The organism is Stenotrophomonas sp. ZAC14D1_NAIMI4_1 (genome assembly GCF_003086775.1).
Taxonomy (GTDB): Bacteria; Pseudomonadota; Gammaproteobacteria; order Xanthomonadales; family Xanthomonadaceae; genus Stenotrophomonas.
This window is the reverse complement of the sequence record NZ_CP026001.1, coordinates 4,411,264-4,523,698: the sequence shown is the minus strand read 5'-3', so window position 1 is coordinate 4,523,698 and position 112,435 is coordinate 4,411,264. Positions and strand designations below refer to the sequence as shown.

The 112,435-nt window shown below is 68.8% G+C and carries 101 protein-coding genes, 1 tRNA gene and 1 pseudogene (2 of these 103 running past the window's edge); 58 read left to right on the top strand and 45 right to left on the bottom strand.

Annotated features, from left to right (window positions below):
- From C1927_RS20505 to C1927_RS20480, 6 genes are all read left to right on the top strand, one after another.
- Positions 1-309 carry the 3' portion of a hotdog family protein gene (locus C1927_RS20505; RefSeq protein ID WP_079224217.1) on the top strand. Its footprint begins 150 nt before the window's first position, so 309 of the gene's 459 nt are visible here — the last part of the coding sequence; the start codon falls outside the window, past its left edge; the stop codon is at positions 307-309.
- The gene (locus C1927_RS20500) at positions 306-1,037 is read left to right on the top strand and encodes a 3-ketoacyl-ACP reductase FabG2 (RefSeq protein ID WP_079224216.1); all 732 of its coding nucleotides are present in this window, start codon (positions 306-308) and stop codon (positions 1,035-1,037) included. Before C1927_RS20505 ends, C1927_RS20500 begins: the two co-directional genes overlap by 4 nt.
- On the top strand, positions 1,037-2,275 hold the full coding sequence (locus C1927_RS20495) for a beta-ketoacyl-ACP synthase (protein WP_079224215.1): 1,239 nt from the start codon (positions 1,037-1,039) through the stop codon (positions 2,273-2,275). Before C1927_RS20500 ends, C1927_RS20495 begins: the two co-directional genes overlap by 1 nt.
- A gap of 54 nt (positions 2,276-2,329) precedes the next feature.
- On the top strand, positions 2,330-2,770 hold the full coding sequence (locus C1927_RS20490) for an excinuclease ATPase subunit (RefSeq protein ID WP_079224214.1): 441 nt from the start codon (positions 2,330-2,332) through the stop codon (positions 2,768-2,770).
- A 159-nt stretch (positions 2,771-2,929) separates the two neighbouring features.
- On the top strand, positions 2,930-3,190 hold the full coding sequence (locus tag C1927_RS20485) for a YcgL domain-containing protein (RefSeq protein ID WP_079224213.1): 261 nt from the start codon (positions 2,930-2,932) through the stop codon (positions 3,188-3,190).
- Positions 3,183-6,521, top strand: a complete 3,339-nt coding sequence (locus C1927_RS20480) for an ankyrin repeat domain-containing protein (protein WP_108747663.1) — start codon at positions 3,183-3,185, stop codon at positions 6,519-6,521. The genes C1927_RS20485 and C1927_RS20480 overlap by 8 nt, the downstream gene beginning before the upstream one ends.
- Before the next feature lie 169 nt (positions 6,522-6,690).
- On the opposite strand, the gene C1927_RS20475 is transcribed toward C1927_RS20480, so the two are convergent.
- Entirely contained in the window at positions 6,691-8,469 is a 1,779-nt protein-coding gene (locus C1927_RS20475) for a monovalent cation:proton antiporter-2 (CPA2) family protein (RefSeq protein WP_079224209.1), read from the bottom strand.
- Positions 8,470-8,830: 361 nt separating this feature from the next.
- Here C1927_RS20475 and mgtE point away from each other — a divergent pair, with 361 nt between their 5' ends.
- Positions 8,831-10,201: a magnesium transporter gene (mgtE, locus tag C1927_RS20470; protein WP_079224207.1), complete on the top strand. Its 1,371-nt coding sequence runs from the start codon at positions 8,831-8,833 to the stop codon at positions 10,199-10,201.
- 157 nt (positions 10,202-10,358) lie between these two features.
- Positions 10,359-13,085, top strand: coding sequence for a bifunctional acetate--CoA ligase family protein/GNAT family N-acetyltransferase (locus C1927_RS20465; RefSeq protein WP_079224205.1), 2,727 nt, complete (start codon positions 10,359-10,361; stop codon positions 13,083-13,085).
- 48 nt (positions 13,086-13,133) lie between these two features.
- Here C1927_RS20465 and C1927_RS20460 read toward each other — a convergent pair whose 3' ends face one another.
- A complete protein-coding gene (locus tag C1927_RS20460) occupies positions 13,134-13,514 on the bottom strand; it encodes a YbjQ family protein (RefSeq protein WP_108747662.1) in 381 nt (126 codons plus the stop codon).
- 123 nt (positions 13,515-13,637) lie between these two features.
- Between C1927_RS20460 and C1927_RS20455 the strand changes: the two genes are divergently transcribed.
- Complete coding sequence (locus C1927_RS20455; protein WP_079225429.1) at positions 13,638-14,339, top strand: alpha/beta hydrolase; 702 nt, start codon at positions 13,638-13,640, stop codon at positions 14,337-14,339.
- 69 nt (positions 14,340-14,408) lie between these two features.
- On the opposite strand, the gene dkgB is transcribed toward C1927_RS20455, so the two are convergent.
- Together dkgB and C1927_RS20445 are read right to left on the bottom strand one after the other, a co-directional pair.
- Positions 14,409-15,218, bottom strand: coding sequence for a 2,5-didehydrogluconate reductase DkgB (dkgB, locus tag C1927_RS20450; RefSeq protein ID WP_108747661.1), 810 nt, complete (start codon positions 15,216-15,218; stop codon positions 14,409-14,411).
- 88 nt (positions 15,219-15,306) lie between these two features.
- A complete protein-coding gene (locus C1927_RS20445; protein ID WP_108747660.1) occupies positions 15,307-16,521 on the bottom strand; it encodes an MFS transporter in 1,215 nt (404 codons plus the stop codon).
- 105 nt (positions 16,522-16,626) lie between these two features.
- On the opposite strand from C1927_RS20445, the gene C1927_RS20440 reads away from it, so the two are divergent.
- Positions 16,627-17,529: a LysR family transcriptional regulator gene (locus C1927_RS20440; RefSeq protein ID WP_108747659.1), complete on the top strand. Its 903-nt coding sequence runs from the start codon at positions 16,627-16,629 to the stop codon at positions 17,527-17,529.
- Between the two features lie 467 nt (positions 17,530-17,996).
- On the opposite strand, the gene C1927_RS20435 is transcribed toward C1927_RS20440, so the two are convergent.
- Positions 17,997-20,117 carry a methyl-accepting chemotaxis protein gene (locus tag C1927_RS20435; RefSeq protein ID WP_079224197.1) on the bottom strand — a complete coding sequence of 707 codons (2,121 nt, stop codon included), beginning with the start codon at positions 20,115-20,117 and terminating at the stop codon, positions 17,997-17,999.
- Between the two features lie 183 nt (positions 20,118-20,300).
- On the opposite strand from C1927_RS20435, the gene C1927_RS20430 reads away from it, so the two are divergent.
- Entirely contained in the window at positions 20,301-20,756 is a 456-nt protein-coding gene (locus C1927_RS20430) for an Rrf2 family transcriptional regulator (RefSeq protein WP_108747658.1), read from the top strand.
- A complete protein-coding gene (locus C1927_RS20425) occupies positions 20,746-21,651 on the top strand; it encodes an NAD(P)/FAD-dependent oxidoreductase (RefSeq protein WP_108747657.1) in 906 nt (301 codons plus the stop codon). The genes C1927_RS20430 and C1927_RS20425 overlap by 11 nt, the downstream gene beginning before the upstream one ends.
- 57 nt (positions 21,652-21,708) lie before the next feature.
- Here C1927_RS20425 and C1927_RS20420 read toward each other — a convergent pair whose 3' ends face one another.
- Both C1927_RS20420 and C1927_RS20415 read right to left on the bottom strand, forming a co-directional pair.
- On the bottom strand, positions 21,709-22,929 hold the full coding sequence (locus C1927_RS20420; RefSeq protein WP_108747656.1) for an RtcB family protein: 1,221 nt from the start codon (positions 22,927-22,929) through the stop codon (positions 21,709-21,711).
- 548 nt (positions 22,930-23,477) lie between these two features.
- Positions 23,478-24,434 carry an aldo/keto reductase gene (locus C1927_RS20415; RefSeq protein WP_079224188.1) on the bottom strand — a complete coding sequence of 319 codons (957 nt, stop codon included), beginning with the start codon at positions 24,432-24,434 and terminating at the stop codon, positions 23,478-23,480.
- Between the two features lie 169 nt (positions 24,435-24,603).
- On the opposite strand from C1927_RS20415, the gene C1927_RS20410 reads away from it, so the two are divergent.
- The 3 genes from C1927_RS20410 (at position 24,604) to C1927_RS20400 (ending at position 26,402) form a co-directional block, all read left to right on the top strand.
- The gene (locus tag C1927_RS20410; RefSeq protein ID WP_108747655.1) at positions 24,604-25,461 is read left to right on the top strand and encodes a class I SAM-dependent methyltransferase; all 858 of its coding nucleotides are present in this window, start codon (positions 24,604-24,606) and stop codon (positions 25,459-25,461) included.
- Between the two features lie 49 nt (positions 25,462-25,510).
- Complete coding sequence (locus tag C1927_RS20405; RefSeq protein WP_108747654.1) at positions 25,511-25,771, top strand: hypothetical protein; 261 nt, start codon at positions 25,511-25,513, stop codon at positions 25,769-25,771.
- Positions 25,772-25,862: 91 nt separating this feature from the next.
- On the top strand, positions 25,863-26,402 hold the full coding sequence (locus C1927_RS20400) for a pseudouridine synthase (protein ID WP_108747653.1): 540 nt from the start codon (positions 25,863-25,865) through the stop codon (positions 26,400-26,402).
- A 90-nt stretch (positions 26,403-26,492) separates the two neighbouring features.
- Here C1927_RS20400 and C1927_RS20395 read toward each other — a convergent pair whose 3' ends face one another.
- Positions 26,493-26,882 (bottom strand): hypothetical protein, encoded by a 390-nt coding sequence (locus C1927_RS20395; protein ID WP_079224180.1) that lies wholly within the window; start codon positions 26,880-26,882, stop codon positions 26,493-26,495.
- Between the two features lie 202 nt (positions 26,883-27,084).
- On the bottom strand, positions 27,085-29,589 hold the full coding sequence (hrpB, locus tag C1927_RS20390; protein ID WP_108747652.1) for an ATP-dependent helicase HrpB: 2,505 nt from the start codon (positions 29,587-29,589) through the stop codon (positions 27,085-27,087).
- A 67-nt stretch (positions 29,590-29,656) separates the two neighbouring features.
- Between hrpB and C1927_RS20385 the strand changes: the two genes are divergently transcribed.
- Positions 29,657-30,454: a TatD family hydrolase gene (locus C1927_RS20385; RefSeq protein ID WP_108747896.1), complete on the top strand. Its 798-nt coding sequence runs from the start codon at positions 29,657-29,659 to the stop codon at positions 30,452-30,454.
- A gap of 43 nt (positions 30,455-30,497) precedes the next feature.
- Here C1927_RS20385 and C1927_RS20380 read toward each other — a convergent pair whose 3' ends face one another.
- From C1927_RS20380 to C1927_RS20360, 5 genes are all read right to left on the bottom strand, one after another.
- Positions 30,498-31,406: an NAD-dependent epimerase/dehydratase family protein gene (locus C1927_RS20380; protein WP_108747651.1), complete on the bottom strand. Its 909-nt coding sequence runs from the start codon at positions 31,404-31,406 to the stop codon at positions 30,498-30,500.
- A complete protein-coding gene (gene panE, locus C1927_RS20375; RefSeq protein ID WP_079224175.1) occupies positions 31,406-32,344 on the bottom strand; it encodes a 2-dehydropantoate 2-reductase in 939 nt (312 codons plus the stop codon). The genes C1927_RS20380 and panE overlap by 1 nt, the downstream gene beginning before the upstream one ends.
- 160 nt (positions 32,345-32,504) lie before the next feature.
- Complete coding sequence (locus C1927_RS20370; protein ID WP_079224173.1) at positions 32,505-33,056, bottom strand: hypothetical protein; 552 nt, start codon at positions 33,054-33,056, stop codon at positions 32,505-32,507.
- 150 nt (positions 33,057-33,206) lie between these two features.
- Positions 33,207-34,016, bottom strand: a complete 810-nt coding sequence (locus C1927_RS20365) for an ABC transporter permease (protein ID WP_079224171.1) — start codon at positions 34,014-34,016, stop codon at positions 33,207-33,209.
- Complete coding sequence (locus C1927_RS20360; RefSeq protein WP_079224169.1) at positions 34,013-34,981, bottom strand: ABC transporter ATP-binding protein; 969 nt, start codon at positions 34,979-34,981, stop codon at positions 34,013-34,015. The genes C1927_RS20365 and C1927_RS20360 overlap by 4 nt, the downstream gene beginning before the upstream one ends.
- Positions 34,982-35,065: 84 nt before the next feature.
- Here C1927_RS20360 and C1927_RS20355 point away from each other — a divergent pair, with 84 nt between their 5' ends.
- The 11 genes from C1927_RS20355 (at position 35,066) to C1927_RS20305 (ending at position 47,550) form a co-directional block, all read left to right on the top strand.
- The gene (locus C1927_RS20355; protein ID WP_079224168.1) at positions 35,066-35,815 is read left to right on the top strand and encodes a ferredoxin--NADP reductase; all 750 of its coding nucleotides are present in this window, start codon (positions 35,066-35,068) and stop codon (positions 35,813-35,815) included.
- Between the two features lie 294 nt (positions 35,816-36,109).
- The gene (locus tag C1927_RS20350) at positions 36,110-36,631 is read left to right on the top strand and encodes a GspH/FimT family pseudopilin (RefSeq protein WP_159095405.1); all 522 of its coding nucleotides are present in this window, start codon (positions 36,110-36,112) and stop codon (positions 36,629-36,631) included.
- Positions 36,628-37,104 carry a prepilin-type N-terminal cleavage/methylation domain-containing protein gene (locus tag C1927_RS20345; protein WP_159096655.1) on the top strand — a complete coding sequence of 159 codons (477 nt, stop codon included), beginning with the start codon at positions 36,628-36,630 and terminating at the stop codon, positions 37,102-37,104. The genes C1927_RS20350 and C1927_RS20345 overlap by 4 nt, the downstream gene beginning before the upstream one ends.
- Positions 37,101-38,081 carry a prepilin-type N-terminal cleavage/methylation domain-containing protein gene (locus C1927_RS20340; RefSeq protein WP_108747647.1) on the top strand — a complete coding sequence of 327 codons (981 nt, stop codon included), beginning with the start codon at positions 37,101-37,103 and terminating at the stop codon, positions 38,079-38,081. The genes C1927_RS20345 and C1927_RS20340 overlap by 4 nt, the downstream gene beginning before the upstream one ends.
- On the top strand, positions 38,078-38,638 hold the full coding sequence (locus tag C1927_RS20335; RefSeq protein ID WP_079224161.1) for a PilX N-terminal domain-containing pilus assembly protein: 561 nt from the start codon (positions 38,078-38,080) through the stop codon (positions 38,636-38,638). The genes C1927_RS20340 and C1927_RS20335 overlap by 4 nt, the downstream gene beginning before the upstream one ends.
- A 16-nt stretch (positions 38,639-38,654) precedes the next feature.
- On the top strand, positions 38,655-42,359 hold the full coding sequence (locus tag C1927_RS20330) for a PilC/PilY family type IV pilus protein (protein ID WP_159095402.1): 3,705 nt from the start codon (positions 38,655-38,657) through the stop codon (positions 42,357-42,359).
- Between the two features lies 1 nt (position 42,360).
- Complete coding sequence (locus tag C1927_RS20325; protein WP_159095401.1) at positions 42,361-42,738, top strand: type IV pilin protein; 378 nt, start codon at positions 42,361-42,363, stop codon at positions 42,736-42,738.
- Between the two features lie 70 nt (positions 42,739-42,808).
- Positions 42,809-43,969, top strand: a complete 1,161-nt coding sequence (locus C1927_RS20320; protein ID WP_254051513.1) for a GGDEF domain-containing protein — start codon at positions 42,809-42,811, stop codon at positions 43,967-43,969.
- Between the two features lie 118 nt (positions 43,970-44,087).
- Positions 44,088-45,626 carry an alpha/beta hydrolase gene (locus C1927_RS20315; protein ID WP_108747645.1) on the top strand — a complete coding sequence of 513 codons (1,539 nt, stop codon included), beginning with the start codon at positions 44,088-44,090 and terminating at the stop codon, positions 45,624-45,626.
- Positions 45,623-46,369: an ATP-binding cassette domain-containing protein gene (locus C1927_RS20310; protein WP_079224154.1), complete on the top strand. Its 747-nt coding sequence runs from the start codon at positions 45,623-45,625 to the stop codon at positions 46,367-46,369. The genes C1927_RS20315 and C1927_RS20310 overlap by 4 nt, the downstream gene beginning before the upstream one ends.
- Positions 46,366-47,550: an ABC transporter permease gene (locus tag C1927_RS20305; RefSeq protein WP_108747644.1), complete on the top strand. Its 1,185-nt coding sequence runs from the start codon at positions 46,366-46,368 to the stop codon at positions 47,548-47,550. Before C1927_RS20310 ends, C1927_RS20305 begins: the two co-directional genes overlap by 4 nt.
- A gap of 93 nt (positions 47,551-47,643) precedes the next feature.
- Here C1927_RS20305 and C1927_RS20300 read toward each other — a convergent pair whose 3' ends face one another.
- The gene (locus C1927_RS20300; protein WP_108747643.1) at positions 47,644-48,432 is read right to left on the bottom strand and encodes a helix-turn-helix transcriptional regulator; all 789 of its coding nucleotides are present in this window, start codon (positions 48,430-48,432) and stop codon (positions 47,644-47,646) included.
- Between the two features lie 77 nt (positions 48,433-48,509).
- Here C1927_RS20300 and C1927_RS20295 point away from each other — a divergent pair, with 77 nt between their 5' ends.
- On the top strand, positions 48,510-48,764 hold the full coding sequence (locus C1927_RS20295) for a hypothetical protein (RefSeq protein WP_108747642.1): 255 nt from the start codon (positions 48,510-48,512) through the stop codon (positions 48,762-48,764).
- 77 nt (positions 48,765-48,841) lie between these two features.
- Here C1927_RS20295 and C1927_RS20290 read toward each other — a convergent pair whose 3' ends face one another.
- Both C1927_RS20290 and C1927_RS20285 read right to left on the bottom strand, forming a co-directional pair.
- Complete coding sequence (locus tag C1927_RS20290; protein WP_079224141.1) at positions 48,842-49,846, bottom strand: energy transducer TonB; 1,005 nt, start codon at positions 49,844-49,846, stop codon at positions 48,842-48,844.
- Between the two features lie 198 nt (positions 49,847-50,044).
- Entirely contained in the window at positions 50,045-50,671 is a 627-nt protein-coding gene (locus C1927_RS20285; RefSeq protein WP_108747641.1) for a TIGR00645 family protein, read from the bottom strand.
- 111 nt (positions 50,672-50,782) lie between these two features.
- On the opposite strand from C1927_RS20285, the gene C1927_RS20280 reads away from it, so the two are divergent.
- The 6 genes from C1927_RS20280 to C1927_RS20255 all read left to right on the top strand — a co-directional run bounded on the left by C1927_RS20280 (position 50,783) and on the right by C1927_RS20255 (position 57,110).
- Positions 50,783-51,472 (top strand): glutathione binding-like protein, encoded by a 690-nt coding sequence (locus C1927_RS20280; RefSeq protein ID WP_079224138.1) that lies wholly within the window; start codon positions 50,783-50,785, stop codon positions 51,470-51,472.
- A 158-nt stretch (positions 51,473-51,630) separates the two neighbouring features.
- Positions 51,631-53,856: a S9 family peptidase gene (locus tag C1927_RS20275; protein ID WP_108747640.1), complete on the top strand. Its 2,226-nt coding sequence runs from the start codon at positions 51,631-51,633 to the stop codon at positions 53,854-53,856.
- 25 nt (positions 53,857-53,881) lie between these two features.
- Positions 53,882-54,397 (top strand): cytochrome c oxidase assembly factor Coa1 family protein, encoded by a 516-nt coding sequence (locus tag C1927_RS20270; RefSeq protein ID WP_108747639.1) that lies wholly within the window; start codon positions 53,882-53,884, stop codon positions 54,395-54,397.
- Positions 54,398-54,446: 49 nt separating this feature from the next.
- Positions 54,447-54,797, top strand: coding sequence for a hypothetical protein (locus tag C1927_RS20265; RefSeq protein ID WP_254051512.1), 351 nt, complete (start codon positions 54,447-54,449; stop codon positions 54,795-54,797).
- A 4-nt stretch (positions 54,798-54,801) separates the two neighbouring features.
- A complete protein-coding gene (locus tag C1927_RS20260; protein ID WP_159095400.1) occupies positions 54,802-55,170 on the top strand; it encodes a hypothetical protein in 369 nt (122 codons plus the stop codon).
- 143 nt (positions 55,171-55,313) lie between these two features.
- The gene (locus tag C1927_RS20255; protein WP_108747637.1) at positions 55,314-57,110 is read left to right on the top strand and encodes a DUF885 domain-containing protein; all 1,797 of its coding nucleotides are present in this window, start codon (positions 55,314-55,316) and stop codon (positions 57,108-57,110) included.
- An 8-nt stretch (positions 57,111-57,118) separates the two neighbouring features.
- On the opposite strand, the pseudogene C1927_RS20250 reads toward C1927_RS20255, so the two are convergent.
- Positions 57,119-57,571 (bottom strand): annotated as a pseudogene (locus C1927_RS20250) (hypothetical protein); the annotation flags it as partial.
- 183 nt (positions 57,572-57,754) lie between these two features.
- On the opposite strand from C1927_RS20250, the gene C1927_RS20245 reads away from it, so the two are divergent.
- From C1927_RS20245 to C1927_RS20230, 4 genes are all read left to right on the top strand, one after another.
- Positions 57,755-58,003, top strand: coding sequence for a hypothetical protein (locus C1927_RS20245; protein WP_079224127.1), 249 nt, complete (start codon positions 57,755-57,757; stop codon positions 58,001-58,003).
- Between the two features lie 152 nt (positions 58,004-58,155).
- Positions 58,156-59,073 carry a bestrophin family ion channel gene (locus C1927_RS20240; RefSeq protein ID WP_108747636.1) on the top strand — a complete coding sequence of 306 codons (918 nt, stop codon included), beginning with the start codon at positions 58,156-58,158 and terminating at the stop codon, positions 59,071-59,073.
- 19 nt (positions 59,074-59,092) lie between these two features.
- Entirely contained in the window at positions 59,093-60,082 is a 990-nt protein-coding gene (gene hemB, locus C1927_RS20235) for a porphobilinogen synthase (RefSeq protein WP_108747635.1), read from the top strand.
- A 33-nt stretch (positions 60,083-60,115) separates the two neighbouring features.
- The gene (locus C1927_RS20230) at positions 60,116-60,385 is read left to right on the top strand and encodes a hypothetical protein (protein WP_079224121.1); all 270 of its coding nucleotides are present in this window, start codon (positions 60,116-60,118) and stop codon (positions 60,383-60,385) included.
- Between the two features lie 84 nt (positions 60,386-60,469).
- Here the strand turns inward: C1927_RS20230 and C1927_RS20225 are convergent, their stop codons facing one another.
- The gene (locus C1927_RS20225) at positions 60,470-61,333 is read right to left on the bottom strand and encodes a PD40 domain-containing protein (RefSeq protein ID WP_108747634.1); all 864 of its coding nucleotides are present in this window, start codon (positions 61,331-61,333) and stop codon (positions 60,470-60,472) included.
- Between the two features lie 48 nt (positions 61,334-61,381).
- On the opposite strand from C1927_RS20225, the gene aroE reads away from it, so the two are divergent.
- The 4 genes from aroE to C1927_RS20205 all read left to right on the top strand — a co-directional run bounded on the left by aroE (position 61,382) and on the right by C1927_RS20205 (position 65,274).
- Positions 61,382-62,227, top strand: coding sequence for a shikimate dehydrogenase (gene aroE, locus C1927_RS20220; RefSeq protein WP_108747633.1), 846 nt, complete (start codon positions 61,382-61,384; stop codon positions 62,225-62,227).
- 3 nt (positions 62,228-62,230) lie between these two features.
- Positions 62,231-62,596: a hypothetical protein gene (locus C1927_RS20215; protein ID WP_079224116.1), complete on the top strand. Its 366-nt coding sequence runs from the start codon at positions 62,231-62,233 to the stop codon at positions 62,594-62,596.
- A gap of 168 nt (positions 62,597-62,764) precedes the next feature.
- The gene (gene dinG, locus C1927_RS20210; RefSeq protein WP_108747632.1) at positions 62,765-64,867 is read left to right on the top strand and encodes an ATP-dependent DNA helicase DinG; all 2,103 of its coding nucleotides are present in this window, start codon (positions 62,765-62,767) and stop codon (positions 64,865-64,867) included.
- Positions 64,868-64,983: 116 nt separating this feature from the next.
- Positions 64,984-65,274, top strand: a complete 291-nt coding sequence (locus C1927_RS20205) for a hypothetical protein (protein ID WP_108747631.1) — start codon at positions 64,984-64,986, stop codon at positions 65,272-65,274.
- A 55-nt stretch (positions 65,275-65,329) separates the two neighbouring features.
- On the opposite strand, the gene ilvD is transcribed toward C1927_RS20205, so the two are convergent.
- Positions 65,330-67,168, bottom strand: coding sequence for a dihydroxy-acid dehydratase (gene ilvD / locus C1927_RS20200; RefSeq protein WP_108747630.1), 1,839 nt, complete (start codon positions 67,166-67,168; stop codon positions 65,330-65,332).
- 426 nt (positions 67,169-67,594) lie between these two features.
- Between ilvD and C1927_RS20190 the strand changes: the two genes are divergently transcribed.
- The 3 genes from C1927_RS20190 to C1927_RS20180 are packed head-to-tail and all read left to right on the top strand — an operon-like array spanning position 67,595 to position 70,006.
- Complete coding sequence (locus tag C1927_RS20190; RefSeq protein ID WP_079224108.1) at positions 67,595-68,164, top strand: DUF1190 domain-containing protein; 570 nt, start codon at positions 67,595-67,597, stop codon at positions 68,162-68,164.
- A gap of 7 nt (positions 68,165-68,171) precedes the next feature.
- Entirely contained in the window at positions 68,172-69,350 is a 1,179-nt protein-coding gene (locus tag C1927_RS20185) for a glutathionylspermidine synthase family protein (RefSeq protein WP_079224106.1), read from the top strand.
- On the top strand, positions 69,350-70,006 hold the full coding sequence (locus C1927_RS20180; protein WP_108747628.1) for a hypothetical protein: 657 nt from the start codon (positions 69,350-69,352) through the stop codon (positions 70,004-70,006). The genes C1927_RS20185 and C1927_RS20180 overlap by 1 nt, the downstream gene beginning before the upstream one ends.
- A 148-nt stretch (positions 70,007-70,154) precedes the next feature.
- Here C1927_RS20180 and C1927_RS20175 read toward each other — a convergent pair whose 3' ends face one another.
- The 10 genes from C1927_RS20175 to C1927_RS20130 form a co-directional block, all read right to left on the bottom strand.
- The gene (locus tag C1927_RS20175) at positions 70,155-71,453 is read right to left on the bottom strand and encodes a DUF58 domain-containing protein (protein ID WP_108747627.1); all 1,299 of its coding nucleotides are present in this window, start codon (positions 71,451-71,453) and stop codon (positions 70,155-70,157) included.
- A complete protein-coding gene (locus tag C1927_RS20170; protein ID WP_079224102.1) occupies positions 71,450-72,436 on the bottom strand; it encodes a MoxR family ATPase in 987 nt (328 codons plus the stop codon). Before C1927_RS20170 ends, C1927_RS20175 begins: the two co-directional genes overlap by 4 nt.
- The gene (locus C1927_RS20165; RefSeq protein WP_079224101.1) at positions 72,433-73,623 is read right to left on the bottom strand and encodes a DUF4350 domain-containing protein; all 1,191 of its coding nucleotides are present in this window, start codon (positions 73,621-73,623) and stop codon (positions 72,433-72,435) included. Before C1927_RS20165 ends, C1927_RS20170 begins: the two co-directional genes overlap by 4 nt.
- On the bottom strand, positions 73,620-75,251 hold the full coding sequence (locus C1927_RS20160) for a DUF4129 domain-containing protein (RefSeq protein ID WP_108747894.1): 1,632 nt from the start codon (positions 75,249-75,251) through the stop codon (positions 73,620-73,622). The genes C1927_RS20165 and C1927_RS20160 overlap by 4 nt, the downstream gene beginning before the upstream one ends.
- Complete coding sequence (locus C1927_RS20155; RefSeq protein ID WP_108747626.1) at positions 75,241-76,233, bottom strand: stage II sporulation protein M; 993 nt, start codon at positions 76,231-76,233, stop codon at positions 75,241-75,243. Before C1927_RS20155 ends, C1927_RS20160 begins: the two co-directional genes overlap by 11 nt.
- Entirely contained in the window at positions 76,230-76,919 is a 690-nt protein-coding gene (locus tag C1927_RS20150) for an RDD family protein (protein ID WP_108747625.1), read from the bottom strand. The genes C1927_RS20155 and C1927_RS20150 overlap by 4 nt, the downstream gene beginning before the upstream one ends.
- 123 nt (positions 76,920-77,042) lie before the next feature.
- Complete coding sequence (locus tag C1927_RS20145; RefSeq protein WP_108747624.1) at positions 77,043-77,573, bottom strand: gamma carbonic anhydrase family protein; 531 nt, start codon at positions 77,571-77,573, stop codon at positions 77,043-77,045.
- 121 nt (positions 77,574-77,694) lie between these two features.
- Positions 77,695-78,513 carry a nucleotidyltransferase domain-containing protein gene (locus tag C1927_RS20140; protein ID WP_108747623.1) on the bottom strand — a complete coding sequence of 273 codons (819 nt, stop codon included), beginning with the start codon at positions 78,511-78,513 and terminating at the stop codon, positions 77,695-77,697.
- Positions 78,514-78,687: 174 nt separating this feature from the next.
- Complete coding sequence (gene mnmG / locus C1927_RS20135) at positions 78,688-80,577, bottom strand: tRNA uridine-5-carboxymethylaminomethyl(34) synthesis enzyme MnmG (protein ID WP_108747622.1); 1,890 nt, start codon at positions 80,575-80,577, stop codon at positions 78,688-78,690.
- A 581-nt stretch (positions 80,578-81,158) separates the two neighbouring features.
- Complete coding sequence (locus C1927_RS20130) at positions 81,159-81,665, bottom strand: hypothetical protein (RefSeq protein ID WP_079224088.1); 507 nt, start codon at positions 81,663-81,665, stop codon at positions 81,159-81,161.
- Positions 81,666-81,823: 158 nt separating this feature from the next.
- On the opposite strand from C1927_RS20130, the gene C1927_RS20125 reads away from it, so the two are divergent.
- Both C1927_RS20125 and C1927_RS20120 read left to right on the top strand, forming a co-directional pair.
- A complete protein-coding gene (locus C1927_RS20125; RefSeq protein WP_079224086.1) occupies positions 81,824-82,786 on the top strand; it encodes a pyridoxal-phosphate dependent enzyme in 963 nt (320 codons plus the stop codon).
- Positions 82,771-83,415 carry a YdcF family protein gene (locus tag C1927_RS20120; RefSeq protein WP_174208739.1) on the top strand — a complete coding sequence of 215 codons (645 nt, stop codon included), beginning with the start codon at positions 82,771-82,773 and terminating at the stop codon, positions 83,413-83,415. Before C1927_RS20125 ends, C1927_RS20120 begins: the two co-directional genes overlap by 16 nt.
- Positions 83,416-83,611: 196 nt before the next feature.
- Here the strand turns inward: C1927_RS20120 and bioC are convergent, their stop codons facing one another.
- The 5 genes from bioC to bioB form a co-directional block, all read right to left on the bottom strand.
- Positions 83,612-84,496, bottom strand: a complete 885-nt coding sequence (gene bioC, locus C1927_RS20115; RefSeq protein WP_108747620.1) for a malonyl-ACP O-methyltransferase BioC — start codon at positions 84,494-84,496, stop codon at positions 83,612-83,614.
- Positions 84,497-84,508: 12 nt separating this feature from the next.
- On the bottom strand, positions 84,509-85,288 hold the full coding sequence (locus C1927_RS20110; protein WP_108747619.1) for an SDR family oxidoreductase: 780 nt from the start codon (positions 85,286-85,288) through the stop codon (positions 84,509-84,511).
- Between the two features lie 29 nt (positions 85,289-85,317).
- Positions 85,318-86,097 carry a pimeloyl-ACP methyl ester esterase BioH gene (gene bioH, locus C1927_RS20105; RefSeq protein WP_108747618.1) on the bottom strand — a complete coding sequence of 260 codons (780 nt, stop codon included), beginning with the start codon at positions 86,095-86,097 and terminating at the stop codon, positions 85,318-85,320.
- Positions 86,098-86,116: 19 nt separating this feature from the next.
- Positions 86,117-87,340 (bottom strand): 8-amino-7-oxononanoate synthase, encoded by a 1,224-nt coding sequence (bioF, locus tag C1927_RS20100; protein ID WP_108747617.1) that lies wholly within the window; start codon positions 87,338-87,340, stop codon positions 86,117-86,119.
- A gap of 79 nt (positions 87,341-87,419) precedes the next feature.
- Positions 87,420-88,463 carry a biotin synthase BioB gene (gene bioB, locus C1927_RS20095; RefSeq protein ID WP_079224078.1) on the bottom strand — a complete coding sequence of 348 codons (1,044 nt, stop codon included), beginning with the start codon at positions 88,461-88,463 and terminating at the stop codon, positions 87,420-87,422.
- A 141-nt stretch (positions 88,464-88,604) separates the two neighbouring features.
- On the opposite strand from bioB, the gene C1927_RS20090 reads away from it, so the two are divergent.
- Positions 88,605-89,150 (top strand): CbrC family protein, encoded by a 546-nt coding sequence (locus C1927_RS20090; protein WP_108747616.1) that lies wholly within the window; start codon positions 88,605-88,607, stop codon positions 89,148-89,150.
- Between the two features lie 9 nt (positions 89,151-89,159).
- On the top strand, positions 89,160-89,510 hold the full coding sequence (locus C1927_RS20085) for a hypothetical protein (protein ID WP_079224074.1): 351 nt from the start codon (positions 89,160-89,162) through the stop codon (positions 89,508-89,510).
- Positions 89,511-89,540: 30 nt separating this feature from the next.
- On the opposite strand, the gene C1927_RS20080 is transcribed toward C1927_RS20085, so the two are convergent.
- Positions 89,541-90,290 carry a glucose 1-dehydrogenase gene (locus C1927_RS20080; protein WP_079224072.1) on the bottom strand — a complete coding sequence of 250 codons (750 nt, stop codon included), beginning with the start codon at positions 90,288-90,290 and terminating at the stop codon, positions 89,541-89,543.
- 126 nt (positions 90,291-90,416) lie between these two features.
- On the opposite strand from C1927_RS20080, the gene C1927_RS20075 reads away from it, so the two are divergent.
- The 4 genes from C1927_RS20075 to C1927_RS20060 all read left to right on the top strand — a co-directional run bounded on the left by C1927_RS20075 (position 90,417) and on the right by C1927_RS20060 (position 93,310).
- Positions 90,417-91,328, top strand: a complete 912-nt coding sequence (locus tag C1927_RS20075; RefSeq protein ID WP_108747615.1) for a LysR family transcriptional regulator — start codon at positions 90,417-90,419, stop codon at positions 91,326-91,328.
- Between the two features lie 84 nt (positions 91,329-91,412).
- Positions 91,413-92,102, top strand: a complete 690-nt coding sequence (locus C1927_RS20070; RefSeq protein ID WP_108747614.1) for a ComF family protein — start codon at positions 91,413-91,415, stop codon at positions 92,100-92,102.
- Between the two features lie 180 nt (positions 92,103-92,282).
- On the top strand, positions 92,283-92,843 hold the full coding sequence (locus C1927_RS20065; protein ID WP_108747613.1) for a DUF308 domain-containing protein: 561 nt from the start codon (positions 92,283-92,285) through the stop codon (positions 92,841-92,843).
- Positions 92,840-93,310: a hypothetical protein gene (locus tag C1927_RS20060; RefSeq protein ID WP_079224064.1), complete on the top strand. Its 471-nt coding sequence runs from the start codon at positions 92,840-92,842 to the stop codon at positions 93,308-93,310. Before C1927_RS20065 ends, C1927_RS20060 begins: the two co-directional genes overlap by 4 nt.
- Before the next feature lie 52 nt (positions 93,311-93,362).
- On the opposite strand, the gene C1927_RS20055 is transcribed toward C1927_RS20060, so the two are convergent.
- The 6 genes from C1927_RS20055 to C1927_RS20030 form a co-directional block, all read right to left on the bottom strand.
- Entirely contained in the window at positions 93,363-95,141 is a 1,779-nt protein-coding gene (locus C1927_RS20055) for an MFS transporter (RefSeq protein WP_108747612.1), read from the bottom strand.
- 73 nt (positions 95,142-95,214) lie between these two features.
- Positions 95,215-96,342, bottom strand: coding sequence for an N-acetylglucosamine-6-phosphate deacetylase (gene nagA / locus C1927_RS20050; RefSeq protein WP_108747611.1), 1,128 nt, complete (start codon positions 96,340-96,342; stop codon positions 95,215-95,217).
- Positions 96,339-97,115, bottom strand: coding sequence for a DeoR family transcriptional regulator (locus tag C1927_RS20045; protein WP_079225420.1), 777 nt, complete (start codon positions 97,113-97,115; stop codon positions 96,339-96,341). The genes nagA and C1927_RS20045 overlap by 4 nt, the downstream gene beginning before the upstream one ends.
- Before the next feature lie 34 nt (positions 97,116-97,149).
- A complete protein-coding gene (locus tag C1927_RS20040) occupies positions 97,150-98,484 on the bottom strand; it encodes a D-tagatose-bisphosphate aldolase, class II, non-catalytic subunit (protein ID WP_108747610.1) in 1,335 nt (444 codons plus the stop codon).
- 17 nt (positions 98,485-98,501) lie between these two features.
- Positions 98,502-99,440 (bottom strand): ROK family protein, encoded by a 939-nt coding sequence (locus tag C1927_RS20035; protein ID WP_079224057.1) that lies wholly within the window; start codon positions 99,438-99,440, stop codon positions 98,502-98,504.
- Complete coding sequence (locus C1927_RS20030; protein WP_108747609.1) at positions 99,433-100,587, bottom strand: SIS domain-containing protein; 1,155 nt, start codon at positions 100,585-100,587, stop codon at positions 99,433-99,435. Before C1927_RS20030 ends, C1927_RS20035 begins: the two co-directional genes overlap by 8 nt.
- A 323-nt stretch (positions 100,588-100,910) precedes the next feature.
- On the opposite strand from C1927_RS20030, the gene C1927_RS20025 reads away from it, so the two are divergent.
- The 4 genes from C1927_RS20025 (at position 100,911) to C1927_RS20010 (ending at position 109,587) form a co-directional block, all read left to right on the top strand.
- Positions 100,911-104,270 carry a TIM-barrel domain-containing protein gene (locus C1927_RS20025; protein WP_108747608.1) on the top strand — a complete coding sequence of 1,120 codons (3,360 nt, stop codon included), beginning with the start codon at positions 100,911-100,913 and terminating at the stop codon, positions 104,268-104,270.
- Positions 104,271-104,402: 132 nt separating this feature from the next.
- Positions 104,403-107,378: a TonB-dependent receptor gene (locus C1927_RS20020; RefSeq protein ID WP_108747607.1), complete on the top strand. Its 2,976-nt coding sequence runs from the start codon at positions 104,403-104,405 to the stop codon at positions 107,376-107,378.
- A 65-nt stretch (positions 107,379-107,443) separates the two neighbouring features.
- Positions 107,444-108,799 (top strand): Gfo/Idh/MocA family oxidoreductase, encoded by a 1,356-nt coding sequence (locus C1927_RS20015; RefSeq protein WP_108747606.1) that lies wholly within the window; start codon positions 107,444-107,446, stop codon positions 108,797-108,799.
- A gap of 92 nt (positions 108,800-108,891) precedes the next feature.
- Complete coding sequence (locus C1927_RS20010) at positions 108,892-109,587, top strand: DKNYY domain-containing protein (RefSeq protein ID WP_108747605.1); 696 nt, start codon at positions 108,892-108,894, stop codon at positions 109,585-109,587.
- Positions 109,588-109,741: 154 nt separating this feature from the next.
- Here C1927_RS20010 and C1927_RS20005 read toward each other — a convergent pair.
- Positions 109,742-109,818: transfer RNA gene (locus tag C1927_RS20005), tRNA-Arg, on the bottom strand.
- A gap of 192 nt (positions 109,819-110,010) precedes the next feature.
- Positions 110,011-111,021 (bottom strand): alginate lyase family protein, encoded by a 1,011-nt coding sequence (locus tag C1927_RS20000; RefSeq protein WP_159095399.1) that lies wholly within the window; start codon positions 111,019-111,021, stop codon positions 110,011-110,013.
- 364 nt (positions 111,022-111,385) lie between these two features.
- On the opposite strand from C1927_RS20000, the gene C1927_RS19995 reads away from it, so the two are divergent.
- Positions 111,386-112,375, top strand: a complete 990-nt coding sequence (locus C1927_RS19995) for a glycosyltransferase (RefSeq protein ID WP_159095398.1) — start codon at positions 111,386-111,388, stop codon at positions 112,373-112,375.
- Between the two features lie 26 nt (positions 112,376-112,401).
- Here C1927_RS19995 and C1927_RS19990 read toward each other — a convergent pair whose 3' ends face one another.
- Positions 112,402-112,435, bottom strand: the 3' end of a protein-coding gene (locus tag C1927_RS19990; protein WP_108747602.1) for a polysaccharide pyruvyl transferase family protein. Its footprint extends 1,103 nt past the window's final position; the window shows 34 of its 1,137 coding nt (coding positions 1,104-1,137); its start codon lies off the right edge, out of view; its stop codon occupies positions 112,402-112,404.

Genomic DNA, 112,435 nt, shown 5'->3' with positions numbered 1-112,435 from the left:
CCGGCCTGGGTCGGCATCGAGTACATGGCGCAGGCCATCGCGGCGTGGGCCGGCTGCCGCGCGCGCGTAGCAGGCAACCCGCCGCAGCTGGGCTTCCTGCTCGGCAGCCGGCGCTATACCAGCCCGCGCAGCAGCTTCCCCAGCGGCAGCCGGCTGCGCGTACACGCGCGCTGCGAGCTGTTGGGCGACAATGGGCTAGGGATGTTCGCCTGCCGGATCCTGGCAGGCGATGAAGAATGGGCGGTCGCCAACGTGTCGGTGTTCGAACCGGCCGACTCGATGGCATATCTGGAGAGTGGACAGGCATGACAGGGAATCGAAGCGTGCTGGTGACCGGCGCCAGCCGGGGCATCGGCCGGGCCATCGCGCTGCGCATCGCGCGCGACGGCTTCGACGTGGTGGTGCATTGCCGCAGCCGCGTGGACGAAGCACAGGCCGTGGCGGCCGAGATCCAGGCACTGGGCCAGCAGGCCCGCGTGCTGGCCTTCGACGTCGCTGACCGGGCGGCCGCGCGTGCGGCGCTGGACGCGGACGTGGACGCGCACGGCGCCTATTACGGTGTGGTCTGCAACGCCGGCATCGCCCGCGATGGCGCCTTCCCGGCGCTGTCCGAGGACGATTGGGACCAGGTCATCCACACCAACCTGGATGGCTTCTACAACGTGCTGCACCCGCTCATCATGCCGATGGTGCGGCGGCGCAAGCCGGGCCGCATCGTCACCCTGTCCTCGGTGTCCGGCGTGGCCGGCAACCGCGGCCAGGTCAACTACAGTGCCGCCAAGGCCGGCATCATCGGTGCCACCAAGGCGCTGGCGCTGGAACTGGCCAGCCGCCAGATCACCGTCAACTGCGTGGCCCCCGGCCTGATCGAGACCGACATGCTCAACGAAGAAGTGGTCGACCATGCGCTGAAGCTGATCCCCGCCGGCCGCGTCGGCCGCCCGGAGGAAGTGGCCGCCACCGTCGCCTTCCTGCTGTCCGAGCCGGCCGGCTACATCACCCGCCAGGTGATCTCGGTGAACGGGGGCATGATCTGATGGCCGCCGATCGTCGCGTGGTGGTCACCGGTGCCGCCGCCATCAGTCCGCTTGGCCATGACTGGCCGACCATCGAGGCGCACCTGCGCAGCTGCCGCAATGCGGTGCGCAGCATGCCCGAATGGGATGTCTATGCCGGCCTGAACACCAAGCTGGCCGCGCCGGCGCAGGACTACGACCTGCCGCCGAACTACAACCGCAAGACCACCCGTTCGATGGGCAAGGTCGCCATCATGTCGGTGCGCGCCACCGAAGTCGCGCTGCGCGAGGCCGGCCTGTTCGAGCACCCGGTGCTGCGCAGCGGCCGTGCCGGCGTGGCCTATGGCTCGTCTTCGGGCAGCCATGAAGCCACCGGCGAATTCGGCCGCATGCTGCACGAATTCACCACCGACGGCATCAGCGCCACCACCTACCTGAAGATGATGAGCCACACCGCGCCGGTCAACATCGGTGTGTTCTTCGGCCTGTCCGGGCGCGTCTACACCACCTCCAGCGCCTGCACCTCGGGCAGCCAGGGCGTGGGCGCCGGCTATGAAGCGATCCGCAGCGGCAAGCAGACGGTGATGGTGGCCGGCGGTGCCGAACAGCTCGACGCCACCGCCGCCGCGGTGTTCGACACCCTGTTCGCCACCAGCACGCGCAACGATGCGCCGCAGACCACGCCGCGCCCGTTCGATGCCGGCCGCGATGGCCTGGTGCTGGGCGAGGGCGCCTGCACGCTGATCCTGGAAGACCTGGAACACGCGCAGGCACGCGGCGCGACGATCCTCGCCGAGATCGTCGGCTACGGCACCAACAGCGACGGCCAGCACGTCACCCAGCCCAGCGCGGACACCATGGCCCAGGCCATGCGCCTGGCCCTGGAGGATGCCGGCCTGCAGCCGTCGCAGATCGATTACGTGAACGCCCACGGCACTGCCACCGACCACGGTGACATCGCCGAGACCCAGGCCACCGCCCAGGTCTTCGGCAGCCGCATGCCGATCAGCTCGCTGAAAAGCTACGTCGGCCACATGCTCGGCGCCTGTGGCGCGTTCGAAGCCTGGATGAGCATCGAGATGATGCGCGCCGGCTGGTTCGCCCCGACCCTCAACCTGGGCGAGGTCGACCCGCGTTGCGGCCAGCTCGATTTCATCACCGGACAGGGCCGCGAACTGCAGGCCGAGTACGTGATGAGCAACAATTTCGCCTTCGGCGGCATCAACACCTCGCTGGTGTTCCGCCGCTGGAGCGAATGAACCACCGCCCCACACCGCACCCCAAACCCGCACCCCGAACAAGGAGAAGTTTCGATGCGTCGTACCCTGATGATCGCCACGGCCACCGCACTGCTGGCCCTGACCACCACCGCCTCGGCCCGCGAAACCCGCGTCGAGCAGTCCCTGCGTGAGCTGGTCAGCTCGCAGGCCGCCAAGGATGCCGGCATCGATGGCAGCGTCCGCTTCTACCTGGCTGGCCAGTCGGTCAGCGTGCAGCAGCGCCTGGGCGAGGACGTGACCAACAAGAAGACCAACGCCGCCAACAAGAGCGACGAGGAAGCCTGCCGCTGGGTGGCCCTGTCGGCGCTGCGCGCGCTGCAGGACGGTGCCAAGTCGCGCGGCGCCAATGCCGTGGTCGACATTGTCAGCTACTACAAGAAGAACGAGTTCAAGAGCCCGAACAACTACGAATGCTACGCCGGCGCGATCCTGGCGGGCGTGGCGCTGAAGGGCACCTACGCCAAGGTGAAGTAAGCGCGGCCGATGGCGGGCCCAGCCTGAACGCCATCGCCACATTGCTGAACCCCATCGGGGAAACGCCGTCGATCACGCCGTCATCGTCGTGCGATGGCTTTCCCCGGTGTCGGCTTTCCGACACAATCATGGCTCTTCCCGGGTTATCGTCCCGCGGACATGCACGCCTACGTCTATAAAAGCCAACTCAAGCCGGACACCTACGTCTACCTCGCCCGTCGTGATGACTTCAGCGCGCTGCCTGCGGCGCTGGTCACCTCGCTGGGTGCGCTTTCGTTCGTCCTCGAAGTGACCCTGGATGCGCAGCGCCGGCTGGCCCAGGCCGACCCGGACAAGGTCCGCAGCGAGCTGGCCGAACGCGGCTTCTACCTGCAGGTGCCGCCCTCGGTGACCAGCATGATGCGGCGCCACTATGACTGAGCTGTCGCGCCCGCGCGCACTGTCGATCGCCTTCGCCCTCGGTGCCGTGTTGGCGCTGGGCTCGGTCGTGGGCGGGCTGCCGGGTGCCGTGCTTGCCGCACTGGCGCAGCCGGCGTTCGCGCTGGGCGTGTCGTGGTGGCGGCGCAGCCGCTCGCTGCTGCCACCGCAACTGATTGCGCGGCAGGACCTGCCGGCGCTGGCAGTGCTGTGGGCTGCTGCCCCGGCCGGCCTGGCGCTGCTGCTGGCATGGCCGTTGGCCGCGCTGCGCGACAGCGGCAGCCTGGCGGCCGTGCTCGGCCTGAGTGTGCTGGTCAGCGCCGGGCTGCTGGCCGCCTGGCGCACCTGGCCGCTGTGGAACGATGTCGAACGCCTTGATGGCAGCCTCGCCCAGCATTGGCAGGCCCTGGCCGGGCGTGACCTGACCGCCTGGCGCGGCCTGCTGGTGGCGGTGATCGTGATCGCCCTGGCCGCGCTGATCGTGCTGCCGGCCTGGCCCGGCCTGTTGCCGGAAGGCGCCGGTTGGCCCGCCGCGCTGGCCACGCTGCTGCTGTCGCCGGCCCTGCACCTCCTGCTGCAGCGGGTGGCACCGGCGCCGATGGTCAGCCTGCGCAGCAGCGCCCAGGACCTGCCGAGCGGCGATGCCGAGGCCCTGTTCAATGCCGCCGCCGAAAGCACGCCGCTGGAAGCGATGGCGCCGCAGGAACTGACCCCGGCGCTGTACGAGGCGGCTCGCCACGGCCGCATCGACCGCGCGCTGCAGCTGCTGCAGGCCGGTGCCGATCCGTACGCATTGCCGGACCCGCACTGGCGCGACCAGCGCAGCCTGGCCGTGCTCGCTGCCGTGTTGCCCGACCTGCGCCTGCTGCGCGAGCTGATCGGCCGCGGCGTCGATGTGAATGCCCCGCACCGTGGCATGACCCCGCTGCTGGCCGCGACCCGCGACAGCTGGCATGGCCGCCCCGAAGCGGTGATGACCCTGCTGGCCAACGGCGCCGATTCGCGCGCGGTGGACAGCGATGGCAACACCCCGCTGCACCACGCTGCGCGCAGTTCCGACCCGGGCGTGGCCGCACTGCTGCGCGATGCCGCCGCCGAAGTGGATGCGCTCAACACCGAAGGCTGGTCGCCGCTGGCCGTGGCCTGCCAGGTCGGCAACTGGCGCCTGGCCCGCTTCCTGCTCGAGCGCGGTGCGCGCAGCGAGCCCAGCGATGGCACGCCGGTGCTGCTGGCCGCCGCCGCCACCGAGGACGACGATCCGGCCGGCGTGCAGCTGCTGCTCAAGCACAAGGCCCGCGCCGACGCGCGCGACCGCCAGCGCCGCAGCGCGCTGCACGAAGCTGCCCTGGCCGGCCATGTCGAGATCATCGGCGTGCTGCTGGGGGCGGGGGCGAACCTGGAAGCGCGCGATGCGCTGGGCCGCACGCCGTGGCTGGAAGCCGCCCGCGCCGGCCGCGCCGCCGCCATCGAACACCTGCTGCCGCACAAGCCCGACCTGGTCGCTGTCGATGGCGAAGGCCGCAATGCCGTGCTGCTGGCCGCGATGGCCGAGGATGTCTCGCCGCTGCTGGTCAAGCGCCTGGTCGACCTGGGCATCGCCGCCGATGCCAGCGATCCGCTCGGCCGCCGCGCCGTGGACTACGCCGCCGAGGCCGGCCGCTGGGCGATCGTGGCCCTGCTGGACCCGTCCTACCCGCTGCCGGCGGCGGTCAGCGATGGCCTGGCCGAACGCGGTGAAGCCGCCAGTGCCAGCGGCCTGCTGCCCGACCGCCCGCCGCTGACCCTGCTGCGCGAAGCGCTGGGCTTCGGCAATACCGAAGGCATGGCCGCGCTGGCCAAGCTGTGCCAGCCCGAAGAACTGGGCGGGCTGCTGCTCGACCCGGAGCTGGCACTGGAACCGCGCGCGGTCGACTGGCTGCTGGGACACGGCGCCGACCCGTACGTGCGCGACGCCTGTGCCGATACCCCCATGTTCGCCCTGCTGTCGCGCGGCATCGACGCGGTGCCGGCGCTGCAGGTGATGCTGCAGCGTGGCCTGTCGCCGGCCGGCCGCGGTGGCCTGGCCCGCTTCCTCGCTGCCTGCGCGCAGCACGACCAGGCCGCGCGCGGCCTGGAGCAGCTGGCGCTGGAACTGCTCGAACGCGGTGCCGATCCGTTCGCCGCTTCGCCGGCCGGTGATCCGCCGCTGTCACTGGCGGTGCGGCTGGGCTGGCTGCGCCTGCAGCAGGCCCTGCTCAATGCCGGTGTCGACCGCGAAGCCCGCGACAGCCACGGCATGACCGCCCTGCACCTGGCGACCGCGCTGGCCCGCGAAGGCGCCCTGAAGCTGCTGGTGCAGCACGGCGCTTCGCCGGAAGCGCGTGCTGCCGATGGCCAGACGCCGCTGGGCGTGGCGCTGTCGATCGGCCGCCGCGACCTCGCCGACTGGCTGGATTGGCGGGTGTGGCCGCTGCCGCGCCGCACCCTGCGCGACAGCGACCTGCCGGCTGCGGCCATGGTTGGTGACGTCGATGCCGTGCGCCGCTTGAACGATCTGGGCTTTGCCATCGACGCCGTCGATGCGCAGGGTTGCACCGCACTGCTGCGCGCCGCCGGCGGTGGCCACCTGGCGGTGGTCGACCTGCTGCTGGCGCGTGGCGCCGATCCGCAGCATGGCGCGGCCAGTGGCGCGACCCCGCTGTCGGCGGCGGTCAGCATGCGCCAGGTGGATATCGTCTCGGCCCTGCTCGATGCCGGTGCCCAGCTGGAACACCGCCTGCCGGGCGGGGTGACCGTGCTGATGCTGGCGTCCGCGCTGGGCCTGCCGGACATCGTTGCGCGCCTGCTCACCGCCGGTGCCGACGTGCATGCCGGCGATGCCCAGCAGTTGGGCCCGCTGCACTGCGCGGCGCTGTACGGCTTCAGCGCCCGCGACCGTTCGCGCCTGCTGGCCCTGCTGGATACGCTGCTGCTGGCCGGCGCCGAGCCGGACCAGGCCGCGGCCGGTTCGGTTACCCCGCTGCTGCTGCTGCTTGGCGCACGCGCCGAGCCGGGCACCGCCTGCGACGAACAGGTGGTGATGGCTGCGGTGGAGCGCCTGCTGGATGAGGACGTGAGCCTGGACGTGCGTGACCCGCGCGGCTTCGGCCCGCTGCACCTGGCCGCCCTGCACGGCCTGCCGCTGCTGGTACAGCGCCTGCTGCGCGCCGGTGCCGATCCGGAAGTGCGCGACAGCCTCAACCGCAGCCCGCGCGAGATCGCAGTGATGCGCGGCTTCATCGACGTGGCCGGCGAATTCGAACCGCGCGTGCCCGGCGTATCCTCGATGGCCCGGTTCCTGCGCGACAACGGCTGATCCCTGTAAAAGGGTAGTGCCGGCCGCTGGCCGGCAACTTCATGAAACCTCCGGGATCTCGAGATTGCCGGCCAGCGGCCGGCACTACCGGGTCCGCCATCGACCGGGTGGGTGCCGACCGTTGGTCGGCATGAGATTCTGGGTGGGTGCCGACCGTTGGTCGGCACGCCTATTTCTCGTCGCTTTCCGCGTCGGCCTCGAACAGGTGCATCAGGTCATTGCGCGCATCGCGCGAGGTCTGGATCACCGCGGCCTCATCGTCGTAGACCAGGTACTGGTCACGCAGCAGCTGCTCGTCATGCTCGCGGAACCGCTGCACATGGCGCTGCGCCACGTCCGCCGCCACGCCCAGCGCGGTCAGCACGCGCCCGCTCATTTCCAGGCTGGTGCCGAACACCTCGCGGAACGGTTCGGCTGACATGTCCATCAGGCGCCAGGCATGCTGGCGGTTGCGCGCACGCGCCAGCACCTTCGCATCCGGGTACAGGCGGCGCACCATCCGCACCGCACGCAGGTTGGTTTCCGGGTCGTCCACGGTGATCACGAACACATCGATGTGCTCGCCCCCCGCCGCGCGCAGCATCTCCGGCCGCGTCGGGTCGCCGTAGTACAGCTGGTTGCCGAAGCGGCGCAGGTCGGCCACGGTGTCCGGGTTTGCTTCCAGCGCCACGAAGGGCACCTTCTGCGCGGTCAGCAGGCGCGCGATCACCTGGCCGAAGCGGCCCATGCCGGCGATCAGCACCTTGGGCTGGTTGTCCGGCGCGACCTTGTCGGCCGGCGCGGCGTCGCGCGGCGCAGGCTTTTCCCGGCCCAGCAGCTTCAGCAGCACCAGCATCAGCAGCGGCGTGATCGCCATCGACAGGCCAACGATGGCCACCAGCCGGTCATGGTTGGCATCGCCCAGCAGGTGCGCACGCTGGGCCTCGTTGAACACCACGAAGGCGAACTCGCCACCCAGCCAGAGCACGCTGCCCAGCAGCAGTGACTGCCGCGAATCCAGCCTGGCGATGCGGCCGATGGCGTACAGCAGGCTGAACTTCACCACCAGCAGCACGGCCACGCCGGTGGCGATCAGCCATGGCTCGGCGGTGATGCGGTCCAGGTCGATGCCCATGCCCACGGCAATGAAGAACAGGCCCAGCAGCAGGCCCTTGAACGGCTCGATCTGCGCTTCCAGTTCATGGCGGAATTCCGAGTCGGACAGCAGCACGCCCGCCAGGAATGCGCCCAGGCTGGGGCTGAGGCCGGCTTCCTGCATGAACCAGGCGGTGCCCAGCACCACCAGCAGCGCGGTGGCGGTGAACACCTCGGGGCTGCGGGTGCGGGCGATGATGCCGAATACCTTGCGCAGCACCGGGCGCCCGCACAGGATCACCACCGCCAGCGCACCCAGTGCCACGGCCGCGTCTTCCCAGCGCAGGGTCTGGTTCTTGGCCCCGCCCAGCAGCGGAATGGCGGCCAGCAACGGGATGGCGATCAGGTCCTGGAACAGCAGGATGGCAAAGCCTAGGCGGCCATGGTCGCTGTTGATCGCCTTGTGTTCGGACAGCAGCTGCAGGCCCACCGCGGTGGAGGACAGGGCCAGTGCGATGCCGACCACCAGCGCGCTCTTCCACTGGAAGTGGTCGAGCAGCAGCAGGCCACCCAGCAGCAGGCCGGACAGCGCCACCTGCGCCGCACCGGCACCGAACACCGAGCGCCGCATCACCTTCAGGCGCGCCGGCGACAGCTCCAGGCCGATGACGAACAGCAGCATCACCACGCCGATCTCGGCGGCGCCGAGGATGCGGTCGGCATCCTGCACGAAACCCAGCCCGTCCGGGCCCAGCACCACGCCGGCGGCGAGGTAACCCAGCACCGCACCGAAGCCGAACTTCTTGAACACCGGCACCGCGATCACCGCGGCCAGCAGCAGCACCAGCGCCAGTTCCAGACCACCGCTATGCATGGGAATACCTGGTCATCGCGGGGGCCCGGGGTGCGTTCGTTCGGCTGGGGGACTGCGGCCATGCAGGCCGCCCCTTCATTATGCGCGCCGGCCCGTGCACGAACGACAACGGGGTCGCAACGTGGCGGCGGCCAGTGGCCCGGCCAGGGTTGACCGGGCGTGCCGGCAGGTCCAGACTGCCTGCCGCTGTCGGCCCACCCCTGTGGGGCGTGTCCGCCAGTACACCCATCCGGAGTCCCCAACCCATGTCCAGCGACAGTAGAAGTCGACCTCGTTCGACGCCAGCGATGGCCACCGCCTGACATCGGGACGGTTTGCCTGCGTTGGCGTTGCGCGAGGTCGCACCCCACAAGGCAAACCCATGAACCAGAAGCAACTGCTGCGCCCGGTGGCCGATGCCGCCGCACTGGCGGCACCCCTGGCCAACTACAACACCGCCGATGCGGTGGAGTTCCTCAACACGCTCGACCTGCAGCGCGCCGCCGAAACGCTGGCTGCGCTGTCGCTGCCGCGCGCGGTGAAGATGCTCGAAGCGCCGGAACTGCACCGCAGTGGCGAGCTGGTGGCCGCACTGCCGCCGGCCCGCGCCGCCGCACTGCTGGGCCTGATGGCCGACGACCGTGCCACCGACATCGTCCACGAGCTGGACGAAGAGGAGCGTGCGCGGCTGATCCCGCTGCTGGGCAGCGACGCCCGCCAGGCCATCCAGACGCTGCTGAGCTACCCGCCCAACACCGCCGGCGCGTTGATGACCACCGAGTTCGTCGCCGTGCCCGCCACCTGGACCGTCGCCCAGACCCTGCAGCACATCCGCCAGGTCGAGCGCACCCGCGAGACCGTGTACGCCATCTACGTGCTCGACCCGGCCAGCCAGCAGCTGCAGCAGGTGGTGACCATGCGCCGGCTGATCACCGGCCTGCCGGAGGAGTCGATCCTCGACGTGGCCCAGGTCAACCCGCCGGTCACCGTCGATGCGCTGCTGGACCAGGAAGAAGTGGCGCGGCTGATCCGCCGCCACGACCTGCTGGCCATTCCGGTGGTGGACGCGCAGCAGCACTTGCTGGGCATCGTCACCGTCGATGACGTGCTCGATGCGCTCATCGAGGAATCGACCGAGGACGCGCACAAGTTCGGCGGCATGGAAGCGCTGGACAAGCCCTACATGCAGATCGGCTTCTTCGAGATGCTGCGCAAGCGCGCCGGCTGGCTGAGCGTGCTGTTCCTCGGCGAAATGCTCACTGCCAGCGCGATGCAGCACTACGAGGACGAACTGGCACGCGCGGTGGTGCTGACCCTGTTCATTCCGCTCATCATGAGCTCGGGCGGCAACTCCGGTTCGCAGGCCACCTCGCTGCTGATCCGCAGCCTGGCCCTGCGCGAGCTGCGCCTGGGCGACTGGTGGAAGGTGGCGCTGCGCGAAGTGCCCACCGGCATGGTGCTGGGCGCCATCCTCGGCTGCCTGGCCATCGTGCGCATCGTCATCTGGCAGCTGGGCGGCCTGCACGACTACGGCGAGCACTGGATCCTGCTGGCCATCACCATCGGCGCGGCGCTGGTGGGCATCGTCACCTTCGGTTCGCTGTCCGGCTCGATGCTGCCCTTCATCCTCAAGCGCCTGGGCTTCGACCCGGCCAGCGCCTCGGCCCCGTTCGTGGCCACCCTGGTGGACGTGACCGGCCTGGTGATCTATTTCAGCATCGCCGCGATGATCCTGCACGGCACCCTGTTGTAACAGGGACGTCATCCACGCATGGCGTGGATCTACTGGAGCGGGACGTCATCCACGCATGGCGTGGATCTACTGGATCGCTGCGTCATCCACGCCGGGTGACGCTGCGATGTTGCGCTGGATCATGCGCCGGGCGCGCCGGTGCGTGTACCGTAGGCGCATGAGTACCTACCACCTGCAGTCCGTGTTCCGTCCGCAGTCGGTCGCGGTGATCGGCGGCAGTCCGCGCGAGCGCTCCGCCGGCCGTGCGGTGATGCGCAACCTGCGTGGCACCGGCTTTCCCGGCAAGGTGGCGTGGATCAACCCGCGCCACGCCGAGATCGATGGCATCCGCACGGTCAAGCGGCTGAAGGATCTCGATTGGGTGCCCGACCTGGTGGTCATCACCGCGCCGGCGGCAATCGTGCCGCAGGTGGTGCGTACCGCCGCCGAGCGCGGCGTGCAGGCGGCCATCATCCTCACCGCGCACCTCGGCGAGGGCCCGGGCTCGCTGTCCGAACAGGTGGAAACGGTGGCGCGCAAGCACGGCCTGCGCATTCTCGGCCCGCACTGCCTGGGCGTCATCGCGCCGCATGCGCGGCTCAACGCCAGCATCGCCGCGCACTTCCCGCAGGCCGGTGACCTCGCCCTGATCTCCGAATCCTCGGCCATTGCCGCCGCGCTGGTGGAGTGGGGCGTGGCCCGCTCGGTCGGCTTTTCCGCCGTCGTCTCGCTGGGCGACACGATGGACGTCGACTTCGGCGACCTGCTCGACTACTTCGCCACCGACTACCGCACCCGCGCCATCCTGCTCTACGTCGAACACATCAAGGACGCGCGCAAGTTCATGTCGGCCGCGCGTGCCGCCGCCCGTGCCAAGCCCGTGGTGGTGGTGAAATCCGGCCGCGCCGAGCGCGTGCAGCCGGGCAGCGCCGATACCCACGTGCAGGCGCTGGCGCGCGCCGATGATGTCTACGGCGCAGCCTTCAACCGCGCCGGCCTGCTGCGCGTGAGCGCACTGGACGAGTTGTTCACCGCCGCCGAAACCCTGGGCCGCCTCGGGACATTCCCCGGCCGCCGCCTGGCCGTGCTCAGCAATGGCGGTGGCGTTGGCCGCCTGGCGGTGGACCAGCTGATCGCGCTGCGCGGCACCCTGGCGCAGCTGTCCGACAGCACGGTGGAAACGCTGGACAAGGTGCTGCCGCAGGGCTGGTCGCGCAGCAATCCGGTCGACATCGTGGTCGACGCCGACGGCGATCGCTACGCGGCCGCCATCGAAGCCCTGCTGGCCGACAACGAGAACGATGCGGTGATGGTGGTCAACGTGCCCACCGCGTTCACCTCGTCCGCCGATGCCGCGCAGGCGCTGACCCGTACCCTCGGCCTGCGCCCGCGCCACCACCGCGACAAGCCGGTGTTCGCCGTCTGGCTGGGCAACGATGACCAGGCCACGGCCACGCTCAACGCGGCGCGCGTGCCGACCTATCCCACAGAAGCCGAAGCCGTGCGCGGCTTCCAGCACCTGGTGCGTTACCGCGAAGCGCAGAACGCGCTGATGGAAACGCCGCCCAGCCTGCCGCAGGATTTCAGCGTGGACACCGCGCGTGCGCGTGCGCTGGTCGAGGCCGCGCTCAGCAACGGCCAGCAATGGCTGGATCCGCTGGCCACCCACGATCTGCTCAAGGCCTACGGCATTCCCTCCGCGCCGGTGATGCATGCGCGCGATGCGCACGAGGCGATGGACCTGGCGCAGCCGCTGCTGGAGCGCGGTGCCACGGTCGCGCTGAAGATCCTCTCGCCGGACATTCCGCATAAATCCGAAGTGGACGGCGTGCGCCTGAACCTGGCGACGCTGCCGGCGGTGCAGGCTGCGGCCACGGCCATCCTCGAACGCGCGCGCCAGCTGCGCCCGGAAGCACGCATCGACGGCCTGCTGGTGCAGCCGACGATCGTCCGCCCGAAGGCGCGCGAGATCATCGTCGGCATCGCCGATGACGCCACGTTCGGCCCGGTCATCGTGGTCGGCCGCGGTGGCACCGCGGTGGAAGTGATCAACGACAAGGCACTGGCGCTGCCGCCGCTGGACCTGCGCCTGGCCCATGAACTGATCGGCCAGACCCGCGCCTCGCGCATCCTCAAGGCCTATGGCGATGTGCCGGCTGCCGACGAGCGCGCGCTGGCGCTGGCACTGGTGAAGCTGGCGCAGCTGGCCGCCGACATTCCCGAAGTGCGCACGCTGGACATCAACCCGCTGCTGGTGGACGCCAAGGGCATCCTCGCCCTCGATGCGCGCGTGGCCATCGCGCCCTCGCGCATCCTGCACAAGGGCCGTGGCCATCCACGTTTCTCGGTGTTCCCGTACCCGAAGGAGTGGGAGCGCACCATCGAGCTGTCCGACGGTGGCCGTGCCTTCGTGCGCCCGGTGCGGCCGGAGGACGATGCGCTGTTCCGCGCGTTCTTCGCCCGCGTCAGCGACGAGGACCTGCGCCTGCGCTTCTTCCAGTCAGTGAAGCACTTCAGCCACGAGTTCATCGCGCGCCTGACCCAGCTCGACTACGCGCGCTCGATCGCGCTGGTGGCCATCGACCCGCGCAACGGTGACATGCTGGGCGCCGTACGCCTGCATGCCGACGCGGACTACCACCGCGGCGAGTACGGCATCCTGATCCGCTCGGACCTGAAGGGTCACGGTATCGGCTGGCGCCTGATGGCGATCATGATCGAGTACGCGAAGTGGCTGGGGCTGGACGTGGTGGAAGGCCAGGTGCTGCGCGAGAACAGCACCATGCTGGCGATGTGCCAGAGCCTGGGCTTCAAGACCAGGCTGGATCCGGATGACCCGACGGTGATGATGGTGACCCTGCCGGTGCAGCAGGTCGACGTCGCTGCGCCCCCGCCGGTGGCGTGACCGTCACCGCATCGGTAGCGCCGGGCCATGCCCGGCGGAACGTCGGATTCAACGCAGCGGTTCCACCACCACCGCCGTGCCATAGCACAGCACCTCGGTCAGCCCGGTCATCACGTCGGTGGCGTCGTAGCGCATGCCGATGATGGCGTTGGCGCCCAGCTGCCGCGCGTGCTTGACCATGTCGCGGTAGGTTTCCTCGCGGGCCTGCTCGCACAGTTCGGTGTAGATGGTGATGTTGCCGCCGAAGAGTGTCTGGATCCCGCCAAGGAAATTGCCGACGATCGAGCGCGAACGCACGGTGATGCCGCGCACCACGCCCAGGCTGCGGGCCACGCGGTAGCCCGGCAGCTCGAAGGCGGTGGTGACCAGGGAATCCTCGAAGCGCAGGGCCGGAGGGGAGGGGATGCCACTTTTGTAGGGGTCTGCCATGGTCGCGTCCGTGTCGGTGTCTTCGGTAGAGTCGAGCCATGCTCGACTGGCTGTGCTCGACTCTACAGCCCAACGGCCCGTTGCGGCATGGCCGTGCCCGCCCCGCCGCGCGACAATACCCCCATGACCGATCGCATCCCCCTGCTGCTGCTCCCCGGCCTGCTCAACGACGCCGAGCTGTGGCGCGCACAGCTGGCCGACCTGGCCGACATCGCCGATTGCACCGTGGGCGACCAGACCCGTGGCGAGACGCTGCAGGCGGTGGCCGAGGACGTACTGGCGCAGGCACCCGAGCGCTTCGCCCTGGCGGGTTTCTCGCTGGGGGGCTTCGTCGCCCAGCAGATCCTGCGCATCGCGCCCGAGCGCGTGCTGCAGCTGGCGCTGGTCGATACCTCGATCCATGCCGATTCGCCCGAACGTGCCGAACAGCGCCGCAGCCAGCGCGCCAGCGTGCGCCTGCCCGGCAAGTTCCATGGCTTTGGTGATGCGCTGATGCGCAGCTACATCGATGCGTCGCGGCTGGACGACTACGTGCTGGTACAGCGCGTGCGCGACATGACCGCGCGGCTGGGGGCCGAAGTGTTCCTGCGCCAGAGCGGGCTGGAACGGCGCGACGGCCATGACGTGCTGGCCGCGTACCGCGACCCGCTGCTGATCGTCTGCGGTGCCAACGATCGCATCACGCCGTTGGCGGTGAGCGAGGAAATGCACGCGCTGGTGCCGCACTCGCAGCTGGTGGTGGTGCCCGACTGCGGGCATCTGGCACCGATGGAAAAGCCGGACGACGTGAGTGCGGCGATGCGCGGCTGGTTGTTGCAGGGCTGATGGATCCGCCGGGCATGACCCGGCGGACGTTTCCCACGGTGGCGCCGGGCGATGCCCGGCGGCGTCCGATCAATCCCAGGCCGGGGCGATGCCTTCCGGGTTGGCGAGGCGCTGACCGCGGTCGAGCTTGGCGATCTGCGCCATGTCTTCGTCGGTCAGGTGGATCGCGGCCGCTTCCAGGTTGCCGGCCAGGTTGTCGCGCTTGGTCGACGACGGGATGACCGCAAAGCCCTGCTGCAGCGCCCAGGCCAGTGCAACCTGGGCCGGGGTGGCCTGGTGGCGGCCGGCAATGGCCTGGATCACCGGATCCTTCAGCACTTCGCCGTAGGCCAGGCTCATGTAGGCGGTGATGGCGATGCCGTTGTCCTGCAGGAACTTCACCAGCAGGCGGTTCTGCAGGTACGGGTGGATCTCGATCTGGTTGGTGGCGATGGCACCGGCGCCGAGGATCTCGATCGCCTTGCGGGTCTGGGCGATGGTGAAGTTGGAGATGCCGATCTCGCGGGTCAGGCCCTGCGCCTTGGCCTCGGCCAGCGCCGGCAGGTATTCCTCCATCGGCACGTCCACCTTGTCATTCGGCGAGGGCCAGTGGATCAGGGCCAGGTCGACGTGGTCGGTGCGCAGCTTTTCCAGGCTGGTACGCAGGCTGGCGAGCAGCGCATCGCGCTTGAACTCGGTGATCCACACCTTGGTGGTCAGGTAGATCTCGTCGCGCGGCACGCCGGACTCGGCGATGGCCTGGCCGACCTCGGCTTCATTGCCGTAGATCTGCGCGGTGTCGATGGCGCGGTAGCCGACGTCCAGCGCGTTGCGCACCGAATCGATGACGGTCTGGTCTTTGAGGCGAAAGGTACCAAGACCAAAGGCGGGGACAGTCATGGAAAGCTCCAACGGGGGGAAAAGGAGTGAACGGGAAGGGTAGGGCAGGGACCGTATGCATGCCGGCAACGGTGCATTGCACGGCCGCTCAATGTGCCGCCACGGTGATGCCATCGGCACGGTGGTCAACGCCATCGCGGCGGTCCAGGCGGCCGCTGAGCACGGTCAGCGCATAGGCCAGCACCACCACCAGCGCACCCAGCCACGGGGTATGCATCAGGCCGATGTGCTCCACCACCAGGCCACCCAGCGAGGCACCCAGGGCGATGCCGATGTTGAACGCGGCGATGTTCAGGCCCGAGGCCACGTCGGTGGCCTGCGGCGCATAGCGCTGCGCCTGCTTGACCACATACACCTGCAGGCCGGGCACGTTGCCGAACGCCACCGCGCCCAGGGCCAGCACGGTCAGCAGCATCAGCCAGGTGTTGTAGGCGGTGAAGGTGAGCACGAACAGCACGATGGCCAGCAGCGCGAAGATGCGCTTGAGCGCCGGCACCGGGCCCAGGCGATCGGCCAGGCGGCCACCCCACAGGTTGCCGATCGCCACCGACACGCCGTACACCAGCAGCACCAGGCTGACCGCGTTGGCCGAGAAACCGGTGACGTCCTGCAGGATCGGCGCCAGATAGGTGAAGGCCAGGAACGTACCGCCATAGCCCAGCGCGGTCATCGCATAGACCAGCAGCAGGCGCGGCTGCGCCAGCACGCCCAGCTGCTGGCGGAAGCTGGCCGGCGCGCTCTGCGGCACGTTGCGCGGCACGAACAGCAGCGCACCCAGCAGGGCCACCACGCCCAGCCCGGCCACGGCCAGGAAGGTCGCGCGCCAGCCCAGGTGCTGGCCAATGAAGGTGCCCAGCGGCACGCCGGTCACCAGGGCCACGGTCAGGCCGGTGAACATGATGGCGATCGCACTGGCCGCTTTCTCCTTTGGCACCACCGCGGTGGCGATGATCGAGCCGATGGAGAAGAACACGCCGTGCGCCAGGCCGGTGAGGATGCGGGCGACGATCAGCGAGGTGTAGCCCGGCGCCATCCAGGCGATGACGTTGCCCAGGGTGAACATCAGCATCAGCGCCACCAGCAGCTGCTTGCGCGGCACGCGGCCGGTCAGCGCGGTCAGCACCGGCGCGCCGATGGCCACGCCCAGCGCGTACAGCGAGACCAGCAGGCCGGCCGAGGGCAGGCTGACGTGGAGGTCGGCGGCAATGGTGGGGATCAGGCCGACGATGACGAACTCGGTGGTGCCGATGGCGAACGCGCCGAGGGTCAGCGCCAGCAGGGCGAGGGGAATGCCACGGGTCATGGCAGGCTCCGAAGGGAAGGAAGGCGCGCAGTGTGCGCGGCGCACCTTTGCCGAAAAACCGGTCTTCACGCCAATCACTCTTGCCTGCTGGTCAATAATGGCGGCATGAAGACCACCCTCGACGAAATGCAGGCCTTCCTGGCCGTCATCGACAGCGGCTCGATCAGCGCCGCCGCCGAACAGCTGGGACAGACCCCCTCCGGCGTCAGCCGCGCGCTGGGCCGGCTGGAGGAAAAGCTGGGCACCACCCTGCTGACCCGCACCACGCGCCGCCTGCACCTGACCGCCGAGGGCGAGGCCTACCTGCGCCACGCGCGGGCGATCATCGATGCGGTGGAATCGGCCGAAGAACAGATGGCCGCCCGCCGCGAGCGCCCGGCCGGACGGCTGCGCGTGGATGCGGCCATGCCCTTCGTGCTGCACGTGATCGCGCCGCTGGTGGCCAGCTATCGCGCGCGCTACCCGGAGGTGCAGCTGGAATTGAACAGCTCCGAGCGCTACATCGACCTGCTGGAACGGCGCACCGACCTGGCCATCCGCATCGGCCCGCTGGCCGACTCGACCCTGCATGCGCGCGCGCTGGGACGCTGCCGGCTGCAGCTGGTGGCCAGCCCGGCCTATCTTGCCGCGCACGGCGAACCGTCCAGCGTGGCCGCATTGGGCCAGCACACGCTGCTCGGTTTCAACGAACCGGAATCATTGAACCGCTGGCCGCTGCCGGGCGATGCCGACGGGCAGCTGCTGGTGCGTCCTGATATCGCCGTATCCAGCGGCGAAACCCTGCGCCGGCTGGCGGTGGAAGGCGTAGGCATCACCTGCCTGTCAGACTTCGTGACCGACCGCGATCGCGCCGCCGGCACGCTGGTGCCGGTGCTGGCCGCGCAGACGCTGGATGTCTACCAGCCGATCCACGCGGTGTATTACCGCAACACCGCGGTGTCGGCGCGCATCAGTTCGTTCCTGGATCACCTGGGCGAAGTGATGGCGCAGGGTGACTACCTGCGCTGATCCTGCCATCGCCCGACCAACGGTCGGGCGCTACCGGTGGGGCTGATGGATGTGGACCGGCTCCCTCGGTGGGTGCGGACCGTTGGTCCGCACTGATCCTGCCGTCGCCCGACCAACGGTCGGGCGCTACCGGTGGGGCTGATGGATGTGGACCGGCTCCCTCGGTGGGTGCGGACCGTTGGTCCGCACTGATCCTGCCGTCGCCCGACCAACGGTCGGGCGCTACCGGTGGGGCTGATGGGTGTGGGCCGGCCCCCTCGGTGGGTGCGGACCGTTGGTCCGCACTGATCCTGCCGTCGCCCGACCAACGGTCGGGCGCTACCGGTGGGGCTGATGGGTGTGGACCGGCTCCCTCGGTGGGTGCGGACCGTTGGTCCGCACTGATCCTGCCGTCGCCCGACCAACGGTCGGGCGCTACCCATTCAACACCGCCACGCCACGCGTGCCACCGCACCGGTGCGGCACCGTCATGCCGCGCGCGCGAAGCCGCCCTGCGTCGTCGCCGCACTCGACAGATCAAATACATCCACCGCTTCAATCAAGCGATCCGCCTGCTGCTCCAGGCTGCGCGCGGCCGCACTGGCTTCTTCCACCAGCGCCGCGTTCTGCTGGGTGGTGCCATCCATCTGGATGACGGTCTGGCTGACCTGCTCGATGCCCGCGCTCTGTTCCTGTGACGCTGCGGAAATCTCGGCCATGATGTCGGTCACGCGCTGCACCGACGCCACGATCTCGGCCATCGTGTCCCCCGCCTGGCGTACGCGCTGGGCGCCGTGGCCGACCTGTTCCACCGAGGCTTCGATCAAGGTCTTGATCTCCTTGGCGGCCGCCGCCGACCGCTGCGCCAGGGTGCGCACCTCGCTGGCCACCACCGCGAAGCCACGGCCCTGTTCGCCGGCACGCGCCGCTTCCACGGCTGCGTTCAATGCCAGGATGTTGGTCTGGAACGCGATGCCATCGATGACGCTGATGATCGCCGCGATCTGCCGCGAGGACGTCTCGATCGCGCCCATGGTCGCCACCACCTGGCCGACCACTTCACCGCCCTGCGAGGCCACGCCATGCGCGCCGATCGCGAGCTGGTTGGCCTGGCGCGCGTGCTCGGCATTCTGGCGCACGGTGGAGGTCAGTTCCTCCATCGACGCAGCCGTTTCTTCCAGGTTGGCCGCCTGCTGTTCGGTGCGGCGCGACAGATCGTTGTTGCCAGCAGCAATCTCGGCGGCAGCCGAATGGATGTTGCCCGAGGTGTGCTTGATGTCGGTAACAATGGTCGCCAGCTGCGCTGCGGTGGTGTTGGCATCGCTGGCGATGCGCGCGAACACGCCCTGGAAATCGCCGTGCATGCGTGCGCCCAGGCGGCCATCGGCAATCGCCCGCAGCATCGCCGATACCTCGCCCAGGTTCTGTTCGGTTCCCTGCATCAGCTGGTTCAGGCCATCGACCATCGCGCGGAAGTCATGCTCGAAACGTGCGGTGTCGCCGCGCTGGCTGAAATCGCCGGCCGCCGCAGCACCGGCCAGGCGGCGGATCTCGCCGTTGATCGCGCCGAGATTGTGCTTGACCGCATCCAGCGCCTCGGTGATCACCGCCTTCTCGCCCGGCAGGCGTTCCATGTCCTGGCTGAGGTCGCCCACCGCATAGCGGCCCATGACCGCGATCGCGCGCATCTTCACCTGGATGTGTGCGTCGACCAGCGCGTTGGTGTCGGCCACCATGCGCCCGTACGCGCCGGGGAACGCGGCGGCCTGCATGCGGTGGCTGATGGTGCCGGCGTCGTGTGCCTGCGCCATCGCCGCCTGTGCGGCAAGCACGTCGCGCAGGGTGCCCTGCACGGCCTGCATGGCCTGCGCCAGGCGGCCGATCTCATCGCGGCTGTGCACCTGCACCACATGGTCCAGGTCACCGGCGGCCACCGCGCGCGCGGCGGCTTCCACCGCCAGCACCGGTTGCACCACTGCACGCCGCAGCCACCAGCCCAGGCCGGCCAGCAACAGCACTGCTGCGGTGATGGTCAGCACCGCGCACACCACCAGCGTGCGCCGCGCCTGCTGCGAACGCGCGGCCACCGCGGCTTCGGCCACCTGCGAGGCGTGCGTGCCCAGCGCATCCAGCGCCGCCGCCACCGGACGATCCTTGCCGCGTACCAGCGTGTCACCGGCGGCAGGGTCGTAGCCGGCTTCGGCAAAGGCCTGCAGGGCAGCGTGGTAGTCCTTCTGCAGCTGCGCGTGCAGGGCGCTGAAGGCCTTCGCCATGTCGCGGGTGCGCGCATCGGGGCTGGTGGCCAGGCCGCTGGCCAAAGTCTCCACACGCTTGCCTTCGTCATCGAAGGCCTGCAGGTGGCGCTGGCGCAGCGCCTCGTCGTGGCCGCGCAGCAGCACGTTCTTCCATTCCTGCACCTGCCCGCGAAACTCACGCTGCAGGTGCTCGGCAGCGCGGCTGTGGGCGACCTCCGCGGGCACTTCGGTGGACAGCTTCAGCCACGCCGATGCCAGGCCCGCGAGGGCGCACAGCAGGACGATGGCCAGGCCGACGGATACAGCACCAAGCAGCTTCGACTGCAGCCGCGGCGCACGGGAGGAGGCGTTCATGGGGCGGACTCACGGAAGGGGGGCGATGCGGTATCGACCGCGCTTGAGTCCTCTGAAGTGCGAAGCCGATCACATTACCGTTGCGTTTAGAGAGGTGAAGAAAATGTTTCATAGGACAGATGTGTCCATATGGAACGAAAGCGGACCCTCGACAGCGGGTTTAAATGTAACTATCGTAGTTACATGAAATCCGCCAACCCGCTCTCCGACGCGCTGCATGTGATGGCCCACCTGGTCGGCCAGGAAGGCCCGCGCACGTCCGAACAACTGGCTGCCTGCCTGCCGACCCATCCGGTGGTCATCCGCCGCCTGCTGGCACAGATGCACAAGGCCGGCCTGGTGCGCAGCACGCGCGGCCATGGCGGTGGCAGCCAGCTGGCGCGCGAGGCGGCGCAGATCAGCCTGCATGACATCTACCTGGCCGTCGGCGCGCCGCCACTGGTGCAGGTCGGCAACCGCGACAACGGCGGTGGCTGCCCCATCCAGCAGCTGGTCAACCAGGCCCTGCAGGACGGCGCGCGCAAGGCCCAGCGCCTGCTCGAAGCGCGCCTGCAGGCCAGCACCCTGGACCAGCTGGGCGCCGATTTCGCCCGCCACCTTGCCCATCACCGTTCCCTGGAAGGTCACCATGAATCCTGATGTCCTCATCGTCGGCGGCAGCTATGCCGGCATCGCCGCCGGCCTGATCCTGGCCCGTGCGCGCCGCCCGGTCACCATCATCGACAGCGGCCTGCCGCGCAATCGTGCCGCCAGCCATTCGCACGGCGTGCTGGGGCAGGACGGCATCAGCGGCGCCGAGCTGCTGAAGAACGCGCGCCAGCAGCTGCTCGACTACCCCACCGTGCGCTGGCTGCAGGGCGAGGTGGTGCACGCGCAGGCCAACGCCGACGGCGTGGACGTGCGCACTGCCGATGGCCAGGTGCTGGCCGCCCGCAAGCTGCTGCTGGCCACCGGCATTGCTGACCAGTTGCCCGATCTGCCGGGCCTGGCCGAACGCTGGGGCAGCACCGTGCTGCATTGCCCGTACTGCCATGGCTATGAAGTCGGCGGCGGTGCCATTGGCCTGCTTGGCGGTCACCCGATGTCGGCCGCGAAGGCGCCGCTGTTCGCCGAGTGGGGCAATGTCACCTTCTTCAGTCAGGGCCTGCCCATCAGCGATGAAGAGCAGGCCGCCATGCAGCAGCGCGGCGTGCAGGTTGAAACCCTCCCGGTGGTGGGCGTGCAGGGCGAGCAGCCGACCTGGCTGGAAGTGGAACTGGCCGACGGCCGCCGCATCGCCCAGCGCGCCCTGTTCGTGCCGGCGATGCAGCAGATGGCCACGCCGCTGGTGCAGCAGCTCGGCTGCACCCTGGTGGAAAGCCCGATGGGCGTGCTGGTGGAGGTCGACATGATGAAGCAGACCTCGGTGCCGAACGTGTATGCCGCCGGTGATGCGACCACGGTCGGCAACATCACCCTGGCAATGGCCGAAGGCGTGCGTGCAGGCATCGGCGTGCACCACGCGCTGGTGGCCGAGGACAGCGTGCCGCGCTGAATGGCGCGGGCACGGCGCGTTGTTGCAGTAGATCCACGCCATGCGTGGATGCAGCCATCAGCCCTTCACGCACAGCACCTGGCGCAGCGTGTGCACCACCTCCACCAGGTCGCGCTGCGCGGCCATCACATCATCGATCGACTTGTACGCCGCCGGTGATTCATCCAGCACGCCGCTGTCCTTGCGGCATTCCACGTGCGCGGTGGCCTCGCGGTGCTGCGCCAGGGTGATCTGCTGCCGCGCCGCGCCACGGCTCATCACCCGGCCGGCGCCGTGGCTGCAGCTGTGGAAGCTGTCGGTGCTGCCCTTGCCGCGCACGATGTAGCTGCGCGTGCCCATGCTGCCGGGAATGATGCCCAGCTCGCCTGCGCGCGCGCTGACCGCACCCTTGCGCGTCACCAGCAGTTCCTGCCCTGCATGCGTTTCCTTCTGCACGTAGTTGTGGTGGCAGTTCACCGCCATCGCGGCCAGCTTGAACTTCGGCAGGCGCTGGCGCATCTCGGCCAGCACCCGCGCCATCATCGCCTCGCGGTTCTGCCGTGCGTAGTCCTGCGCCCATGACACCGCCTGCACGTAATCATCAAACAGCGGCTCGCCCTCCATGAAGAACGCCAGGTCCTTGTCCGGCAGATGGAAGCCGAGCACGCGGCGTTCCAGTTCGCGCCGCGCCTGTTCGATGAAGTAGGTCCCGATCAGGTTGCCGGTGCCGCGCGAACCGCTGTGCAGCATCACCCACACCGCATCGGTCTCGTCCAGGCACAGTTCGATGAAGTGGTTGCCGCCGCCCAGCGTGCCCAGCTGGCAGTCCAGCTTGTCGGTGCGGATCCGCCGGTGCTTTTCCTTGATCTGCTCCAGGCCCGCGGCCAGGCCGGACTGCACCAGCCGCGTGCCGATGCTGTCAGGCAGCCGCTGGTGCTCCCCGCTGCGGCCGTTGCCCACCGGCACGCTGCGCTCGATGCCGCTGCGCAGCTGGCGCAGGTCATCGGGCAGGTCGTTGGCACGCAGCGTGGTTCGCACCGCGGCCATGCCACAGCCGATGTCCACGCCCACGGCCGCGGGAATGATCGCGCCCCGCGTGGGGATCACCGAGCCGACGGTCGCGCCCTTGCCCAGGTGCACGTCGGGCATGACCGCCACCCAGGGCCCGACGAACGGGATCGCTGCGATGTTGCGCAGCTGCGCGTGGGCTTCGGCCTCCAGCGGAACGCCGTCCACCCAGCCCTTGATCGGCGTACTGCCTTCGGCATGCAGCCATTGATAGTTGTGTTGAATGTCCATCTCGTAGTGAATGTCCTGCACGGGCGGGCACCACGGCACGGCCGTGGGCGTCTGCCCGTGGTTGCAGCGCGGACGCTGCGGAAGTGAAGGTGCAGGCACCCGGCCTCGACGACACGTCGTGGGGTAGGGCGCTGCTGGAGTGTGCAGATCGGTCCGCCTGTGCCAGGCGCGTGCCATGGCACGGCAGGCGTGTCCGGATCAGTGTGCGGCGGCGTGCCGCGCGGAGTGCAGAGCTGGCATCGCGGGTCCTTGTATCGACGCAGATGAAAACGCCCCCGGAAGTGCAGTCCGAGGGCGTCGTCAGTCCTCGGAGATCGGGGTGGCCGATCTCCGCAGGGCGGGCATCAGGCCGTTGTCAGCAGGCTTTCCTCGCCCGGCGCACGCTTCGCCACGTCCATGCGCAGGCATGGCAGCAGGTTGGCGATGGCGACGACGGGTGTGTTCAAGGAAGGTCTTCCGTTGCGGGTTGAAACGTGGCGCGCACGATAAACGACGTTCATTGCGTGCGCAACCCATTCACGCTGGGGCGTCTGCAGGTTTCCCGCGCCTCAGCCTTCAACGCTGGCGGCATCCAGCTGTGCGATGTCCTGCACGCTCAGGCCGACATTGGCGGCCGCGAGCAGGTCATGCAGCTGTTCGACGCTGGTGGCGCTGACGATCGGCGCGGTGATCGACGGCCGTGCGATCTGCCACGCCAGTGCAATCTGTGCGGCACTGGCGCTGTGCTTGCTGGCCACGTCATCCAGCGCCTGCAGGATGCGCAGGCCGCGCGGATTCAGATAGCGCTTGACCACCGTCTCGCCGCGCGCCGGACTCTTGGCAGCATCGTCCGCGGTGCGGTACTTGCCGCTGAGGAAACCGCTGGCCAGTGCGTAGTAACCGATCACGCCGATCTGCTCGCGCTGCACCAGCGGTTCCAGTTCCTTCTCGTAACCGGCGCGGTCGTACAGGTTGTACTCCGGCTGCAGCGTTTCATAGCGCGGCAGCTTGTAATCGGTGGACACCTTCAGCGCATCGGCCAGGCGCGTGGCGCTGTAGTTGGACGCACCGATGGCGCGTACCTTGCCCGCTTCGATCAGGCGCCCGAACGCGGCCAACGTTGCTTCCAGCGGCGTCGATTCATCGTCCTCGTGGGCCTGGTACAGATCGATGACGTCGGTCTGCAGGCGACGCAGCGAATCTTCCACCGCAGCATTGATGTTGTCCGGCGTCAGCCCGGGGCGTTCGGCCCACTTGGCCACCTTGGTGGCGAGCACGACCTTGTCACGCTTGCCGCTGCGGGCGAACCACTTGCCGATCAGCGTTTCCGATTCGCCACCCTGGTTGCCCGGCACCCAGGCCGAATAGACATCGGCGGTGTCGACCAGGTTGAAGCCGGCATCGACGAAGGCATCGAGCAGGGCGAAGCTGGCCTTCTCATCGGCGCTCCAGCCAAACACGTTGCCACCGAAGGCGAGCGGACGTACATGCAGGCCGGAACGGCCCAGTTCGCGGGTTGCCGTCATGGGCACGGACTCCTTGGGGGTAGTCCTGCAGCATAGAGCGCGATGTGTGACCGCGCTGCGGCGCTGGACACAAAACAGTGTTCCGTCGCGGGCGCGTGGCTAACGTTTTGTGAACACCTTGCGCGCGGCGGCTGCTAGTCTCGCCGCATCTTCCGCTGGAATCGCCCCGATGATCGCTGCTTCGTCCCTGCGTGGTTGCCGCCTGCTGCTTGCCTCGGCCCTGCTTGTTGCTGTCCCCGCATTCGCTGCCCCGGCCACGGTGGCACCGGCGAAGATCCAGGTCACGCCGGCCATCGACGCGGCGGTGAAGGCGTCCACCCGCGACCCGGCCAACGTCAAGCGCGACAACTACCGCCATCCGGCGCAGTCGCTGGCCTTCTTCAAGGTCTCGCCGGAAAAGACCGTCATCGAGATCACGCCCGGCAACGGCTGGTATTCGGAAATCCTGGCGCCGCTGCTGCGTGACAAGGGCCATTACATCGCTGCCGTGGTCGATCCGTCCGCCGTGCCCGAAGGCCGTGGCCGTGATTACCAGCAGCGCAGCCGCGATGGCCTGGAAAAGAAGTTCGCCGGTGCACCGGCCCAGTTCGACAAAGCCACCGTGGTGGGCTACGACCCGGCCAAGCCGGTGTTCGGCCCAGCCAATTCAGCCGATGTGGTGCTGACCTTCCGCAACGTGCACAACTGGCGCAAGGCCGGCCAGGCCCAGGGCATGTTCCAGGGGTTCTTCAACGTGCTCAAGCCGGGCGGCGTGCTGGGCGTGGTCGAACACCGCGCCAAGGCCGACGTCGCCGACGACGATGACACCGGCTATGTCGGCCAGCAGCAGGTCATCGCCATGGCCGAGGCCGCCGGCTTCACGCTGGACGCGCGCACCGAGGTCAATGCCAACCCGCGTGATACCAAGGATCACCCGAACGGCGTGTGGACCCTGCCGCCGACCAACCAGCATGACAAGGCCGACGATGCGAAGTACCAGGCCATCGGCGAAAGCGACCGCATGACCCTGCGTTTCGTGAAGCCGTAAGCCGGTAGCGCCGGGCCACGCCCGGCGCTGCCCCCAAGGGAGTGGACGGTTGAACAAGGTCTTCTACATCTTCGTCGCGGTGCTGGTACTGGCGCGGCTGTTTGATTTCGTGTTTTACGGTGGCCATGCCTACGATCTGATGGCGACGGTGGGGTTTGCGGTGGTGTTCGCCGGCGCGCTGCTGGAAGAACGGGCGCGCCGGGCCAGCCCGCCGCTCGCACGCCTGCGGCGCCGCGCCAATGTCATCGCCGCATGCGGTATCGCGCTGGTGCTGGGTTCGTTCCTGCTGGAATGGAAGGTCTTCGGCTGAGGAAGGCAGCCGAGCGTGGGCTCGGCGCTACCATTCCGGGCGCGCAGCGCGGCGTGGGACAATGCCGCATCCACTGCCTGCCGTACCCGCAATGCTGATTGCCTTCAACAAGCCCTTCAACGTGCTCTGCCAGTTCACCGACCGCAGCGTGCCGCCGCGGCCGACCCTGGCCGGCTTCGGCCTGCCGCCGCGCGTGTACGCGGCGGGCCGGCTGGACCATGACAGCGAGGGCCTGCTGCTGCTGACCGACAACGGCACCCTGGCGCACAAGCTGACCGACCCGAAGCACAAGGCCGACAAGACCTACTGGGTGCAGGTGGAAGGCACGCCCAGCGATGAACAGCTGCAGCAGCTGCGCGATGGCGTGGTGCTGAACGATGGGCCGACGCTGCCGGCGAAGATCGAGCGCCTCGATCCGGCGCCGGAACTGTGGCTGCGTGATCCCCCGGTGCGTTTCCGCAAGACCGTGCCCGACAGCTGGCTGGCCATCACGATCCGCGAAGGCCGCAACCGCCAGGTGCGGCGGATGACCGCGGCGGTGAACCTGCCCACCCTGCGCCTGGTGCGCGTGGCGATGGGCCCCTACCGCCTGGATGACCTGCAGCCGGGGCAGTGGCGGCAGATCGGCTGAAACAAAAAAGGCCGGAGGCCTTGCGGCGTCCGGCCCTTCTGGTCCCCGATCAGCGCCCTTCCTGCGGAAGGGATCCGACCCAGGCCTACATCACGCGTCGCTGCCGATGTCGCTGTGCTCGTCCACCACGGTGTCGTTGCGGCGGTCACGCGCGTTGATGCGCTGCGCCTGGCCATTGACCACATGGCCGTTGCCGGCCTTCTTCTTCTGCTGCTTGCGGTACAGCGCGTAGCCCAGCAGGCCCACGCCCACGGCTGCAGCAGCCACGGCCACGGCCGGGTTGCGGCGCACGAACTTGGTAGCGACCTTGCCGCCGGTCTTCACCGCACCCACGGCGGCGCCGGTCTTGATCCAGTCACTGGCCTGCGGGCCGAGATGGCGCAGGCTGCCACCCGCACTCTTCAGGCCATCGCCGGCGGTGTGCGCCAGTTCCAGGGCGCGCTCCAGGGCGCGGTCGGTGATTACGGTCAGCTTGCTCATGCGGGGGGTCCTTTGCCTCGGGTCGAAGTCCAGTGTGTCCTGCTGCCTGTAAACGGTATGTCAGTCAGGGCAGTCGATGAGGTGACTCTACCCCAGCCATTCAGGATCAGGCAGGGTGGGCAGCCGGTAGTGCCGGCCGCTGGCCGGCAAATCCTGGTGCATGGGGACACGGCGTCTGCCGGCCAGCGGCCGGCACTACCCCTCACGTTCCGCGCGGCTTGGCCCGGTGCGTGGCGGTTGCCGTCCACGGGTCGTCCGGCCAGGGATGGCGCGGGTAGCGGCCCTTCATCTCCTTCTTCACCTCGGCATAGGTGTTTTCCCAGAAGTTGCGCAGGTCCTGGGTGACCTGCAGCGGGCGGCCGCCGGGCGAGAGCAGGTGCAGGGTGAGCGGCACGCGGCCATCGGCGATGCGCGGGGTGTCGGCCAGTCCGAACAGCTCCTGCAGCTTCACCGCCAGCACCGGCGGCAGCGGTTCGCCGCTCTCGCTGTCCAGCGCGTAGCTGATCGGCCGCTCCAGCCCGGAGGGCACGGTGATGCGGGTCGGCGCATGGCGCTCCACCAGCTGCCGCTGCGACCACTCCAGCGGCGACTTCAGCGCTTCGCCGAAGCTGGCTTCGTCCAGCGCATCCAGCCGCGTCTTGCCGGCAAACGCCGGCTGCAGCCACTGCGCACGCGTGGCCAGCAGGGCATCTTCGCTGCAGTCGGGCAGGCCCAGCTCGGGCATCCAGCGGCGCAGTGATTCCACCCGGGCCTGCCACTGGCGCAGGCCCTCCGTCCACGGCAGCGCGGACAGGCCCAGCTCGGCTACCGCATCGGTCAACGCCTGCGCGGCCTGCTGCGGATCGACCCGGCCGGCCGAGCGGCTGTCCAGCACGATGCGATCAAAGCGGGTTTCGCGCAGGGCCACCAGGGCGCGGCGTTCGCTGTCCCAGCGCACGGCGTCCTCGGTCACGAAGCGCTCCGGCCACGCCTTGCGCAGGCCATTCTCATCCACCGGCGCAGCGCGCAGCAGCAGCGCGTCGCGTGCCTCGAAGCGCAGCTCGCTGGCCACCAGCCAGGGTTCGCCGCGCAGATCGCTCAGTTCGTGCAGGCGCGCGCTGCGGCCATTGGCCAGCAGGTAGCGCAGCGGGTCGCTGGGGTGCTGGAAGGCGATGCGGTCGGGGAAGGCGTGCGCCAGCAGGTCGCCCAGCTCATGCGCCTCGATGCTGGCCGGTGGCGTGGAATCACAGCGCAGGCGTCGGCGCCATTGCCTGGCAGCCGCATCGATGGCGGCCAGCCCGCTGCGGTTGGCATCGGATGGTGCGCGGCCATTGCGGAAGGCGGCCAGCGCACGCCAACGCGCCGCCAGTGCATCGCCCCCCTGGCGCAGCGGATCGCGTGCCTCCAGCAGCGCGGCCAGATCGGCGGCCAGCGCCTGCGCGCGTGCATCGGGTGCGGCCAGCAGCATCGCCGCCATGCGCGGGTGGGTGCCCAGCGCCAGCACGCGACGGCCCAGCGCGGTGATCGCGCCGGTGTCCGACAGCGCGCCCAGCCGCTGCAGCAGCTCGCGTGCGGCAGCCATCGGGCCGGAGGGCGGTGGATCGAGGAAACGCAGATCGCTGCTGCCCCATGCGGCCAGTTCCAGCGCCAGCCCGACCAGTTCCACCTGGTCGATCTCGGCGCGGCGCTGTGGCTCCAGCCGCTGCGACTGCGGCCACAGCCGCCACGCCACGCCCTCGGCCACGCGACCGGCGCGTCCAGCGCGCTGGTCGGCCGACGCCTGCGCGATGGCCACCACGTCCAGCCGGGTGAAGCCACTGTTGGGGTCGTAGCGCGGCTCGCGCGCCTGGCCGCTGTCGATCACCACGCGCACGCCGGGCAACGTCACCGAAGATTCGGCCACGTTGGTGGCCAGCACCACGCGGCGGCGGCCATCGCTGGCGGCCTGCAGCACGCGTGCCTGCTGTTCCACCGGCAGCTCGCCGTGCAGCGCCAGCACTTCGACACCGCCATCGAGCGATTCCTGCAGGCCCGCCTGCACCCGCGCAATCTCGCGCTGGCCGGGCAGGAACACCAGCAGGTCGCCGGGATGTTCGGCCAGGGCCTGCTGCACGGCGCGGCGCACCTGCAGTTCCAGCGCTTCATCGCGGCGTGCCGGGAAATGGCTGATCGCCACCGGGTAACTGCGCCCTTCGCTGCTGAGGCGTGGCGCATCGAGGAAACGCGCCAGCCGCTCGCCATCCAGCGTGGCCGACATCACCACCAGGCGCAGGTCGTCCCGCAGCTGCGCCTGCACGTCCAGCGCCAGGGCCAGGCCAAGGTCGCCGCTGAGATGGCGCTCGTGGAATTCATCGAACAGAATCGCGCCGACCGTTTCCAGCATCGGGTCGTCCTGCAGCATGCGGGTCAGGATGCCCTCGGTGACGACTTCAATCCGCGTGCGCGCCGAGACCTTGTTCTCGAAGCGGATGCGGTAACCGACGGTGCCGCCCACGTCCTCGCCCAGCTGCCGCGCCATGAACAGCGCGGCACTGCGCGCGGCCACCCGGCGCGGTTCCAGCAGGATGATCTTCCGGTCCTGCAGCCACGGTGCATTGAGCAGGGCCAGTGGCACCTGGGTGGTCTTGCCGGCACCGGGCGGTGCTTCCAGCACCAGGCGCGGCTGCGCGGCCAGGTGCTGCTGGATCTGCGGCAGCAGCGGGGAAATCGGGAAGAGCGGGGCGTTCATGTGCAAAGGATAAGGGGCCATGGCCGGCGCGGGTACAATGCGCGGGCACTTTTCCCCCGCGATGACCATGCACCTGATCGATATCGGCGCCAACCTGACCCACGACTCCTTCGACCGCGACCGCGATGCCGTCCTGGACCGCGCGCGGCAGGCCGGCGTGGTGCAGATGGTCATCACCGGAGCCAGCCGCGAGCACTCGCCGCTGGCCCTGCAGCTGGCCCAGCAGCACCCCGGTTTCCTGTACGCCACGGCCGGCGTGCATCCGCACCATGCGGTGGAATACACCGAGGAATGCGATGCCGAGATGCGCGCGCTGCACGCGCACCCGGAAGTGGTGGCGGTAGGCGAATGCGGCCTGGATTACTTCCGTGATTTCTCGCCGCGCCCGTCCCAGCACCGCGCATTCGAGCGCCAGCTGCAGCTGGCTGCAGACACTGGCAAGCCGCTGTTCCTGCATCAGCGCGATGCGCATGCCGATTTCATGGCGCAGATGAAGAACTTCGAAGGGCGCATCGGCCCGGCGGTGGTGCACTGCTTCACCGGCGAACGTGACGAACTGTTCGACTACCTCGACCAGGACTGGTACATCGGCATCACCGGCTGGCTGTGCGACGAGCGCCGTGGCGCGCACCTGCGCGAGCTGGTGAAGAACATCCCGGCCAACCGCCTGATGATCGAGACCGATGCGCCGTACCTGCTGCCGCGCACGCTGAAGCCGATGCCGAAGGACCGCCGCAACGAACCGATGTTCCTTTCGCACATCGTCGAGGAACTGGCCCGCGACCGTGGCGAAGACGTGGCAGTGACCGCCGCCAACGCCACCGCTGCCACGCGCACGTTCTTCCGCCTGCCCGACGCGACCTGACCCGGTAGTGCCGGGCCACGCCCGGCGAGCGAAGCGGTTGGAATCAGGCGCCGCGCGGTCCGGCCAGACCATGTCCGGCCAGCGCCTCCAGCCCCTCCCGGTACGTTGCAAACTGCGGCGTCCATCCCAGCGCCTCGCGCGTGCCGCGACTGTCGATGCGCTTGTTGCTCTGGTAGAACCGCCGCAGCGTCGCACTCACTGCCGGGTCATCCCAGGCCACCGCCGGTGGCAGCGTGAAGCCGCCCAGCTTCGCGGCGTATGCCAGCACCTCCTGCGGTGGTGCCGGTTCGTCATCGGCGGGCAGGTACAGTCCATCCTGCGTGGGCCGCTGCATCGCCGCGATCACCACCGCCGCCAGATCCTCCACGTGCAGCCGGTTGAACACCAGCCCCGGGCGCACCACGTGGCGGGCGCGCCCTTCAGCCAGCTGCAGCAAGGCATTGCGGCCCGGGCCGTACAGCCCCGGCAGGCGGAAGACCGCCGAGGCGATGCCGCGTTCATTGGCCAGTGCCTGCCACTGCGCCTCGGCCAGGCGACGTTGCACGCCCGCCGCTTCGCTGGCATCGGCCGCGCTGCTTTCGTCGATCCAGCCACCGCGGCGGTCGGCATAGACCGCGGTCGAGGACAGGTAACCGATCCAGCGCAGCGAGGGGCTTGCCCGCAGGGCGGGCAGCAGCTGGCGCAGCGCAGGGTCGCCCTGTGCATCGGGCGGCACGCTGCAGAGTACGGCTTGGGCCTGTGCGATGTCCTGCAGGAGTGCAGGCGATGGCGCGGCATCGGCGTGCAGGCGGTGCCGCCGCAGCCCATCGTCGGCCACCGCGGCCGGGTCGCGCACCGTGCCGGCGACCTGCACGCCACGCGCCTGCAACCGGGCGGCCAGCACGCGGCCGCTCCAGCCCATGCCGAGGATCAGCACCTGCGACGGCAGGGGCGCGGGCGCCACGGCGGCCATCACGCGCTGCGCTGCGCCTGGTAGGCCTGCAGGCTGCTGTAGGCGACCTGCAGCAGCAGGCCCTCCTGGTCGGCCGTGCGTGCGCGCGCCAGCATGTCGCCGACGATGTGCGCCGCTTCCACCTGCTGGCCGGCTTCCAGGTCACGCAGCATCGAGGCCTTCAGGGCGGAGCCGGCCTGGGTGAGGGTGCCGCGTGCGGTGTCCTGCGCGGCCTGCGGCACCGGTTCGCCCGCCGCTTCGGCCACGGCCAGGCATTCGTCGTACAGGCCGCGCACGATGGCTTCGCCGTCATCGGTGGCGACGATCGTGCCGATGTCCGCGCGCAGCAGGCAGGTGGCCGCGGCCAGCGCGGTCAGGAAGGTGTACTTGATCCACTGTTCCTGGCCGATCTGCGCGCTGGCCAGGTGGTCCAGGTTGGCCTGCGCGCAGGCAGCAGCGAAGGCACGCACGCGGTCGGAGATCGCACCACCGTCGCGCTCGCCGAAGGTCAGCTTGGCGGGCTTGCCCAGGTGCAGCACCGCGCCATCGGGCGCCTTGGTGGCGCTGATGAAGCACAGGCCGCCGAGCACGGCCTCGCGGCCGAAGCGTGCATCGAGCGCGCCGTAGTGGTGCAGGCCGTTGAGGATGGGCAGTACGGTGGTATGCGCCCCCACTGCCGGGGCAATCGCGTCAATCGAGCTGTCCAGGTCGTAGGCCTTGCAGCTGAGGATGACCAGGTCGAACGGCTGCTGCGCCGCAAGCGCGGGCAGGGCGTCGGCAGTGACGTGCTGCACCGGGAAGCTGGCATCGCCGACGGGGCTGCGGATGACCAGGCCATCACGGTCGAGCTGGCTGGCGCGGGTCGGGCGGACCAGGAAGGTCACGTCCACGCCGGCCTGGGCCAGGCGGCCGCCAAAGTAACCGCCGGTACCACCGGCGCCGAGAATCAGGATGCGCATTGCACGTTCACCGTTTTCTGGGGGAAGTCTTCCAGCGATTGTGCCGGAGATCGCGGCCAGCGGCGGTGCCCGGCGTGGTGGTTCGGGCCGGTGGTCCATGTGCATCGTCGGCGGTGGGGCGCATGGGTAGCCATGCACTCCGCCGCCGGTGCTGCGTCGATCAGTTGATCGCGGTGATGAACGCCGGATCCTGGATGGTCTGTTCGATGTTGAGCTTGATGGTCTCGTTCAGTGCGCCGAAGACATTGGCGAACTTGGAGGTGTTGCGCTCCACGTTCTTCACCTGGTCGTAGACCACCTGGCCCTGCGGGTCGGTGACGATGTAGCGCACGCGCAACGTCCAGTCGACGCTGTAACCGAGGTCATCGATCAGGAATTCCTCGATCCTGCCACTGAGCGCGTTGCCGCCCTTGTCCATCTTGATGCCGACCAGGCGCATCTCGGAGAACACCGCATCGCGCATGATCATGTCGACGTTCTTCTCGAACACGACGTCGCCCATGGCGGTGTTGCGCACCTGGTTGGGCTTGATCTTGCCGCCCTGCGCGGGCAGGTACTGGAAGGCGGTGACGTCCACCTTGCCCTCGGCGGTGAGGACGGAACTGGGAGCGTAGTTCAGTGGCAGCGGCCGCGATGCGCAGCCGGCAAGGACAAGCAGGAACAGCGAAGCTACGACGAGCCGGCAGCGGCCGGCGGTACGTTGGGACAACATCGGTGCGGATCCCCTGTGTGCATCCATGGCATATGAAAAACCAGCCGGCCCGGAGGGCCCGCTGGTCGGTCGGGTGAAGCGCATCGATTAGACGACTGAATGGGAGGCGTGGCAAGTGCCTGCCACGCCCGTCCCATCAGGGTTCCCGCATCAGCTGCGCATGCCCACGCCACGCCGCAGCAGCCACAGCGCCAGCGCCGTCAGCACCACCACGAAACCGAGCATCAGCGCATAGGCCACCCACACCGGCACGTCGCTGCTGCCCAGCAGGCCATAGCGGAACGCGTTGACCATGTAGAAGATCGGGTTGGCGTGGGTGGCCGCCTCGGCCCAGGTCGGCAGCAGCTTCACCGAATAGAACACGCCGCCCAGGTAGGTCAGCGGGGTCAGGATGAAGGTCGGCACGATCGCCACGTCATCGAACTTCTTGGCGTACACCGCATTGATGAAGCCGGCCAGCGAGAAGATCGTCGCGCCCAGGATCACCGTGGTCAGCGTCACCAGCGGGTGCGGGATGCGCACCGGGGTGAAGAACATGGCGATGATCAGCACGATCACGCCCACCATCAGGCCGCGCAGCACCGCACCGGCCACGTAGCCCCACAGGATCACCCAGTTCGGCATGGGGCTGACCAGCAGCTCTTCCACGTGGCGGCCGAACTTGGCGCCGAAGAACGAGGAGCTGATGTTGCCGTAGCTGTTCTGGATCACGCTCATCATCACCAGGCCCGGCACGATGAACTGCATGTAGCTGTAGCCGCCCATGTCACCCACGCGCGAGCCGATCAGGCCGCCGAAGATGAGGAAGTACAGGGTCATGGTGATCGCCGGCGGCACCAGGGTCTGGCCCCAGATGCGCAGGATGCGCGCCACTTCGCGGCGCACGATGGTCATCAGGGCGATGCGGTTGCGCTGGCCGTCGGTGATCGGTGCCGCGGGCGTGTTCGGGGTGCCGCTCATGCGGTTTTCTCCTGGTTGCCGGTGAGGCGCACGAACAGTTCCTCCAGGCGGTTGCTCTTGGTACGCATCGAACGCACGCGGATGCCTGCCTCGTTCAGCGTGGCGAACACGCGGTTGAGGTCCATCGCGCGCGGCATGTCGATGTCCAGGGTGTGCGCGTCCGGCGCAGTGAGGGTGGCGCCCTCGATCACCGGCAGCTGCGCGGGCAGTTCACCGTCGATGTCCAGCAGGAAGCCTTCCACGTCCAGCTTGGCCAGCAGGGTGCGCATCGGCCCCTGCTCGACGATCTGGCCATGGTTGATGATGGCCAGGTGGCGGCACAGGTACTCGGCTTCTTCCAGGTAGTGGGTGGTGAGGATGATCGTGGTGCCGGCGGCATTGATCTCCTTCAGCACCCGCCACATGTCGCGGCGGATCTCGATGTCCACGCCGGCGGTCGGCTCGTCGAGGATCAGCAGGCGCGGGCGGGTCATCATCGCGCGGGCGATCATCAGGCGGCGCTTCATGCCACCGGACAGGGTGCGGCTCATCACCTGCGCCTTTTCCCACAGGTGCGCACGCTTGAGTTCCTCTTCGGCGCGCTGCTCCGCTTCCTCGCGGGCCACGCCGTAGAAACCGGCGTAGTTGACCAGGATGTCGAAGGGCTTCTCGAACAGGTTGAAGTTGATTTCCTGCGGCACCAGGCCGATCAGGCGCATGGTGGCGCTGCGGTTGCGCACCAGGTCGCTGCCGAACACTTCCACCTGGCCCTCGCTGAGGTTGACCAGGGAGCTGATGATGCCGATCAGGGTGGACTTGCCGGCGCCGTTGGGGCCGAGCAGGGCGAAGAAATCGCCCGGGGCGACCTCCAGGGAAACCCCTTTCAGGGCCTGGGTGCCGTTGTCATAGGTCTTGCGCAGGTCGCGCACGCGCAGGGCGGGCGCCGTATCGTTCAGGGAAGCCAAGCTCGAAGCCTTCGCGCCCATGGGCTGGCGCTGGAGAGGGGCGGGGAGGGGCTATTATAGAAGACCCCGAGGGCTTGCCCCGGCTACACACTGTCCCGAAAAGTCGTGCCTGTCCAATTCCCCATCAAGCTGGTCGGCCGCCGCATGCTGGCGCCCACCGTCGGCCACTACCAGTTCGTGCGTGATGACGGCCAGCCGCTGGATTTCCAGCCCGGCCAGTTCATCCAGGTCCATTTCAGCTACGCCGATGGCACCGAAACCAAGCGCAGCTACTCGCTGGCGACCATCCACGACCACGCGCTGGGCCCGGGCGAGGCGGTGGACATCGCCGTCAGCTTCGTGCCCGGCGGCGCCGCCACGGCACTGTTCGAGGCGCTGGACCTCGGTGGCCAGGTCAGTGCGTCCGGCCCCTACGGCCGCTTCTGCCTGAACCCCGGCGACCACAATGCCCGCTACCTGCTGATCGCCACCGGCACCGGCGTCACCCCGTACCGGTCGATGCTGCCGCTGCTGGAAACGGCCATGGCCGAGCGCGGCGTGCAGGTCGTCCTGCTGCAGGGCGCGCGCAGCCCGGGTGAGCTGCTGTACAGCGAAGATTTCTACAGCTTCGCCGAAAAGCACCCGAACTTCCGTTATGTGCCGTGCCTGTCGCGCGAACTGCCGGCCGACCCGCACCCGGACGTGCAGCACGGCTACGTGCAGCAGGCTCTGGCCGGCTTCGCCCCGGACCCGGCCACCGACATCGCCTACCTGTGCGGCAACCCGGACATGGTCGATGCCTGCGCCGAAGCGCTGAAGGATGCCGGGCTGGGCAACCCGCAGATCCGCCGCGAGAAGTACGTCAGCAGCAAGTAATGCCGGCGCGCGGGCCCTGCATCAGGGCCCGGACAGGGACGCCGCCCCGTCCTGTCGCTTTCGGCCATGCGGCTGACCGTGTGCGCATGGCCCATACGCGGTGGCCCGCTTTTTCCACCGGCCCGGCAGCGAAGCGGTGACGTGCCCGGATGCGCCCAGCCGCAGGCGTATGCGGCTGGTTGAGCCCGCTGCAGCGCGTTGGGCCCACTGCAGAATACAAATCGTGGAATAGCGCTGGAGGGGCCGGCGTGCCCAAGGTGGATGCAACTTCCCACCGTCCTCCACGTGGCAGCCATGCCCTCGACCCCATTGCGCCGCGCCCTCGCACCGGGCTTCACCCTGCTGGAACTGCTGGTCACCCTGGCGGTGCTGGGCATCCTGGCAGCGGTTGCGCTGCCCGCGCAGTCCAGGGTGATCGCGCGCAACCAGGTGACCGCCGCCGCCAACGATCTGTTCGTCGCGATGCAGTATGCGCGGCAGGAATCGGTACGCCGCAACGGCCCTGTCCAGGTCTGCGGGTCGGTGGGTGGCCTGGACTGCGATGGTGGCCACTGGCAGCGGTGGATCGTCCGCAGCAGTGCCGGGGAAATCCTGCGCCGGGGCCACATTCCCCCCGCGGTGTCCGTGCAGACGGTGGGCCTGTTTGCTTCCGGCATCCAGTTCCGGGCGGACGGCAGGTTCCATCAGGCGGGCAGCCGGTTGCAGGACGGCACGCTGACGGTGTGCAGCGAGCGCGCCCAGCGAAGGCAGGCGCTGGAAGCCCTGGGTGGGGTGCAGCTGCGCCTGCCGCCCAGCACGGTGGGGGAATGCCGATGAAGCGCCGGGTGTCCCGTGCGGCGCGGCCGCGAGGCAGGCAGGCGGGGTCCAGCCTGATCGAGGTGCTGGTGGCGGTGCTGCTGCTGGCTGTCGGCGGATTGGCCGCCGCCATGGCGCACGCCAGTGCGTTGCGCCGCACGCAGGGTTCGTTGAACGCCACCCTCGCCGTACAGGCCAGTGCCAGCCTGGCCGACGCCATGCGTGCCAATCGCGTGGCGATGATCGAGGGCCGTTACAGCACTGCGGGCGACCGATGCGCTGGCGATGCCCCACCCACGGGTGATCTCGCCCAGCAGGATCTCGGACGCTGGATGGCGGCACTGGCGGCGGGCATGGGGGCCCAGGCCGGTGCCTGCGGCAGCGTCGCCTGCAAGGAGGGCGTCTGCCAGGTGGTGGTGCACTGGGATGACAGCCGCGCTGCGGGCGGGGAAGGCCCGCAGCGTTCGCGCCTGGTGCTCGGGGTCGCGCCATGAACGCACGTCATGCGCGTGGCCTGACCCTGGTCGAGCTGCTGGTGGCCATGATCCTGGGCCTGCTGGTGCTGGGGGCCTGCCTGCACTTCTACCTGGGTTCGCTGCGGGGCACGCAGGACACCCTGGGCGTGGCCCGCGTGCAGGAGGCCGGCCGCCTGGCCATGGCGCTGATCGGCCATGACATCCGTGGCGCTGGAGACCGGCTCTGCGACCAGCGCCACGCCGTGGACAGCCTGCTTGCCGAACGCCAGCGGCCGTTCTGGAGGAGCTTCGATGAGCCCTTGGTCGGCCTGGCGGCTGCCGCAGGCGCCGGCCTGGTCGATCCGGTGCTCGGCACGGGCACGGCGCTGGGGGAGCGCCTGCCCGGGATGCCGGCACTGCAGGTGTGGACGGTGACGCCGCTGGCCCTGGGCGTGCGCGAGCACCCGGCCTCCGACGCGCCCGTGGCCGTCACCGGCAAGGATCTGCCCGACCTCGGTTCACCGCTGCTGCTCTGTGACTTCAGCCGCACCGTGCTGATGCGGGTAACGGCCACCGGTGCGGCCATCGGGCACGCTGCGCCGGCGAACTGCGTGGGCTACTTTGCGACCGGCGACGCATGCCCGACCGGAACGCCACCGCGCGCCTCGCTCCACCGGTTCGGCGCGGACACGGCCTTCGGGCTGCCGCAGCAGGTGCGCTGGTTCGTGGGCAATGATGACCAGGGCGTGGCCTCGCTGTACCGCCAGCAGCTGGTCGATGGCGCCGTGGTCGGCGGTGGCGTTGTCGCCAGTGGTGTCACCGGGTTCTCGCTGCGCTATCTGCTCGCCGGACAGGCCGACTATCTGCCCGGCGAGAAGATCCCCGCCTCCCAGTGGGGCCAGGTGCGTGCGGTCGATGTGCAGCTGCAGCTGGAAACCTCCACTGGCCCCGCCACGGAAGCGCGCATCGTGCGCCGCTTCCAGCAGACCTTCACCCTGCGGAACCGGCTGCCATGAACACGCGACCCCTCACGCGGCAGCGCGGCGTTGCCCTCTTCGCGGTGCTGGTCATCCTGCTGCTGGTGTCGCTGCTGCTGGTGGTGAGCCTGCGCACCAGCCTGCTGCAGGAACGCATGACCTCCGGTGTCCGTGACCGCGCGATGGCCGTACAGAATGCGGAGCATGCGCTGAAGGAGGCCGAGCGGGCAGTGGCCGCCGCCCTCGCAGAAGGCGTGCCGCCGGGGCGTGACTGCTCGCCGCAGGCCAGTGCAGCCGATCCGCTCTGCCTGCCGCATCCGGCGCTGGGTGGGGTAGCGGCGCCGGCGCGGGAATGGATCGAAGCGGCAGACCTGCAGCCCGACGGGCTCGGTGCCGGCCCACCCGCGTTCACCGTGCAGTACCTGGGGCGGCGCGAGACCCAGGTCGAGATGGGGCTGGAAGACGAGCCGAACTACGGCCAGGACCCCGGCCGTGTCGAAGCCGAGTTCTATCGCGTCGTTGCACGCGGTTCTGATCCGCTGGCCGCACCGGACCGCTCGCAGGTCCTGCTGCAGGCCACCATCGTTCGTGAGTGAGGTTCCATAGATGGGCATGTCACCGTTGTTCTCCCCGCGTGCCGTGTCGCTGGGGCTGTGTGCAGGTTTGGCCGGTGCGATGGGGGCGCCGCCTGCCGGTGCGCAGGTCGCGCAGGCGCCCCTGTCATCGGAGATCAAGGTACCGGGCAACCTGGTGCTGGTCGCCTCGGTCGAATTCCCCACGCTCATCAGTGCCGCCAATTTCGAAGCCTACCGCCGCGCGGCGTCCTACGACGGCTACTTCGATTCCAACAAGTGCTACCGCTACGTATATGCCGCCAATGAAGCCGATCGCCACTTCGCGCCCGTGTCACTGCGCGGTGGTGGCATCTGCGCGGGGCAGCACTGGGATGGCCACTATCTGAACTGGGCCACCACGCAGACCATCGATCCGTTCCGCAAGGCGCTCACCGGTGGCTACCGCGTGCGCGACCTGCCGGGGGAAACCTGGCTGGAAAAGGCCGATTTCAGCATGAACGGCGGTCACGGCTTCTTTCCGACCACGCGCATTCCCGCCGGCAACGCAGGTGATCCAGGTCTGGTCCACGGTGCCACGCCAGCGCACTGGCCGAGCTTGCGCACCCGGGTCGATGGCCTCGGGGCCCGGCTGTACTTCACCTCGACGGGAGACATCGAAGCGGCGAGCACGGCCATTCCCTACGATCCGTCCAACCCCGCGCACCGGCTCCAGCCCTCTGCCAACGGCGCACCGGGCGACGAAGCGGAGATCTACGAGCTCAGCGTGCGGGTCAAGGTCTGCGTGCCCAGCGTTGGGCTGGAAGCCAACTGCGTAGCCTACGCCAGCGGTGCCAAGCCGGAAGGACTGCTGCAGCGCTACAGCGGCGAGCTGCGCTATTCGGTGCTGAGCTACATCAACAATGGTGGTTCCAATCCCTATGGTGGCAGCGAGCCGGCACCGGACGGCGGCGTGCTGCGCGCCCGGCAGAAATTCATCGGTCCCTTGCAGCCCGATCCGATCAAGCCGGCGACCATCAACCCCCATGCGGAATGGGATGCGAAAACCGGGGTGCAGCTTCGAAACCCGGACCCGGCCGATGCAGCGGCAACCGGCGCAGGCGTGGCCGACAGCGGCGTCATCAACTACATCAACCGCTTCGGGCAGATGAACACCGGTCGCCCGCCCAAGATGTACGACAACGTCAGCGAGCTGTACTACGCCGCCACGCGCTATGTGCGCGGCATTGGCAATGTCGCCGAATTCAGCGCCCTGCACAGTGACCCGCAGACGCGCTACCGCCAGGCCGATGGCTTTCCCGTGATCCAGCAGTGGGATGATCCGATGACGTATGCCTGCCAGGGCAACACCCTGCTCGGAATCGGCGATACCAACACCTGGTTCGACAAGAATCTGCCCGGCCCGACGCCCGGCGATGGCGAAGGATGGTCCAAGCCCGCCGCGGTCGCCGGTGATACCTCCTACGATGTCGTCCGGGCGATGACCCAGGTGTGGCGGATGGAGGGGTTCTCATCGGCAGACGCCGAGTCGCTTGCAAAGGCGCCCCAGTACAACGGACAGCTCGGCTCCTTCAATTCTGCCTATATCGCCGCGCTGGCCTACCTGGCCAACACCACCGACCTGCGGCCCGATGCAGCGCCCAACGGGCTTCCCGGCCTGCAGACGATGCGCACCTACTGGGTGGATGTGCTCGACCAGCGCGACTACAAGATCAACCGCAACCAGTATGTCCTTGCCACCAAGTACGGCGGCTTCCACGTGCCCGAAGGCTTCGATCCGTTCAATCCCGCCGCGCCACCGCTGGCCGACGCGTGGTGGTGGAACGGCAGGGATCTGGTCAACGGTGATGCCCGCGAGCGGCGGCCACGCACGTTCTTTGCCGCAGCGGATGCGGCGCGCATGGTCACCAGCCTGGAAGAAGCCTTCGGCATGATCACCCAGCCCAAGCCGGGCTCAGGTTCGGCGCTGGCCAGCAATGGCGGTGCGCTCGATGCCGAGGGCCGCGTGTTCTCCGCGTCCTACCGCACCGGCAGCTGGAGCGGGGATCTGCTGGCCCATGCCATCGACCCTGCTACCGGGGTGCCGTCGGCAGGTGCGCCCGCGTGGAGCGCGGCGGCGCAGCTGGATGCCCGCGATTGGCGTTCGCGCGCGCTGTACACCAGCCGCGGCGGCCGCATGCTGCCACTGCAGTGGTCCGCGCTGGAACAGAGTGCGAAGACCACGCTGGGCAGCCCGGAGGTGCTGGACTACCTGGCCGGTGACCGGGCTAATGAGGGCACGTCCGGGCTGCGGCTGCGTGCCAGTGCGCTGGGCGACATCGTCAATTCATCGCCGGTCCATGCCGGCGCGCCCAACCCGCGGCTGCATGCGCAACGGCGCTTCCAGGGGGCCGACCGCTATGGCGCCTTCGCGGAGGCGCAGGCCTCACGCCGCGCCATGATCTATGTGGGCGCCAACGACGGCATGCTGCATGGGTTCGATGCAGCCAACGGTGTCGAGCGGTTCGGCTTCATGCCGGCGGCGGCCATCAACGCCCATCTGCGTGACTACACCCGCGAAGGCTACGAACACCACTACAGCGTCGATGGCGAGCTGACCGTGGCGGACGCCTACCTCGGTGGTGCCTGGCGGACCGTGCTGGTGGGCACGCTGGGGCGCGGCGGTGCCGGCATCTTTGCGTTGGACGTCACCGATCCGGAGCGTCCCGACCTGCTGTGGGAACGCAGCGCCGCCGATGTTCCCGGCCTGGGCCGGGTACTGGGCAAGCCGATGGTGGCCCAGGTCGCCGATGGCGATTGGCGCGTGCTGCTGGGCAATGGCGTGGATGCCAAGGATGGCAGTTCACGCCTGCTCAGCATCGGCCTGGCCACGGGCGAAGTGAAGAGCGTGCTGCTGGACGCGCGCGGCCGTGGCGCTGCCGCCGTGCGCCCGTGGGACGCCGACCGCGATGGTTTCGCTGAAACGGCGTATGTGGGCGACCGCCAGGGCGGCATCCATCGGGTGGATCTCGTGGCCGGGCGCAGCACACGGCTGTTCAGCGCGGCAGCGGGGGCGGTGCCGCAACCGATCACGGCGGCGCCACTGGTCGCGCGCAATCCGGACACCGCCGAAACCTGGGTGTTTGTCGGCACTGGTGCGCTGCTGGAAGTGGCCGACCTGGGCAGGCAGGCCGTGCAGTCGTGGTACGGGCTGCGCGACCGGGGGCAGGTGATCGCCGGGCGCAGTGGCCTGGCCACGGTGCGCATCACCGCCGAAACCGGCAACGGTCGCGTGGTCGACGCACTGGATGCGCCGGGCAAGGACGGATGGGTGATGGACCTGGTTTCGCCGGGCATCGGCGCCCGTGGCGAACGCATGGTGCTGCCGGGCCAGTTCCGTGGCCGGGTGCTGCTGGGTACCACGCGCATCCCCGACGCCAGCAACCCGTGCAATCCCACCGGATCGGGCTACTACATGGCTTTGGACCCGTTCACCGGTGGCCGGCTGGGCGGCAGCTTCTTCGATATGGACGGCAACGGTACCGTCGGCAACGCTGGCGATCTGTTCGATGAAAACGGCCAGCCCGCACCCTCGTCCGGCTTCCTGGTCGAGCAGGGCCCCAACGCACCCGGCTTCCTGGGCGATTGGCTGGGTGGCGTGGGCGAGGATGGCAGCATGCATGGGGTGGTCACCCATCCCATCGGCAACCGCGTACGCCGGGTGAGCTGGCGCGAACTGCGGCTGCTTGATGGCGGGAGTCCGTGACATGGGCAGCCCGTCGATGAAGGGGTTCACCCTGATGGAAGTCATCATTGCCTGCGCGATCATCGCCATCCTCAGCGCGATCGCCGTGCCCTCCTACCGCCAGCACGTGGTCAAAACCCACCGCGTGCAGGCCCAGACCTGCATTGCCAGCCAGGCCAGCGTGCTCGAACGGCATTACACGCGCGTGCTGGACTACCAGGGCGCCCCACAGGCGCAGTGCGCCGCAGAGCTCACGGCCTACCAGCTGCGGGTGCATGTGGCCGCCAGCGGGTACACCGTGACAGCCGAGCCGCTGAGCGAACAGGCCGACCACGCCTGCGGCACGCTGAGCATGGACCACACGGGCCTGCGCCTGCCGGTGGATCGCGCCTGCTGGTAGCGCGCCGCTGTCATGGCGCACTGGCTGGAACGCGATAGGATGCGGGCATCATCTGGCACGCACGGACCGCATGTCCCTGGACCTTCCCACCATCGGCGTACTTGGCCTGCTGCTGTGCATCGGCATCGCCACGGGCTTCTCGCTGCTGCTGGTGGTGCTGCGTGGGCAGCCGGTGCTGCGCCTGTGGACGGCCAGCCTGTGGCTGCTCACCCTGGGCGTGATCCTGATGGGGCTGCGCCCCTGGTTGCCGCAGGTACCGGCCATCCTCGGTGGCAATGCGGCCATGGCGGCCTCAAGCGTGCTGATGCTGCGCGGCATGGCCCTGCACCTGGGCCAGCCGATGCCGCTGTGGCGCGCGCTGGGTCTGGCCGGTGCGTTCATGGCCGGCATCTTCCTGTTCCTGGTGCCATGGCCCAGCCTGGACGTGCGCCTGCACGTGTTCAGCGTGTTCGCGATCGTCATCAATGGCTGGATCGCCGCGCTGCTGCTGCGCCACGCGCCACCGGCGCAGCGCATCAGCTGCCGCCTGGCCGCCGCCGTGTTCCTGGCCGAAGTGCTGGTCTACATCGTGCGCCTGTTCCTGCCGGCCGATGCCGACGCGGGCGGAGACATCATGCGGGCGGGCTCGCCGATGTTCCTGACCTACCTGGCCGGGGTGATGCTGGAACTGGCGCGCTGCTTCGCGCTGGTCCTGCTGCTGCTGGAGCGCCTGCTGGTGGACCTGCGCCGCGCCGCCCGCACCGATGGCCTCACCGGCCTGCTCAACCGCAGCGCGGTGCTGGCCGATGGGTCCGACCAGCTGCAGCAGGTGCGTCGCCAGCAGCGCCCTCTGGCAGTGCTGCTGCTCGACGTGGATCACTTCAAGGCCATCAATGACCGCTGGGGGCATCTGGCCGGTGACCAGGTGCTGCAGCATTTCACCGGCGTGCTGGAGCACTGCGCACGCGGCCACGTGCACCTGCTCAGCCGCTATGGCGGCGAGGAATTCCTGTTGCTGCTGCCCGGCAGTGCCGGCGAAGCGGAGCGCCTGGCCACGGTCATCCGTCATGCACTGCAGCAACGGCCCGCGCCGCTCGGTACCGGCCCGGTGGCGGTCACCGCCAGCATCGGCCTGGCCATGGATGACGGCCACACCGACCTGGCCGGCCTGATCGCCCGCGCCGACAGCGCGCTGTACCGGGCAAAAGCCGAAGGCCGCGACCGGCTGGTGGCGGCGGCTGTAATGGCCTAGCGCGGTTGCCCATCGCCGCCAGCGCCGGGGCCGTGTAAGTTTGTTCGCAGAGTTGGTCACATCTGCCACGGCGCCGCGTCGTGGTTGACAGGAACGTCCTCCAGGGGAATCAAGCACGATGCAAAAACACCCTTTCCGACTGGCCAGGCGATCGGCCGGCCTGCTGTTTGCCGGCGCGATGCTTGCCGGCTGCAGTGCAACGGCCCCCGGTGCCGCCGACGGCAATGACACCCCGAGCCAGCGCTACGGGGCGATCGAGTTCCGTACGTGCACGCTGACCACGGTCGGCGCCAGCGCGAACGTCGAAGCCCAGTGCGGCACCCTGCAGGTGCCCGAAGACCGCGCCCACCCCGAGGGCCGCAAGATCGACCTGCGCATTGCCTGGCTGGAATCGGATGACAGCGGCAATGGCCAGCCCGATCCGGTGTTCTTCCTCGCCGGTGGCCCCGGACAGGCGGCCAGCGAAGTGGCGGTCATCGTCGATACCGCGCTGCGCCAGGTGCGCAAGCAGCGTGATGTGTTCCTGATCGACCAGCGTGGCACCGGCGGTTCCAACCCGCTCAGTTGCCTGGGCGCGGACGGCAAGCCGCTGAAGATGGACGAAGATGCAGCGCCGACCGAAGCGCTGATGCGCGATTACGCGCAGCAGTGTGCGGCATCGCTGCAGGGGCGCGCCGATGCACGCTTCTACACCACCGCTGAGGCCATCGCTGATCTGGACGCGGTGCGCCAGGCGCTGGGCGCAGACAAGCTGAATCTGGTCGGGGGCTCCTACGGCACGCGCGTCGCCCAGCGTTACGCGATCGCCTACCCGCAGCACACCCGCAGCCTGGTCATCGACGGCGTGGTACCCAACGACCTGGTGGTGGGTGGCGAGTTCGCCAACACCTTCGACAACGCCATCACCCTGCAGTCGGCGCAGTGCCGCAAGGATGCCGCCTGCAGCAAGCGCTTCCCGGTCGATACCCGCGAACAGCTGCGCGCAGTGGCCGCGACCCTGCGCAGCTCCCCGGTCACCGTCGATTACCGCGACCCCGGCACCAACGCACCGCGCCAGGACGTGCTGACCCCGGACAGCGTGGTCGGCCTGGCCTTCGCCTTCTCCTACGTGCCCGAGTATTCCTCGCTGCTGCCGCTGGTGCTCGATGAAGCAGCGCAGGGCCGCTATGCGCCGCTGGCTTCGCTGGCACGCGGCGCGACCCGCAGCATGGATTTCCAGATCAACCGTGGCATGCAGTGGTCGGTCATCTGCAGCGAGGATGCGCCGCGCTACCAGGCGCCGCCGGAAAGCGACGATGATCTGTTCGGCCCGGAAGCGGCGCGTGCGTTCTTCGCCGCCTGCCCGGTGTGGCCGCACCAGCCGGCCGCCGCCACGCTCACCACGCCGCTGAAGAGCGACCTGCCGGTGCTGCTGCTGTCCGGCGAGCTGGATCCGGTTACCCCGCCGCGCTACGCCGAACAGGTGCTCAAGGGCCTGCCCAACGGTCGCGCGCTGGTCGCACGCGGCCAGGGCCACGGCACCCTCACTGCAGGCTGCATGCCGCGCCTGCTGGGCCAGTTCATTGATACCCAGGATGCCAAGGCGCTCGATGCCCGCTGCCTGGACACGCTGAGCCACGTGCCGGCGTTCACCTCGTTCAACGGATGGACCCCATGATCGTCGCCGACAACCTGCACAAGGCCTTCGACACCCGCACCGGTCGCGTCCAGGCGGTGGCCAACGTTGGCTTCCAGGCCGCCGATGGCCGCATCACCGGCCTGCTCGGCCCCAACGGCGCCGGCAAGACCACCACCATGCGCATGCTGTACACCCTGATGACGCCCGACCAGGGCAGCATCACCGTCGATGGCATCGATGCCGCGCGTGATCCGGTGGAGGTGCGCCGCCACCTGGGCGTGCTGCCTGATGCGCGGGGCGTGTACAAGCGCCTGACCGCGCGCGAGAACATCACCTACTTCGGCGAACTGCACGGCCTGTCGGCGCAGCGCATCCGCGAGCGCATCGAAGTGCTCTCGCACGCCCTGGACATGGCCGATATCCTCGACCGCCAGACCGATGGCTTCTCGCAGGGCCAGCGCACCAAGACCGCCATCGCCCGCGCGCTGGTGCACGACCCGCGCAACGTCATCCTCGATGAACCCACCAACGGCCTGGACGTGATGACCACCCGCGCGCTGCGCCGGTTCCTGCTGGGCCTGCGCGAGGAAGGGCGCTGCGTGATCCTGTCCAGCCACATCATGCAGGAGGTGGGCGCGCTGTGTGACCACATCGTCATCATCGCCAAGGGCACCGTGATGGCAGCCGGCAGTGCCGATGAACTGCGCGCGCAGGCCGGCGAGACCAACCTGGAAGACGCGTTCGTGAAACTGATCGGCAGCGAAGAGGGCCTGCACGCATGAGCATGATGTCGACCCTGATGACGGTGATGCGCAAGGAACTGCGCGACCTCTCGCGCGACCGCCGCACGCTGGCGCTGACCCTGCTGTTCGGCCCGCTGCTGTACCCGCTGCTGATCCTGGGCATGGGCAAGCTGTCGGAAAGCCGCTTCCGCACCCAGATCGAACAGCCGCTGGACATTCCCACCATCGGCGCCGAGCACGCCCCGAACCTGGTCCGCTTCCTCGGCGCGCAGGGCCTGAACGCGACCGCGGCACCGAAGGACCTGGCCGAAGCGATCCGCGCCCAGGACATCGACGTGGCACTGCGCATCAGCGCGGATTTCGGCAAGGACTGGGCCGATGGCGAGCCGGCGCTGGTGGAGGTGATCCGTGATAGCACGCGGCGTGCCGCCGAGGTGCCCACGGCACGCCTGCAGGCGGCGCTGTCCACCTACAACGGGCAGGTGGGAGCCCTGCGCCTGATGGCCCGCGGCGTCGATGCGCAGGTTGCGCGGCCACTGGATGTGGCCACGCAGGACATGGCCAGCACCGAAGCCAAGCGCGGCATGATGCTGTCGATGCTGCTGCCGGTGCTGCTGACCCTGACCTCGTTCATCGGCGGCGCCTATCTGGTGATGGACACCACCGCCGGCGAGCGCGAACGGCAATCACTGGAGCCGCTGCTGGCCACCCCCGGCTCGCGCAGCGCGATCGTCAGCGGCAAGATCGGCGCCGCCTGCGTGGTCGGGTTCGTATCGCTGCTGCTGACACTGGTCGCGTTCAAGGTCAGTGCCCAGTTCGCCTCCGGCAACGTCAGCCGCCAGCTCAACATGAACATCCTCTCGATGGTGCAGATGCTGCTGGTGATGCTGCCGATGCTGCTGATCGGCACCTCGCTGCTGACCTACCTGTCGGCCGCAGCCAAGAGCATGAAGGAAGCCCAGAGCCACATGACCTGGCTGGTGCTGCTGCCGATGCTGCCGGGCTATGCGCTGATGGCCTACCCGGTGAAGAGCCAGCTGTGGCAGTACGCCGTGCCGTTCCTGTCGCAGAACCAGATGCTGCTCAAGGTGATCCGCCATGAAGTGATCACCCCGACCATCTGGGCGGTCTACCTGGGTGCCAGCCTCGGCCTGGCGGCCATCCTGTGGTTTGCCGCGGTGCGCCGTTACCACCAGGAGCGCCTGGCCATTTCCGGCTGATCGGAGCCGGTAGCGCCGGGCCGCGCCCGGCGGAGGTACAGCGAGGCCCGGTCATGCCGGGCCTCGTTGTCTTCCGATCCGCCATGACGGGCTTCACCCCACGCCATAGCGCGCCGGTGTCACCCCCATCTCGCGCTTGAACACGGCAATGAACGCACTGGGCGTGTCATAGCCCATCGACAGCGCAACCTCGATGACCGTTTCCCCGGCCAGCAGGCGGGGCAGCGCCAGCAGCACGCGCAGTCGCTGCCGCCAGTGGCTGAGCGGCATGCCCGTTTCGGCCAACCAGTGGCGAGCCAGGCTGCGGCCGGACAGGCCGCTGGCGGCGGCCCATTCCTCCACGTTGCGCCGGTCATGCGGAGCGCGGGCCAGCGCGGCGGCAATGCGCCGCAAGCGGCGGTCGCGTGGCTGCGGCAGCGCCAGCGGTAACGGACGACCCGCGGCGATCTCGTCGGCGATGACCCCTGCCAACCTCGACTGCGCATCCCCCAATGCACCGAGCTGCCACTGCAGCGCGCGGGGCACGGCCGCCTGCAGCAGTACGCTGGGCTGGAACACGCGCGCCGCCGTGGGCAGTGCGTTGCAGGCGGCAGCACTGAAGTACAGGCTCCAGCCATCGAAGACGCCGAGGCTGGCCAATGCATGCGGCAGGCCAGGCGGTATCCACGCGACGTGCCCTGCCGGCAGCAGCCAGTGCTGGTCGCCCGCTTCGATGCGCAGCAGGCCGTGGCGCGCGCCCAGCAACTGCCCGCGTGCGTGCTGGTGGCGCGGCGTGCGGCGCGTGCCCTCCATCGCCAGCTGTGCGCCCAGCAGCCACGGCCCCGCAGCCGCATCGGCCAGCGCGGGATCGATCAACGGTGCCTGGATTGGCTGATCTGCCATATGAAGTGGCAGTTATACGGCAGAACGGCCGCCCCGCAAGCCTGACACTGGCGGTTCATCCCAAGGAGCCCACTCCCATGAAACCGCAGGACATCCTTCCCGATCATCAGGACGACGTGCAGGTGCACGGCCTGACCGTGCGCAAGGGCAGCGTCGGCGCCTTCCTCGCCAGCGTGCGCGACTGGCAGGATCCGGCCGGCAGCACTGCCACCCGTGCCGCAGCCGAGGCCGATCTGCGCGAGCTGCTGCCGGCATTGCACGCGCTCGGCCTTTTCCAGGTACTGGCGGCGCGCGATCCGGCGCTGCAGCGATTGATCGACGGGGGGCGCTGAAACGCACAAGGCCCGGATCGCTCCGGGCCTTGATGATGACCTCTCGCCGGGCGTGGCCCGGCGCTACCCTGGGGGCATCAACCGCCCGGGGCGAACACCAGCGTGCGGCGGGTGGTGACCGGGGCGCCCACCGGCTCGAAGCGCCAGCGCTTGACCGCATTGAGCGCTTCGCGGTCGAAAACGCGCGACGGCGTGGCGCGCAGCACGCGGGCGTTGGTCACCGAGCCATCGGTGCCGACGGTGATTTCCACCAGCACTTCGCCCGAGGTGCTCGAGCGCAGGGCCTCGGCCGGGTAACGCGGGGCCGGGGTGCTGACCGGGCGCAGGGTCGGCGCGGCGGTGGCCGCGGCGGCACGCGCGGCGCTGGCCTGCTGGGCAGCGGCCTGCTGCTGCTTCTGTTCGGCCTCGCGGCGGGCGGCGGCCTGGCGTTCGGCGTCCTGGCGCTCGCTGTCGCGGCGGGCTGCATCCTGCTGGGCGGCAATCTGCTTGGCCGCTTCGGCTTCCTTGTTGCGCTGGTCGGCCAGGCGCTGCTGTTCAACCAGCTGCTTGGCGCGGTCCTCGGCATCTTTCTTGACCTTGGCGGTCTCGTCCTCGGTGCGCTTGGCAGCCACCTGCACGCCCTTGGTCAGGCCTTCCTTCAGGCGCGGCAGGGCCGGCGCGGACGGGTCCACCTTCTCGATCAGCGCCACCAGGCGCTGGGCTTCGGTGAAGTCCTCGCGGCCCAGGTGCTGCTCGGCGGCAATCAGGGTGTAGGGCAGCAGGTCGGTCAGCGCGCTCTTCACCGAGGCGTCGTCCGGCGTCTTGTCGCGCAGTGCCAGGTAGTACTCGATGGCGTTGTCGCCGGCCGGCGCGTACATGCGGTTCTCGGCCAAGGCGCGGCTGGCCGAATCGCGCAGCTGCTCGGTGCCCATCGACTGCACCTTGGCCGCCACGGCGGGTGCGGCAGGCGTGGCGGCGGGCGCGGCAGCGCCGTCGGCGGCCGGTGCCGGCGTTTCTTCCTTGCCCGAACAGGCGGCCAGTGCCAGTGCCAGGGCAACCGGTATCCACCGGCGCGCGGCAGCGTTCATTGCGACGTGCGACATCCTGCTCCCCTTTAGAAGACGACGTTACGTAAGCCGTGGATCTGCATGGCCGGGACCGGTGTCCGGGCGTGGCGGCTGGCGTTTCCCGACGCCGCCGCCGGCAACGGCGAGCGTGCAATCTAGCATCCCGCCCACCCTTGCGTACAAGGGTGGGGCAGGGGCGATGGCGACATCAGGTGTCGCCATCGCCTTGTCAGGTCAATGCCCGGCGGGCTTGGCGTGGCCCTCGGCCTTGTCGTGGCCGGCCGACATCAGCTTGTCGGTCCAGGCGATGCCGATGGCCGACAGGATGAACACGCAGTGGATGATGGTCTGCCACAGCACGCCTTCGGCGGTGAGGGTGGCGCAGGTCTGTTCGCCGATGTTGGCTGCAGCGGTGGCCATGCGCTCCGGCGGGCACAGCGGAATGCCGCCCAGGGCGCCGGTACCGATGAACGTCTTCAGCAGGTGGATCGAGGAGATGCCGATGATCGCCATCGCCAGCTTCACTTTCAGCACGCTGGCGTTGACGTGGCTCAGCCACTCCGGCTGGTCCGGGTGGTTCTCCAGGCGCAGGCGCGACACGAAGGTCTCGTAGCCGCCCACGATGACCATCACCAGCAGGTTGGAAATCATCACAACGTCGATCAGGCCCAGCACGATCAGCATGATCTGCTGCTCGCCCATCGACACCGAATGCGTGATCAGGTGCCACAGTTCCTTGCCGAACAGGAATACATAGACGCACTGCGCCACGATCAGGCCCAGGTACAGCGGCAGCTGCAGCCAGCGCGAGGCGAAGATCAGGTTGGACAGCGGGGAGGGCGGCAGACGGTTTGCGCTCATGCGGGGGATGCTGCGTTTCGAGGGAGTGGCGAGGTTACCGGCCCACCATGACGGTGCCAAGCCAACTCACGCACTAGACTTCAGGTTCCTTCCCAACCCCGAGCCGACGCCATGATCGACCTGTATTACTGGCCCACCCCCAACGGCCACAAAGTCACCCTGCTGCTGGAGGAAGCCGGCCTGGAATACCGCGTCCATCCGGTCAACATCGGCTCGGGTGACCAGTTCAAGCCGGAATTCCTGGCCATTTCGCCCAACAACAAAATGCCGGCCATCGTCGACCATGCCCCGGCCGATGGCGGCGCCCCGCAGAGCGTGTTCGAATCCGGCGCCATCCTGCTGTACCTGGCCGAGAAGAGCGGCCAGTTCCTGCCCAGCGACCCGCGTGGCCGCGTCACCACCCTGGAATGGCTGTTCTGGCAGATGGCCGGGCTGGGCCCGATGAGCGGCCAGATGGGCCATTTCAACGTCTACGCGCCGGAAAAGATCCCCTATGCCGTCGAGCGCTATGACAACGAAGTGCGCCGCCTGCACGGGGTGATGGACAAGCGCCTGGCCGATCACGCCTTCCTGGCGGGCGATGAATACACCATCGCCGACATGGCCAGCTACCCGTGGATTGGCGCTTACGACAAGATCCCGGTCGATTTCGCCGCCTTCCCGAACCTGAAGCGCTGGCACGACGCCATCGCCGCGCGCCCGGCCACCCAGCGCGCCTATGCTCTGCGCCAGCAGGTGAACCCCAACGCCGGCAAGCCGCTGAGCGAGGAAGAGCGCAAGCACCTGTTCGGCCAGCGCTGACCCCAGACGGTAGGTGCCGACCGTTGGTCGGCACTCCTGTTCGGCATGGCGCCATGGGCAGAAGGTCATGCTGCCTTCGCCGGCGGGCTTGGTTAGGATGGGGGCATGACCGCTGTGCGCGTGGCGCGTGGCGGACCTGCCGTTTGCCGGGACCTTCCATGCGCCATCTGTTTGCCTCGCTCGCCCTCATGCTCGCCACCACCACTGCCGCCCACGCCGAAAAACTCACCCTGGAAGCCATCACCGGCCCGCTGCCGCTGTCCGGCCCGACCCTGATGAAGCCCAAGGTGGCCCCGGACGGCTCGCGCGTGACCTTCCTGCGCGGCAAGGACAGCGACCGCAACCAGCTGGACCTGTGGAGCTATGACATCGGCAGCGGCCAGACCCGCCTGCTGGTCGACTCGAAGGTGGTGCTGCCCGGCACCGAGACCCTCAGCGACGAGGAAAAGGCCCGCCGCGAGCGCCAGCGCATCGCCGCGATGTCCGGCATCGTCGATTACCAGTGGTCGCCGGACGCGCAGCGCCTGCTGTTCCCGCTGGGCGGCGAACTGTACCTGTACGACCTGAAGCAGCAGGGCGCAGCCGCCGTGCGCCAGCTGACCCACGGCGAAGGCTTCGCCACCGACGCCAAGCTCTCGCCCAGGGGCGGCTTCGTCAGCTTCATCCGCGGCCGCAACCTGTGGGTGATCGACCTGGCCAGCGGCAAGCAGCTGCAGCTGACCACCGATGGCAGCGCGACCATCGGCAACGGCGTGGCCGAGTTCGTCGCCGATGAGGAAATGGACCGCCACACCGGCTACTGGTGGGCGCCGGATGATTCGGCGATTGCCTTTGCCCGCATTGATGAAGCACCGGTGCCGGTGCAGAAGCGCTACGAGGTCTATGCCGACCGCACCGATGTGGTCGAACAGCGCTACCCGGCCGCCGGCGACGCTAACGTGCGCGTGCAGCTGGGCGTGATCGCGCCGGCCGCCGCCGCCACGCCGCGCTGGATCGACCTGGGCAAGGAACAGGACATCTACCTGGCCCGCGTCGACTGGCGTGATGCCCAGCGCGTCACCTACCAGCGCCAGTCACGTGACCAGAAGCTGCTGGACCTGGTCGAAGTCGACCTGGCCGGAAACGGCACGCGCACGCTGGCCCACGAGACCAGCCCGACCTGGGTGCCGCTGCACAACAGCCTGCGCTTCCTCGACGATGGCAGCGTGCTGTGGTCGTCCGAGCGCACCGGTTTCCAGCACCTCTACCGCATCGATGCCAAGGGCAAGGCCACCGCGCTCACCCACGGTGACTGGTCGGTGGACGAGCTGCTGGCCGTCGACGAGAAGGCCGGCAAGGCCTACTTCCGCGCCGGCATCGATTCGGCGCGCGAAAGCCAGATCTACGCCGTGTCGCTGCAGGGGGGGCAGCCGCAGCGCCTGTCCAAGGCGCCGGGCATGCACACCGCCAGCTTCGCGCGCAACGCCAGCGTGTATGTGGATACCTGGTCCAACAGCACCACGCCGCCGCAGATCGAGCTGTTCCGTGCCAATGGCGAAAAGATCGCCACCCTGCTCGAGAACGACCTGGCCGATCCCAAGCACCCGTACGCGCGCTACCGCGATGCGCAGCGCCCGATCGAGTTCGGCACGCTGACCGCGGCCGACGGCAAGACCCCGCTGAACTACAGCATCATCAGGCCGGCCGGCTTCGACCCGTCCAAGCGCTACCCGGTGGCGGTATACGTGTATGGCGGTCCGGCCAGCCAGACCGTCACCGACAGCTGGCCCGGTCGTGGCGACCACCTGTTCAACCAGTACCTTGCCCAGCAGGGTTACGTGGTGTTCTCGCTGGACAACCGCGGCACGCCGCGTCGTGGCCGCGATTTCGGCGGCGCGCTGTACGGCAGGCAGGGCACGGTGGAAGTGGCCGACCAGCTGCGCGGCGTGGCCTGGCTGAAGCAGCAGCCGTGGGTGGACCCGGCGCGCATCGGCGTGCAGGGCTGGTCCAACGGTGGCTACATGACCCTGATGCTGCTGGCCAAGGCGTCGGACAGCTATGCCTGCGGCGTGGCGGGTGCACCGGTCACCGACTGGGGCCTGTACGACAGCCACTACACCGAGCGTTACATGGACCTGCCCAAGCGCAACGAGGCCGGGTACCGCGAAGCCCGCGTGCTGACCCACATCGAGGGCCTGCGCTCGCCGCTGCTGCTGATCCATGGCATGGCCGATGACAACGTGCTGTTCACCAACTCGACCAGCCTGATGAGCGCGCTGCAGAAGCGCGGCCAGCCGTTCGAACTGATGACCTATCCCGGTGCGAAGCACGGCCTGTCCGGCGCTGATGCACTGCACCGCTACCGCGTTGCCGAGGCCTTCCTGGACCGTTGCCTGAAGCACTGACGGACGCACGGGAAGGAGCCCGCCGATGCAAAAGCCAACCCCGATCCCGGGCTATCGGCCGGCCAGCGCCGGCTGGTGGCGTCGCCACTGGCGCTGGGCGATACCGCTGTCTGTCCTGCTGTTGCTGGGCGTGGGCGGCGGCATCATCATCTGGAGCGTGCTGCGCTGGAGCGAGGCCGTACGCGAAAGCCCACCGATGCAGGAAGCGTTGCGTCGCGCGGGTTGCAGCATTGAAGTGGCACAGGTGCTTGGCGAGCCACTGCTTGCCGATGCGATACCGCTGAGCATCACGCAGATAACCGTCAATGGCGAGCGTGATCTGGGCCTGGTTGTCGGCCTGGAAGGGCCACAGGGGCGCGCCCGGTTGATCGTGGAAGGCACCCGCCGCAATGATGTGTGGGATTACCCGGTGATGTACGTGCTGGGCGAGGACCAGGCGACCTTCGACCTGACCGCGCTGGACGATGCCGAAGCCGCCGGCGAGTGCGCGCTGCAGGAATGCCGTGAGCGCGGTGGGTGCAGCGAAACCATTGCGTTGTAGGTGCGGCGCTCATCGAGGTCATTGGCCCACCATCCTGGGGAGGAAATTGATGGACAAGCGCGCGTACTTGAAACTGATGGAGTTCCCTGCCAAATGGCAGGAGTACAACCTGTTGCCCGATGAGGTGATCGATCAACTCATCTCCACATACACGCCGGGGATGGAGAGCTCGTCGGAACACGACAGAAACAGCGTCTTCCAGTGGTGGTTGAGACGGTCTCCAAGCAAGGATCTGCTGTTGAAGCTGGTTGACCTGTCCTTCCTGGATCCTGATCAGGTGATGGCTGGCGATGTCAGAAAGCACATCACCCGGAGTGATTCATTTGATCACGATGTCGATCTTCTGATCCGTCGCTGGTCGGATGAGCAGGTCATCAACATCCCGCCTGGTATCAGGTAAATCCATGCGACCTGAACTTCTCGTCCTGCTTGGCACAGCATCAGCTTTGGCGGCCTGCAACAGCAGTGATCGCCTGGGTGAGCTGCAGGCGAAACCTGTTTTCGCGCTCATGAGCGGTGCCTACTACGGGGGGATGTGCGAGGGCGCGACGGGCACCGGCGAGCAGACCACAGACATTCGCGCCATGAAAATCCATACCAGCGCCGGTGATTGTCGGGTGCTCTACCTGGATGGCGTGGATCGGGCCGGCGAGCTTCTGATCTACGCGGAACGGCCGGGCGAGCGTCTGGCGTGCGACGGGTTGCTTCAACGGCTGAAGGCAAGGGACGCCAGTGCGGCAGTCATTGCCAAGGCCGGCGAGCGCTGCAGCTGATCGACAGCCCTTGCCCCGAACGCTGCCCACCAGGGTGGGCAGCTACCAGAGCGGTCGCTGCCTGCCGACCCCGTGACCTCCAGCCGATTGTCGCCATCGCCGCGAGCGCGTAAGTTGCGATCACCCCTTTCCCGGAGTGCTCCATGAAGCCGATCGCGCTGGCCGTTGCCCTGGCCCTGACCGCCGCCCCGCTGCTGTCCGCCCCGCCGGCCCTCGCCGCACCGGCTGCCAAGGCGGCCACCCCCGCCAGCTCGGCCTGGGTGGCCCGCAGCAATGCACTGGCGCAGATCCTGCTCGATGCGCAGGGGCCGTTCCAGCCGGAACAGACGGGTTTCTTCGGCGTGCCCGGCTACGACGACAAGGTGGCCGACCTCGGCCCCGACAACGGCAAGCGCTTCCGCGCCGCGACGGCCAAGGCCCGCGACGAGCTGAAGGCGAAGCTGGCCACCGAGAAGGATCCCAATGTCCGCCAGGACCTGGCGATCATGATCCACGCTGCCGACCAGAGCATCGAAGGCAGCGAGCTCAACGAGAAGTACCTGCTGCCGTGGAGCGATGCACCGCAGACGGTGTTCAGCGGCCTCAACCTGCTGCTGTCCGACCAGGTGCCGGCCGAGCGCCGCGCCAAGGCGCTGGACCGCCTCAAGGCCTACGCGGGCCTGCAGCCGGGCGGCACCGCGTTCACCACGCTGGCCCGCCAGCGCTACGAAGAGCGCCTGGGCGACAGCGCGCTGCTGCAGCCGACCCAGATCGAAGTGCAGCAGTCGCTCGACAACGTCGAGACCTACATCACCGGCATCGAGTCGCTGCTGAAGAAGTACCAGGTGGCCGGCGCCGATGAGGCGATGAAGGCCCTGGCCACGCAGATGAAGGACTACGCCGCCTGGACCCGCAAGGAAGTGCTGCCGAAGGCACGTACCGACGCACGCCTGCCGGCACCGCTGTATGCGTTCCAGCTCAAGCAGGTCGGCATCGACATCGACCCGAAGCTGCTGATGCAGCGCGCCCAGCTGGAATTCATGGAAACCCGCTCGGCGATGCAGCAGCTGGCGCCGCTGGTGGCGAAGGAGAAGGGCCTGAAGGTGGCCGATCCGAGCGACCCGGTGGCGGTCATCCGCGCGCTGAAGGCCGACAAGATCGCCGATGACCACCTGGAAGGCCATTACCGCAAGGTGATCGATGCGATCGATCCGCTGATCCGCGAACACCGCATCGTCGATGTGCCCAAGCGCGCCATGCAGATGCGCCTGGGTTCGGCGGCGGAGAGCGCGGCCAGCCCGGCCCCGCACTTCCTGCCGGCGCCGCTGGTCAACAACACCGGGCAGCAGGGCACCTTCGTGCTGCCGCTGGGCAATCCGGCCGCCGGCCCGGGCGCGCAGTACGACGATTTCAATTTCGGCTCGGCAGCGTGGACGCTGAGCGCGCACGAGGGCCGCCCCGGCCACGAGCTGCAGTTCACCGCGATGGTCGAGCGCGGCGTGTCGCTGGCACGCACGATGTTCGCGTTCAATTCGGTGAACGTGGAAGGCTGGGCGCTGTATGCCGAAGCGGAAATGGTGCCGTACGAGCCGTTGGACGGGCAGATGATCGCGCTGCAGTTCCGCCTGCTGCGCGCCGCCCGCGCCATGCTCGACCCGATGCTCAACCTGGGCCTGACCGACCGTGCCAACGGCGAGCGCGTGCTGATCGAGCAGGTCGGCCTGTCCAAGGCGATGGCCACCCAGGAACTGGACCGCTACATGGTGCGCATGCCGGGCCAGGCGGGCAGCTACTTCTATGGCTACACCCGCATCCTCGAACTGCGCATGCAGACCGAGCTGGCGCTGGGCGCGAAGTTCGACCGCCTGGCGTTCAACAACTTCCTGCTCGACCAGGGCCTGCTGCCGCCGGACCAGCTGGCAGAAGCGGTGCAGCAGCAGTTCGTGCCGAAGTACCGGTAGCGCTGCGGCTGCGGGGTAATGGTCTGCGTCGGCAACCGCGCCGGCGCTTCCGGGTTCGGCACCCAGATCGCCACGCCGGCCGCGCGCTTCTGCGTGGTCGGAATGCCGATGCCCAGGCCACCCCCCACGTGCGAGCCATAGCTGCCGGCACCCACCGACATGCCGACCGGCGAGCCGCTGCTGCCTACGCCCATCAGGATCACCCCGTTGGCGCCCAGTGCGGCCGCTTCGCGCTTGAGCCGGGCGACGGCGGCATCGGTCTGGCCCTGGGTGCCAAAGCCCACCGCCGAGGACGATTCCAGCTGGGCAATCTCCAGCGAACCGGCCGGCGGGGTGGAATAGATCTGCACCTGCGCCGGGTCGATCGGCGCACGCGCGCGGCCCAGCATGACCTTGGAGGTGCTGGCGCAACCGGCAGCGGCCAGCAGCATGGCGGTCAACGCGACCCAACGGATGTTCATGGCGTATACCCCTGTAGGACAGTTCGGATCATCGGCCGGGGACTCTGAATCGGCGCCAACACCCGCGCCCGGGCCATGACCGCATGCTGGCACGGCAGGGGTGAGCGTGTCGCCAACGGCGGTAGGCGGCAGCCGCGGGAAGGGCTAAGGTTGGCGGGTAAACCAACCTGAGGGGAGCTGGGCATGGGTGTGATCAGTCTGTTGTGGGGCATCGTGGCGCTGTTGTGGATGATCCTGGCCCTGATCCCGCTGCTGGGCTGGGGCAACTGGTTCCTGATCCCGTTTGCCGCCGTGGGCGCGGTGGTCGCTGCGCTCGGCATCCTCTTCACCCACCCCAGCAAGCGCGGCCGCGCCAAGACCGGCCTGGTCCTGAACGGCATCGTGGTGCTGGTCGGCATCGTCCGCCTGAGCATGGGCGGTGGCGTGATCTGAGCAGCATGGTCTGAGCAGCATGTTCCGGGTCGCGGCCGCGGGTGCGACAGGGCGTCGCAGGCCCCCGGCCGGGCGCCGGGCAGGGGAGTACAATGCCGGGCTGCGCGAGCCCCCCGCGTGCCTGTGAAACCGCGCCTGGCGCGGCTGCCCCCATGATCATTCGTTCCCGTCCCCACGGCTGGCAACTGCTGTACATCCTGCGCGGTTCCATCGTGCCGGCCATCGCACCGAAGGTGCTGGCCATCCTGGTGCTGTCCATCGCGGTGGCCGCGGTGGTGGAACTGGCCCCGCCGTTCGGCATCGAGCGGGTCTCGGTCACCCCGTTCACCCTGCTTGGCCTGGTCCTGTCGATCTTCCTCAGCTTCCGCAACAGCGCCTGCTATGACCGCTGGTGGGAGGGCCGCAAGCTGTGGGGCCAGCTCATCTACGAATCGCGCTCGCTGGCGCGGCAGGTACACCTGCTGCTGGCCGATGACAGTGGCCGCCGGCGCCGCATTGCCTACCTCACCACCGCCTTCGCCCATGCGCTGGCTGCGCGCCTGCGCGGGCGCATCGTCGCCCTGGTGGCGCTGCCGTGGCTGGACAAGCCGCAGCGCGAGCAGCTGGCCGAGCGCGAGAACGTGCCCGACGCGCTGCTGTCGATGATCGCCGCCGAACTGGCCCAGGCGCTGCGCAGCGGCGAGCTGGAGCCGATCCTCTACACCCAGCTCGAAGACCGCCTGCACGCGATGTCCTCCATCCAGGCCGGCTGCGAGCGCATCCTCAGTACGCCGCTGCCGTTCGCCTACACCTTGCTGCTGCACCGCTGCGCGTGGATGTTCTGCGTGCTGCTGCCGTTCGGCCTGGCCAGTTCGCTGGGCTGGGGCACGCCGGTGCTGTCGGCCGTGCTGGCGTATGCCTTCTTCGGCCTGGACCAGCTGGGCGAGGAGATGGAAGAGCCCTTCGGCCTGGAGCCGAACGACCTGCCGCTGGACGCCATGGTGCGCACGATCGAGATCGACCAGCTCGACGCGCTCGGCGAACGCCCCCTGCCCGAACCCCTGCTGCCGCAGGGCTACCTGTTGCAATAGCCACTCCTCGGAGCCTGCCATGCCTCATCCCCATTACCGCCCGCGGCGCATGCGCCATGACGAGTTCTCGCGCCGCCTGATGCGCGAAAACACGCTGACCACCGACGACCTGATCTACCCGGTGTTCGTGCACGAGCTGGCCGGCCGCACCGCCGTGCCGTCGATGCCCGGCGTGGAGCGCCTGTCGATCGAGGAACTGCTGAAGGTGGCCGAAGAGGCGCTGGAGCTGGGCATCCCGGTGATCGACCTGTTCCCGGTGATCGACAGCTCGCAGAAGTCGCTGGATGCATCGGCCGCGTGGGCCGAGGACGGCCTGGCGCAGCGTGCGATCCACGCGCTGAAGACGCGCTTCCCGGAACTGGGCGTGATGACCGACGTGGCCCTGGACCCGTACACCACCCATGGCCAGGACGGGATCATCGATGACAAGGGCTATGTGCTCAACGACATCACCGTCGAGGCGCTGGTGAAGCAGTCGCTGTCGCATGCCGAAGCCGGCGCCGACATCGTCTCGCCCTCGGACATGATGGACGGCCGCATCGGTGCGATCCGCCGTGCGCTGGATGCCGACCACCACCTCAACGTGCGCATCATGGCCTACTCGGCCAAGTACGCCTCGGCGTTCTACGGCCCGTTCCGTGATGCGGTGGGCAGCGCCGGCAGCCTCGGCAAGGCCGACAAGAAGACCTACCAGATGGACCCGGCCAACGGCGACGAGGCCCTGCGCGAGATCGCGCTGGACCTGGAAGAGGGCGCGGACATGGTGATGGTCAAGCCGGGCATGCCCTACCTGGACCTGGTGCGCCGGGTGAAGGAGACGTTCGGCGTGCCGACCTTCGCCTACCAGGTCAGCGGCGAGTACGCGATGATGAAGGCGGCCTTCGCCAACGGTTGGCTGGACGAGCGCGCCTGCGTGATGGAGTCGCTGCTGGGCTTCAAGCGCGCCGGTGCCGATGGCGTGCTGACCTATTTCGCGCCGCAGGTGGCGCGTTGGCTGCGCGAGCGCTGACAATAGCGCTCACGACGGACGGAGGAACACGCGATGGGACCGGAAATGGGATGGATGCAATGGCTGATCTGGGGCACCGGCACGCTGGTGTTCGGCGCCATCATCATCGGCGTGTTCATTGCTGCCTGGCGCGCCAGCCGGCGCCCGCCGGAGCAGCTCTCCGCCGCCGCCCACGTCGCCCGTGAGCAGGCCCTGCCGGAAAGCGTGCAGGCCGAACTGGCCGCGCTGAACCGCCGCAAGGACAACGGCCAGCTGAGCGAAGTGGAGTACGAGAAGCAGCGCGCGCAGGTGCTGGCACGCTGACGCCTGCATGGCCCGGGGTCGGATCCCTTTCCGCAGGAAAGGGCTCTGACCCCATCGCGGGCGTCATCCACGCACGGCGTGGATCTACCGCACGCACCCGGCCACGGCCACCACCTTCGGCACCGCCAACCGGTACACATCCACGCCACCGGCGCGCGGTGCCTTGGCGGCACTGCTGGCCACCATCATCTCGCCCGGCTTGGCGTTGTCGACCACCGGTGCGCTGGTCCAGCCGCTGGTCTGGTTGAACGACAGCCCCAGCGGCTGCAGCGCCGCCCCGGTCCAGGCGCAGGCACTGGTCAACACCTGCGCGGCCTCGCCATTGCCTCGGCTGAACACCACCGCGCCGTCGTTGCCCAGCCAGTCGCCGCCGGTCTCGTCGGCAGCCGTGTTGAGGCCGGCCAGCGCCACCGCGGCGCCGCGCACGCCCTGCGCATCCAGCGGCGCCACGAACAGATCCCAGCCCGCGCCACGGCCCTGGTCGCGCGCGAACAGCAGCCGGCGGCCATCGGCGCTCAGGGCCGCGCCGCGCTCGGCGCGGGTGCCGTCCCTGGCAGCCAACGCCTGTGCGCGGCCCACGCTGCCATCGGCCGCCACCGGTGCGCGGTACAGCGCCAGCGCGCCTTCGCGGCCGGCAGCGAACAGCAGCCAATGGCCATCACGGCTGAAATAAGGATCCAGCGCCTGCCCGGCCACGCCCACCGGCAGGGCCTGGGCCTGCTGCCAGCGGCCGTCCACCACCCGTGCCTGCCACAGCCCCCAGCCGGCCTCGCCACGGCGGGCGAAGACGATGCGCTGGCCGTCGGCACTGATCGTCGCCCGGCCCTCCTCGGCGCGGGTGGAGACCACGCCCATGCCCTCGATGCCGTACTCGTTCAACGCCATCGCCACGGGGGCAGAGAGTAGACTGGCGGCAAGCACCAGCAGGGTCGGGGTGATGCGCATCATCCGGGTCCTTGCACGAAAGTGCACCAGTCTAGCCAGCTTGAGGATTCCATGACCGATCGTTACGCCGTCTTCGGACACCCCGTTGCCCACTCGAAGTCGCCGCTGATCCACGCGACGTTCGGTCGCCAGGAAGGCATCAGCATCGACTACCGCGCGATCGACCTGGCCCCGGATGCATTCCTGGCCGGGCTGGAAGCGTTCGCCGCCGAAGGCGGTGTCGGCGCCAACGTCACCTCGCCGCACAAGGAAGCCGCGTTCTCGGTGTGCACCACGCTGACCGCGCGCGCGCGCCGCGCCGGCTCGGTCAACACCCTGCTGCGCAAGGGCGACCGCTGGCACGGCGACACCACCGATGGCATCGGCCTGGTGCGTGACCTGACCGACCGCCACGGCCTGGACCTGCGCGGCCGCCGCGTGCTGCTGATCGGCGCCGGTGGTTCGGCACGCAGCGTCGCGCCGGCGCTGCTCGATGCCGGCATCACCGAGCTGGTGGTGGTCAACCGCACGCCGGAACGCGCCGACGAACTGATCGATGCCATGGGCGAACCGGGCCGCGCGCTCAGCCGCTACTGGGAAGACCTGCGCGATCTGGGCGATTTCGAGCTGATCCTCAACGCCACTTCGGCCGGCCGCGACCGTGACGTGGAATTCAAGCTGCCCCTGTCGCTGGTCAATTCGATGACCACGGCGGTGGACCTGAACTACGGCGAGGCGGCCATCGCCTTCCTGGCCTGGGCGCGCGCGGCCAACTGCCGCAATACCGTCGATGGCCTGGGCATGCTGGTCGAGCAGGCCGCCGAGAGCTTCCTGCAGTGGCACGGCGTGCGCCCGCAGACCGACGAGGTCTACCAGCAGCTGCGTGCCGGTGCCGGCGCGTTTGCCGGCCAGGACTGATCGATGGACAGTTCCTCGCTGCTGCTGAGCGTGCTGAGCATGATCGGCGTGCGCCTGCCGGTGCTGATCGCCCTGTGCGTCGGCCTGGTCTGGGTGGTGGGCGCGCCGCGTGATGCGGCCCGCAGCGGTGCGCTGGCCGGGCTGGTGCTGCTGCTGGTGGCCAACCTCGGCGGCGTGGTCGCCAACGTGGTGCCGCTGTGGCTGGTCAGCAGCGGCGATTTCACCGCCATCTCGGCGATGAGCGCAGTGCTGGGCGGTGTGCAGTTCGTGCTGTCGCTGCTGACCGCCTTCGGCATCGTGCTGATCGTCTGGGCCCTGGTGCGCGTGCTGCGCCAGCGCCCGCCGCTGCCGCCTGCGGCAGGCCGGTAGCGCCGGGCCATGCCCGGCGGGCGCCGCTTCTGCCCCGGCCCCATCCGGCCATCCAGCCCATGACCGCCACCCCCCGACGCCGCTGACCCTGTTCAGCGCACGCGCCTCGGTCCCGGTGGCCGGCCATGCGACAATGGCCGGCCTGATCCAGCCACGGTAGTTCCCGGCGTGACCGAAACTGTCGCCGCCCCGCGCAAGCTCGATGACGCCTTGAAGGACGCGATCCGCAAGGCGTACACGACGCTGCAGGCCAACACCCCCGGCTTTTCCACCCGCCGCTCGCAGAGCCAGATGATCGGCGTGGTGTCGCGTGCGCTGTCCACCAGCGGTGGCGTCGGCGTGGTCGAAGCGCCCACCGGCGTCGGCAAGAGCCTGGGCTACCTGACCGCGGGCGTGCCGATCGCCCTGGCCAGCAAGAAGAAGCTGGTCATCAGCACCGGTACCGTGGCCCTGCAGTCGCAGTTGGTCGAGCGCGACATTCCCAATTTCCTCAAGGCCACCGGCCTGGAAGCGACCGTGGCGCTGGCCAAGGGCCGCACCCGCTACCTGTGCACGCGCAACGCCGCCGAAGCGCAGGGTGAGGGTGCGCAGGGCGGCATGTTCGAGGACGAAGCGCCGCTGTACGACCGGCCGCTGGCGCCCATCGAAATGGACATCGCCAAGCGCCTGTCCGATGCCTTCACCAGCGGCACGTGGGACGGTGACATCGACAACGCGCCGGAAACCATCAGCCCCGGCCTGCGCAGCCGCATCACCACGCCCGCCTCGGCCTGCGCCGGGCGCCGCTGCGCGTATTCGGCGCAGTGCGCGGTGCTGCGCTCACGCAACACCGTGCGCGACGCGCAGATCGTGGTGACCAACCACGCGCTGCTGCTGTCGGCGCTGTCCATTGGTGACAGCGACAACGGCCAGCCGATGATCGCCGCGCCGTCGGACATGCTGCTGGTGCTGGACGAAGGCCACCACATCGGCAACGTGGCCATCGACCAGGGTGCGGCCAGCCTGGCCCTGGACGAGATGGCCAAGCGCACCGGCCGCCTGCAGATCCTGATTGCCGGCGCCTACCGCGCGGTCGACAAGGACCGCCTGGGCAACCTGCTGCCGAACGAGGCCATCGAAGTGGCCAGCAACGTGGCCAAGCAGCTGCGCGCGTTCCGCGACCACGTGGAAGCGGTGTGGATGCCGGCGCCGGCCGACGAAGACCCGATGTGGCGCGCCGCCAACGGGCGCCTGCCCGAGGCCTGGCGCGAGCCGATCGAAGCGCTGGCCGACGACACCCGCAGCCTCTACAACTGGGCCCATGCCGCCAACGCACAGGTGGCCAAGGGCAAGCCGGAGGATGCCGCGCGCGAGCGCCTGCAGCGCAACCTCGGCATGGCGCTGGAAATGATCGAGCAGCAGTACAACCTGTGGCAGGCCTGGCGCCGCGAGGACAAGGACGGCGCGCCGCCCACCGCGCGCTGGGTCACTGCCACCCGCGACGGCGACCTGGTGCTGCACGGCTCGCCGGTGTCGGCCGCGCACGTGCTGCGCAAGCTGCTGTGGGATGAAGTGGATTCGGTGGTGATGACCTCGGCCACGCTGACCGGCGGCGGCGACTTCCAGTCGCTGGCCATCGACAACGGCATTCCGCCGGAAGCGGAAATGGTTTCGCTGGCATCGCCCTTCGATCTGCCCAACCAGGCCGAGCTGATCGTGCCGAAGTTCCCGGTCACGCCCGATGACCGCGAAGGCCATCCGCGCGAAGTGGCGCGCTACCTCGACCAGGAACTGGACTGGGCCAAGGGCTCGATGGTGCTGTTCACCTCGCGCTGGAAGATGGAGAAGGTGGCCGGCCTGATGTCGGCCGCGCGCCGCAAGCAGGTGCTGGTGCAGGGCGACATGTCCAAGACCCGGCTGATCGACGAACACCTGCGCCGCGTCGCCGCGGGCGAAGGCTCGGTGCTGTTCGGCCTGAACTCCTTCGGCGAAGGCCTGGACCTGCCCGGCGAAGCCTGCACCACGGTGGTCATCACCCAGGTGCCGTTCGCGGTACCGACCGACCCGCAGACCGCCACGCTGAGCGAATGGGTGGAGGCGCGCGGCATGAATGCCTTCAACCTGATCGCCATCCCGCATGCGCTGCGCACGCTCACCCAGTTCGCCGGTCGCCTGATCCGCACGTCCACCGACACCGGCCGCGTGGTCATCCTCGATTCGCGGCTGCTGACCCGCCGCTATGGCAAGCGCATCATCGACGCGCTGCCACCGTTCAAGCGCGTGATCGGCTGACCCCAGCACGAGTATCCCGGCACCGTAACCAACCAGCACAGGTAGTGCCGGCCGCTGGCCGGCAGCCTCGAAGATCGGACTACCATGGCGCGACTGCACGCGCGGAAGGGAGTCAGATGCACGACTGGACCATCATCGCGACCCACAGTGACTGGATCGCCGCCACGTTTGAACTCGTTCTGCGCGATTCAACTCAAACCGAGCGCCGCATGCAGTTCGATGCGGTCGAGCAGGTGATGCTGGACAGGAGTGAGCCGTGGGGACCGAGTGCATCGATCAACGACGTGACGGCGAGCGAAGATCGCGCCGAAGGTCTCATCCGCGTGATGTTTGAGCTGCAGTCCGGCGGTGCGATCCACATTTCAGCAGGGGCGTGCCGCCTGGATGGCGAGCCGTTCGTGATCTGAATGCCGTGCTGGGGTCGGAGCCCATTCTGCGAAAGGGATCCGACCCCACGGCCATTCAATCGCCGAGCAGGGCGGTGTTGCGCACCGCGCCCTTGTCGGCACTGGTCGCCAGCAGCGCGTAAGCCTTCAGCGCACTGGTGACCTTGCGCGGGCGTGCTTCGCGCGGCTTCCAGCCACGTGCGTCGGCGTCGGCGCGGCGCTGGGCCAGGGTGGCGTCGTCCAGCAGCAGGTCGATGCGGCGGGCGGGGATGTCGATGCGGATGCGGTCGCCGTCTTCCACCAGGCCGATCGTGCCGCCGCTGGCGGCTTCGGGCGAGACGTGGCCGATCGACAGGCCCGAGGTGCCGCCGGAGAAACGACCGTCGGTCAGCAGCGCGCACTGCTTGCCCAGCCCCTTCGATTTCAGATAGCTGGTGGGGTAGAGCATTTCCTGCATGCCCGGGCCGCCCTTCGGGCCTTCGTAGCGGATGACCACGACGTCGCCGGGCTGCACTTTGTCGGCGAGGATGCCGGCCACGGCCGCGTCCTGGCTCTCGAACACGCGCGCGCTGCCTTCGAACACGTGGATCGATTCGTCCACGCCGGCGGTCTTCACCACGCAGCCATCAACGGCCAGGTTGCCGCGCAGCACGGCCAGGCCGCCTTCGGCCGAATAGGCGTGCTCGACGCTGCGGATGCAGCCTTCGGCGCGGTCCACGTCCAGCGTGGGCCAGCGCGTGGCCTGGCTGAAAGCCACCTGGGTGGGAATGCCGGCCGGACCGGCACGGAAGAAGTCGTGCACGGTCGGTTCGCTGCTGACCGCTACGTCCCAGCGCTCGATGGCGTCGGCCAGGGTGCGGCTGTGCACGGTCGGCACGCCGGTATCCAGCAGGCCGCCACGCGCCAGTTCACCGAGGATGCCGTACACGCCGCCCGCGCGGTGCACGTCTTCCATGTGGTACTTGGGCGTGTTCGGGGCCACCTTGCACAGCTGCGGCACGCGCCGCGACAGCGCGTCGATGTGGGTCAGGTCGAAGTCCACTTCGGCTTCCTGCGCGGCGGCCAGCAGGTGCAGGATGGTGTTGGTGGACCCGCCCATGGCGATGTCCAGGGTCATCGCGTTGGCGAACGCGGCCTGGGTGGCGATGCCACGCGGCAGCGCGCTTGCTTCCTCGCCGCCGTACCAGCGGTGGCACAGTTCGACGATCAGGCGCCCGGCGCGCAGGAACAGCTGCTCGCGGTCGGCGTGGGTGGCCAGGGTCGAGCCGTTGCCGGGCAGCGACAGGCCCAGTGCTTCGGTCAGGCAGTTCATCGAGTTGGCGGTGAACATGCCTGAGCACGAACCGCAGGTGGGGCAGGCGCTGCGCTCGAACTCGGCGACCTTCTCGTCGCTGGCGCTTTCGTCGGCGGCGATGACCATCGCATCGACCAGGTCCAGCTTGTGCTCGGACAGCTTGGTCTTGCCGGCTTCCATCGGGCCGCCGGAGACGAACACCACCGGGATGTTGAGGCGCAGCGCGGCCATCAGCATGCCGGGGGTGATCTTGTCGCAGTTGGAAATGCACACCAGCGCATCGGCGCAGTGCGCGTTGACCATGTACTCGACCGAGTCGGCGATGATCTCGCGGCTGGGCAGCGAGTACAGCATGCCGTCGTGGCCCATGGCGATGCCGTCGTCCACGGCGATCGTGTTGAATTCCTTGGCGACGCCGCCGACCTTCTCGATCTCGCGCGCGACCAGCTGGCCGAGGTCCTTCAGGTGCACGTGGCCGGGCACGAACTGGGTGAAGGAGTTGGCGATGGCGATGATCGGCTTGTGGAAGTCGCCGTCCTTCATGCCGGTGGCGCGCCACAGAGCGCGGGCGCCGGCCATGTTGCGGCCGGCGGTGGAGGTGCGGGAGCGGTATTCAGGCATGGCTGGCGGAACGGGCGGGCCGTACAACGTGGGGGTCGCTCGATCATGGACAATTTTTTCGGTTGCTGCTGCAACCACCGAAGGTGGCCCGGCAGGGCTTGCAGCCCTGCACCCGCGGAATCAACGTCAAAAGCTGGCCATCCGTGGGATGGCGGGGTGGATCCGGTGGCAGGGGACGCCGTGAACCCGTCCATGGGGGCTTGGTCGCCGCATCCATGCGGCTCACACCCCGGCCACCGGACCCACCCCGCCTCCGACAGTTGGCCGCGACCTGACGGGGTCGGATCCCATCGCGGCGCGATGGGCTCTGACCCCGGTGGTAAACGAAAATGAAATTCCGTTCATCTTTCCTACTTTGCCGATTCCGGTTGTTGGCCCGGATTTGGCATCATTGGGGGAATTGATCCGACTCCGAGGCATGACGCCATGAAGCGTTCCCGCACCACCGCGCTGCTGTTGATGAGCGCTGCACCCCTGCTGTTCACCGCCTGCCAGAAGGAAGAGCAGGTGCAGGTGCAGGAAGGCCTGTACACCTCGGTGCAGGCCTGCACCGAGGCGACGGGCGACCCGTCCTCGTGCCGCAATGCCTTTGCCGAGGCGCAGCAGAAGGCCGCCGATGCGGCGCCGAAGTACGCCAGCAAGGAAGCCTGTGAGCAGGACTACAAGCCCGAGCAGTGCGTGCAGCAGCACACCTCGGCCGGTACCTCGTTCATCGGCCCGATGATGATGGGCTTCTTCATGTCGCAGATGCTGAGCAACCGCGGTGGCCTGGCCCCGCAGGCGCCGGCGTCGGCTCCGGCCTACCAGGACAAGAACGCCGGCTGGGCGCGCCCGGCCCCGGGCGGCACCGGCGGCATGAACACCGCCAGCGGCATCGGCGCGGGCAAGGCCGGCCTGGCCCCGGTCAGCAGCGAGCCGAACCGCGCCGTCACCGCCAGCCGCAGTGGCTTCGGCAGCACCAGCGCCCGCCGCAGCGGCGGCAGCTTCGGCGGCTGATCGACCCATGCAGCGAATTCGCATTGCCGAGCGCGCCCAGTGGCGGGCGCGCGCGGAGGAAGCCGGTTTCCGCTTCCATACCATCGATGGCCAGCCGTACTGGGATGAAAGCGCGTATTACGCCTTCACCCTGCGCCAGATCGAGGTGGACATCGAAGACCCCAGCGCCGAGCTGCACCAGATGGCGCTGGACCTGGTGGGCGATGTCATCGCCAGCGAGCGCCTGATGGACCAGCTGGCGATTCCCGCGCAGTACCGCGACTGGATCGCCGAGAGCTGGCGCCAGCGCCAGCCGCACCTGTACGGGCGCCTGGACCTGGCCTATGACGGCACCGGCCCGGCCAAGCTGTACGAACTGAACTACGACACGCCGACCTCGCTGTTCGAGGCCAGCTTCTTCCAGTGGCAGTGGCTGGAGGACCAGCGCAATGCCGGCCGCCTGCCGCAGCACGCCGACCAGTTCAACGGCATGCACGAGGCCCTGGTCGAGCGCTTCGGCGAACTGGCCGTGCGCCTGCCGCCGCCGCTGTATTTCAGCGCCGTGGGCAGTTCGGACGAGGACCGTGGCACGGTCGATTACCTGCGTGACTGCGCGGCCCAGGCCGGCCTGCAGGGCGAGGCGATCGCCATCGAGGATATCGGCCTGTCCGAGGATGGCCGCTTCACCGCGCTGGACGACACGGTGATCGGCACGCTGTTCAAGCTGTACCCGCTGGAAGACCTGATGGCCGAGGAATTCGGCCGCGCGCTGCCCGGCTCGGGCATCCAGCTGCTGGAACCGGCGTGGAAGGCGGTGCTGAGCAACAAGGGCATCCTGCCGCTGCTGTGGCAGCGCAACGTGGGCCACCCGAACCTGCTGGAAGCGCACTTCGATGACGGCAGCGCGCTGGCCTCGGGCTGGGTGCGCAAGCCGCTGTTCTCGCGCGAAGGCGCCAACATCGAGATGCACCTGGCCGATGGCAGCACGCAGCGCAGCGACGGCCCGTACGAAGGTCCGGCGATCATCCAGCGCGCGCACCCGCTGACTCGCTTCGAAGGCGGTTATCCGCTGGTCGGCAGCTGGGTGATCGGTGACCACGCCTGCGGTATCGGCATCCGCGAGGACGACAGCGCGATCACCCGCGACAGTGCGCGCTTCGTGCCGCACGCGATCGTGGACGAGGCGCCGACGCGGATCTACGTCTGATGGCGGTGCGGCGCGACCGCACCCCGCGGTTTGCCGCGCCGCCGGGTCGCCATCGGGATGATGGCCATGCCCTGTGGCGCTATGCCGACCGGGTGGCGGTGCGCTGCCACCGCTGTGATACGCCGGGCTGGGTGACCGGACCCACCGACTCGCGGCGCTTCCGTTGCCTGGGGTGCAGCGAAGCACTGGACGGCGGTTGCGGCTGCGGTCGCTGCAGGCCCAGTGCCTGGGTGGGGCCGGTGCGCTACAGCGGCTACCGGCCGTGTGGCTACTGCGGCCACAAGTGGGTAAGCGCTGAAGCGCACCGTGCACGCGCGACGGCGCCGCTGCGGACGCTGGCGGCGGATTGCAGCCAGTGCGGCCGCAGCAGTGAGGTGGACGTGACCCTGTCGCGGTGGCGTGGCAACGAAGCCATCGACCCCGATTTCGGCCTGCCGCTGCGGTTGGTGGAGAAGACCGCTGCCGGTCTGCTGTGGGCGTACAACGCCGAGCACCTGCAGGCGCTGCACGACTACGCCACGGCCACGCTGCGCGAAGGCAGCGGGCATCATCGCTCGATGTTCTCGCGCCTGCCCCAGTGGATGAAACTGGCCCGCAACCGGGTGCTGCTGCAGCGCGCGGTGGAGCGGTTGCAACGGCGGTTGCTGCAGGGGTAGTGCCGGCCGCTGGCCGGCAGCTGTCTGCTTTTTCGGTAGATGCCAACCTTGGTTGGCGCCGTGGGTTGTGTGCCAACCAAGGTTGGCACCTACCAGAGCGTTCGCGGGCCGCCGCAACGACACGCCGGGCACGGCCCGGCGCTACCCGCTACAGCAGGCCTTCGCGCTTCACTGCCAGATACCGTTCCACCAGCGCGGCGGGCAGGGCGTCGGCGGTCACGTCCAGCACCATCACTTTCTCGCTGCGCAGCGCTTCATGCGCCTTCGCGCGCTGCTGCAGGTACAGCGCGGCAGCACCGGCCTGGGCGGCGTCTTCCAGCGTGTGCACCTCGCCATCCAGTGCGGTGTCCAGTTCGCGTTCGCGCAGGCTGGCCACGCACACCAGGTGGCGGCGCTGCAGCAGGCGCACCGCGGCCAGCAGGTCTTCGATGTCTTCGTCGCGCACGTTGCTGACCAGCATCACCAGCGCGCGCCGGCGCTGGCGCAGCGAGACTTCGGTGGCGGCGGCCAGGTAATCGGTGGCCACGGCCTGCGGCTGCAGGTCGTAGCTGGCGCGCAGCAGGTGTTCCACCGTGCCCATGCCACGCTGCGGCGCCACCCAACGGCGTTCGCCACCCACCGCGAACAGGCCGGCGGCATCGCCCTGGCGCAACGCCAGGTAGGCCACCACCAGCGACGCGTTCAAGGCATGGTCGAAGTGCGAAAGACCGCCTTCGCTGGCCAGCATGCGCCGGCCGCTGTCGAGCATCAGCAGCAGCTGCTGGTTCTTCTCGTCCTGGTACTCGCGCGAGATCAGCTTGCGCGCGCGCGCGGTCGCCTTCCAGTCGAGCTGGCGCAGGCTGTCACCGATGCGGTACTCGCGCATCTGGTGGAAATCGGTGCCTTCGCCGCGCCGCCGCTTAACGTGAGCACCCACCAGCCGCGACGCCTGGTCGGCACTGAACAACGCGAAGCGGGTAAGCGGCACGAAGTTCGGATAGACCCGCACTTCCAGTACCGGCGGCAGCGTGCGCTGCTGCCACCACAGCCGCCACGGCGAGCGGATGCGTACGTCCACGCCATCAAACTGGAAGCGCCCGCGCTGCTGCGGCTGCACCTGGTAGTGCAGGGTGCTGGCGTGGCCGGCGCGCAGCTGCAGGCGCTGTGGCAGCGCTTCCAGCGGCCAGCCGCCGGGCACGCGATCAAACACTTCCACCCGCATCGGCTGCTCGGCGAACAGGCGCAGGCCGATCTCGCGGCGTACGCCCAGTGCCAGCGCTTCGGGTACCTGGCGCTGCACCTGCGGCGAAGCACGCCGCCACTGCCGCCACAGGTCGGCCAGCGCCAGCACGGCCACCACGGCACCGCCCACGGCCCAGCTCCAGCGCGGCAGCAGCCCGCCCAGCACCAGTCCGCCCAGCACGGCCCAGGCGGCCAGCAGTACCAGCAGCAGCGGCGCAGGCCTCATCGGCGCGGCGCTTCCACCTTGGCCAGCAGGGCGCCCAGCACGTCGTCCGGGCCCTGGCCTTCGATCTGCAGTTCCGGCGCCAGTGCGATGCGGTGGCGCAGTGCCGGCCGCGCGATGTCGCGCACGTCGTCGGGGGTGACGAAATCACGACCGGCCAGCACGGCCTGCGCACGCGACGCACGCACCAGCGCGATGCTGCCGCGCGGGCCGGCGCCGACGGCGATGCCCGGCCAGGAACGGGTGGCGGCCACGATCCGCACCGCATAGTCGATCACTTCGTCATCGACGGTGATGGCGGCGGTGGCCTGCTGCAGCGCCAGCAGTTCGCCGGCGCCGAGCACGCGCGGCACCTGGCTGAGGTCGAAATCGCTGGCGGCGCGGCCCAGCGTGATGGCCGTGACCATGCGCTTCTCATCGTCCAGCTGCGGGTAGTCGATCAGCACCTTCAGCAGGAAGCGGTCCAGCTGCGCTTCCGGCAGCGGGTAGGTGCCTTCCTGTTCCAGCGGGTTCTGCGTGGCCAGGGCCATGAACGGCGGCGCCAGGGTGAAGGCCTTGCCTTCGATGGTCACCTGGCCTTCCTGCATCACTTCCAGCAGCGCCGACTGGGTCTTGGCCGGGGCGCGGTTGATCTCGTCGGCCAGCAGCAGGTTGGTGAATACCGGGCCGCGGCGGATCTTGAAGCTCTCGCTCTTGGGGTCGTACACCGCGTGGCCGCTGACATCGCTGGGCATCAGGTCGGGGGTGAACTGCACGCGCCCGTAGTCCAGCTCCATGGCCTGCGCCAGTGCACGCACCAGCAGGGTCTTGCCCAGCCCGGGCACGCCTTCGATGAGTACGTGGCCGCCGGCCAGCAGCGCCACCATGATCTGGTCGAGCACGTCAGCCTGGCCGATGAAGGCCCGGCCGACGGCATCGCGGATGGCGTCGACGCGTTCGATCAGGCGGGCGGCGGCGGCCGCCGGAAGCTCAGGGGCATCGGTCATAGCAGGGATCTCATCTGGAGCAGCAAGCGGATGCGCTCGCGCAGGGCGGAGGAATCGTGCGGCGAAGGAGTGGTGAGGGCGGTGGCTACGCGGCTGGCCGGCCACTGCAGTACCTCGGCGATGGCCTGGTCGCGGGCAGCGCCATCCAGCGCGGCCGCCACTGGCGCGCGCAGGCGCAGGCGATGCAGGAACAGCGCCTGCACCGCGTGGTACAGCTGCGTGCCATGGCCGAAGCGCATCAGCAGCTCGCCGCTGGCACGCACGTGTTCCAGCAGCGAACGGCGCTCGACCACGGGCGAGGGCAGCACGCTGCCCAGGCGCTGCGCGCGCGCCCACAGCCAGCCCAGCAGGGCCAGCAGCAGCGGAATCCACACCGGCCATCCCTGCAGCACGATGCGCGCCAACAGCGTCGGCGGGCGGCTGCCGTAGACCAGCCACACCGTGCCGCGCCCGTAGTTGGGGTCCAGCAGGTAGCGGGTCAGGTCGCGGTGGGAAAGATCGTGCAGGCCGTCGCGCTGCGGCGTGTCCTTGGCCGTCGCGCGCTTGCGCGGCAGCGTACCGGTGCCCGCGCCCAGCATGAAATCCATGTCGGCCAGGACATCGATGCGGCCCTGGCCATGGCGCAGGCGGGCGAAGGCGAGGCCTTCTTCATTGCCCCAGCGGCGCTCGGCGGCGGCGGCGGCCTGGAAGCCGAGGCTGAAGCGGCGGCCCCCGCAGAATTCCACGTGGCTGGGATCATCCACCACATGGAAGGGCTGGCAGTCGTTGCCATGGAACAGGCTTTCCACGCCGATGCGATCCAGCAGCGGGCCCTGGGTGGTGCTGGTCTTGTCCTCGCCCGGCGGCTGCGTGCGCAGCAGCAGGTGGCCGCCCCGCCCGACCCAGTCCAGCAGCGCCTGCGCGGTGCCCGGCGGCATTTCGCGGGTGTCCTGCAGCAGCACCACGGTGTCGGTGTTGCCCAGGGGCATCTTCGCCAGCTGCAGGCGTTGCCGCGACTGCACCTCGATGCCATCGGCGCGCAGCGCCTGGCCCAGCACGTACAGCGGGTTGTAGCTGGCTTCGCCGCGTGGCGGCAGCACCACGGTTTCGGTCACCTTCTCGTGCGTGCGCAGGAACAGGATGGCCAACGGCACGCCCAGCAGCACCAGCAGGCCGAGCAGCAGGGCCCAGAAAACGCGCGGGCTCATGCCTTCCACCCGAACTGCTGGCGCAGGGTCGCGGCCAGTCCATCGAATTCATCGCGCGTGGGCAGGCGGCCGCCATACGCGGCGTACTGCCACGTGCGCACGATGCGCGCGAACAGGTCGCGGTCCGCCGGCTGCGGCATCCGCCGCGAGGCGCGCAGGCACTGCGCTTCGGTGGCGCCGGGGGGCAGGACGTTGCCGGTGCGCTCGACCAGGGTGCGCACGCTGGCGCGGTACAGCAGGGCCAGCGCCTGGCGCGGGCGTCCCTGGTCCCACAGCAGGCCGGCCTGGGTGGCTACATCCGGCGGCAGCACCACCGGCACGTCAACGGCTTCTTCCTGCACGCGCGGTGCGTCCTTCGCCTTGCGCCGGCCGGCGCCACGCAGCCACGGCCACCACAGGCGCGCGGTCAGCAGCAGCACCAGCACCACCAGGCCAAGCAGGCCCCACAGGCCCCATTCGGCCACGCGTGCCAGCAGCTTCAGCGTGCGCTTGCGTTCGCCCGCCCCGCTGCTGGCGGCGTCGTCCTTGCTGTTGTTCTTTTTGGCGTCTTTCTTCTTCTCGGCGTCCTCGATCGGCTTCCACTCGGTCACCTGGCGCAGTGGGCGCTGCAGGGGATCCTCGTAGGCACGGTTCACCGCCTGGCGGAAGCCGGCCGTGTCGACCGGTTCCTCGCCGAAGACGCCGGCGGCGGTGTTGGCAGGATCATTGGCGGCGTTGGCCCGGGTGCCTTCGGTCTCGTCCCCGTTGCCGTGGCCGCCAGCCAGGATCTGCTCGGCCAGCTCGCGGGCAGCATCCGCTTCGGCATCCTGCGCATGCGCCGGGGCCAGCGGCAGCGCCAGGCACAGCAGCAGGGCCAGCGTCGATGCCGCCGGCAGCAGCCGCTCGCGCAGCCGGCGCAGGGCGATCTCCACGTCCCACGCTTCCATCTGCGTGCGCCGGTTGAGGTACAGGCCGAAGCCGGCGCCGACGTAGAACGGGCCGATCAGTGCGGCGCTGAGCCAGCCCAGCAGGTTCAGCAGCAGATCGGCCCACGGCGGGGTTTCAACGCTCAGCATCGCCCAGGCGGCGCGCCACGAATCGGGCAGCAGTTCCAGCGGGATGAACATGAAGACCGCCGCGATCGCACCCAGCACCAGCACCATCTCGAAGGCCACGCAGACCAGCGCCAGGATGATGGCCGGACCGGCGGCACCGGCCGCCACCGCGCGCCGTCGCGGCCCGCGCTGCGCCGGGGCGTTGCCCTCCAGCAGGTTGACCGGCAGGCACAGGCTGCGCAGCAGGCTGAAACGGCGCCAGCCCAGGTATCCCCAGAACCCGGTGCCGCCCCAGTGCCGCTGCGCGGCGAGTGCCGCGCGGGCGCCCACCTGCTCGCCGAAGATGCCACGCGACAGTACGTACAGCGGCGCGCGCTCGAACAGCGGCTTGCACCACCACATCGCCAGCGATGCCCAGGCGAAGCCATCCAGCCACCAGGCCAGCGCGTTGAACAGCACGAACAGCGGCGCACTGGCCAGCAGCCAGCTGCCCCACACCGCGCGCGCATGGCGGCGGGTCAGGGCCGTGCCCAGTTCCATGGCTTCCCAGCTGCTGCGCGCGCGCAGGGCCACGTCCAGGTGGTCAATCCGCACGTTCACCCCCGCGACCGCCACGCCACAGCCACAGCAGCACACCGGTCCACAGCACGCCGGCCACGCTGTACTTGGCCCACGCCGGGATCTGGGCGATCGACGACCAGAATGCTTCCACGAAGGCCGCCAGCAGCAGCATGAAGGCCACGCCCAGGCACAGGCGCGCACCGATGCGGCCGCCTTCCACCAGCGCGTCCATGCGGCGGCGGCGGCCGGGCGCGAGCAGTTTCATGCCCAGCTGCAGGCCGGCGCCACCAGCGATGACGATGGCGGTCAGCTCGAAGGCGGCATGGCCGACCACGAAGCGCCAGAACGGATCGCCGTGGCCGATCTGCTGCAGGTGGCCCGCCACCGCGCCCATGATGACGCCGTTGAACAGCAGCACCAGCAGCGTGCCCAGCCCGGCCAGCAGGCCGCTGGCGAAGGTGCGCAGGGCGATGCTGATGTTGTTCATGATGTAGTAGCCGAACATCATCCAGTCGGTGCCGCTGTCACGCCCCAGGCGGTCGGCCGCGGGGTCGTACATGCGTTCCATCTCGGCGATCTGGCTGTTGTCCATCAGCAGGTGCACGCTGTCCGGGTACAGCTGCACCACCACGAAGCAGGCCAGCGCCGGCACCGCGAACATCGCCAGCGCCACCCACATGCTGCGTGCCTGGCTGCGCACCAGCATCGGGAAGTCGGCCACCAGGAATTCCAGCGCCCGCCGCCAGCGCACCGGCGGCGTGCGGTACAGCACGCTGTGGCCCTGCTGCATCAACTGCTGCAGGCGCTGCACCAGCTGCGGGCTGTAGCCGCGCTCGCGGGCCAGCGCCAGCTGCTGGCACAGGCGCCGGTAGCGTTGGGGGAAGGCAACGTCACCGGGATCACCGGCGTCGGGCCTGCGCCGCTTGCGGCGTGATGCGCCCGCGCGCTGCTGCAGCCACTGCTCCAGTTGCTGCCATTCCTGCTGGTGGCGGGCGACGAACTGTTCCTGCTTCATCGGCGGCCCAGCAGCCAGTTGGCCATCGCATACAGGCGCAGCACGCCCACCTGGCCGGACGCGCCGGTCAGCGGCTCGGCGATGCCCGCCAGTTCCTGCTGCCGGCCCGGCGACAGGCGCGGCGCGCGCTCGGCAAAGGCCATCACGGCGGCCTGTTCCTGCGGGCGCAGGGGCTGCGGCGGTACCAGCACGCTGTCGATGGTGGCCGGTGGCTGCAGGTAGCGCATCGGCTCGTGCACCACCACGGTGCCGGCCACCAGGTCGCCGAGGCGGCGCCCGTAAGGATCGAACAGGCTGCTGAGCAGGCCCAGGGCATAACCGAACGGCAGCATGTCCACGGTGCGCAGCAGGTTGCGGGTGATCGAGGCCATCCAGCCCACCGGTGCGCCATCGCGCGACAGCACGCGCAGGCCGAGCGCGCGCTTGCCCAGGGTGCGGCCCCACAGCGCCTCGCAGACGATGGGGTAGGCCCACATCAGCAGGAACATCGCGGCCATGTAGATGCCACGGCCGAATTCATCGAGCAGGGCCAGCGGAATGGACAGCACCACCAGCGCGCCGAAGCGGATGCCCAGGTCGACCAGCCAGGCCAGCGCACGCGGCATCGGCCCGGCGGTGGGCAACTGCAGCGGCACGCCTTCCGGCGTTACCACCTCGCGGTAGGTATCGAGCATGGGCGCGGCCATCAGTGCGATGGCCGCGGATGTGGGCGCTGGAGTCCTCTCCGGCGTGCTGCCACAGGCATGGGGGTCTCGACGGTTCCTGGTCGGGCTCCGACTTTAGCAGAGCGCCGTGGCCGGCGAAGCGCCTCAGCCCAGGTATTCGTCCTTCAACCGCACGTAATGGTCGGCCGAGTAATGCAGCGACTCGATTTCCTTGTCGCTGAGCGTGCGTGCCGGACGCGCCGGGTTGCCCACCCACAGCTCGCCCTCGCCGACCACCTTGCCCGGGCCGACCACCGCACCGGCGCCGACGAAGGCATGGCGCTCGACACACGCGCCGTCGAGGATGCACGCGCCCATGCCGATGAGGCTGTAATCGCCAATGGTGCAGGCGTGGATGATGCAGCCGTGGCCGATGGTCACGCCTTCGCCGATCAGGGTCGGGTAGCCGGCCTTGTTGTACGGGCTGTGGTGGCTGACGTGGATGATGGTGCCGTCCTGCACGTTGGTGCGCGCGCCGATGCGGACGAAATTGACGTCGCCGCGGATGACGGTGCCCGGCCAGATGGAGACATCGTCGGCCAGTTCCACGTCACCGATGAGGGTGCAGGCCGGGTCGACGTACACGCGCTCGCCGAGGACGGGCATCTTGTCGCGGAAAGGGCGCAGGGGGTTCATCGGTGTCTCCAGGTGGGGCGATTGCGACGATGATACGCGGCCAATCCATCGGTAGCGCCGGGCCATGCCCGGCGGATGTTCGCGTGCCGCCGCGCTCGCCGGGCATGGCCCGGCGCTACGCCTATGCCGGCGCGTGCGTCGCCAGCATCTGCCGGAACAGGCCGTCCAGCCAGGCAGCGTCACCGTGACCGGCCGGCAGTTGCGGCCCCTCGGCGCGCGCGGCCAGCGTGGCGTCGATGTAATCGCTGATGGCCGCAATGCGCGGGCCGGCGGCGACTTCGGCACTGGCACGCTTGACCACCAGCAGCGCATCGATGGCCTCGCGCACGGCACCCTGCGGCAGCAGGCGCTCCAGCAGGTCCTCGAAGGCCATCGGCGGCGGTGTTTGTTCCTGCTCGATCCACTGGCAGGCCAGCAGCGGGCGCAGCACGTACAGGTACTTCTTGGTGCGCACGGTTTCGCCGCGCAGGTAGCCGCGATGGTTGGAGCGCGCCATGTTGAAGTAGTGCCACCACGTGCCCAGCGGCGAGTAGAAGCGCTCGGCAGCCTGCCACAGGCAGGCCACGGCGTCGGCATCGTGCTGGTAGATGATCGGCGAGCGCAGCCACTCGATCAGCGTCGGATTGGACTTGGACACCAGCCGCAGCGCCTTGCGCAGGTCCCAGCCGCTGACATCCAGCTCGTCATCGATCGGCAGCTCGATCACATCGCGCTGCGCGTCGCCGGGGCCGGTGGCCTCGTTGACGCTCAGGTACCACGGCTGGCGGTGCACGTAGATGAAGCGCGCATCGTAATCGCTGTCGGGCGAGGAAAACCCCCAGCCGCGGCTGCCGGATTCGCAGGCCAGCAGCACGCGCACGTCGTGCGTGCGTTCGATGTCGGCCAGGGTGGCGAGGATGGCGGCGCGCTTGTCCGGCGCGATCGGGTGGATGTCGTCCATGCAGTGCAGAGTCGTAGCGTCGGGCCTGCTCGACTGTAACGCACAGCGTGGCCCATGCATGCGTGTCGACCAAGGTCGACACCTACCAGAGCTGGTAGCGCCGGGCCATGCCCGGCGGATGTTCGCGTGCCGCTGCGCTCGCCGGGCATGGCCCGGCGCTACCGCTGATGCGCGTTACGCGACGCGGCCGCGACGGGCGCGTTCCAGGTGCACCAGCAGCAGCGAGATCGCTGCCGGGGTCATGCCGGGGATGCGCTGTGCCTGGCCGATGGTCTGCGGGCGTACGCGTTCCAGCTTCTGCAGCACTTCGGCCGACAACCCACGCACGCTGGCGTAGTCGAAGCCTTCGGCGATCGGCGTGGCTTCGTGGCGTTGCTGGCGTTCGATCTCGTCGCGCTGGCGGTCCAGGTAGCCGGCGTACTTCACGCCGATCTCGACCTGCTCCGCCACCTTGCCATCGGCCACGGCCGGGCCCAGCGACGGCACCTGCATCAGCTGCGCGTAATCCAGCTCCGGGCGCTTGATCAGGTCCAGCACGTTGGTTTCGCGGCTGACCGCCACGCCCAGCGTTTCCTGCACTTCGCGGCCCAGCGCATTGGCCGGCGTCGCCCACAGCGCCCCCAGTCGTGCGCGCTCGGCGGCGACGGCGGCCTGCTTGGTTTCGAAGGCGCTCCAGCGCCGATCATCCACCAGGCCCATCGCGCGGCCGGCCGGGGTCAGGCGCTGGTCGGCGTTGTCCTCGCGCAGCTGCAGGCGGTACTCGGCGCGGCTGGTGAACATGCGGTACGGCTCATTGGTGCCGTGGGTGATCAGGTCATCGACCAGCACGCCCAGATACGCTTCGTCGCGGCGCGGGCACCAGCCGTCCAGCCCGCGCACCTGGCGGGCGGCGTTGAGGCCGGCCAGCAGGCCCTGCGCGGCGGCTTCTTCATAGCCGGTGGTGCCGTTGATCTGGCCGGCGAAGAACAGGCCGTTGACCAGCTTGGTTTCCAGCGAGGCCTTCAGGCCGCGCGGGTCGAAGAAGTCGTACTCGATGGCATAGCCGGGGCGGGTGATGTGCGCGTTCTGGAAACCGCGGATGCTGCGCACCATCTCCAGCTGCACGTCGAACGGCAGCGAGGTGGAGATGCCGTTGGGGTAGATCTCGACGATGCCCAGGCCTTCAGGCTCGACGAAGATCTGGTGGCTGGCCTTCTCGGCGAAACGCACCACCTTGTCCTCGATGGAGGGGCAGTAGCGCGGGCCGATGCCCTCGATCTGGCCGCTGTACAGCGGCGAGCGGTGCAGCGCGTCGCGGATGATCTGGTGGGTCTGTCCGGTGGTGTGGGTGATCCAGCAGCTGACCTGCTGCGGATGCTCGTCCACCGAGCCGAGGAAGGACATCACCGGGCGCGGCGTGTCGCCGGGCTGCTCGTCCATCACGCTGTAATCCAGCGAGCGGCCGTCGATGCGCGGCGGCGTGCCGGTCTTCAGGCGGTCGACCTGGAACGGGCGTTCGCGCAGGCGCGCGGCCAGCGTGGTGGCCGGCGGGTCGCCCATGCGGCCCGCGGCGTACTGGGTCGGCCCGACGTGGATCTTGCCGGCCAGGAAGGTGCCGGCGGTCAGCACCACGGCGTCGGCATCGAAGCGCAGGCCGGTCTGGGTGATGACCCCGCGCACGGCGTCGCCTTCGATGACCAGGTCATCGACGGCAGCCTGGAACACGGTCAGGTTGGCCTGGCCTTCGACGATGGCGCGGATCGCCATGCGGTACAGGTTGCGGTCGGCCTGGCAGCGGGTGGCGCGCACGGCCGGGCCCTTGGAGGCGTTGAGCGTGCGCCACTGGATGCCGGCCCGGTCGGCGGCATGCGCCATCGCGCCGCCCAGGGCGTCGATTTCCTTGACCAGGTGGCCCTTGCCGATGCCGCCGATGGCCGGGTTGCAGCTCATCGCGCCCACGGTTTCGATGTTGTGGGTCAGCAGCAGGGTGCGCACGCCGGTGCGGGCCGCGGCCAGCGCGGCCTCGGTGCCGGCGTGGCCACCGCCGATGACGATGACGTCGTAACGATGGAAGGACTGGGTCATGGGGGCAGGTCAACAAGGGACGGGCGCGGCCGGGGGCGGCGCCGGGGTGGCGATTTTAGCGCCATTCGGAGGGGGGCGACGGGCCCGGATCGGGTACGGGATGAAATCCGCCCTAAAGTTGGCAGGATTTTTGCAGATAACCCAATAGCACCCATCGTGGCTGGCGCCGTAGGCGCCGTTGACCGGAATTGGAACAGGGGCCGGTACAGGCGCACGGTGGGGAAGCGGGGGGCCGGCAGTCGGGGGACTGTCCGGCCCTGTTTTTTTGGCGGCTTGCCGGCAAAGCCCATCCACGCATGGCGTGGATCTACTGACGCCAAAAACAAACGGCCCCGCATTGCGGGGCCGTCTGCTTTCAGAGGTGCCGACATCCGACAGGGCCGGAACAGGGGGGATCCAGATGTTCCTGTCGGATATCGACGTAGAGCTGTTTGGGACCGGCCCTTAACACTTTCGTCACTTTGTGACGCGGGCCGTCACCACCGGCGTAGATTGCGGCCTGAACCGGATGAAATGCAAGATGTTTCAGGGCCCAACTGTGCGCTGCGTCGCACGATTCATGTTTCGCTACGGGGAACCGTTCATCGTTCCATGTTTCGCCACGGCGAACCGTTCGACCTCGGCGCACGCGGTGCCGGTGCCGGACGTGACTGCGGTGGTGCAGACGGACGAGCCTGGGGCGGCGCGGACGGACGCGCCTGGGCCGGCCTGCCAGCCTGCGGCGGGCGACGCATCGAGTCCATGTTGCGCCAGGGCGAACCACCATTGTTCTGGCGCGGCGGCGGCGGCGGACGGTTCTCGCCACCGTTGCCCGGGCGCGGCGGCGGGCGGTGGTTGTGGTGCGGCGGCCGGTAGATCGGGCGCGAGTAATAGGGGTTGCCGTAGTATCCATAGCCGTAGCCACCACCGCCGTAGCCACCGTAATACGGGTAGCCATAGGTGGACGGGTAGCCATACGGATAGCGGTACTCCGTCGACGGGGCACCGTGGTAGTAACTGCCACCGCCGCCACCGCCGACATAGTCGTAGGTGGAACAGCCGGTGAGGGCCAGCAACAGGCCACCGGCAAGCAACAGGCGCGTTTTCATGTGGGTCCCCCCAAGGACGGGTGTAGGGCCAGCTTCGTGCGTGGGCATTGAATCGCTCCTTAACTGTGCCGGCCCAGGATGAATGGCGGTGAAGGCCAGCATGCTGGCACGGCAAGGTGCGTGGCCGCCAGCGTCGGGGCATACGTTAATCTTGCGTCATGAGCGATCCACTGTTGCCCCGCGCCGAAGATGTCCTGGCCGCCGCCGCGCGGATCGCGCCGCATGCCCACGTCACCCCGGTCCTGCGCTCGCACACGCTGGATGCGCTGGCCGGGGCACAACTGGCGTTCAAGGCCGAGCACCTGCAGCGGGGCGGCGCGTTCAAGTTCCGCGGGGCCTGCAACGCGGTGTGGTCGCTGGACGCCGAGCGTGCCGCGGCGGGCGTGGTCACCCATTCTTCCGGCAACCATGGCGCGGCGCTGGCCCTGGCTGCCCGCACCCGCGGCATCCCGTGCCACGTGGTGGTGCCCGAAGGGGCCGTGGCCGCCAAGCTGGCCAACATCGCCCGCCATGGCGCCACCCTGTGGCGCTGCCCGCCGACCATCGCCGACCGTGAGGCCACCTGCGCCCGGGTGCAGGCCGATACCGGTGCGACCCTGGTCCATCCCTATGCCAACCCGGCGGTGATGGCCGGGCAGGGCACCGCGGCACTGGAGCTGCTGCACAGCGACGGCCCGTTCGACGTGCTGGTGGTGCCGGTGGGCGGCGGTGGCCTGGCCAGCGGAACTGCCCTGGCCCTGCAGCACGCCAGCCCGCAGACCCGCCTGGTGCTGGCCGAACCGGCCGGCGCTGATGACACGGCGCGTTCGCTGGCTGCCGGCCAGCGGATGACCGATTTCACCCCCGACACCTTCTGCGATGGCCTGCGCACCCTGATCGGCGCGCCGAACTTCCAGCTGCTGCAGGCGGCCGGTGCCGAGGTGATCGTGGTGGACGATGACGCCACCCGTGCGGCGATGCGCCTGTTGTGGGAGGTGCTGAAGCAGGTGGTGGAACCGTCCTCGGCCATCGTGCTGGCGGCGGTGCTGGCCCAGCCGGCGCGGTTTGCCGGCCAGCGCGTGGGCCTGGTGCTGTCCGGCGGCAACGTCGATCTGCCAGCGCTGCGCTGGGAGGCGGCGTGAGCCGCGGCCGTCATCGACCGCGCACCGGCCTGCTGGGCTGGCTGTGGCGCCTGTTCGTGCTGGTGCTGGTGTGGCTGCTGGGCGTGACCGCCTGGATCGTCTGGGTGGGTGAGCGTGACCAGGCCGCCAAGGCCGACGCGATCATCGTGCTGGGTGCAGCGGCCTACGATGCCAAGCCTTCACCGGTGTTCGAAGAACGCATCCGCCATGGCCTGGACCTGTACCAGGCCGGCTATGCGCCGTTGCTGATCTTTACCGGTGGCTATGGCGGCACGGGCGCGCGTTTTTCCGAATCGCAGGTGGCACGGCGCTATGCGCTGAAGCACGGGGTGCCCGACGACGCCATCCTGATCGAGACCGCCTCGCGCAACACCGTGCAGAACCTGGTGGAAGCCAAGCGGCTGATGGAGCAGCGCAAGCTGCACACGGTCATCATCGTCAGCGACCCGCTGCACATGGCCCGCGCGCTGCGCCTGAGCCAGGCGCTGGGCATCGATGCGCTGGCCTCGTCCACGCCGAGCACGCGCTTCCGCAGCTTCCACACCAGCTGGCGTTTCCTGGTGCAGGAAATCTATTTCTTCCACCGCGACCTGGTGCGCCCGCCGTTGAGTTCGACGGCCAATACCTGAGCGGCTGCCGCTGCGCTCGCCGGGCGTGGCCCGGCGCTACCCCTATCGCGCGCTCGTCGACATCTGCCCTTGGTAGGTGCCGACCTTGGTCGGCACAACCTGTCAGATCGCGATGCCGCCGGCATTGTGCCGACCAAGGTCGGCACCTACCAGAGCGGACCGCGGGCGATCGCCACAAGCGGACCGCAGACGACGATCAGGGCTGCTTGCGGCGGATCCGGATGGCCGACACCGGCACCGAGGCGATGTCATGCCCGCCTTCGCGGATCGGCGCGCCCGGGTCCGGCGCCCAGGCGTGGGCATAGATCACTTCCCAGCTGCTGGGCAGCTTGCCGTCGGCACGCCGCATGGGTTCGTACGCCGCTGCAGCGGCGGCAAAACGGCCGCGCCCGGTCAGCGTGTGGCGGCGGTCCACCCGCGCATTGGTCGCGCCCATCGCACGCAGCTCGCGCATCAGCGCCGGCAGGTCGTCGTAGGTCAGGGTAAACAGGTCACGGTCCAGCACCGGGTCGCGGAAGCCGGCCATCATCAGCGCATCGCCGAACTGGGCGATCTGCGCGAAACGACTGACGTGCGGACGGTCATCGGCGGCAGCGAACGCCTCGTTGAGTTCAACCAGCGTTTCCGGGCCGAAGGTGGAGCACAGCAGCAGGCCACCGGGCTTGAGCACGCGACGGAAACCGGCGAACACCGCCGGCAGGTCGTCCAGCCACTGCAGGCACAGGTTGCTGAAGATCACATCGACGCTGTTATCGGCCAGCGGCAACGCAGCCGCATCGCCGCACAGGCGCTGGAACGGCTTCCACCAGCCGGCCTGGCGCTTGGCCTGGTCCAGCATCGGCAGGGCCACGTCCATCGCGATCACCTGCGCCTTCGGCCAGCGCTTCTTCATCAGCGCGCTGGCGTGGCCGGTGCCGGCGCCGATGTCCAGCACCACCTCGGGCTTGCGTGATTCCAGGTAGTCCAGCGATTCGATCAGCCGCGACTGCACCTCGCGCTGCAGGGCAGCGGCGGCGTCGTAGCTGTTGGCGGCGCGGGCAAACGCGCGGCGGACGTGGCGGGCATCGAAGTGGGACGGCATTGCGGAAGTCTCTTAGAACGTACCGGGGTAGGCGCCGCCGTCGATCAGCAGGTTCTGCCCGGTGAGGTAACCGGCCTGTGCGCTGCACAGGAAGGCGCAGGCGGCGCCGAATTCGTCCGGCGTGCCGAAGCGGCCGGCGGGGATCTGCTGGCGGCGGCGGTCGGCCACGGCCTGCACATCGCCATCCCCACCCGCGGCGTGGGCGAAGTTGGCGCGCAGGCGGTCGGTGTCGAACTGGCCGGGCAGCAGGTTGTTGATCGTGACGTTGTGGCCCACGGTGCGCCGCGCCAGGCCGGCGACGAAGCCGGTGAGGCCGCTGCGCGCGCCGTTGGACAGTGCCAGCGTGTCGATCGGTGCCTTCACCGAGGACGAGGTGATGTTGACGATGCGGCCGAAGCCGCGCGCGATCATCGCGTCCACCGTGGCGCGGATCAGCGCGATCGGCGCCAGCATGTTGGCATCCAGCGCGGCGATCCAGTCGTCGCGCTCGAACGTGCGGAAATCGCCCGGCGGCGGGCCACCGGCATTGGTCACCAGGATGTCGACCTGCGGGCAGGCGGCCAGCGCCTGCGTGCGGCCGGCCTCGGTGGTGACATCGGCGGCGACCGTACGCACTTCGGCGGCACCGGGCAGGGCACGCAGTTCCTCAGCGGCAGCCTGCAGGGCGGTTTCGCCACGGGCCACGATCACCACGTTCACGCCTTCAGCCACGAGGGCGCGTGCGCAGCCCAGGCCCAGGCCCTTGCTTGCGCCACAGACCAGTGCCCAGCGGCCGGAAATACCCAGATCCATGCGTCAACCCTGCGGAGTTCGGAAGGCGCTCATTGTCCGCCATCGGCCGGTGACAGGCCGGCAACGAAGTGTTGCAGGGCGGCGGCCACCTCGTCGGCGTGGCCGAGGAAGGGCGCATGGCCGCCGTGGGCCACGGTGAGTGCCTGCGCGCCCGGCGCCAGTGCGGCGGCGGCCTGCATCGCGGTGGGGGACACCAGGCGGTCGCGCTGGCCGGCAATCCACAGGCTGGGCTTGCCCAGCGCCGGCAGGGCGCCGCGCAGATCGGTGCCTTCCAGCAGGCGCAGGCCTTCCAGCAGGGCGCGCTCGCTGGGGGCGCCGCGCTCGACCAGGCGCTGGCGCAGGGTGCGCAGCTCCTCGCGGGCGTGCGCCGAGCCCATCACGTCCAGCGCCAGGAAGCGTTCCAGCGTGCCGCTGAAGTCCGTGGCCAGGTCGCGCCCGAACTGCTCGAACACGGCCGGTTCCACCGCATGCGGCCAGTCTTCGCCACGCACGAAGCGCGGCGTGGCCGCGATCATCGCCAGCCCGCGCACCTTCGGCAGGGTGGCTGCCGCATGCAGTGCGAACAACCCGCCCAGCGACCAGCCGCACCACACCGCCGGTGGCGTGGCGGCGGCAATGGCGTTGACCACGTGCGGCAGGCGCAGCGGGGTGCTGTCGTCGCGGCTGTGGCCATGGCCGGGCAGATCGACCACGTGCAGGGTGAAACGGTCGGCCAAGCGCTGCACCAGCGGCGCGAACACGCCGCCCTGCAGGGCCCAGCCATGGATCAGAACCAGGTCCGGCCCGTGGCCGGTGACGTCGATATGCATGGGGTACGACGGGCGCGTGTCAGGCCAGCGCCGGCAGCGCAGGCGGCAACAGTTCGTGCGGCGCCGAGGCGACGCGATCGCGCGCCACGGCGATCGCTTCGACCAGCTCGCGCACCTGCTCGGGCGTATGCAGCGCGGACAGGGTGACGCGCAGCCGCGCCTTGCCTTCGGGTACCGTCGGCGGGCGGATGGCACCGACCAGCCAGCCGGCTTGTTCCAGCGCCTGCGACATCGCCACGGCGGTGTGGTCATCGCCACACAGCAGCGGCTGGATCGGGGTTTCCGAGGCCATCAGGTCGAGCCCGAGACGGCGCGCTTCGCCGCGGAACAGCGCGATCAGGTCGGCCAGCTTGGCCCGGCGCCAATGGTCGCGGCGGGCCAGCCGCACCGCTTCCAGTGCCGAGGCTGCCAGGGCCGGCGGCAGGGCCGTGGTGTAGATGTAGGGGCGTGCGGTTTCGGCCAGATGCTCGATCAGGTCTTCGCGGCCGAGCACCAGCGCACCGGCGCTGCCCAGCGCCTTGCCCAGGGTGACCAGCTGCAGCGGCACGTCGTCCACGCCCAGGCCTGCGGTCGCGACGGCACCACGGCCATCGCCGAGCACGCCCACGCCATGCGCGTCGTCCACGTAGAACAGTGCCTGCTGCAGGCGCGCGACCAGCGACAAGGCACGCAGCGGTGCAACATCACCGTCCATGCTGAAGACACCGTCGGTGGCCAGCATCGCCGCACCCTCGGGTGCGTGCTTGAGCTGGCGCATCGCGCCTTCCGGGTCCAGGTGCGGGTAGCGGCGCAGGCGCGCACCGGCCAGGCGCGTGGCATCCAGCAGGCTGGCGTGGTTGAGCTTGTCCTGCACGCAGACGTCGTTCTCTTCGCTCAGCAGCGCCTGCTGCACCGCCAGGTTGGCGGCGAAGCCGCTGCCGAACAGCAGGGCGCGCGGGTAGCCAAGCCAATCGGCCACTTCGCGTTCCAGCGCATCGTGCAGTGCGTGATGGCCGCAGACCAGGTGCGAGGCACCGGCGCCGGTGCCATCGCGCGCGGCGGCGTCCTGCAGCGCGTTGACCACGCTGAACTGCTGGGCCAGGCCCAGATAGTCGTTGCTGCAGAACCCGGTCAGCCAGCGACCGTCAATTTCCAGGCGCACGCCATCACGACGGGTGACCGTGCGCCGCGGGCGGCGACGGCCTTGTGCATCGCGCAACGCGCGCTGGGCTTGGAGGCGGGCGGTCAGGTCGGGGCGGGCCATGCTGGCTTCAGGCGACGACGGGGCGGCTAGGGTAGCGCGTTGCCGCCACGCCTGCTCGACGCCCCAATCACGCGGCGTGTCACGCGGCGTGGGCGCAGCCACTACCGGGGCCATCGGCGCTGATATCGGCATGCACGGTGCCGCCGTGGTCGTGGCCTTCGGCATCCACCTGCACCGGCATCGGCTGCAGGCCCAGGCGCGCGAACAGGGCAAGGTCGCGCTCGCTTTCCGGGTTGCCGGTGGTCAGCAGTTTCTCGCCGTAGAAGATCGAGTTGGCACCGGCCAGGAAACACAGCGCCTGCAGCTCATCGCTCATCGCCTCGCGACCCGCCGACAGCCGCACCATCGAGCGTGGCATCGCAATGCGCGCCACCGCGATCATGCGCACGAACTCGAACGGGTCCAGTTCCGCGCTGCCATGCAGCGGGGTACCGGCCACCTGCACCAGCTTGTTGATCGGCACCGAATCGGGATGCGCCGGCAGCGTGGCCAGCGCCAGCAGCAGGCCGATACGCTGCGCGCGCGTTTCGCCCATGCCGACGATGCCGCCGCAGCAGGTTTTCAACCCGGCATCGCGCACGTGGCCGAGCGTGTCCAGGCGGTCCTGGTACTGGCGGGTGTGGATGATCGAATCGTAGTAATCCGGTGCGGTGTCCAGATTGTGGTTGTAGTAGTCCAGCCCGGCATCCTTCAATGCGCGTGCCTGCTCGCCCGTGAGCATGCCGAGCGTGGCGCAGGTTTCCAGGCCGAGTGCCTTCACCCCGGCGATCATCGCGGCCACCTTGGGGATGTCGCGGTCCTTGGGCGAGCGCCACGCTGCGCCCATGCAGAAGCGCGATGCACCGGCCGCCTTCGCCTGGCGCGCCTTGGCCAGCACCGCGTCGGTGTCCATCAGTTTCTGCGCGCTTACACCGGTGCTGTAGCGCTGCGCCTGCGGGCAGTAGGCGCAGTCCTCGGGGCAGCCGCCGGTCTTCACCGACAGCAGGGTGGATACCTGCACCTGGGCCGGATCGAAATGCGCGCGATGCACGCTGGCGGCGCGGAACAGCAGCTCCGGCAGGGGCAGGTCGAACAGCGCCTGCAGTTCATCGTGCTGCCAGTCGTGGCGGATGGCAGAAGCCATGGCGGGACCCTGGGGAGTTGGAGCGAGGGCGGCAGTGTGGGTGGGTTGGCAATAACTGTCAACTTACATTTATGCAAATAGGTTTACAGCATTCCGGCGCTGGCGTGCCGCTAGACTGGGCCGCCGAGCGAAGGAACTGCCATGGATCTGCCGCGCTTCACCTATCACCCCGACCCCGTCGCCACCGGCAGCGTGGTCGCTGCCGACACGCCCTGTGTCTGCTGCGGGCAGGCGCGCGGTTACGTCTATACCGGGCCGGTGTATGCCGAAGAGGAGTACGCGCAGCAGATCTGCCCGTGGTGCATTGCCGATGGCTCGGCACATGAGCGCCTGGGTGTCACCTTCAGCGACGAGGAAGGCGTGGGCGGTGGCGGCGAGTGGGATGAGGTCGACGAGGGCATCATCGACGAAATCGCGCAGCGCACCCCCGGCTTCAACGGCTGGCAGCAGGAACAGTGGTGGACGCACTGCGGGGATGCCGCGCAGTTCATCGGCCGCGCCGGCCGCGCCGAACTGGAAGCACACGGCAAGGATGCGGTGGTGGCGATCCAGGACAGCACCGGGCTGGACGACGGGCCGCAGTGGCAGCACTTCCTTGCCGCGTTGGACAAGGATGGATCACCGACGGCCTACCTGTTCCGCTGCAGGCACTGTGGCGTGGTGGGTGGTTACCAGGATTGCGACTGACGCGTACTGATGGAGCCCTTCGACGCCCGCGCCGGATGCTGGCAGCCAATCACCCGCGACGAACTCGATGCGTTGGTTGCTGCCCAGCTGGCCCGCTGCACGCGCGACCAGCAGGCCGCCTTCGCTGCACAGCGCGTGCCGTTCCATGCGGTGCCGTTGCATCGCCTGGGTACGGTCGAACCGGTCTGGGTCGTCGCCCATCTCGCTGACGGGTGGCTCTACTACGAGGACGTGGAAGAGGGATTCGAGATGGGTGTGCCCGGCGAAGACGGTGCGCTGCCGGCGCGAGGGTGCAACCAGTACGAGCTGACGCACATCCTTTATCAACAAGCGCATGCCGGCCTGAGCCGGCAGCGCTGATTCATCCGTGGCCGCACGCGCGGCCGCGCATCACACCTGGGCCATGCCGCCATCGACAAAGAACTCGATGCCGTTGACGAAGCTGGCCGCATCCGAGGCAAGGAAGGCCACGGCATTGGCCACTTCCTGCGGTTCGCCGAGGCGGGCCAGCGGCACCTGCGCGGCAAGGTGATCGAACAGGCCCTGGCGTGCTTCGTCGGGCACCAGGTCGCCCAGGCCGGGGGTGCGGATCGGGCCGGGGCTGACCACGTTCACCCGGATGCGGCGCTCCTTCAGGTCCAGCGCCCACGAGCGGGCGAAGTTGCGCACCGCGGCCTTGCTGGCGCTGTACACGCTGAAGTTGGCCGTGCCTTGGATCGAGACAGTGGAGCCGGTGAGGATGACCGAAGCCCCATCGACCAGCAGCGGCAGCGCCTTCTGCACGGTGAACAGCACGCCGCGCACGTTGGTGGCGAAGATGCGGTCGAAGTGTTCTTCGGTGATGGCGCCCAGCGGCAGCATGTCACCGCCACCGGCATTGGCGAACAGGATGTCCAGGCGGCCGGCCTGGCGGGCGATCTGCGCGTAGACCGCATCGAGGTCGCTGGGCTGCGCGGCATCGGCACGGATGCCGGTGGCCTGGGTGCCGATGGCGGCCACGGCGGCGTCCAGTTCAGGCTGGCGGCGGCCGGTGATGAAGACCTTGGCGCCGAGGCTGGCCAGGTGCTGGGCGGTGGCCAGGCCGATGCCGGTGGTGCCGCCGGTGACGAGGGCGATCTTGCCGTTGAAATCAGTGCTCATGGTGTTCTCCTGTAAGGGCTGCCGGGGAGGGGGGGGCAGCGGGTGGGAGAATGATGGGCGGCGGCGCGCCCTCGATAAATCATGCGCAATGACAATGACTATGCATGTGTGTGCATAATCAATCGCATGAACCAGCTCAATGCCATCCGTGCCTTCGCCCGCGTCGTCGAGGCCGGCAGCTTCACCCGCGCCGCCGATTCGCTGGACATGCCCACCACCTCGTTGAGCAAGCTGGTGCGCGAGCTGGAAACGCACCTGGGGGTGCGCCTGCTGCAGCGGACCACGCGGCGCGTAGCGGTGACCGCCGAGGGCCAGGCGTACTACGAGAAGGCCGGCCGCCTGCTGCGTGACCTGGAGGATGTCGACGCCTCCTTCAGCGCTGCACGCGGCGCACCCCGCGGCCTGCTGCGCGTGGACATCGGCGGCTCCACCGCGCGCGATGTGCTGATTCCCGTGCTGCCTGACTTCATGGCGCGCTACCCGGACATCCGCATCGAACTGGGCGTTTCAGACCGCGCGGTGAACCTGATCAGCGAGAACGTGGACTGCGTGATCCGCGGCGGCGCGCTGGATGATTCCTCGCTGGTGGCCCGTCACCTGGGTGATGCGCACCTGATCACCTGCGCCAGCCCACGCTACCTGAAGGCGCATGGCATTCCCGCCTATCCCGAAGAGCTGCGCAACGGCCATCGGCTGGTCAGCTACCTGCTGCCGTCGAACGGCCGTGCGGTGCCGTTCCGGTTTCGCGGCGAAGACGGTGCGTTCGAGATCAAGGCCGAGCATCGCATCGGCATCAACGAAAGCAACGCGCACCTGGCCGCCGCCATTGCAGGCATGGGCCTGGTGCAGACCTTCGGCTATGCGGCCGGCGCGGCGCTGCGCAGCAAGGCACTGGTGGAAGTGCTGCAGCCGTGGCGGCCGGCGCCGTACCCGTTCCACGTGGTGTACCCCAACAACCGGCACGTGACGCCGCGCCTGCGGGTGTTCATCGACTGGCTGGCGCAGGTGTTGCCGCCGTTGCTGGCGGGTGAGGCGTAGCGGGCTGCACGGTACGTGGTCTGCTGACGCAGGCACGGGACATCTGCTGATGGCGCAGAGGCGCGCACGCGGCAACCCTGAGCCATGCGCCTTTCCCACCTCCTCGCCGATCACCTGCAAGCCGCCCTGCACCTGCTGCTGCCGCTGCGCTGCCTGGTCTGCGGCGATCCCGGCCACGACGGCCTGGATCTGTGCGCCGCCTGCCTGGACGACATGCCCTGGTCCGGCCGCGCCTGCCTGCGCTGTGCACTGCCGCTGCCGGACAGCGCGCTGCCGGTCTGCGGCACCTGCCGCGAGGAGGCGCCGCCGCAGGCTGCCACCCATGCCAGCCTGCTGTACCTGCCGCCCGTGGACCAGCTGCTGGTCCGCTACAAATTCCACCAGGATCTGGCCGCCGGCCGACTGCTGGCGCAGTTGATGCTGCGTCTGCCACCACCGTGGGCGTGCCCGCCCTTGGCACCGGTGCCGTTGCATCCGCGGCGCCTTCGCCAGCGCGGTTACGACCAGGCCGGCGAGCTGTGCCGGCTGCTGCGCCAGCCGGTGTGGCGCGGCCTGTACCGGCGCCGGCACACTGCGCCGCAGTCGGAGCGCAGCGCCGATCAGCGCCGCGACAACCTGTTCGACGCCTTCGACGTGCGCGGTGCGGTGCCACCGCGCCTGACCGTGGTGGACGATGTGATGACCACCGGCAGTACCGTGCTGGAAGTGGCGGAAACGCTGCGGCTGGTTGGCGCCGACGAAGTGCGCGTGTGGGTGTGCGCGCGGGTGCCGTGAGTGCCCGTGCCTGTGATGCACATCGGTAGAGTCGACTGTTAGTCGACTGGCACCATCCGGATCGAAAGACAGTCGACCAACGGTCGACTCTACCCAGCCTACTGCCCCGCGGGTGCCGTGATGGTGCCATCAACGGGGCGGGCGCTAGGATGGGCCAGGAACCTGATCGAAGGAGTGGTCATGCTGTCTCCCGAATCTTCCCCGTCGCCGCTGTTGTCGGCCATCGGCCGCAGCTGGTCGATCCTGCTGCTGTATGGCGTGGTCGCGCTGGGCTTTGGCATCACCGCAATCGGCTGGCCGATGGCCGCAGCCACCGCGCTGGCCTGGGCACTGGGCCTGATGGCCATCGTCGAAGGGGTCATCAGCCTGATTGCGTTGATCAGCGGCGGCAGCGGCGCGCCGCGGGGCTGGCTGCTGCTGTACGTGGTGGCCTCGCTGGGCTTCGGCACGCTGGCGGTGATCAATCCGCTGGCCACCGCCAGCGTGCTGGTGCTGCTGCTTGCCGCCTGGCTGCTGGTGGCGGGCATCTACCGCATCGTGTTCGCCGTGCGCGTGCGCAGGCATATCCGGGGCGAGTGGGTGCTGATCCTCAGCGGCGTGCTGGCCATCGTGCTCGGCCTGCTGTTTGCGGCCAACCCGCTGGCCGGGGTGGCGGTGACCACCCTCTGGATGGGGATCGGCAGCCTGCTGTACGGGCTGCTGCAGATTGTCGTGGCACTGAAACTGAGGACGCTGGCGTGAGGGCCGCGCTTCCGTTGCTGCTGGCCGCGGCGCTGGGTTTGACCGCCTGCATGCCGGGCGCACCTGCTGATGCGCCGGTGGGCAGGCAGCAGGCACCGCGCCCCGGCGTGGACGTGCGCCTGAGCGCGGTCGATGCGGAGGGCAAGGGCACGCCGGTTGAGTGGCAGGGCGAGGCACTGGCCCTGCGTGAACCGCCGATTGCCGGCAGCGCGGACATCGCCGATGTGCGCTATGTGCTGGACAATGGCAACCAACCGGGCCTGCAGATCCGCTACCGGCCGGAGGCACACCAGCGCATCCACGATGGCACCGCAGCCCTGGTGGGCCAGCGTGCGGCCATCAGCGTGGATGGCCGCGTGCTGATGGTGGCAACGGTGCAGGGCCCGTTCGGCGAATCAATGCTGCTGAGCGGGCTGTCCAGCATTGCCGAAGCGCAGGCGCTGGAAAAGCACATCACCGGCAGATGACCGGCGCGCCGCCACTCCCGCGCTACGCGCGGAGGTCGACCAAGGTCGACCGCTACCTGGCAAACCGTGCTTCGATCTCTTCCAGCGACTTGCCCTTGGTTTCCGGCAGCCACAGGGCGGCCACCAGGAAGAACACAAACGTGCAGCCGGCCCAGAACAGGAACATGCTGGCATAGCCATGGTGCCCCACCGTGGGCAGGAAGATGGCGGCAATGGTGGTGGATACGAACTGGTTGATGAGCAGGGCGATGCTCATGCCATTGGAGCGGATGCGGTTGGGCATCAGTTCCGACAGCGCCAGCCACACGCACACGCCGGGGCCGACCGCGAAGAAGGCCACGAACACCAGGATGCACGCGGCCACGGCCCAGCCGTGTGCCGGTGGCGGCACCGGGCCGATGCGTGCCTGTTCGATGCGCAGCGGTGCCTGCGCGGCGCTGGCCGGGTCGGCGAAGGGGTTCAGGTGCAGGTGGCGGAAGAACGCGCCGATGACGCTGTCCGGCTGCACGGTGCCGGCACGCGCGATGCGCAGTTCGCGGTCACCCAGGTTGTCGCTGCGCAGAGCACGCACGTTGGTGAAATCGCCATAGGCATACGACACGGTGAGCTGCATCGGCCGGCGCTCGCTGTCGGTGCCAGCGGCCAGGCGCTGCCACTGCGCGTCATCCAGCACCAGCTGCAGGCCGTCAACACTCACTGCGGCCTGCAACTGCGGCTGCACATCGGCGCGACCGCGCTCGGCTTGGAAGAACAGCGTGGCCGCGGCCAGCAGGGCCACGCAGATGCCGCCGCTGCCCAGCATCAGCAGGAAGCGGCGGCCCTTGCGGTCGACCAGCAGCAGGGCGACGACGGTCATCACCGCGTTGAGCAGCTTGATGGCCACGTCGGCGCCGTTGGCCACCGAGCCGGACAGGCCGGCCTGGTTGAGGATGTTGACCGCGTAGGCCAGTATCGAATTGATGCCGGTGGCCTGGGTGCAGGCCAGTACCACGCAGGCCAGCAGGAACGGCACCACGTAGCGGCGGCTCAGCAGCGGATCACGGCGGCCATCGCTGCTGCGCGTTTCCGGTGCCTGGATCTGCGCCAGCGTGGGTTCCACATCGGCAGCGGGCAGCACGCGCCGCAGGCTGCGGCGCGCGTCGTCCACGCGGCCACGGCGTACCAGCCAGCGCGGTGATTCGGACAGCCAGAAGATGCCGGCACAGAACAGCAGGCCCGGTGCCAGGCAACTCCAGAAGATGGTGCGCCAGGCGTGGTCCTTCACCACGAACAGTTCCTGCGCCTGCTGTGCCAGCGGCAACGAGCGCACGGCCTCAGCGGCGGCATCCACGGCATGCGCCTGGTACAGGCCGATGAGTGCAGCCAGCACCAGGCCGATGGTCAGCAGCAGCTGGAACATCGCCGCACCGCGGCCGCGCCGCTCGGGACTGAGCACTTCGGCCAGGTACAGCGGCACCACCACGCCGATCAGGCCCCCGCTGATGCCCTGCAGCAGGCGGCCCAGCAGCAGCGGCGTGTAACCCGAGGCCAGCGCCATGATCGGGATGGAGGCGGTGAACAGCAGGCCCGCCAGCAGCATCGCGCCGCGTCGGCCGATGAGGTCGGCCACCATGCCGGCGAACAACGAAGACAGCACGCTGCCCAGCAGCACCGCTGCAACCACGAAGCCGAGCTGTTGGCTGCTGAGCTGCCAGGCGTGGCTGGCGGTGGCTTCCAGGTAGGGCAGGGCACCGGCGATGATGCCGATGTCGATGCCGTACAGCAGGCCGCCGAGGCCGCCGATGAAGAGCAGGTAGCGAACGGGCCAGCGCGGGGCGGTGGGTGCGGTCATCGACAGGTTCCCAGGTAGCGCCGGGCCGTGCCCGGCGGCGTTTCAATGCGGCGTTCGCGCCGCACGGCGTGCATCAGGCGTGTGCAGCGTTCAGATCGACAACATGCCCACCCACCACCACCTGCTGCAGGCGCAGTGCGGCGTCCAGCACCACCAGGTCGGCGCGGGCGTCGGGCGCGATGCGGCCGCGATCGTCCAGGCCGAGGTACGCGGCGGGGAAGGTGGAGACGCGCTGCGAGGCATCGGCCAGGTCCAGGCCCACCTGCACCAGGTTGCGCAGCGCCTGGTCCATGGTCAGCGCACTGCCGGCCAGCGAACCGGTGGCCAGGCGCACGCAGCCGCCGCACTTGTGCACGCGCTGTTCGCCCAGCGCGTATTCGCCATCGGGCATGCCGGTGGCCGCGGTGGCATCGGTTACCGCGTACAGGCGCGGAATCGCGCGCGCGGCCAGGCGGATCACGCCGGGGTGGATGTGCTGCAGGTCGGGAATGATTTCCGCGTACTGCGCATGCGCCAGTGCGGCGGCGGCAATGCCCGGGCGGTAGTGGTCGACGCCGGTCATGCCGTTGAACAGGTGGGTGAAGCCGGACGCGCCGGCCTGCAGCGCGGCCACGCCTTCCTCGTAGGTGCCGGCGCTGTGGCCCAGCTGCACGCGGATGCCCATCGCCGACAGCGCGGGAATCAGCGCTGTGTGCTCGCCGATCTCCGGCGCCAGCGTCATCACCCGGATCGGCGCCAGCGCGTGCAGCTGCTGCACCAGCGCCAGCGTTGCCTCGATCGTGCGGTTGGGCTGCGCGCCCAGCCGCTGCGGGCTGATGAAGGGGCCTTCCAGATGCACGCCGGCGATGGTCGCGGCCTCGGCATCCGGCGCCGCCATCGCGGCGGCAACGCCCTGGAGCGCATGCTCGATCTCGTCCAGGCCGGCGGTCATGGTGGTCGCCAGCAGGGTGGTGGTACCGAAGCGCAGGTGGGTGCGGGCGATGGTGCGGGCCACCTCGCCGCCCTGCATCAGGTCCACGCCGGCCGCGCCGTGCACGTGCAGGTCGATGAAGCCGGGCAGGATCACCGGCAGCTGCAGATCGTCGGCCCCACTGTGGTCATCCACCTGCAGCTGGCGCACGTGCGAATCGAACTGGACATGGCCACGGCGCCAGCCCAGCGGGGTGAGGATGCGGCCGTGCAGGGAGCGGGTGTCGGTCATGGCGGTGTCTCGGCGATGATCACTTCGATGCCCAGCCGCTGCAGCCCCTCGCGGGTGGCATCGTCGATGCCGGCATCGGTGATGATGGCGTGGATCTGATCCAGGAGCGCGATGCGGTGCAGGCTGACGCGGCCGAACTTGGAGGCGTCGGTGAGCACCACGATGCGGCGCGCGCGCTCGACCATGCGGTGGTTGAGGCGGGCTTCGGCTTCGTCGTGGGTGGTCAGGCCGAACTGCAGGTCCAGGCCGTCCACGCCCAGGAACAGGGTGTCGAAGCTGTAGGAGTTGAGGCTGGCCTCGGCCTGGCTGCCCTGCAGCGAGAGCGACTGCTGGCGCAGCAGGCCACCGGTGAGGAGCACGGTGATGCCCGGCGCGTTGGCCAGTTCCCAGGCGATGTTCAGGCCGTTGGTCATCACCGTCACGTCGCGGTGGCCGCGCAGGTGGCGGGCCAGGGTCATCGTGGTCGAGCCGGAGTCGATGATGATGTTGTCGCCGGCCTGCACCAGCCGCGCGGCGGCGGTGCCAATGGACTCCTTCAGCGGCAGGTTCAGCGCATCCTTCTCGTGGATGTCCTGTTCCTGCGGCGGCGTGCGCACCAGGGTGGCACCGCCGTGAGTGCGGGTGGCCAGGCCCTGCGCCTCGAAGTGGGTGAGGTCGGCACGGATGGTCACCGCCGACACGCCGAAGCGCTCGACCAGATCGGCCACCTGCACCGAGCCATGCTCGATCAGCAGCTGCAGGATCTGTTGCCGGCGGGAGCGGGTGTTGCGCATGGCCATCTCTCGGTTTCGTCAGGAAAGGTAGAGATTAGCCGTTCGCAAGAACGGAGGCAGCCGAACTTGCGTTCTGCTTGCGGGTGCCCGCCTGGTTGGCGCTGCAGGCGCGGGCGTATTCGCCCAGGCACTGGCCGATGCGGTGCTGCACCAGCGCGCTGGGGGTGTTGGCCAGGCGGCCTTCGCGCACGGCGCGGTACTGCTCGGGCAGGTACTGGCTGAGCAGCACCAGCGGCGGCGCCTGCCGTTCCAGGTTGGCGAACAGGGTCTGCACCGCCTGCAGCAGCGCCGGCTCGCCCCAGTAGTAGCGGCAGCGGTCGCTGAAGGAGAAACGGCGCAACAAGCGCAGTTCGGCTTCGTCACCCTGGTAGTAGGGCTGCCAGTACTTCGGCTGCGCCTGCATCACTTCATCCAGTACCAGCGGCAGGCGCGAACACTGCGCCGCTGGCAGCAGGTCGGCCTCGATGGCGGCCAGCGCGAACAGCGCCTCGCGGTAGGCGAAGGTCGCCGCCGGGCCCACCTTGAGGATGGCGAAGTGGTCGCGCACCAGCGCATGCAGGCCGCTTTCGCGCTGGTAATCGGTGGAATGCGCTTCGAACACGATGCGCGGCTGCTGTTCGAGGAAATCGGCCAGCGCATCGGCTGCCGCGGGGTCGTACTCGTGCACGCTGCTGTGGTCGAAATCCACGCCCGGCTGCACCACCATCGCGATCACCCGCTGCCACGCATCGCGCAGCTGCGGCGTATCGAAGGCGTGCTGGTGGATGGCCAGCGTCTGCGCAGCGGCGGCCGGCGTGGTCACCTGCAGGCCGCCGGCCAGCGAGGCTTCGCCACCGGGTACCGGCACTTCGGTGCCGATGACATAGACCGGCGGCGGCAGGCCGTGTTCGGCGGCGGTGCGCTCGGCGATCTCGGCCAACTCGGCCGAACGTGCGGCGACGATCGCATCGGGCAGCGGCACCGGGTCGTCGGCGCAGGACATGCTGCAGTCCAGGTGGATCTTGTGGAAGCCGGCGGCCACGTAGGCCTCGATCAGCACGCGCGCATGGGTCATGGCTTCGGCGGCCGGGCGCTTCTGCCAGGCGTTCGGGCCAAGGTGGTCGCCACCGAGGATCAGCCGCTCGCGCGGGAAGCCTTCTTCATCGGCGAGGGTGCCGACGTAATCGCGGTACTGCGGCGGGGTCATGCCGGTGTAGCCGCCAAACTGGTCGACCTGGTTGGACGTGGCTTCGACCAGCAGCACGGTGCCGTGCGCCAGCGCCACGTGCATGGCCGCGCGCAGCACCTGTTCGTTGCTGCAGCAGACGCTGTACAGGCCGACGTTGGCACCGGCGCGGTGGGAGGCAAGCAGGGTCTGCAGCGGGGACATGGTCAGGCTCCGGTCGATCAGGAAAACGAGGGTTGGCAGGCCAGCAGCGCGGCACCGCGCGCACCACCGGCATCGCCGAAGCGCGGCGGCACGATGGGCGGCACCTGCGCGCCGGCAAACAGATGGGCGGCCACCGCCGAAGGCAACTGCTGGTACAGCGGCGCGTACTGCGAGAGGCCGCCGCCGAGCACGATCACGTGCGGGTCCAGCGCCAGCACCAGTGCGGCCAGGCTGTGGCCGAGCAGGTCGCGGTGGATGTCCAGCGCCTGGCGGGCGCGTGCATCGCCGGCCTCGGCCAGGGCGATCACCGCGCTGGCATCGCGCGCGCTGCCACCGAGGTGGCGTTCGATCATCGCCACGCCGCTGCCGGACACGTAGCGCTCCACGCAGCCCTGCAGGCCGCAGCCGCAGTCCAGCAGGGGCAGGCCGTGGCGCTGCAGCAGGTGGCCGGGCACGCTCCAGTGGCCCCATTCGCCAGCCAGGCCGTTGAAGCCGGTCAGCAGGCGGCCCTGCAGGCAGAAGCCACCACCGGCACCGGTGCCGAGGATGGCGCCGAACATGCTGGGGTAGCCATCGGCGGCTCCACCGTGCGCCTCGGACAACGCAAAGCACTGCAGGTCATTGCCGAAGTGCAGCGGACGCTGCAGGCGGGCCTGCAGGTCGTGGGCGACGCACTGGCCGGTCAGCGCCGGCACGTTCGCGCTGAGCTGGCGGCCGCTGCGGCGGTCGCGCACGCCGGGCAGGGCGATGCCGATGGCGGCGTCACTGCGGCCCAGCGTGGCATCGGCCTCGGCCACCAGTGCAACGACGGCCTGCAGGAAACCGGCGTAGTCGCCCTGTGGCGTCGCCACGCGGCGGCGCCAAGTGACCTGCATCGCCGCATCGCACGCCACCAGCTCGATCTTGGTGCCGCCGATGTCGATGCCGTAGCAGGCGTGGGCGATCAGCTCAGCCATGGTGGATGGTGACGCCCTGGACGACGCGGTTGACGGTGCCGTCCGGGAACGGATTGTCCGGGGTCAAGCCCAGCGCGGCCGAGCGCTGCAGCGCGAACAACTGGGCGAAGCCCAGCCACACCGGCGCCAGCCACGGGTCGTCCAGTGCCGGCACGGTCAGCGTGTACTCGTCGTCCGCGCCGATATCCGCATGCGGGCCGATCGCCAGCACCTGCCCGGCCACGCCGTCGCGGCGCAGTTCTTCCAGCAGGTCCTGTTCGTAGCGGCGTGCCAGCGGCTGCACGCTGCGCAGCACCACCACCAGGGTGTCGCCGTCCAGCGTGGACTTGGGGCCGTGGCGGAAACCCAGCGGGGTGTTGGCCAGCGCCAGCACGCGGCCGGCGGTCAGTTCCAGCACCTTCAGCGCGCACTCGCGGGCCAGCGCTTCCAGCGGTCCGCTGGCCAGGTAGATCACCCGGTTGAACGGGCGCTGCGCCAGTGCCGCCACCGGCGCATCCCACTGCGCCAGGCCTTCGCGGCCCAGAGCGGCAATCTGCTTCAGGCGTGCGCTGCGCGCCTCCCACGGCGAGCGGTCGAACATGGTCAGCGCGGCCAGCAGCATGCAGGTCAGGCTGCTGGTCATGGCAAAGGCGCGGTCGCAGCTGGCCGAAGGCATCAGCAGGGTGAAGGTATCGCTGCGGCCGGCACCACGGCGGGCCAGTTCGCCGTCGGCATTGCAGGTGATGTCGAGGAAACGGGCGTCGGCCACGTCGGCGCGCACGCGGTCGACCGCAGCCACGCTTTCCGGGCTGGAGCCGCTGCGGCCAAACGACACCAGCAGCGTGGGGCGGTCGCGCTGCAGGTACAGCGCCGGGTGGGTCAGCAGGCTGGTGGTATGCACCACGCGCACCTCGGCCGGCCACTGCGCGTTGATCGCATCGGCCACCATTTCGGCGATGAAGCCGGAGCTGCCTGCGCCGGTGAACAGCACGCGCTGGTTGGGATCGTTGAGGCTGTCGCCGAGGAAGGCCTGCAGGCGGTCGCGGGCACGCGACAGGTCCTGCGCAAGGGCTTCCCACAGCGCCGGCTGCTGGGCGATTTCGGTAGCGGTATCGGCTCCGCCCCGGCGCTGCCAGGCGGACACATCGGAAAGCAGGGTGACGTCCATTCGGAGGTTCCAGTTGGGCCAGCGCACCATCAGTGTTTTCTTTCGAAATGTCAAACATCGAAAGCAAAAAGAAAGAAATGGCTTGACGCAGCTTGCTCGTCAACAGGGAGATCCAGAAACGCAAGAACCGGCCGAATGCCGTATCGCACAATGCTTAACAGGGGTTTGCAAGCGCTTACACAAAGTATTGCGACGCAACAACTTTCGTTTCTACCAAATATATCTTCCTTTTTCCTTTCAGTTTATTGACATCTTTCGAATCCCTGCCCTAGAGTCGGCCGCAACTGCTTTCGAAACGCCCGGTAAACGGGTTGGGAGTTCGTGTGGAGAACCGCATTCGTCGCTCGCCGCTGCTGCTGGCCCTGCTGCCGGCATTGATGCTGGCAGCGACATCGGCCCAGGCTGAGCCGGTCGGCAACCTGCGTTCGGTCAGCGCCAGTGACAGCCGCGACGGCGTGCACGGCTGGGACCTGCAGACCGACAGCGGCGCGCGCATCCGCATCGAACTGCCGGCCGCGGACATCCTCCGCGTGCAGGCCGGCCGCAACGGCAAACTGACCGGCGCCGGCGACAAGGCCGCGCCGATCGTGCTGCCGCAGCCCAAGGCGAATGTGCGGGCGCAGCTGGAAGAAGACGCACAGGAAATCCGCGTGCGCACCGACGCCCTGGTGCTGCACGTGCAGCGGCAGCCGCTGCGCCTGCGCCTGGAGCGCCTGGACAACGGCCAGCCCACTGCGCTGTGGCAGGAACTGCAGCCGCTGGACCTGGATGCCACGCAGAGCGTGCAGGTGCTCTCCTCGCAGGCCGACGAAGGCTACTTCGGGGGTGGCCAGCAGAACGGCCGCTACCAGTTCAAGGGTCGCGAGCTGGAGGTGTCCTATTCCGGCGGCTGGGAAGAGGGCGATCGCCCGAGCCCGGCGCCGATGCTGCTCAGCAGCCGTGGCTGGGGCATGCTGCGCAACACTTGGAGCGATGGCAGCTACGACCTGCGCCAGGCCGACCAGGCCACCCTGCTGCACCGCGAAGACCGCTTCGACGCCTACTACTTCGTCGGCGCGGACCTGCCGAAGCTGATCGAACGCTACACCCAGCTGACCGGCCGCCCGAACATGGTCGCGCGCTGGGCGCTCTCCTACGGCGATGCCGACTGCTACAACGACGCCGACAACAGCCGGAAGCCCGGCACCGTGCCCGAAGGCTGGAGCGACGGCCCGACCGGCACCACGCCGGATGTGATCGACAGCGTGGCCAAGCAGTACCGCGAACATGACATGCCCGGCGGCTGGATCCTGCCCAACGACGGCTACGGCTGCGGCTACCAGAAGCTGCCGGAGACCGTGCAGGGGCTTGCCAAGTACGGCTTCCGCACCGGCCTGTGGACCGAGAACGGCGTGGACAAGATTGCCTGGGAAGTGGGCAAGGCCGGCACCCGGGTGCAGAAGCTGGACGTGGCCTGGACCGGCAAGGGCTACCAGTTCGCGATGGATGCCAACCGCCAGGCGTTCAACGGCATCCTCGACAACTCCGATTCGCGCCCGTTCCTGTGGACGGTGATGGGCTGGGCCGGCATCCAGCGCTACGCGGTGGCCTGGACCGGCGACCAGAGCAGCAGCTGGGATTACATCCGCTGGCACGTGCCGACCCTGGTGGGCTCGGGCCTGTCCGGCATGGCCTACGCCAGCGGCGACGTCGATGCGATCTTCGGCGGCAGCGCCGAGACCTTCACCCGCGACCTGCAGTGGAAAGCGTTCACCCCGGTGCTGATGGGCATGAGCGGCTGGTCGTCGAACGCGCGCAAGCACCCGTGGTGGTACGACGAGCCCTACCGCAGCATCAACCGCGATTACCTGAAGTTGAAGATGCGCCTGACCCCGTACATGTACGGGCTGGTGCACGAGGCCGCGCAGACCGGTGCACCGCCGGTGCGCGGCCTGATGTGGGACAACCCACGCGACCCGCACGCGCAGGATGAAACCTACAAGTACCAGTTCCTGCTTGGCCGCGACCTGCTGGTGGCGCCGGTGTACCGCAGCCAGGCGGCCAGCCGTGGCTGGCGCCGCGACATCCACCTGCCGGCCGGCGGCTGGATCGACTACTGGGATGGCCGCCGCGTGCAGGCCGGTGCCGAGGGACGCCAGCTTGACCGCCAGGTGGACCTGGCCACGCTGCCGGTGTTCGTGCGCGCCGGTGCGATCCTGCCGATGTATCCGTCGATGCTGTTCGACGGCGAGAAGCCCCTCGATGAAGTGACCTTCGACCTCTACCCGCAGGGCGAAGCGCAGTACACGCTGTACGAAGACGACGGCACCACGCGCCGCTACCAGAAGGGCGAATCGAGCACGCAGGTGGTGCGCGTGCAGGCCCCGGTGCAGGGCAGCGGCCCGGTGCAGGTGCAGATCGACGCGGTGCAGGGCAGCTACAACGGCCAGCTGGCACAGCGCCGCTACGGCCTGCGCGTGCTCAGCCGGCAGGCGCCGCGTGCAGTGCAGGCCGGTGGCCGCGCGCTGCCGACGCTGGCCGATGCGGCGGCGTTCAACAGCGCCAGCGAAGGCTGGTACTTCGATGCGAAGGACCGCCGCGGCACCCTGCATGTGCGTACCGCCACGCAGGACATCCGCCAGCCGCTGCAGCTGCAGCTGGATTTCGCCGTGGCCGCTGCGGCTGCCGACGATGCCTTCCCGGCCGCGCCGGTGCTGGGCCGCGAACTGCCGGCCGACAGCCTGCTGGTGGTCAATCGTCCGGCCGAAGAACCGGGCCACGCGCTGGAAAACGCCTTCGATGATGACCCCGGCACCTGGTTCCGCAGCGTGCGCAACCAGGCCGTGCGCACCGGCGCCCACGAGTGGGTGGTCGGCTTTGGCGAGCGGAAGATGATCGACGGCATCGAGATCGCCCCGCGCAACGACAAGAACTGGAAGCACGGCCAGGTCCGCGACTACGAGGTCTATCTGGGTGACAGCAATGGCGAGTGGGGCGAACCCATCGCGCGTGGCCGCCTGCAGTTGAAGGAAGGTGTGCAGCGCATCGACTTCCCGGCCCACGCCGGCCGCCTGCTGCGCTTCCGCGTGCTGAGCGTGCAGAACCCCGAAGGCGACGGCGCCAGCAGCACCGATCCGATGGTCACCGCCGCACAGGGCAGCGCCCGTGCCTTCGATGCACTGCAGCCGCGCGATGTCGGCCCGATCGCGCTGTCCACCTTCCACATCCTCGAGCACCAGGAACCGGAGCGACCGGCCCGGCAGCAGTATCTCTCCGAGCTGCCGGTGCCGGCCGCGCTGGCCAGCCAGGTGCGCGCCGACCAGTCCTTCCGTGGCGACGCCGGCCTGCGCATGAACGGCCTGCAGTTCCGCCGTGGCCTGGACGTGGGCGGCAACAGCCGCATCGACCTGCGCCTGCAGGGCGGCTGGAACCTGCTGCGCGCCGATCTCGGCATCGACGATGCCTGCCGCGCCGCCGGCGGCCTGCAGTTCCAGGTCTGGGGCGATGGCCGCCTGCTGTACGACAGCGGCCTGGTGAAGGCCCCCGGCGTGGTCAAGCCGGAACTGGACATCCGTGGTCTTTCCGCCCTGAGCCTGCGCACGCTGGGTGCGCAGGGCAGCCAACCCGCCCAGGTCTGCGCCAACTGGGCCAACGCCGTGCTGATCGGCCAGGAGGGCGACTCCGCCAGCATCGTCGCCCCATGACCCCCACGTAACACCGCTCCTCCCCCCGCCCATTCCGACTACGGCTTTCGAGCCGTGGCCCGGGAGCGTTTTGCCCGCCAATCGCTTTCGCGCCGCCCACCCGCGCCGCACCCCTGCCAGGAGAGAACCCCGATGTTGCCCGCACGCCACCCCCGTCCCCCCTGTCGCTCGATCGCTCCGCTGTCGCTGGCCATCGCCGGCGTGTTGTTGTCGATCGCCCTGCCTGCTGCCGCCCAGGACAGCAAGGACAACGCCACCGACCTGGCCCGCATCGAGGTCACCGGCTCCAACATCCGCCGCACCGACGTTGAAACCGCATCGCCGGTGCAGGTCATCAGCAAGCAGGACATCCAGAACATGGGTGCGCGCACGCTGCTGCAGGTGCTGGACAACCTGCCGGCCGCGCGGCCCGCGCAGCAGGATTCGCGCTCGCTGTTCACCGGTTCGGACGGCGCCTCGCAGGCCAACCTGCGTGGCCTCGGCGCACAGGGCACGCTGGTGCTGCTGAACGGCCGCCGCCTGTCGTACTACGGCGCACCGGCGGGCTTCCAGACCCAGTTCGTCAACATCGATGCGATCCCGGCGGCAGCCATCGAACGCATGGAAGTGCTGACCGACGGCGCCTCGGCGGTGTACGGCACCGACGCCGTGGCCGGCGTCATCAACGTGATCACCAAGCGCAACTTCCAGGGCGCGGAGATCAACTTCACCAACGACACCTCCTCGCGCATCGATTCCTACGGCGAGCGCCAGGCCAGCATCACCGCCGGCTTCGGTGACCTCACCGAGAACCGCTTCAACGTCTACGCCGCGGTGAACATGTACCGCCGCGACGCGATTCCGCTCAGCGATTTCTACGACAAGCGGCCCAGCCAGTACTACGTCAACAACCCCAATTACCTGACCAACCTGCGCCTGGGCGTGGGCAGCAAGCCGGGCCAGTTCAACCCGGGCACGTACTTCGCCTTCGACCCGGTGACCGGCCGCCGCGTGCAGGAAGCCGCACCGGGCTGCCAGAACGTGCTGCAGGGCCAGGCCGCCGGCCCCAGCTGCGTCTGGGAAACCTGGATGAACAACGAGATCGATGCCGGCGCCAAGTCCGAGCGCAACACTGCCTACCTCAACGGCACTTTCCTGGTGGGCGACAACACCGAGATCTTCGCCGAGGCCACCTACACCGACATCGACCTGCGTGCCAACGGCGGCACGCCGCGCACCTACGGCACCACCACCGGCAACCCGACCAGCTGGTTCTCGCGTGATACCGGCACCTCGGTCAACCAGTTCCTGTACCCGTACCTGGGCCCGAACAACGAGTACAACCACGCCAGCCCCGAACTGAAGGCGATGATGGGCGGCGTGGTCGGCCTGCAGTACCTGCTGCAGGATGCCGGCGCCAACTACTTCGGCCAGCGCAACACCGACCAGAGCTACCGCGTGCTGACCGGTGCGCGTGGCAACGTGGGTGACTGGAACTGGGAGACCGCCTTCGCCACCGCGGGCACGCACTCCACCACCTACCAGACCATCAACGTCAACCTGAAGGGCTTCGAGAAGGCCTTTGGCCCGTACTCGGTGGACCCGGGTACCGGCCGGGTCATCATTTCCGACCACCCGGCGTACAAGTTCGGCGAGATCAGCGAGGCCAACGCCGCGCTGATCCGCGAAGCATTCCCGACCTTCGACATCCAGTCCTGGACCCGCCTGCACACCCTGGACGGCAAGATCGAAGGCCCGCTGTTCCAGCTGCCCGCCGGCGAGATGCGCGCGGCCTTCGGCTTCAATGCCAGCCGCGAAACCTTCTACACCCCGGGCAATCCCGATGCCGCCGCCGGCCTGATCACCCAGCAGGGTGGGTCGTGGTTCGACGGTGCGCGCAACACCTATGCGCTGTTCGCCGAAACGGTGGCGCCGATCACCGACAAGCTGGAACTGGATGCGGCGCTGCGCGTGGACAAGTACCCGAACTTCAGCGCCAATGTCGCACCGAAGATCGGCTTCAAGTACCAGGCCTTCGACCAGCTGATGCTGCGCGGTACCTATTCCACCGGCTTCCGCGCGCCCAGCCTGGCCGAGTCGGGCAGTGGTGGTGTGTTCGCCCAGCTGGGCGGCTACCGCGACGAAGTGCGCTGCGCCGAGACCAACGCCATCGCCGATCTGTTGCGGCAGTCGCAGCGTGCCGGTGACGTGGACCTGGGCAAGAGCCTGGCCAACGTCGACTGCAGCCGCACCGTCGCCCGCATGACCCAGCCCAACCAGGACCTGAAGCCGGAGAAGGCCAAGATCGCCACCCTGGGCTTCGTCTACGAGCCGGCCAGCTGGCTGTCGGTGTCGGCCGATTACTGGTTCATCTACCGCAACAACGAGATCGTCGCCCCGGATTTCAGCCGCGACACCGACATCATCTCCTCCAGCCGTTCGCCGATCACCGACGCCGACCGCGCCAACCTGGCCCAGCTGGCGGCGATGTGCGCCGACCCGGCCAGCGGCGTGAGCTGCCCGGCCGTGCTGCCCGGCTACAGCGTGGGCAACGTGGCCAGCGTGGTGGGCCAGTACAAGAACCGCGGCAAGACCCTGGTCGATGGCTTCGACGTGGATGCGCGCAGCCGCTTCTCGCTGGGTGAATGGGGCGGGCTGAACGTGGGCCTGGCCGCCACCATCGCCAACCGCAACCGCTACTACATGGATGATGAAAGCGGCTGGTACTACGGCGACGTGGTGGGCTACTACAACAACCCGCGCCTGCGCGCCACGCTCAACGCCGACTGGACCTACAAGCAGGTCACCACCAGCATGTTCGTCAACTACGTGGGCGGCACCAAGTGGGCCCGCGACCGCGTGGACGAAGTGGACAACAACAAGGACACCTGCACCGCCGGCTTCCTTGCGCTGGAGGCCAGCAAGTGTGATGGCGCGCCGTCGTGGTGGACCGCCAACCTGAGCGTCACCTGGCGCCCGGATGACGCCTGGAACCTTAGCTTCACGGTCAAGAACCTGTTCGATCGCCTGCCGTTCTACGATCCGAACAGCTTCCTGGGCGATTCCAGCGACTACGCCACCATCTTCGGCCGCGGCTACAGTGTGACCGTCGGCTACCGGTTCAAGTAATTCCGTTCGTGTGACCCTGGTGCGCCGGTCGTGGCCGGCGCACCTTCAAGAGGAGAGTGTTTGCCATGAAGCGTAGGGAATTCATCGCGGCCAGCGCCGCCGTCGCCGCCAGCAGCCTGCTGCCGCAGACCCCCGCCTGGGCGGCAGGGCGCAAGGTGCGCCTGGCCCTCATCGGTACCGGCATGCGTGGGCTGGTTCTGCTGAAGGAGCTGGTGCGCCGGGACGATGTGGAGGTGGTCGCGCTGTGCGACATCGAGCCGATCATGCTGGGCCGCGCCGTGGACATGGTGGCCAAGGCCGGCAAGGCCGCGCCGAAGACCTACGGCCAGGACCGCGACACCAACGCGTGGAAGCGCCTGCTGGAACAGAAGGGCATCGATGGCGTGGTCATCGCCACGCCGTGGGAATACCACGCACCGATGGCGATTGCCGCGATGCAGGCCGGCGTGGCCGTCGGCTGCGAAGTGGTGGCCGGCATCACCCTGCAGGACCACTGGGACGTGCTGAAGACCCAGCTCAACACCGGCACGCCGTACATGCTGCTGGAAAACGTCTGCTACCGCCGCGACGTGATGGCCGCGCTGCAGATGGTGCGGCAGGGGCTGTTCGGCGAACTGGTGCACCTGCAGGCCGGCTACCAGCACGACCTGCGCGGGGTGAAGTTCAATTCCGGCGATCCCAACCAGCCCTACGACAGCGGCGTGGAGTTCGGCCCCAAGGGCTGGAGCGAAGCGCGCTGGCGCACCGAGCACTCGGTGCAGCGCAACGGCGAGCTGTACCCCAGCCACGGCATCGGCCCGTGCGCGATGTACACCGGCATCAACCGCGGCAACCGCTTCACCCACATCAACGCGTTCGCCACCAAGGCGCGTGGCCTGCACGACTACACCGTGGCCAAGAGCGGTGGCACCACCCACCCCAGCACCAAGGTCAAATTCAAGCTGGGTGACATCGTGACCACCACGCTGGCCTGCGAGAACGGCGAGACCATCCTGCTGCAGCACGACACCTCGCTGCCGCGCCCGTACTCGATGGGCTTCCGCGTGCAGGGCACCAAGGGCCTGTGGATGGACGTGAACCATTCGATCCACATCGAAGGCCGCAGCCCGCCGCACCAGTGGGAAGAGTTCAAGACCTACCAGGACCAGTACGAACACCCGCTGTGGAAGCAGAACGCCGCCACCGCGGCCAGCGCCGGCCATGGCGGCATGGACTGGTTCGTCATCCACGCCTTCGTGGAAGCGCTGAAGGCCAAGGCACCGATGCCCATCGACATCTATGACGCGGTGACCTGGAGCGCGATCACGCCGCTGTCCGAGCAGTCGATCGCCAACGGCTTCCAGACGCTGGAATTCCCGGATTTCACCGCCGGCGCATGGAAGCAGCGCAAGCCGATCTTCGCCTTCGACGGCAAGTACTGATCTGTGCCCCACGGTAGCGCCGGGCCATGCCCGGCGTTGCCGTCTCCGCTCGCACTACACTGATGCTCCCAATACCGGCGGAGCCCCAGCCCATGGCATGGCAGAAGATCAGCGACCAGCCGGACCAGCGTTTCCTCGGTCCGTTCCGCATCGAATTCTGGCGCATCCACGAGGGCCGGGTGTTCCACCAGGGCCGGCTGCTGCGCAAGGCCGATGCAGCGAGCTTCGAGTTCATTCCGGCGCACTTCTTCATCGGGCGCGATGCGCACGCGGTCTACCACGCGTGGACCCGGCAGACCTCCATCGACCGCGACAGCTTTCGCCAATGTGGCGAATACTGGCTGGACGACCATGCCGTCTACTTCGAGTACGAGACCTCGCTGAAGGCGCTGGCCGGGGCGGACTGCACAACGTTCCGCGATCTCGGTGGCGGCTACGGGGCCGATGACCAGGGCGGCTGGTACTGCGGCCGGCGGATGAAGCACTGCCTGCGTGGCGACCTGCTGCAGGGGGTGGCAGAGGACCCGCTGTACGCCGTTGATGACAGCAACGTCTACTGCGACGGGAAGCCGCTGCCCGGGGTGGATCGCGCGCGCTGGCAGCTGCTGGACGGGTGCTTCTCGGGTGATGGCAGCCGGGTCTACTACCTGGAACGGAAGCTGCCGCGGGTGGACGCGGCGACGTGGCGCTGGCTGGAAAGGGGCTGGTCGCGGGATGCGACGCAGTTGTTCAACATGTACGAGGTCGAGAAGGACCCTGAGCTGCGGGCGCTGCATGGGCTTGGGTGACTGGGGCGCGCGGAGGCTCGCGCTGACGATCGGCCATGGCGCTGTGCCGCCGGCTGAAGCGCAGGGCGGTGGGGCTGCTCTGGGAGCCGGGGTGTTGCTGGGGGCGTCCTGCTGGGAGGCGGGGCCTGCTAGGGCAGACGGGAGCAGGGGAAGATGGCGCGCCCGGAGGGATTCGAACCCCCGACCAATGGCTTCGGAAGCCACTACTCTATCCGGCTGAGCTACGAGCGCGTTGTCGCTTCCACGCGTCATCGGCAGTACCGTGACGGGCGCCGCAACCATTAAAAGCGATGCGGGATGGGCATTCTATCCGGAAATGCAGGACAAATCTGCCCCCTCTGAAAAATTCCTTTGGACCGGATGCAAGACCTGCCTACGCAATTTTCCCGGTCATGGCAGTGGCGGGGATCTAATGGGCAGATATTAATGAGGGACGGCCTTCGGCGGCCCAAGCAGCCTTGCCCGCTGATCGGTTGGCGGCAGTTGGGCGATGATGTGGCTCATGGCTGGATCAAACTCAGATGTGGAATAAGCGGTGGCACCCAGCCGGAAGACTTGGATCACATAAGGATCCACTCCTGTCTTAACGTGTCCCGATGACCAGTTTTTCTGGCCTGAATAATACGGCGCCAGATATGCAAGCGCATGCTTGATAAGCGGCTTGCCATTGGCCTGCTCCTGCCAGAGAGAATTTTCCGACTGGCCAGAGAGCCGGGCGAGATAGATGACGGAGCGGAGCCCGTAGACCGAGTACATCGCCGAATTGGCCCGGGTCATCTCACGGGGCATGCTGCCGTCTGGAGCGAACTGAGCCCTGATAAGACCTCTTGCTGCTTTGATCTGGGACTCTGCGCGAGCATCGTCACCACTGTAGAGCGAAAACGCAGCGACCTGTGCTCGGTACCAGCTGCCATGATTGTTGGACTGCGCGCTTTCCCTGCGGCCGAAGTCGCTGCCGATCAGCCAGTCTGCGAGTTCCTTGAACCAACTCTTCAATCGAGTCTCTTCAGACTGAGAAAGTGCTCCTGAATCCTGAAGCAGGGCAACGTAGTCCAGCATCTCAACCAGCACCACGCCTTCAATTATTCCGCTAAAGTGTCCGTCGTTGGCACCAGGGCGCATTGCCGCGAAGCGGAAATTCGGATTCATTCGTGTGTCGGGATTGATGAACCAGACCTTCAACAGCTGCCCGGCTTTTACTGCATACTCGCGCTTGCCTGAGAGTCGGTAGGCCAGCGCCAGTACGTTGATACTGCGCACGGTATCGTTGTAGCGCTTCCGGTCAAAGTCGCCATCTTCTGCCTCGGGGTTCCTCTCACTGTCCCTTGTTGCATACGCAGCGCTTTCGGGCTTGGAAGCATCGCGCCATGCGTATTTGGCCATTGCAAAGAAATCGTGCTTATCGCCAGAGGCAGCCACGCGGCGCTTATCCATCACCGAGGCTGGTGCGCGCTGAAGGAGGCGGTCCGCGCGCCTCAGTAGGTCCCCGTATGCTGGCTTCACGGCTTCATTCCCGGCCGCAATCTGTTCCCTCGTCCAATCCAAGTGCCCCGGGTCGAAGCTTGCGTAGGGCCATGGAGCTGCCGAAGCCGTTGTGGTCAGCGACAGCGAAAGAAGCAGCACTAAGCTGAATAGGGTGCGCATACCCGAGCCAGAAGTTGATCAGGCGTGCAGGATATCAACGCCCAGCGTGACCAAAGGGTATGCAAGGACTGGCAGTGCGGAGGAGATGGATAGATTCATGACCAGGCGGGCGTGAAAGACTAGAATGCTCGGTCTGACCCGACTAGGAATGTCGATGACTGTTGAAGTGCTTCTCTCGCTTGCGCCACCGGACGGTACCACGAAGTTCGTAGACCAGTTGACCGAGGGCAAGCACGTAGACACGCAGTACCGGTACTTCTCCTGGAGAACGGCGCTGCTTGGTCGATATCAGGTCTTCCATGTCCATTGGCCGGAGCAGTTGGTCAGGGCGCCGGGTGCACTCACCCAGATCGTAAAGCGGATCCTTTTCCGGTTGCTGCTGCTTCGTTTCAAGCTGTCGGGCATTGCCGTTGTGCGCACATTGCACAATCTGCAGCCGCATGAGGAAGGGGACAGTGTCGAGCGCAGACTGCTTGGCAAGCTCGATGCGGCTACCCAGCTCAACATTCGCTTGAACGCCGCGACACCGATGGACGAGTCCACTGGAGTAACCATCCTGCATGGGCATTACATTGGGAGATATCCCGGCGTAGAGCCCACGGATGTACGAGTTGGCAGATTGCTCTACTTCGGGCTTATTCGTCCCTACAAGGGTGTGGAGCGATTGCTGGACATCTTCCAGTCGATCCAAGATGACACGAAGACCCTGCGTGTAGTCGGCAGGCCAACGCCCGAACTGCGGAGCCTGATTGAGGCAGTTTGCGAGCAGGATGAGCGCGTTAGCGCCAGACTGCAATTCGTCCCGGATGACGTGCTAGCTTCCGAGATCTACGCATCGGAGCTCGTCGTGCTGCCGTACAAGGAAATGCACAATTCTGGTGCAATCCTGGTTGCGCTTTCCCTCGCACGGCCAGTGCTCGCACCGCGTTCACCAACCAATGAGTTGCTGGCAGAAGAGGTTGGGCCTGGTTGGGTCAACATGTTCGACGGCGATCTTTCAGAGGCAAAACTTCTGGCAGTTCTGGAAGAGGTACGGAGTCTGCAGCGCAATCCACCAAAGCTTAGTGGCCGTGACTGGGGCGTCGTAGGCAGGCAGCACCATGCTGCCTACCTGCGTGCAATTGAACTGCGGAAGGCTTCCTGATCCAGACTTGGCCAGGAAGCCCAACCTTAGCTCAGCGAACTACGAAGAAATTCGAGGCCC

What these genes read in the sequence shown, in the direction of transcription:
- C1927_RS20500 (WP_079224216.1), top strand. Translation starts at nt 306, where the DNA reads ATGACAGGGAATCGAAGCGTGCTGGTGACCGGCGCCAGCCGGGGCATC.
- C1927_RS20495 (WP_079224215.1), top strand. Translation starts at nt 1,037, where the DNA reads ATGGCCGCCGATCGTCGCGTGGTGGTCACCGGTGCCGCCGCCATCAGT.
- C1927_RS20490 (WP_079224214.1), top strand. Translation starts at nt 2,330, where the DNA reads ATGCGTCGTACCCTGATGATCGCCACGGCCACCGCACTGCTGGCCCTG.
- C1927_RS20485 (WP_079224213.1), top strand. Translation starts at nt 2,930, where the DNA reads ATGCACGCCTACGTCTATAAAAGCCAACTCAAGCCGGACACCTACGTC.
- C1927_RS20480 (WP_108747663.1), top strand. Translation starts at nt 3,183, where the DNA reads ATGACTGAGCTGTCGCGCCCGCGCGCACTGTCGATCGCCTTCGCCCTC.
- C1927_RS20475 (WP_079224209.1), bottom strand. Translation starts at nt 8,469, where the DNA reads ATGCATAGCGGTGGTCTGGAACTGGCGCTGGTGCTGCTGCTGGCCGCG.
- mgtE (WP_079224207.1), top strand. Translation starts at nt 8,831, where the DNA reads ATGAACCAGAAGCAACTGCTGCGCCCGGTGGCCGATGCCGCCGCACTG.
- C1927_RS20465 (WP_079224205.1), top strand. Translation starts at nt 10,359, where the DNA reads ATGAGTACCTACCACCTGCAGTCCGTGTTCCGTCCGCAGTCGGTCGCG.
- C1927_RS20460 (WP_108747662.1), bottom strand. Translation starts at nt 13,514, where the DNA reads ATGGCAGACCCCTACAAAAGTGGCATCCCCTCCCCTCCGGCCCTGCGC.
- C1927_RS20455 (WP_079225429.1), top strand. Translation starts at nt 13,638, where the DNA reads ATGACCGATCGCATCCCCCTGCTGCTGCTCCCCGGCCTGCTCAACGAC.
- dkgB (WP_108747661.1), bottom strand. Translation starts at nt 15,218, where the DNA reads ATGACTGTCCCCGCCTTTGGTCTTGGTACCTTTCGCCTCAAAGACCAG.
- C1927_RS20445 (WP_108747660.1), bottom strand. Translation starts at nt 16,521, where the DNA reads ATGACCCGTGGCATTCCCCTCGCCCTGCTGGCGCTGACCCTCGGCGCG.
- C1927_RS20440 (WP_108747659.1), top strand. Translation starts at nt 16,627, where the DNA reads ATGAAGACCACCCTCGACGAAATGCAGGCCTTCCTGGCCGTCATCGAC.
- C1927_RS20435 (WP_079224197.1), bottom strand. Translation starts at nt 20,117, where the DNA reads ATGAACGCCTCCTCCCGTGCGCCGCGGCTGCAGTCGAAGCTGCTTGGT.
- C1927_RS20430 (WP_108747658.1), top strand. Translation starts at nt 20,301, where the DNA reads ATGAAATCCGCCAACCCGCTCTCCGACGCGCTGCATGTGATGGCCCAC.
- C1927_RS20425 (WP_108747657.1), top strand. Translation starts at nt 20,746, where the DNA reads ATGAATCCTGATGTCCTCATCGTCGGCGGCAGCTATGCCGGCATCGCC.
- C1927_RS20420 (WP_108747656.1), bottom strand. Translation starts at nt 22,929, where the DNA reads ATGGACATTCAACACAACTATCAATGGCTGCATGCCGAAGGCAGTACG.
- C1927_RS20415 (WP_079224188.1), bottom strand. Translation starts at nt 24,434, where the DNA reads ATGACGGCAACCCGCGAACTGGGCCGTTCCGGCCTGCATGTACGTCCG.
- C1927_RS20410 (WP_108747655.1), top strand. Translation starts at nt 24,604, where the DNA reads ATGATCGCTGCTTCGTCCCTGCGTGGTTGCCGCCTGCTGCTTGCCTCG.
- C1927_RS20400 (WP_108747653.1), top strand. Translation starts at nt 25,863, where the DNA reads ATGCTGATTGCCTTCAACAAGCCCTTCAACGTGCTCTGCCAGTTCACC.
- C1927_RS20395 (WP_079224180.1), bottom strand. Translation starts at nt 26,882, where the DNA reads ATGAGCAAGCTGACCGTAATCACCGACCGCGCCCTGGAGCGCGCCCTG.
- hrpB (WP_108747652.1), bottom strand. Translation starts at nt 29,589, where the DNA reads ATGAACGCCCCGCTCTTCCCGATTTCCCCGCTGCTGCCGCAGATCCAG.
- C1927_RS20385 (WP_108747896.1), top strand. Translation starts at nt 29,657, where the DNA reads ATGCACCTGATCGATATCGGCGCCAACCTGACCCACGACTCCTTCGAC.
- C1927_RS20380 (WP_108747651.1), bottom strand. Translation starts at nt 31,406, where the DNA reads ATGGCCGCCGTGGCGCCCGCGCCCCTGCCGTCGCAGGTGCTGATCCTC.
- panE (WP_079224175.1), bottom strand. Translation starts at nt 32,344, where the DNA reads ATGCGCATCCTGATTCTCGGCGCCGGTGGTACCGGCGGTTACTTTGGC.
- C1927_RS20370 (WP_079224173.1), bottom strand. Translation starts at nt 33,056, where the DNA reads ATGTTGTCCCAACGTACCGCCGGCCGCTGCCGGCTCGTCGTAGCTTCG.
- C1927_RS20365 (WP_079224171.1), bottom strand. Translation starts at nt 34,016, where the DNA reads ATGAGCGGCACCCCGAACACGCCCGCGGCACCGATCACCGACGGCCAG.
- C1927_RS20360 (WP_079224169.1), bottom strand. Translation starts at nt 34,981, where the DNA reads ATGGGCGCGAAGGCTTCGAGCTTGGCTTCCCTGAACGATACGGCGCCC.
- C1927_RS20350 (WP_159095405.1), top strand. Translation starts at nt 36,110, where the DNA reads ATGCCCTCGACCCCATTGCGCCGCGCCCTCGCACCGGGCTTCACCCTG.
- C1927_RS20345 (WP_159096655.1), top strand. Translation starts at nt 36,628, where the DNA reads ATGAAGCGCCGGGTGTCCCGTGCGGCGCGGCCGCGAGGCAGGCAGGCG.
- C1927_RS20340 (WP_108747647.1), top strand. Translation starts at nt 37,101, where the DNA reads ATGAACGCACGTCATGCGCGTGGCCTGACCCTGGTCGAGCTGCTGGTG.
- C1927_RS20335 (WP_079224161.1), top strand. Translation starts at nt 38,078, where the DNA reads ATGAACACGCGACCCCTCACGCGGCAGCGCGGCGTTGCCCTCTTCGCG.
- C1927_RS20330 (WP_159095402.1), top strand. Translation starts at nt 38,655, where the DNA reads ATGTCACCGTTGTTCTCCCCGCGTGCCGTGTCGCTGGGGCTGTGTGCA.
- C1927_RS20325 (WP_159095401.1), top strand. Translation starts at nt 42,361, where the DNA reads ATGGGCAGCCCGTCGATGAAGGGGTTCACCCTGATGGAAGTCATCATT.
- C1927_RS20320 (WP_254051513.1), top strand. Translation starts at nt 42,809, where the DNA reads ATGTCCCTGGACCTTCCCACCATCGGCGTACTTGGCCTGCTGCTGTGC.
- C1927_RS20315 (WP_108747645.1), top strand. Translation starts at nt 44,088, where the DNA reads ATGCAAAAACACCCTTTCCGACTGGCCAGGCGATCGGCCGGCCTGCTG.
- C1927_RS20310 (WP_079224154.1), top strand. Translation starts at nt 45,623, where the DNA reads ATGATCGTCGCCGACAACCTGCACAAGGCCTTCGACACCCGCACCGGT.
- C1927_RS20305 (WP_108747644.1), top strand. Translation starts at nt 46,366, where the DNA reads ATGAGCATGATGTCGACCCTGATGACGGTGATGCGCAAGGAACTGCGC.
- C1927_RS20300 (WP_108747643.1), bottom strand. Translation starts at nt 48,432, where the DNA reads ATGGCAGATCAGCCAATCCAGGCACCGTTGATCGATCCCGCGCTGGCC.
- C1927_RS20295 (WP_108747642.1), top strand. Translation starts at nt 48,510, where the DNA reads ATGAAACCGCAGGACATCCTTCCCGATCATCAGGACGACGTGCAGGTG.
- C1927_RS20290 (WP_079224141.1), bottom strand. Translation starts at nt 49,846, where the DNA reads ATGTCGCACGTCGCAATGAACGCTGCCGCGCGCCGGTGGATACCGGTT.
- C1927_RS20285 (WP_108747641.1), bottom strand. Translation starts at nt 50,671, where the DNA reads ATGAGCGCAAACCGTCTGCCGCCCTCCCCGCTGTCCAACCTGATCTTC.
- C1927_RS20280 (WP_079224138.1), top strand. Translation starts at nt 50,783, where the DNA reads ATGATCGACCTGTATTACTGGCCCACCCCCAACGGCCACAAAGTCACC.
- C1927_RS20275 (WP_108747640.1), top strand. Translation starts at nt 51,631, where the DNA reads ATGCGCCATCTGTTTGCCTCGCTCGCCCTCATGCTCGCCACCACCACT.
- C1927_RS20270 (WP_108747639.1), top strand. Translation starts at nt 53,882, where the DNA reads ATGCAAAAGCCAACCCCGATCCCGGGCTATCGGCCGGCCAGCGCCGGC.
- C1927_RS20265 (WP_254051512.1), top strand. Translation starts at nt 54,447, where the DNA reads ATGGACAAGCGCGCGTACTTGAAACTGATGGAGTTCCCTGCCAAATGG.
- C1927_RS20260 (WP_159095400.1), top strand. Translation starts at nt 54,802, where the DNA reads ATGCGACCTGAACTTCTCGTCCTGCTTGGCACAGCATCAGCTTTGGCG.
- C1927_RS20255 (WP_108747637.1), top strand. Translation starts at nt 55,314, where the DNA reads ATGAAGCCGATCGCGCTGGCCGTTGCCCTGGCCCTGACCGCCGCCCCG.
- C1927_RS20245 (WP_079224127.1), top strand. Translation starts at nt 57,755, where the DNA reads ATGGGTGTGATCAGTCTGTTGTGGGGCATCGTGGCGCTGTTGTGGATG.
- C1927_RS20240 (WP_108747636.1), top strand. Translation starts at nt 58,156, where the DNA reads ATGATCATTCGTTCCCGTCCCCACGGCTGGCAACTGCTGTACATCCTG.
- hemB (WP_108747635.1), top strand. Translation starts at nt 59,093, where the DNA reads ATGCCTCATCCCCATTACCGCCCGCGGCGCATGCGCCATGACGAGTTC.
- C1927_RS20230 (WP_079224121.1), top strand. Translation starts at nt 60,116, where the DNA reads ATGGGACCGGAAATGGGATGGATGCAATGGCTGATCTGGGGCACCGGC.
- C1927_RS20225 (WP_108747634.1), bottom strand. Translation starts at nt 61,333, where the DNA reads ATGATGCGCATCACCCCGACCCTGCTGGTGCTTGCCGCCAGTCTACTC.
- aroE (WP_108747633.1), top strand. Translation starts at nt 61,382, where the DNA reads ATGACCGATCGTTACGCCGTCTTCGGACACCCCGTTGCCCACTCGAAG.
- C1927_RS20215 (WP_079224116.1), top strand. Translation starts at nt 62,231, where the DNA reads ATGGACAGTTCCTCGCTGCTGCTGAGCGTGCTGAGCATGATCGGCGTG.
- C1927_RS20205 (WP_108747631.1), top strand. Translation starts at nt 64,984, where the DNA reads ATGCACGACTGGACCATCATCGCGACCCACAGTGACTGGATCGCCGCC.
- ilvD (WP_108747630.1), bottom strand. Translation starts at nt 67,168, where the DNA reads ATGCCTGAATACCGCTCCCGCACCTCCACCGCCGGCCGCAACATGGCC.
- C1927_RS20190 (WP_079224108.1), top strand. Translation starts at nt 67,595, where the DNA reads ATGAAGCGTTCCCGCACCACCGCGCTGCTGTTGATGAGCGCTGCACCC.
- C1927_RS20185 (WP_079224106.1), top strand. Translation starts at nt 68,172, where the DNA reads ATGCAGCGAATTCGCATTGCCGAGCGCGCCCAGTGGCGGGCGCGCGCG.
- C1927_RS20180 (WP_108747628.1), top strand. Translation starts at nt 69,350, where the DNA reads ATGGCGGTGCGGCGCGACCGCACCCCGCGGTTTGCCGCGCCGCCGGGT.
- C1927_RS20175 (WP_108747627.1), bottom strand. Translation starts at nt 71,453, where the DNA reads ATGAGGCCTGCGCCGCTGCTGCTGGTACTGCTGGCCGCCTGGGCCGTG.
- C1927_RS20170 (WP_079224102.1), bottom strand. Translation starts at nt 72,436, where the DNA reads ATGACCGATGCCCCTGAGCTTCCGGCGGCCGCCGCCGCCCGCCTGATC.
- C1927_RS20165 (WP_079224101.1), bottom strand. Translation starts at nt 73,623, where the DNA reads ATGAGCCCGCGCGTTTTCTGGGCCCTGCTGCTCGGCCTGCTGGTGCTG.
- C1927_RS20155 (WP_108747626.1), bottom strand. Translation starts at nt 76,233, where the DNA reads ATGAAGCAGGAACAGTTCGTCGCCCGCCACCAGCAGGAATGGCAGCAA.
- C1927_RS20150 (WP_108747625.1), bottom strand. Translation starts at nt 76,919, where the DNA reads ATGGCCGCGCCCATGCTCGATACCTACCGCGAGGTGGTAACGCCGGAA.
- C1927_RS20145 (WP_108747624.1), bottom strand. Translation starts at nt 77,573, where the DNA reads ATGAACCCCCTGCGCCCTTTCCGCGACAAGATGCCCGTCCTCGGCGAG.
- C1927_RS20140 (WP_108747623.1), bottom strand. Translation starts at nt 78,513, where the DNA reads ATGGACGACATCCACCCGATCGCGCCGGACAAGCGCGCCGCCATCCTC.
- mnmG (WP_108747622.1), bottom strand. Translation starts at nt 80,577, where the DNA reads ATGACCCAGTCCTTCCATCGTTACGACGTCATCGTCATCGGCGGTGGC.
- C1927_RS20130 (WP_079224088.1), bottom strand. Translation starts at nt 81,665, where the DNA reads ATGAAAACGCGCCTGTTGCTTGCCGGTGGCCTGTTGCTGGCCCTCACC.
- C1927_RS20125 (WP_079224086.1), top strand. Translation starts at nt 81,824, where the DNA reads ATGAGCGATCCACTGTTGCCCCGCGCCGAAGATGTCCTGGCCGCCGCC.
- bioC (WP_108747620.1), bottom strand. Translation starts at nt 84,496, where the DNA reads ATGCCGTCCCACTTCGATGCCCGCCACGTCCGCCGCGCGTTTGCCCGC.
- C1927_RS20110 (WP_108747619.1), bottom strand. Translation starts at nt 85,288, where the DNA reads ATGGATCTGGGTATTTCCGGCCGCTGGGCACTGGTCTGTGGCGCAAGC.
- bioH (WP_108747618.1), bottom strand. Translation starts at nt 86,097, where the DNA reads ATGCATATCGACGTCACCGGCCACGGGCCGGACCTGGTTCTGATCCAT.
- bioF (WP_108747617.1), bottom strand. Translation starts at nt 87,340, where the DNA reads ATGGCCCGCCCCGACCTGACCGCCCGCCTCCAAGCCCAGCGCGCGTTG.
- bioB (WP_079224078.1), bottom strand. Translation starts at nt 88,463, where the DNA reads ATGGCTTCTGCCATCCGCCACGACTGGCAGCACGATGAACTGCAGGCG.
- C1927_RS20090 (WP_108747616.1), top strand. Translation starts at nt 88,605, where the DNA reads ATGGATCTGCCGCGCTTCACCTATCACCCCGACCCCGTCGCCACCGGC.
- C1927_RS20085 (WP_079224074.1), top strand. Translation starts at nt 89,160, where the DNA reads ATGGAGCCCTTCGACGCCCGCGCCGGATGCTGGCAGCCAATCACCCGC.
- C1927_RS20080 (WP_079224072.1), bottom strand. Translation starts at nt 90,290, where the DNA reads ATGAGCACTGATTTCAACGGCAAGATCGCCCTCGTCACCGGCGGCACC.
- C1927_RS20075 (WP_108747615.1), top strand. Translation starts at nt 90,417, where the DNA reads ATGAACCAGCTCAATGCCATCCGTGCCTTCGCCCGCGTCGTCGAGGCC.
- C1927_RS20070 (WP_108747614.1), top strand. Translation starts at nt 91,413, where the DNA reads ATGCGCCTTTCCCACCTCCTCGCCGATCACCTGCAAGCCGCCCTGCAC.
- C1927_RS20065 (WP_108747613.1), top strand. Translation starts at nt 92,283, where the DNA reads ATGCTGTCTCCCGAATCTTCCCCGTCGCCGCTGTTGTCGGCCATCGGC.
- C1927_RS20055 (WP_108747612.1), bottom strand. Translation starts at nt 95,141, where the DNA reads ATGACCGCACCCACCGCCCCGCGCTGGCCCGTTCGCTACCTGCTCTTC.
- nagA (WP_108747611.1), bottom strand. Translation starts at nt 96,342, where the DNA reads ATGACCGACACCCGCTCCCTGCACGGCCGCATCCTCACCCCGCTGGGC.
- C1927_RS20045 (WP_079225420.1), bottom strand. Translation starts at nt 97,115, where the DNA reads ATGCGCAACACCCGCTCCCGCCGGCAACAGATCCTGCAGCTGCTGATC.
- C1927_RS20040 (WP_108747610.1), bottom strand. Translation starts at nt 98,484, where the DNA reads ATGTCCCCGCTGCAGACCCTGCTTGCCTCCCACCGCGCCGGTGCCAAC.
- C1927_RS20035 (WP_079224057.1), bottom strand. Translation starts at nt 99,440, where the DNA reads ATGGCTGAGCTGATCGCCCACGCCTGCTACGGCATCGACATCGGCGGC.
- C1927_RS20030 (WP_108747609.1), bottom strand. Translation starts at nt 100,587, where the DNA reads ATGGACGTCACCCTGCTTTCCGATGTGTCCGCCTGGCAGCGCCGGGGC.
- C1927_RS20020 (WP_108747607.1), top strand. Translation starts at nt 104,403, where the DNA reads ATGTTGCCCGCACGCCACCCCCGTCCCCCCTGTCGCTCGATCGCTCCG.
- C1927_RS20015 (WP_108747606.1), top strand. Translation starts at nt 107,444, where the DNA reads ATGAAGCGTAGGGAATTCATCGCGGCCAGCGCCGCCGTCGCCGCCAGC.
- C1927_RS20010 (WP_108747605.1), top strand. Translation starts at nt 108,892, where the DNA reads ATGGCATGGCAGAAGATCAGCGACCAGCCGGACCAGCGTTTCCTCGGT.
- C1927_RS20000 (WP_159095399.1), bottom strand. Translation starts at nt 111,021, where the DNA reads ATGGATAAGCGCCGCGTGGCTGCCTCTGGCGATAAGCACGATTTCTTT.
- C1927_RS19995 (WP_159095398.1), top strand. Translation starts at nt 111,386, where the DNA reads ATGACTGTTGAAGTGCTTCTCTCGCTTGCGCCACCGGACGGTACCACG.